Source organism: Actinacidiphila sp. DG2A-62, from assembly GCF_035825295.1.
In the GTDB taxonomy this organism is placed as follows: Bacteria; Actinomycetota; Actinomycetes; order Streptomycetales; family Streptomycetaceae; genus Actinacidiphila.
The window spans coordinates 5995467-6110809 of the sequence record NZ_JAYMGI010000002.1; the positions used below are offsets into that span (position 1 = coordinate 5995467).

Sequence of the window (115343 nt, forward strand, 5' to 3'; positions counted from 1 at the left end):
GGACATCGTCACCGAGGTGCGCGGCGCCCCGGTGCACGGCCTGCCGGTCGCCCCGCGCGCCTGGCGCGACGGCCTCGGCCTGCTCTACGACCTGCGCCGCGGCACCGCCGAGCTGGAGTCGGTGCTGCGCTACGCCGTGCAGGCCGCCACCGCCGCACGCACCGCTCCGGTGGACGAGGTGGTGGAGCGCGAACTCGCCCGCTGGGCCCAGGAGACGGCCGCCGCGGACGACCGGCTGACCCGGTTGTTCCGGGCCACCCTGCTGACCGAGCGCACCGCCCGGCTGCGGGCCCGCGCGCTCGGCGCTCCCGCCGGTCCGGTCGGCGCCGCCGCGCCGCGGATCAGGACCGAGGCGCTGCTGGAGATCATCCCGCGCGGCTGGGAGCCCGGCCGCTACGACTGGCGGGTGTGCGTGGTACCGCCGGGCGGCGAGACGGAGTGCGTGGCCGAGGACTTCCACGGCACCGCCTTCGCCGACCTGCCCGAGCGGCTGGCCGAGCCGCTCGCCGAGGCGTTCCGCCGCTGCGACGAACCCGGCTGGACCGCCACCCTGCAACTGGCCGTCCCCGGCGCCCTGATGGCCTTCGCCGCGGACGCCTGGCGGCTGGCCCCCGGCGGCGGCGCGCTCGGCGCCGCCCGCCCGATCGTGGTGCGCCGCACCGACCCGCCGGCCGACGAGGACCCGGCGGTCGCCGAGGAGCGGCACAGCCGCTGGCGCGCGCTGCACCGCTCGCCGCCGGCCTCGTGGTGCTGGACTGCGAGGACTCCGTGCTCTGCCCGGTCCCGGAGGAGGCCGATCTGCGGCTGCGCCCGCCGGAGACGCTGCCCGTGCTGTGCCGCAGCGGCCTGGACGCCCCCGAGGTGCTGCACACCCTGGTGCGCAGCGGCTACGCGGTCGCGCTGTGGCGGCGCGACCCGGTGGACGCCGAGGCGCTGTGCGCCGACTTCCACCGCGGCGCCGTGCGCACCGTGCGCGCCGCCAGGACCGCCGGCGCGCTGCCCGGCCACCTGGTGACGCTGCGCGCGAAGGTGGCCGCGGGGGTGCCGGAGGCGTACTGGTCGCACGGCCTGACGCTGCTCTACGACGACCCGACGAGGCCGCTGCCCGGAACCGACGAGTTGCTGGAGACGCCATGACAGTCACGACGGCGGCGACCGCGGACCGGCACGGCCGCCGGGGGAGCACGCTCAGCCGGCACGGAACCACGGACCCGGGCCGCCGCCCGGGGACGCAGCAGAGAGGGGCATCGAGGTGAGTGAGATGACCGAGGCCGAGCGGGCCGGCGAATGGCTCATCTATCGCGGCACCGGGGAGCCCCACACGGGGATAGACGTGCTGCCCGAGCCGCCGCCCTGGCGGGACTTCGACGGCGGCCCGCTGGTCGAGCAGGGGCCCGGCCCGGACAGCTCCTCGGCCCGCAGACTCGGCGCGTACCGGCACATGGCCGAGCTGCACCGGCCCAGCCCGGAGGAGCTGGAGATGGTCAACGCGGCGCTGTACCTGCGCCGCCCGCTGCTGGTCACCGGCAGCCCCGGCACCGGCAAGAGCACCCTCGCGCACGCGGTCGCGTACGAACTGGGGCTGGGCCGGGTGCTGCACTGGCCGATCGTCAGCCGCAGCGCGCTCCAGGACGGGCTCTACCGCTACGACGCGATAGCGCGGCTGCAGGACACCCAGATCGCGGCCAACTCCGGGACCGCGCCCCCCGGCGGCATCGGCAGCTACATCCGGCTCGGCCCGCTGGGCACCGCGCTGCTGCCCACCGCCCGGCCGCGGGTGCTGCTCATCGACGAGCTGGACAAGAGCGACATCGACCTGCCCAACGACCTGCTGAACGTGATGGAGGAGGGCGAGTTCGGCATCCCGGAGCTGGAGCGGCTGGCCGAGCGCGAGCCCGAGGTCGACGTGATGACCGACGACGGCACCCGGGTGACGCTGCGCGAGGGCCGCATCCGCTGCCGTGCCTTCCCGTTCGTGGTGCTGACCAGCAACGGCGAGCGCGACTTCCCCGCGCCGCTGCTGCGCCGCTGCATCCACCTGGAGCTGGGCCGCCCCGACCACGAGCGGCTGTCCACGGTGGTGCGCGCCCACCTCGGCGAGGAGGCGGCCGCGCTCGGCGACGACCTGGTGCAGCGCTTCCTGGAGCGCTCGCGCAGCGAACTGCTCGCCACCGACCAGCTGTTGAACGCCATCTACCTCACCCACCACGCCGCGCCGCCCACCCGTTCCCGGCTCGCCGACATGCTCATCCAGCGCCTCGACCGGCCGAGGTGAGGCGGCCATGGCCGACAAGCCCGGCGCCCGCCCGGACCCGCACGAGCCGGTCGGCGACGCCGCGCCGCACCGCCCGCGGTCCGCGGACCCCCCGACCACCTCGGACCCGACTGCCCCGGACCCGACTGCCCCGGACCCGGCCGCCCCGGGCCCGGCGGCCTCCGGCGTACCGGCTCCCGGCGGCGTACCGGAGGGCGGCGACCCGCTCGCCAGCGTCGTCCGGGCGCTGACCCGGGCCGGACTCGACCCGGCCGAGACCGAGTTGGCCGACGCGCTGTGGCTGGCCCGGTGGTCGCGGCCGACCAGGCCCGCGGGCCGAGGCGAGCAGCCGGGAGCCGGCGGCTCGGACACCGGCGCCTCGCCGCCGCGCCCGAGCTACCTGCGGCCGGGGCGCGGCGACACCGACGGCGCCGGCATGCGCCTGGCGCCGCCGGCCGCGGCGCAGCCCGACGAGCGGACGGTCAGCCTCTACCCGGGCGGGCCGGGCAGCGGCGGCGGCCGGCCGCTGACCGGCGCGGTCGCGATGTCCGTCGCCGTGCCGGAGGCCGCCGCGCTGCCCGGCCTGCTCGAACTCCAGTCGGCGCTGCGCCCGTTGCAGCGCTTCCTCACCCCGGCCGGCCGCGCCGCGCGATCCTCGACGAGGCCGCGACGGCCGAACGCACCGCGGGCGCGGGCGGGTTGCTGCTGCCGGTGTTCCGCCCCGACAACCGGGCCGATGCCGCACTGCAGTTGCTGATGGACGCCTCCTCCTCGATGTTCGTGTGGGAGCGGATGCTGCGCGAACTCGCCGACGTCTTCGGTCGGCTGGGCGCGTTCCGCGAGGTGAGCGTGCACTACCTGCACGAGACGCCGTCCGGCGAACCCGCGGTCAGCGGGCGGTTCGACCCCGACCGCTCGGGCCTCGGCTCCGCCCAGCAGCTCAGCGACCCCTCCGGCCGCCGAATGACCGTGATGGTCAGCGACTGCGTGGGACCGCTGTGGCGCAGCGGACGCGCCCACCGGCTGCTGCACCGCCTGGCCGGCCACGGCCCCGTCGCGGTGCTCCAGCCGCTGCCCGCCCGGCTGTGGAACCGCACCCGGCTGCCCGTCTCGTACGGGGTGCTGCGCCGCTCGGAGGGTTTGGTGCACACCGCGCCGCTGCGGTTCTCGGCCGGCGCCGCGGGCTACCCGGCCGACCCCGAGGCGCTGCCGGTGCCGGTGATGCCGCCGACCGCGCAGGCGCTCGGCGCGTGGGCCCGGCTGCTGGCCGGCACCAGCGCGGGCGAGACGCCCGCCGCCGTCGGCTGGGTGCGCGCCGACCAACCGGCCACCCCCACCGCGCCGCGGCACACCACCGTGCCGGTGCCCGCGCTGGTCTCCCGGTTCCGCTCCGCCGCCTCGCCCGCCGCCGCCCAGCTCGCCGTCTACCTCGCCGCCGCGCCGTTGTTCCTGCCGGTGATGCAGCTCGTGCAGCGCACCATGCTGCCCGACTCGGGCCGGCGGAGCTGGCCGAGGTGCTGCTCAGCGGGCTGGTGGTGCGCGCGCAGGGCGGCGCGTACCCCAAGGCCGACGACCACCGCTGGTACCGCTTCGCCGACGGCGTGCGCGACACCCTGCTCGCCTCGCTCGGCCGCGACGAGGCGCTGCTGGTGCTCAAGCACTGCTCGGAGTACGTCGAGCAGCGGTTCGGCAAGGGCGGCCCCAACTTCCCCGCGCTCGCCATCACCCAGCTCACCGAGGGCCCCAGGGACCGGATCGCCGAGGCCGCCGTGCGCAGCGCCGTGCAGGAGGCCGCGCGCGTCTCCGGCTTCCGCGACGGCCGGGACGGCGGTCGCGACAAGAACCGGGACGGCCGCGACGACACCGGCGGCACGCTGGTCACCGAGTCGCCGCAGCCCTTCGCCGAGGTCGCCGCCCGGGTGCTGGAGCGCTTCATGCCGCTGCCGCCGGACGGCGCCCGGCCGGCGGCCTGGGCCGAGGCCGCCGTCGACCGGCCCTCCAGCGTGGTGCGCCAGGCCCGGGTGCTCGCCGCCCGGTTCGCCGACGAGGGCATGGTGCAGAATCTGCTGGACGCCGTGCAGATGCTGCGCCGGGCCGCCGCGCGGGAGCGCGTGCACGGCATGGACGCCGAGCTGTGGACCGAACTCGCCCAGCAGCTCGTCACGTTGTGGCGGCTGCGGGGCAGCCCCGACCTGTTGCGCGAGGCGCTGGAGGCCGCCGAGACCGCCGCCGCGCACCCCGGCTCGGTGCCGGCCCGCGCGGTGCGCGCCCGGGTCTACCAGGCCGCCGCCGAGGACCGCGCCCAGGCCGGCGACACCCGCGGCGCGCTGGACCTGCTGCGCCGCGCCGACCGGGAGTTCACCGCGGTGTGCGCGGCGCCCGGCCTGGAGCGCTCGGCCGTGCTCACCGCCACCCTGGAACGCGTCCAGGTGCTGGAGGACCAGTGGCAGCTGAGCGGCGACGCCGGGCTGCTGCAGGAGACGATGGGCATGATCGAGGCGTTCGCCGACTCCTGGCCGGCCGGCGAACCCCGGCCCAGCGGGCTGCCGTTGGCGCACGGACGGGCGCTGCTGCGGCTGGCCGAGGCGGCCCGCGACCGCGAGCAGGAGCAGGTCTACGCCGCGCAGGCCGCCGCCTCCTTCGAGCAGGGCCGCGACGCGCTGGTGCGCGAGCACGCCTCCCCGGAGGCCAGGACCGCGGCCGTGCTGTCGCTGACCGACGCGCTGCTGCTGGCCAGCGGCTGGCTGGCCGAGGCCCAGCACCTGGTGGACGGCGCCCTCGCCGGCACCCGGGACCGCGTGGCCCGCGCCCAGATACTGCTGCGGGCGGGGCGGATCAGGGTCGCCCGGCACACCGAGGGCGGCCCGCCCGGTGAACTGGAGGCGGCGGCCGGCCGGTTCGCCGAGGCGTGCCGGCTCACCCAGCGCGACCGGCCCGAGTACCGCGACCTGGTCGCCGAGTGGGGCGAGTCCCTGCTGGAGCGCGCCGCGCTGCCCGGCGGCGCGACCTTCGTCAACTCCGCGGTCCGGGTGCTGCGCGAGTGCCGGATGGAGACCCCCGAGGGCGATCCGCGGCTGCCCGAGCGGCTGTTGATGCTCGGGCGCGCGCTGGTGCTGCGTTACAAGGCCGAGCAGGACCTCGTCGACCTGCGCGAGGCCGAGCACGTGCTGGGCCTCGCGGTGCCGCCCACCGAGGACCCGGCGCTGCTGGCCAGGATCTGGTACGAACTGGGCGAGTCGCACCGGCTCGGCCACCCGCACGCGCGCCGCCCGGAGTGGCTGGACCAGGCGGCCGACGCGTACCGCAGGGCGGCCGAGTTCGCCGACGGCGCCGCCCGCGGCCTCGCCGACCCGGCGCCCATGGTGCGGTTGTCCGCGCTGGCGCATCATTGGCGGGGCGTGGTCTACGAGTCGGCCCGCCGCCCGCGGGCCGCCGCGGGCGCGTACCGGGCGGCACTGGCCGAGTGGCACAAGCTGCCGGGCGGCGCGGACTCGGCGGAGGCCGAGGGCTCGGCACGGCGGCTGGCGGAGCTGACGGCGGGCGGCTGAGGCGGCGGGACGGCACGGCGCGGGTGCGCGGCGGCGCACAGCGGCAGGACCCGTACACGGCGGCGGAGGGTACGGAGCGGCGCGGAGAGCACGGAGCGGTACCGGCACGGCGACGGCGGTGGAGATACGGAGGCGCGCGATGGAGCAGCAGCCCTACGGCGGGGCCGAGGAGGCCCGGCCGGACACGAAGGACACACCGGGGCCGCCCGGCACGGACGCGCCGGACCCGCGGGCTCCGGGCGACGAGGCGCGGTCGCGGGTCACGGTCGCGGGCGGGACCGGCGGCGAGGCGCGGGCCGCGGGGGCGGACGCGGGAGCGGAGGCGGACGCGGGGGCACGGGCGCCACGCGCGAACAGGCCCAGCGCAGACGTGCCCGGGACGGACCCCGCGGTGACGGACCCGGCGGCGACCGACCCCGCGGCGAAGGACCCGGCGGCGAAGGACCCGGCGGCGACGGACAGCGCGGCGACGGACCCCGCAGCGACGGACCCGGCGGCGACCGACCCCGCGGCGACGGACAGCGCAGCGACCGACCTCGCGGTGACGGACGTCGCGGCCATCGACCTGGAGACGCTGCGCACCGTCGAACACCCCGTGCTGGCCGCCCTCGTCGACGACCTGCGCCTGCGCGTCGCCGCGCCCGGCAGCGAGGCGCTCTGGGGCTTCGACAACTCCATGTAGCGCCCTGGGCGGGGCCCGGCGGACCGCCGGCCACGATCAAGCCGCCCGCCGCGACGTTACGGCCAATCCCGGCCACCGGCGTTTGCCGGAAGCCGCCCGGCGGGAACAACCGCGGGGCCGGCGGGGCGGCCCGCACGACGGGGAGGCGATACGGTGCGCGCGCAGTCCAGCGGCGGCGACGCCGTGCGATCCCTCCCCCGCCCGCGCCCGTACGGCAGTTCATCCTCAAGACGCACAGCCGCTGCAACCTCGCCTGCGCCTACTGCTATCTGTACGCCGGGCCGGACCACGGCTGGCGGGACCGGCCGCGCGCGGCCGGCGGGGCGGTGCTGCGGCGCACCGCGCGGCGCATCGCCGAGCACGTGCGCGCGCACGACCTGCGCGAGGTGGCCGTCGTGCTGCACGGCGGCGAGCCGCTGCTGTCCGGTGCGGCGCGACTGGCCGCGGACGTCGAGGTGATCCGCGCCGCGCTGCCGCCCGGCCGCACCCTGCACGCGAGCGTGCAGACCAACGCCACGCTGCTGGACGCGCCCGGCGCCCGGCTGCTGCGCGACGCCGGCGTCAGGATCGGCGTCAGCCTGGACGGCGGGCTGGCCGGGCACAACACCGCGCGCGTCGACCACGCCGGCCGCCCCTCCTGGCCGGCCGCCGCCGCCGGGCTCCGGGCGCTCGCCGCGACCGCCCCCGAGGCGTACGCGGGCGTGCTGTGCGTGGTGGACCTGCGGCACGACCCGCTGGAGGTCTACGACTCGCTGCTGGCGCTGCGCCCGCCCGCGATCGACCTGCTGCTGCCGCACGGCAACTGGACCGCGCCGCCGCCCGGCCTGCCCGCCCGGCCCGGGGACCGTCCGCCGTACGGGACGTGGCTCGCCGCCGTCTTCGACCGCTGGTGGGACGCGCCGCGGCGGGAGACCCGGGTGCGGCTGTTCGAGGAGTGCGTCGCGCTGCTGCTCGGTCTGCCCGCCGCCACCGAGCGGCTCGGACTCCAGCCGTTCACCGCCGTCGTGGTGGAGACCGACGGCTCGATCGAGCAGGTCGACTCGCTGAAGTCGGCCTACGAGGGCGCCGCCGCGACCGGCCTCGACGTCTTCCGGCACAGCTTCGACGACGCGCTCGCGCACCCCGGGATCGCCGCCCGGCAGGCGGGCCTGGCGGGGCTCTGCGCGACCTGCCGCGCCTGCCCGCTGGTCGGCGTCTGCGGCGGCGGCCACTACGCCCACCGCTACCGCGCGCCGGCCTGTCGGCCACCCGTCGGTGTACTGCGCCGACCTCGCCCACCTCATCCGCCACATCGGCGGCCGACTCGCCGCGGCGACCGGCGGCACCGGCCCGCCCCACCGAGACGTTCCCCGGGAGACCCACCGGTGAAGCCCACCACCACCCCCACGACGCGGACCGCGGCCCCCACCGCGGACGCGGCCGCCGCCCCCACCGCGGACCCGGCCGGGACCACGCCGGCCGGGTCGGCCGCGCTCGCCGCGCTCACCGCGCGGCCGGCAGGCCTGGACGGCGCGCTGCCCTCGCTCGGCCGCACCGGCGGCAGCCCGGAGGCGCTCGCCCTGCTCGTCGCCCACGAGCACCGCCGCCGGCTGCTCACGCTGCGCGCGCTGCTCGACGCGGTCCGCACCGCGCCCGCCGGCACGCTCCCGCAGGGCGCGCCCGAACGGGTGCTGCGCGACTGGCGGCTGCTGGAGCGCGCCGAGCGCGCCGACCAGGAGGCGGCCCGCCGCCTGGTGCACTACTCCCTGGTGGGCGCCTGGGCCGAGCACTGCCTGCGCGCGCTCGCCCGGCCGGGGCAGGCCGGCCGGGCCGCCGCCGAACTGCCCTACCTGGGCGCCATCTCCGCCGCCGCCGCGCTCCGCGCGGGGCTGCGCTTCGATGCCGAGGTGCCGGTCCGCGACGGCGTCCTGACGCTGCCCACCCTGGGCCGGTACGCCGTCGCGCCCGGCCGGCCCGGGCCCGCCGCCGCCCGGCCCGGCCCGCCCCACCGCGTCCGGGTGACCGGCGACGGCGGCCGGCTGCTGCTCCACCTGGAGGCGTGGGCGCCGGAGTACGCGGCGGCGGCGCACGACGGCACGGCGCCTCCCGGCGACCGCACGCCGCCGAACGCCTCGGCCCCGTCCGCCGCTTCCCCCTCCGCCGCCTCCGCTCCCGGTCCCGCCTCCGCTCCCGGTCCCGCCGCCGCCCCCGCGGTCGGAGCCGCCGTCGGAGCCGCGGCCGCAACCGCCGCCGTGGCCGCCTCCGCCGACCCGGCCGCAGCCGGGCCCGACCCCGCCCCCGCCCGGAGCCGCCCCCCGCGCCGCACCGTCGAGATCCGCCGCGGACCCGACGGCGTATGGCGTTCGGCCGACGAGAACTGGCGGCCGGTGCGCGCCCTGCACGCCCCCGACCGCACACCGGTGCTGATCGACGACGCCGACCCGTACCGCGACGACGACGGGCACAGCGGTCCGTACGCGCTGGCCGCCCTGGACCGGCTGGACGACGCCGGGCACGCGCGGTGGCGCACCGCGTGGCAGGACGCCCAGCCGTGGCTGCGGCTCGGCGACGGCGCCCGGGCCCGCGAGACCGCCGCGCTGCTCGACGCGTTCGTGCCGCTCGGCGGCTCGCCCACCGCGCAGTGCAGCGCCACCAAGCACGACGCGTTCGGCGCGCTGCTGACCACCGTGCCGCGCTCCGGCGTGGAGCTGGCCGCCACGCTGGTGCACGAGCTCCAGCACGCCAAGCTGCTCGCCCTGTCCGGCGTCACCCCGCTGCACACCGCGGGCGACCGGGCCGTCTACTGGGCCCCCTGGCGGCGCGACCCGCGGCCCTTCGACGGCCTCCTCCAGGGCGCCTACGCCCACCTCGCGCTCGCCGACTTCCACCTCGCCGTCGCCACGGCCACCGCGGACCCGGCGGTGCGCGACACCGCGTGGGCCGACCACTGCCGCTGCCGCCAGCAGGTCGGGGCCGCCCTGCCGCAGCTCCAGGGCTCCAGCCGGCTGACCCCGCACGGCCGCGCGCTGATCGGCGCCATGAGCGCCCACCACGCCCGGATGCAGCTGCACCGCCCGCCCGAGGGACACCTGGCCCGCGCCACCGCCTACGTGGAGACCGCCCGGGCCCTGTGGGACAAGCAGCGCGCCCGCGCGACCGGCCCCGCGGCCCCCGGCCGCTGATCCCGCACGACCGGCCCCGCGGCCCCCGGCCGCTGATCCCGCACCCCCCGCCCGCCCCGCACGGCGGTCCCCGCAACCGCCCGCCGCCCTCTGCTCGTCACCCCCCGTGAGCAGGAGGAAACCGCGCCGCGAAACGTGTGACCGTGCGTCAGCGGGGGATCAACCAGTGTAGTTTCGGGCGCAGATCTCTCTGAGGTTTCGTCAGTACGTCACGCGCGCAGCGAGGGAGTCGGTCGTATGGCCGGAGGGCGGAACACCGCGGCAGCGGCATCCGGGCGGGGGCCCGTGACCATAAGCTTCGCCGGCTACAACCGCGCCTGGGCGGCCTGGATCGCGCACCGCCTGGAGCGCCAGGGCCACCAGGTGCGCATGCAGCGCTGGGACCTCAACCCCGGCGACAGCATCGAGCAGGGCTACCGCGACCTGCTGCTCGCCGACGGCCTGGTGCTGGTCGTGCTCAGCGAGTGGTACTTCCGGCTGGGCAACCGCAGCCACGACGAGTGGAACGCGGTGCTGCGTGAGATCGTGCCGCCCAACGCCGACCGGTTCGCCGCCGTCTCGGTCACCCCCGCCGCGCTGCCCAGCGCCGTCGCCTCGATGGGCGCCGCCGACCTGTGGGGCCTGGGCGCCGCCGAGGCCGAGCGCCGGCTGCTGTCCCGGCTCGGCATCGCGTCCCCCCGCTCCGCCACCGCCGCCGGCAACTCCGACACCCTCGGCGGCGGCGGTCCGCGCTTCCCGCTGGAGCAGCCCGCGGTGTGGGGCGGCGTGCCCCGGCGCAACACCCGCTTCACCGGCCGCGAGTCGCTCCTCGGCGACCTCCACCAGCAACTCCTGCAGGCCGAGCCCGGCGCGGGCGTCGCCGCCCTGCACGGCCTGTCCGGCGTCGGCAAGACGCAGATCGCCACCGAGTACGTCTACCGCTTCGGCCCCGAGTACGACGCGGTGTGGTGGGTGCGCGCCAGCGAGCGCGGCACCCTGCGCGAGAAGCTCGCCGGCCTGGCCCCGGCGCTCGGCCTGGTTACCGGCCGCGAGTACGGCGAGCGGCTGCGCGCGGTGCGCGACGCGCTGCGCCGCGGCGACCCGTACTTCCGCTGGCTGGTGGTCCTCGACGGCGCCGACCAGCCCGACGAGATCCACGACCTGGTGCCGTCCGGACCCGGCCATGTGCTGATCACCTCGCAGAACCGCGACTGGGGCGAGCACAACAGCTCGCTGATCGAGGTGCCGGTCTACGACCGCGACGAGTCGGTGGCCTTCATCCGCCGGCGCGCCCCCCGGCTGGACGACCAGGACGCCGACAAGCTCGCCGAGGCCCTCGGCGACCTCGCGCTCGCCCTGGACCAGAACGCCGGCGCGCTCAACGACTCCACCATGCCGGTCGACGACTACATCGCGCTGCTCCAGCGCGGCGCCGTGGAACCCGGCCTGAAGGTCGCCGCCGACTTCCAGATGACCTACTACACGGCCTTCTCGATACTCCTCAACCGCCTGCGCGAGGACAAGCAGGAGGCCGTCGACCTGCTGCGGCTGTGCGTGTTCTTCGCACCCGGCCCGATCCCGGTGCGGCTGCTGCGCGACCTGACCATCCGGGACGTGCCCGAGCAGCTCGCCGCGCTGCTGGACGACCCGCTGCTGTGGAACGCGGCGATCGGCAAGCTCACCCAGTGGTCGGTGATCCAGTCCGACCCGCAGGAGATCATCTCCGACGAGTCGCCGGGCTCCACCGAGGTCGTCCAGATGCACCGGCTGGTCTACCAGGCGGTCCGCGCCGACATGGGCGAGCAGGAGCGGGCGACGTACTCCCGCGTGGTGCGCAAGCTGCTGGCCGCCGCCGACCCCGGCCGCCCCACCGACACCCGGCTGTGGCCCCGCTACGCCGAGATCGTCCCGCACCTGGAGGCGTCCGGCGCGCTGGAGAGCACCAACCCGGAGATCCAGGTGACGGTGCTCAACTGCCTCAACTACCTCTACCTGTCGGGGGAGTACCGCACCGGTCTGCGGATCGCCGCGCTCACCGAGGAGGGCTGGAACCGGGCGCTGGAACCCGGCGACCCGCGCCGCTTCGACCTGGCCCACCACCGGGCCAACCTGATGCGCGCCACCGGCGACTACGTGGCCACCGAGGCCCTGGACCGCTCGGTCTACGAGCGGCTGCGCGCCGAACGCGGCAACGACGACCTGCTGTCCATCCGCGCCGCCGGCAGCCTGTCCGCCGACCTGCGCGCGCTGGGCCGCTACGACGAGGCGCTGGAGCTGGCCGACTTCGCCCGCCGGGCGTACGCCCAGCTGGTCGGCGAGAACGACTTCCGCACCCTCAGCGCCCAGAACAACATCGCGCTCGCGCTGCGCCTGCTCGGCCGCTACCAGGAGGCCCTGGAGCTGGACCAGCAGACCATGGAGACCCGGCGCGAGCTCTTCCGCGACCGCAACAACTGGACGCTCAGCTCGGAGAACAGCTACGCCCAGGACCTGCGCCTGCTCGGCCGCTACGAGCAGGCCATCTCGGTCCAGGAGCGCAACTGCGAGGTGCACCGCACGGTGATGGGCGCGGACAACCCGCAGACGCTGCGCGCCGAGCACAACCTCGCGCTGTGCTACCAGCGCGGCGGCGACCGGCCGCGGGCCGGCCTGCTGATGAGCCGGCTGCTGGAGCGCTGCCAGCGGGTGCTCGGCGACACCGAGCCGCTGACCGTGGGCGTCACGGTGACGCTGTCCACCTACGAGCGCGAGCACGGCGACCTCGACCGGGCCCGGGAGCTGGGCGAGTTCGCGCTGCACCACTATCGGTCCCGGTTCGGGGACGCGCACCCGTACACCGCGGGCACCCTCGCCAACCACGGCCTGGTGCTCCGGGCGGCCGGCGAGCGCCAGCAGTCCCAGATCCAGGTCGAGGCCGCGCTGACCGCGATGACCGCGGCGGTCGGCCCGGACCACCCCTGGACGCTGGGCTGCGCGCTGAACGCCGCGGCGGCCCGCAACTTCGCCGGCGACCCGGAGAGCGCGGTCGAGCTGAGCCGGATCACCGCGGACACCGCGGCGGCCACCCTCGGCAAGGACCACCCGCTGACGCTCTCGGCACGGATCGCGCTGGCCACCGACATGCGGAACCTGCGCAGGCGCCAGGAGGCCGACAAGATCGAGGAGGAGACGCTCGCCGCACTGGCCGACCGGCTCGGCGCCCAGCACCCCCACACCGTCTCCGCCCGCGCCCGCACCCGCCCGTACTGGGACTTCGAGCCCTTCACCACCTGAGCGGACGCCGCTCCGCCCGTCACCACGGCCGCGGACGAAAGAACCGGCCGGGGCCCGTACCGCGAAGGTACGGGCCCCGGCCGGTTCCGCGGCGTCAGGCGGCCGGAACCGCCCCGGGCGGCCGGCTCAGATCTCGAAGACCTCGGTGACCAGCTGCTCCTGCTCGGCCTGGTGGCGCTTGGCGGAGCCCACCGCGGGGGAGGAGGAGGCCGGGCGGGACACCCGGCGCAGCCGGTCGGCGTTGTCGGGCGCCGCGCCGAGCACCAGGTCGAGGTGGTCGATCAGGTTGAGCGCGATGAACGGCCACGCGCCCTGGTTGGCCGGCTCCTCCTGGGCCCAGACGAACTTCTGCGCCTTGGTGTACGGGGCCAGCGCCTCCTGGATCTCCGCGCCGGGCAGCGGGTAGAGCCGCTCGATGCGGATCAGCGCCACATCGTGCGCCCCGCGCCGCTCCCGCTCGGCGACCAGGTCGTAGTAGACCTTGCCAGTGCAGAAGACGACCTTGCGGACCGCCTCCGGCTGCACCGACGTGTCGCCGATGACCGGCTGGAACTGCCCGCTGGTGAAGTCCTCGGCCTTGGAGGCCGCGGCCTTCAGCCGGAGCATCGACTTCGGGGTGAAGACGATCAGCGGCTTGTGGTGCGGGTTGTGCACCTGCCAGCGCAGCAGGTGGAAGTAGTTCGCCGGAGTGGTCGGGAAGGCCACCGTCATGTTGTTCTGCGCGCACAGCTGGAGGTAGCGCTCGATCCGGGCCGAGGAGTGGTCCGGGCCCTGGCCCTCGTAGCCGTGCGGCAGCAGCAGCACCACGCCGGAGGTCTGGCCCCACTTCTGCTCGGCCGCCGAGATGTACTCGTCGATGATCGAGGACGCGCCGTTGGCGAAGTCGCCGAACTGCGCCTCCCACATCACCAGCGCGTCGGGGCGGGCCAGCGAGTAGCCGTACTCGAAGCCCATCGCCGCGTACTCGCTGAGCAGCGAGTCGTAGACGTTGTAGTGGGCCTGGTCCTCCGACAGGTACAGCAGCGGGGTGTAGTCCTCGCCGGTGACCCGGTCGATGAGCACCGCGTGCCGCTGGCCGAAGGTGCCGCGGCGGGAGTCCTGGCCGGCCAGCCGGACCGGGGTGCCCTCCAGCAGCAGCGAGCCGATCGCCAGGGTCTCGCCCATGCCCCAGTCGATGGTGCCGTCCTCGACCATCGCCATCCGCCGCTGCAGCTGCGGCAGCAGCCGGGGGTGCACGGTGAAGGAGTCGGGGAGGTTCACCTGCGAGGCCGCGATCCGCTTGACCACCTCGGTGGAGACCGCGGTCGGCACGGCCACCGGGAACTGCGGCTGGTTGTCCTGCGAGGGCGACTCGGCCGGCGCCGACGCCGCCTCGCGCACCTCGGTGAAGACCTTCTCCAGCTGGCCCTGGTAGTCCTGCAGGGCCTGCTCGGCCTCCTCCAGGGTGATGTCGCCGCGGCCGATCAGCGACTCGGTGTAGAGCTTGCGCACCGAGCGCTTCTTGTCGATCAGGTCGTACATCAGCGGCTGGGTGAACGCCGGGTTGTCCGACTCGTTGTGCCCGCGGCGGCGGTAGCAGATCAGGTCGATCACGACGTCCTTGTTGAACGCCTGCCGGAACTCGAAGGCCAGCCGCGCCACGCGGACCACGGCCTCCGGGTCGTCGCCGTTGACGTGGAAGATCGGCGCCTCGATCATCCGGGCCACGTCGGTGCTGTACATCGAGGACCGCGCGGACTCCGGGGCGGCGGTGAAGCCGACCTGGTTGTTGATCACCACGTGCACGGTGCCGCCGGTGCGGTAGCCGCGCAGCTGCGACATGTTCAGCGTCTCGGCGACCACGCCCTGGCCGGCGAACGCCGCGTCGCCGTGCAGCGCGACCGGCAGCACGGTGAAGTCGGTGCCGCCCTTGTTGATCACGTCCTGCTTGGCCCGCGCGATGCCCTCGATGACCGGGTCGACGGTCTCCAGGTGCGAGGGGTTGGCGGCCAGCGACACCCGGATCTGCTCGCCGTCCAGACCGGTGAAGGTGCCCTCGGCGCCCAGGTGGTACTTCACGTCGCCGGAGCCGTGCATCGACTTCGGGTCGAGGTTGCCCTCGAACTCGCGGAAGATCTGCGCGTACGACTTGCCGACGATGTTCGCCAGCACGTTCAGCCGGCCGCGGTGGGCCATGCCGATGATGACCTCGTCCAGCCGGGACTCGGCCGCCGCGTCCAGCACCGCGTCCAGCAGCGGGATGACGGACTCGCCGCCCTCCAGCGAGAAGCGCTTCTGGCCGACGTACTTGGTCTGCAGGAAGGTCTCGAACGCCTCGGCCGCGTTCAGCCGGCGCAGGATGCGCAGCTGCTCCTCGCGCTCGGGCTTGGCGTGCGGGCGCTCGATCCGGTCCTGGATCCACTTGCGCTGCTTGGGGTCCTGGATGTGCATGAACTCGACGCCCACCGTGCGGCAGTACGAGTCGCGCAGCACACCGAGGATGTCGCGCAGCTTCATCAGGGACTTGCCGGCGAAGCCGCCGACGGCGAACTCCCGCTCCAGGTCCCACAGGGTCAGCCCGTGCTCCAGCACGTCCAGGTCGGGGTGCTTGCGCTGGCGGTACTCCAGCGGGTCGGTGTCGGCCATCACATGGCCGCGCACCCGGTAGGAGTGGATCAGCTCGAAGACCCGCGCGGCCTTGGTGACGTCGTCCTCGTGGCCGGTGTCGATGTCGGTGCGCCAGCGGACCGGCTCGTAGGGGATGCGCAGCGCGGCGAAGATGTCGTCGAAGAAGTCGTTCTCGCCGAGCAGCAGCTGGTTCATGATCCGCAGGAACTCGCCGGAGGCGGCGCCCTGGATCACCCGGTGGTCGTAGGTGCTGGTCAGCGTCATGACCTTGGAGATGCCCAGCTTGTTCAGGGTGTCCTGGGAGGTGCCCTGGAACTCGGCCGGGTAGTCCATCGAGCCGACGCCGAGGATCATCGACTGGCCGGGCATCAGCCGCGGCACCGAGTGCACGGTGCCCAGGCCCCCGGGGTTGGTCAGCGACGCGGTGACGCCGGTGAAGTCGTCCATCGTCAGCTTGCCGCTGCGGGCCCGGCGGACGATGTCCTCGTACGCCTGCCAGAACTCGAAGAAGTTCAGCGTCTCGGCCTGCTTGATGGCGGCGACGACGAGCTGGCGGTCGCCGTTGGGCTTGACCAGGTCGATGGCCAGGCCCAGGTTGACGTGGTCGGGCTTGACCAGCGTCGGCTTGCCGTCCTTCTCGTCGTAGTGCCAGTTCATCGACGGCATGGCCTTCAGCGCCTGGACCATCGCGTAGCCGATGACGTGGGTGAAGGAGACCTTGCCGCCGCGGGCGCGCTTGAGGTGGTTGTTGATGACGATGCGGTTGTCGAACAGCAGCTTCACCGGGATCGCGCGGACCGAGGTGGCGGTCGGCAGCTCCAGCGAGGCGTTCATGTTCTTGGCCACGGCGGCGGCCGGGCCGCGCAGCGGCACGTACTCGGTGGCCGCGGGCTCGGCGGGGCCGGACGCGGCGGGCTTGGCGGCGGCGGGCTTGGCAGCGGGCTTCGCGGGCGCGGCGGCGGGCGCGGGCTGCGCGGCGGCGGGCTTGGCCGGCGCGGGCTGCGCGGGCGCTGCGGGGGCCTGGGCGGCGGGTGCGGCCTGGGCGGCCGCGGCCGGCTGCGCGGGGGCGGCGGCGGGCGCCGGCGTGGCGGCGGCCGGTGCCGCGGGGGCTGCCGGGGCGGTGGCCTGCGGCGCCGGGACGACCGGCGCGGCGGCGGCGGGAGCGGCGGCCTGGGCGGCCGCGGGACCCGCGGCCTGCACGGCGCGCTTCGCGGCGCCCGAGGCGCCGCCCTCACCCGCGGGCGCGGCCGGGGCGGCCGAGCCGTCCGGCTTGTAGTCCGCGAAGAAGTCCCACCAGGCTCGGTCTACCGAGTTCGGGTCCTGGAGGTACTGCTGGTAGATCTCGTCGACGAGCCACTCGTTCGGGCCGAAACCCGCAGCGGGGCCATCGCCCGGCGCGTCCTGTTCGGTCGAGACACTAGAGCTATTGGGGGACTGTGGCGACACGGCGGTAACCGCCCTCTTCCGCTTCACAAGATGGTGGACAGCGGGAATAAAGGCTACGCCTACCGGACCCCTTCCCGCAGGCCCGGGGCCCAGGCGTCGCGTACGTCACACCGAAGATGCGGTTTCAGGGCCGTGTTTGGCGGGAAAGTGGTCCCTCTTATGGGTTGCCCGGCGACGAGGGCCGGGGATCGCCCGCCGGCTCCGCCGGTTCCGTCCGCGGCTGCTTCGGCAGCTGCGGACGCCCCGGCAGCGTGACGTGCATGCGGCAGCCGCGCGGCGACTCGGCGACCTCGATGCGGCCGCCGTGCAGGTCCACCGCCCAGCGCGCGATCGCCAGGCCCAGGCCGGTACCGCCGTCGCGGCCCGGGTGGGAGCCGCGGTGGAAGCGCTCGAAGACCCGGCCGCGGTCGGCCTCGGGGATGCCCGGGCCCTCGTCGCGCACCTCCAGGTCCAGGCTGCCGGGCTCCGGGCCGCCGCGGGCCCGCACCGTGACCCGGCCGCCGGGCGGGCTGTGCTTGACCGCGTTGTCGACCAGGTTGGCGACCACCTGGTGCAGCCGCTCGCCGTCGGCGTACGCGGTCAGCTCCGGCGGCCGGACGTCCAGGTGCAGGTGCACGTCGGCGCGCGGGCGCGAGCGCGACCCGGTGGCCTTGGTGCTCTCCATGCCCAGGCTCGCGGTCTTCAGCACCGCCGACAGGTACGGCCACACCTCGAACCGCTTGGCGTCCAGTCGCACCGCGCCGCTGTCCAGCCGGGACAGGTCGAGCAGCTGGCCGACCAGCTTGCCCAGCCGCTCGGTCTGCCGCAGCGCCAGCCGCATGGTCTCCGGGTCCGCCGCGGACACCCCGTCCACGACGTTCTCCAGCACCGCGCGCAGCGCCGCGATCGGCGTCTTCAGCTCGTGTGAGACATTCGCCACCAGTTCCTTGCGGTGCCGGTCGACGGCGTCCAGGTCGGCCGCCATCCGGTTGAACGTCTCGGCCAGCTCGCCGACCTCGTCGCGGCGCACCCGGGCCACCCGGCGGCTGTAGTCGCCGCCGGCCATCGCCCGCGCCACCGCCGTCATCTCCCGGATCGGCGCGGTCAGCCCGGTCGCCATGATCTGGGTGATCAGCAGGCAGGCGATGATCGAGAAGATGGTGATGACGCGGATCTCGGTCGCCGAGTGGATGGCGACGATCACCAGCAGTGTGGTGATGCCCACCGAGAGCAGCACCAGGCCCTGCATCGCGGCCTTGATCGACCGCAGCGGGTCCCACGGCCGCAGCGCCTCCCACGCCCGGCGCCGCCACCCGGTCACCGCGCGGCCCCCGCTGCTGCGTCCCCTCCGGTCATGCCCGGCATCCTGCCAGCCTCACGGGGCGGGCGTCTCCAGCGCGTAGCCGACGCCGTGCACGGTGCGGATGCGCTCGGCGCCGATCTTCCGCCGCAGGGCCTTGACGTGGCTGTCGACCGTGCGGGTGCCGGACGCGTCGGCCCAGTCCCACACCTCGGCCAGCAGTTGCTCGCGGGAGAGCACCGCGCGCGGCTGCTGCGCCAGGCACACCAGCAATTCGAACTCGGTCGGCGTCAGGTGCACGTCGGAGCCCCTGACCCGGACCCGGCGCTGGGCGTGGTCGATCTCCAGGTCGCCGAGCTGGATGCTGGCGCCGCGCGGGCTGTGCGCGGCCGCCGCGGCCCGCTCCACCCGGCGCAGCAGCACGTGCACCCGGGCGGCCAGCTCGCGCATCGAGAACGGCTTGGTCATGTAGTCGTCGGCGCCGACGCCCAGGCCGACCAGCATGTCCGTCTCGTCGTCACGGGCGGTGAGCATCAGCACCGACACCGGCCGGTCGGCCTGCACCCTGCGGCAGACCTCCAGGCCGTCGTACCCGGGCAGCATCACGTCCAGGACCAGCAGGTCGGGCTGCCAGGCGTGGGCCGCGTCCACCGCGGAGGGGCCGTCGCCCGCCGTCCGCACCTGGAACCCCTCGGCCTGCAGCCGGGCGGCGATCGCCTGCCCTATCGTCTGGTCGTCCTCGACCACCAGCACCCGGCGCTGCGCACCGGCCGTCTGCGTGCTGTCCACGTCCGCCCCACAAGGTCGTCACAATTACCGGCAGCGTACGGGGCGGGCCGCTGCCCTGACTATGACGCCTTCACGCCGTGACGCCATCGTGCATCAGCCCCTGAGGCCGATGTGGACCACGTCGGGCACCCCGCGCGAGACCGGGACGCGCGTGCTGCGCACCCCGGTGAACCCCGCTTCCCGCAGCGCCTTCTCGAACGCGGCCGAGGGCTGCGCGGACCACACGGCGAGCACGCCGCCCGGTTCGAGCCGCTCCCGGCAGGCGTCAAGGCCGCTGGGGCTGTAGAGACTGCCGTTGTTCTCGGTTACTGTCCAGTCAGGTCCGTTGTCGATGTCCAGGCACAGGGCGTGGTAGCGGCGTCCGCCGGCCCGCATCCACTCCACCAGGTCCTCGCGGACCACCCGCACCCGGGGGTCGTCCAGCGCGTGCGCGGAGTACGCCGCCAGCGGCCCCGCGGTGTGCCACCGCACCACCGCGGCCTCCCGCTCGACCACCGCGATCTCGCCCCAGCGCGGCTCGGCCGCCGCCCTGGCCAGCGAGAAGCCCACGCCGAGGCCGCCGATCAGCACGCTCAGTCCGGACCTGCCCGGCTCGCGCGCGTCCAGCGCGGCCAGCGCCTCGTCCACCAGCAGGCGCTCAGAGCGGCCGTCGGAGGTGTCCATCAGGAAGCAGCCGTTGGCGATGATCTCGTAGTGCTCGCCGTTCCTGCGCAGCACCACCTCGCCGTACGGCCCCTCCCGCCGGTCCAGCACGACGGGCGCGGGCGCGGGGCTCGGGACGGGCGGCATGCGCCCATTGTGGCCGAGCCGCCGCGGCGGCCCGTGCCCGCCCCCCGCCTGGGCGCACCGCCCCGCCGCGGAGCCGGACCGGGTGATCGCTGTGGGCGAACACGGGTGCGGGAACACCGTGCCGGGGTGATGAGTTGAGTCAGGCGTACTCAACTTGCTTGCTTAGGGAGCGATCATGGCGTTTGAGCCGCAGAGTTCCAACCTCACCCTCCCCGTTCTCCCCCTGGACGACGAGGTCGTCCTGCCCGGCATGGTCGTGCCCCTCGACCTCACCGACACCGAGGTCCGCGCCGCCGTCGACGCCGCGCGCAGCGCTGCCACCGGCGGCGAGAAGCCGCGGGTGCTGCTGGTGCCGCGGATCGACGGCGAGTACGCCGGCATCGGCACGCTCGGCACCGTCGAGCAGGTCGGCCGCCTCTCCGACGGCGACCCCGGCGCGGTCATCCGCGGGCGTTCCCGGGTGCGCATCGGCGCCGGCACCACCGGCCCCGGCGGCGCGCTGTGGGTCGAGGGCGCCGTCGTCGAGGAGCCCGCGCCCACCGAGGCGCCCGGCACGATCGCCGAGCTGATGAAGGAGTACAAGGCCCTGGCCGCCGGCTGGCTGCGCAAGCGCGGCGCCTGGCAGGTCGTGGACCGGGTGCAGCAGATCGACGACCCGGGCCAGCTGGCCGACAACTCCGGCTACTCGCCGTTCCTCACCACCGAGCAGCGCATCGAGCTGCTGGAGACCGCCGACCCGGTCGCCCGGCTGCGGCTGGCCGTGCAGCGGCTCAAGGACCACCTGGCCGAGCAGGACGTCGCCGAGACGATCCGCAAGGACGTCCAGGAGGGCATGGAGAAGCAGCAGCGCGAGTTCCTGCTGCGCCAGCAGCTCGAAGCCGTCCGCAAGGAGCTGGCCGAGCTGAACGGCGACCCGGAGAACGAGAGCGAGGACTACCGCGCCCGCGTCGAGGCCGCCGACCTGCCGGAGAAGGTCAGGGAGGCCGCCCTGAAGGAGGTCGAGAAGCTGGAGCGCGCCTCCGACGCCTCGCCCGAGGGCTCTTGGATCAGGACCTGGCTGGACACCGTCCTCGAACTGCCGTGGAACACCACCACCGAGGACACCTACGACGTGGCCGGCGCCCGGGCGGTGCTGGACGCCGACCACGCGGGCCTGGACGACGTGAAGGAGCGCATCACCGAGTACCTGGCGGTGCGCAAGCGCCGGGCCGAGCGCGGCCTCGGCGTGGTCGGCGGGCGCCGCGGGGGCGCGGTGCTGGCCCTGGTCGGCCCGCCCGGCGTCGGCAAGACGTCCCTGGGCGAGTCGGTGGCCCGCGCGATGGGCCGCACCTTCGTGCGGGTCGCGCTCGGCGGCGTCCGCGACGAGGCGGAGATCCGCGGCCACCGCAGGACCTACGTGGGCGCGCTGCCCGGCCGGATCGTCCGCGCCATCAAGGAGGCCGGGTCGATGAACCCGGTGGTGCTGCTCGACGAGGTCGACAAGGTCGGCTCGGACTACCGCGGCGACCCCGCCGCCGCGCTGCTCGAAGTCCTCGACCCGGCGCAGAACCACACCTTCCGCGACCACTACCTGGAGGTCGAGCTCGACCTGTCCGACGTGGTGTTCCTGGCCACGGCGAACGTCCTGGAGGCCATCCCCGAGCCGCTGCTCGACCGGATGGAGCTGGTCAGGCTCGACGGCTACACCGAGGACGAGAAGGTCGTCATCGCCCGCGACCACCTGCTGCCCCGGCAACTGGAGCGGGCCGGCCTGGAGCCCGGCGAGGTGACCGTCGAGGAGGGCGCGTTCCGCAAGCTGGCCGGCGAGTACACCCGCGAGGCCGGGGTGCGGAATCTGGAGCGGACCATCGCGCGGATCCTGCGCAAGGTCGCCGCGCGGCACGAACTGGGCGAGCAGGAGCTGCCGTTCACCGTCGGCCCGCAGGAGCTGCGGGCGCTGATCGGCCGGCCGCACCACGTGCCGGAGTCCGCGCAGGACCCGGAGGAGCGGCGCACCGCGGTGCCGGGCGTCGCCACCGGGCTCGCGGTCACCGGCGCGGGCGGCGACGTGCTGTACATCGAGGCGTCGCTGGCCGACCCGGAGACCGGCGGCTCGGGCCTGCAGCTCACCGGCCAGCTGGGCGACGTGATGAAGGAGTCCGCGCAGATCGCGCTGTCCTTCCTGCGCTCGCACGGCGCCGAGCTGGAGCTGCCGGTCGGCGATCTGAAGGACCGCGGCGTGCACCTGCACGTGCCGGCGGGCGCGGTGCCCAAGGACGGGCCGAGCGCGGGCGTCACCATGACCACCGCGCTGGCCTCCCTGCTCTCCGGCCGTCGGGTCCGCACGGATGTGGCGATGACCGGCGAGGTGTCGCTGACCGGGCGGGTGCTGCCGATCGGCGGCGTCAAGCAGAAGCTGCTGGCCGCGCACCGCGCGGGCGTCACCACCGTGGTGATCCCCAAGCGGAACGAGCCCGACCTGGACGACGTCCCCGCCGAGATCCTCGACGCGCTCGACGTCCACGCGGTCGGCGACGTGCGCCAGGTGCTGGCGCTGGCCCTGGAGCCGGCCGCGTCCGGGGCCGAGGTCCCGCTGGCCGCGTAGCGCGCGGCCCGCGCGGGTGCCTCCCGGCCGCACGGCCGGGAGGCACCCGCGGTCCGGGCGGCCGGGGTCACCCCAGAGCGAGCGCCTGGAGCCGGGAGAGGTCGCCGTTGAAGCGGTCCTGGTCGCCGGGGAAGGTGCCGGAGTCCGCGAACTGCCAGAAGGTCTGGTAGCTGTAGCCCGCCGGGAGGGTGCCCGGGCTGGTGCTGTACCTGGCGATCCAGAACGGGCTGGTGGTGGCGAAGCCGGAGTTGTTGCCGGTGCAGGTCGACCACCAGTCGTAGGTCGAGTAGATCACCGGGTACACGCCCTCGCGCGCGTGGTACTCGTTGGCGAACGCGTGGATCCAGCTGACCATGCTCGCCTGGCTCAGGCCGTAGCAGGTCGCGCCGTACGGGTTGTACTCGATGTCCAGCGCGCCCGGCAGCGTCTTGCCGTCCGCCGACCAGCCGCCGCCGTGGGCGATGAAGTAGTCCGCCTGCGTCGCGCCGCCGGAGGTGTCGGGCGTCGCGAAGTGGTACGAGCCGCGGATCATGCCCACGTTGTACGAGCCGTTGTACTGCTGGGCGAAGTACGGGTTGGTGTACGACGTGCTCTCGGTGGCCTTGACGTAGGCGAACTTGGCGCCGTTGGCCCACGCCGTGGACCACGCGACGTTGCCCTGGTAGCCGGAGACGTCCATGCCGGGGGTCTGGGTGGCCAGCGGGGTCACCACCGTCGAGCCGGAGCCGGCGGAGGAGCCCTCGTGGGCGCGTACCGTCGAGCCCATCCAGTCGAGTTCGGGGTGGGTGACGTGGTTCGTGCCCGGGGTGGTCGCGGTGGGGGAGGTGGCCGCGCTCGCAGAACCGGGTGCGGCGACGACGAGGCCGAGCAGGGCGAGGAAGAGACCGGCCAGCAGTGCCAGCCTGGTCCGGGCCGAGCCGGGGGTACCGTGCACGACGGAGTGGCCTCCGTGAGACATGCGTGCCTCCAGGTGGGGGTGGTTCGGCAGATGGCCGGGGGGAGATGAGATGGCCATGACAGGAGCGAAGGTACGGACGCGCCCCACCCGGGGAAAGAGCCCCTGGAAACGCCTTTGGTCTACGCCTGCGAAATACTTGACGTGCTGCGGAAACCACCGTGGGTGAAGAAAACTTTCAGGCGTTGAAAGCAGGGGACACTGTGGCGCATGGCAACACCCCCGCGGCGGAGGCGCGTTCGGACGTGTGCGAGCCGGCGGACGCGGACGCCGGCGCGACCGGCGCGATGGACGCGCTGGAGCGCGAGCTGACCGTGCTGTTCCGCCGGGCCCGCTCGGTCTCCGGCGAACTGGCCCGCCAGGTGCACCCGGAGTTGGAGCCGGCCGCGTACGGCCTGCTGCTGCGGCTGGAGGAGGTCGAGCCGGAGCGGGCCACCGACCTCGCCGCGTACTTCGGCGTCGGCAAGGCCACGATGAGCCGCCAGTTGCGCGCGCTGGAGACGCTCGGGCTCGTCGCCCGCGACCAGGACCCGGCGGACGGGCGCGCGTTCCTCATGCGCCTGACCGACGAGGGCCGCGAGCGCTTCTCCCGGGTGCGCCGGGCCCGCCGCGAGAGCTACCTCGCGCAGCTGCGGGCCTGGGACCGCGCGGAGATCGCGGAGCTGTCCCGGCTGCTGCACAAGCTCAACGAGGTGTAGGCCGGCGGGGCGCGGCGGCGGCCGGGCGCGGCTCACAGCTCCACGAGGACCGCGGTCGCGTCGTCGCGGGGCTTGCCGCGGGGGACCGCGACGCCCTGCGGGTCGGCGTCCTCCAGCGCCCGGACCCGGGCGATCAGCGCGTCCGGGCCGGCCTTGCGGAGCAGCGCGAACGTGTCGGCCCAGTCGTCCGCGCCGAACACCTCGACGGCGCGGGCCGCGCCGTCGGTCAGCGCGGCCAGGGCGCGGACCGACGCGCGCGGGGTGCGGCCGGTGACCGCGCGGGCGGCGACCGCGGGGTCCGCGGCGGCGGTGAAGAAGCCGCCCTCGACGTTGCGCAGCGGCGCGACGCGCACGCCTCGGGCACGCAGCCGGTCGATCCGGTCGTCCAGGACGGCGGTCACGGTGCCGGCCCGGTCGGCGGACTCCAGCAGCAGGACCGAGTCGGAGAGCACGAGGTGCTCGACCCACCGCGCGTCCCAGCGGGCCCCGACCACCGTGGCCTGCGGAGTCAGCCGGTGAGAAAGATCACAGGTGGCGCTGTGGGCGGCGGCGGTCTCGGCGATCGCCCGCGCGAGGCAGTCCGCGAGGGGGAGGTCGCGGCGGAGCCGGCGAGGCCGAGCAGCGTGCTGCCCAGCCGCGCGCTGAACCACGCGACGCCGTGCCGGCACCCGTTCTCCCCGTCCGGCGGCGGCGTCACCCCGTCCAGCACGACGACGGCGCCGCCGGCTCCCGCCGGGCCGACCCCGTGCACCGCCACCCCGGCGAAGTCCTCGTTCGCCACGTCGGCGCGTCCCGCTTGGCTCCCCACGTCGATCCGCATCCCCCCAGTCTCCCCCGTCGCCCCGGCGCCGCCCCGCGGCCCCGCCCGACGTGACGCTCGGCGTCGGGTGGGCGCGTACCTGGGGGGCTCGACGCCCGGCGTCGGGTGGGCGCACCTGCGGGGAGCTGGAGAAAGGGGGGTTTGGGGGGATCAGCGTCAGCGCATATTCACTCGTTCGAGTGTCACCACCCACCACACCTGGCCCGCGCCGGAGGCGCCCTGCCAGGGTCGGAGCGACTCTGCCCGGCAGAAGACCTGAATGCGAGCCGACCTTGCGTGAACGGAACGCACTCCGTCGAGTCCGCCGCGCCCGGCGGCTCCGGCACCGGATGCTCGGCGCGCTGCTGATCTGCACCGCCGCCGTACTCGCCGCCGCGGCCCCCGGCGTCGCGCTCGCCGCGGGCGACCTCTCCGCCGCGCGGGACCGGGCCGGCTCCGCCGCCACCGCCGCGCGCGCGATCGTCCTCGCCCAGACCCTCGCCGACGAGCGCGACACCCTCGCCGCCTACGCCGCCGCCGGCCGCGGCAAGGACGCCGGACCCGGACTCGCCCCCGCCGACCGGGCCCGCGCCGACCGTCAACTCGCCGACGTACGCCCCACCGCACCCGCCGACGTCCGCACCTCGCTCGCCACGCTGGACTCCGTACGCGAGCAGGCCCTCACCGGCGACGGCCCGCCCGCCGCGGTGATCGCCGCGTACCAGCCGCTCGTCGACGCGCTCGGGCGGCTGGCCGGGCCGGCGACCGCGCCGCTCGACCGGGCCGCCGACGCCGCCGCCGCGCAGCGCGGCTACCTGGTCGCCGCGCTCACCGCAGACGGCACCCAGCGCTCCCTGGTCGCCGCCGCGCAGTCCGCCGGGCTCCAGGAGCGGGCCGCCCTCGCGGAGTTCCGCGCCGTCGCGCCGGCCGCGTTGCGCGCCCGCTACGACCAGACCGTCACCGGCGCGGACGTCGCGCGGGCCGACCACGACCTGGACCGGCTGCTCGCCGACGGCGAACTCACCCCCGAGGACCGGGACATGTCCGCCTCCTCGGTCGACACCGCGCTGACCGCCCGGCTCGCGCTGGTGCGCAGCGTCGTGGCCTCCGCGGCCACCGACGAGGCGCAGGCCGCCGCGGCCGACCGCGACCACCGCGTCACCGTGCTCGAACTGCGCGTCGCCCTCGCCGTGTTGTGCGCCGCGCTGCTGGTCGGCGTGCTGGTCGACCTGTTCCGCGGCATCAACCGCCCGCTGGCCGCGCTGCACCGCTGGTCCCGCGCCGACCCCGACAGCGGGCAGGGCGCGCAGGTGATCGGCGCGGACGAGTTCGCCGCGGTGGCCCGGCGGATCAACGCGCTCACCCACGAGGCGCAGGCGCTGCGCGGCCGGGTGCACGAGGTCACCGCCGAGCGCACCGCCGCGGCCGAGGCCGGCACCGCCCTCGCCGCCGAGCGCGAGGGCCTGCTGCGCAGCCGCGAGGACCTCGCGCGCAGCCGCGACGAGATCGCCGCCCGCCTCGCCGCGGCCGCCGCGCGCAACGCCCAGCAGATCACCTACGTCAACCTCTCGCTGCGCACCCTCGGCCTGGTCGAACGCCAACTCGCCCTGATCGAGAGCCTGGAGGGCGACGAGGAGGACCCGGACCGGCTGGCCGTGCTGTTCCGCCTCGACCACCTCGCCACCCGGATGCGGCGCAACAGCGAGAACCTCCTCGTGCTCACCGGCACCGAGCACAGCCACGGCGCCACCGCCACCCCGGTCCCGCTGATCGACGTGGCCCGCGCCGCGGTCTCCGAGATCGAGGCGTACGAGCGGGTGGTGGTCGGCCCGCTTCCCGAGGCGCTGGTGGCCGGCCGCGCCGCCGACGACATCAGCCACCTCGTCGCCGAACTCCTGGACAACGCCGCCGCGTTCTCCGCGCCCGGCGCCGAAGTCCGGGTCGGCGCGACGGTGTCGGCCGACGGCGAGGTGCTGCTGTGCGTCGACGACACCGGGCTCGGCGTGCCGGGCAGCCGCCTCGACGCGCTCAACGCGGTGCTGGCCGACCCCGATCCGACGCCTCCCGGCGCGGTCTCCGGCATGGGGCTCTACGTGGTCGCGCGGCTCGCCCACCGGCACGCCGTCCGCGTCCACCTGGCGCCGCGGGCCGGCGGCGGCACCACCGCGGTGGTCGTCCTGCCGCGCCTGCTCATCCCCTCGACGGGCCCGGACGCCACGACCGCGGGGCCGGTACGGACCGCTGACCCGGTGCCGACCGCCGGTCCCGTACCGACCGCCCATCACGTGGTGGCCACGGGCCCCGTGACGACCCCGGCTTCCGCGACGACTCCGGCTTCCGCGACGACCCCGGCTCGCGGACAGGCCATGGACCCGGCGGCGCCGACCGCCGCCCCCGCGATCTCCACCGGACCCGCGGCTGCCGCGAACCCCCTCGCCGCGCCCGCGCCCCGGCGCGGACCCGTACGACCCGCCGCGCCCGCGCCACGCTCCGTTCCCCCGCCTCCGCTGTTCCGTCCGCCGGTCCCGCTCCCGCCGCCGGGCCGCCGCTGACCGCACTGCCGCGGCGCAGGCCGCTCGGCGGCGGCGCGGTGCCCGGCGGTCCGGGGCAGCAGCGCCGTGCCACGCCCGTCGACCCGGAGGCGCTGCGGCGCACCCTCGGCGGCCTGCAGCGCGGCCTGGCCGCGGGCCGCCGCGACGCGGAACGCGAAACGGCCGGTGGAACCGGCCCCTTCGGCGCCTCCCGGAGCGCCGACTCCCCCAGCACCCCCGGGAAGCCACGAACGCCGAGGAGGCGACCCGCCCGTGAACGCGGTCCACACCCGTACCCCCGCGCCGATTCCGAACCCCAGCCCCAGCGCGGAGCCAGGCCCGGCCCCCGACCCCGCGCCGGCGGCGGGAGGACAGGCGGCCGGAGCCCCCGCCGCAGGAGCCCCCGCCGCGGGAGCCCCCACCGCCCCCGCCGCCGCTCCCGGCGCGCTGAGCCACGAGGCCCGCAACCTCCAGTGGCTGCTGCGCGATTTCATCGACGAGGTCCCCGGCGCCCGCTCCGTCGCGGTGGTCTCCTCCGACGGCCTGCTGCTGCTCGCCGCCGACGCCGGCCGGGCGCCGGGCCCGCAGCCGGGCGCCGCTCCCGCCTCCGGCACTCCCGCCTCCGGCGCCCTCCCCTCCGGCGCCCCCGCCACCCCCGGCGGACCGCCCGCCCAGGTGGGGGAGGCCCGCCTCGACCTCGCCGCCGTCGTCTCCGGCCTCGCCTCCCTCACCGTCGGCGCGGCCAAGCTGATGGACGGCGGCCGGGTGCGGCAGACCACCGTCGCGATGGAGGGCGGCCTGCTCGTCGTGATGTCGATCAGCGACGGCTCGCTGCTCGGCGTGCACGCCGCGGCCGACAGCGACATCACCGTGATCGCGTACCACATGGCCCTGTTCGTCTCCCGGGCCGGCCATGTGCTCACCCCCGCGCTGCGCGGTGAACTACGGCAGGCCATGGAGACGTCCGGCTGATGACCTCGCTGCGCTACGCCCTCGCGCCGGCCGCCGAACCGTTCCAGGGACCCCCGCAGGCCCCGGCGCCGGCCCCCGGCGGCCCCGCCACGCCGCCGCCCGGCCGCAGGCTCCCGCGGCGCCCGCACCGCGCACCGCGCCGTCCGCGCCGCCCGCGCCTCCCGAACCGCTCTCCGGCACGGCCGCGCCCCGCCCCGCGCCGTCCTCCGGGCCGCCGCCCGGCGCGCTCCCCGCGCCCTTCTCCGGACCGGCCCGCACGCCGCTCACCGGGGCCGATGCACGTACCTCCAGGGTCCGGCCGTACTCTCTGACGGGCGGCCGGACCCGTACCGGGCACGAGCTGCCGGTCGAGACGTTCGTGATGACGATCGAGCGTCCGGGCGAGGAGCCCGCCCGCGCCGGAGGTGCGGGCGGCCGGGCCGAGCCGGCTCCGGAGCTGCGCGAGATCGTCGACCTGTGCCGTGGCATGCGGTCGGTGGCCGAGATCTCCGCGCTGCTGCGGATACCGCTCGGCGTCGTCCGGGTGCTGGTCAGCGATCTGGCCGACCAGGGAAGGATTCGCGTGTTCGGGACCGGGCACGGGCCCGGCGGCCCCGACCGCGCGCTGCTGGAAAGGGTGCTCGATGGGCTTCGCAGGCTTTGACCGGCAGGAGGGCCTGCAGGACTGGCAGACCGACCCCGAGCGGGCGCCGGTCTCCACGAAGATCGTCGTGGCCGGCGGCTTCGGTGTGGGCAAGACCACCTTCGTCGGCGCGGTGTCCGAGATCTCCCCGCTGACCACCGAGGCGGTGATGACCAAGGCCAGCGAGGCGCTGGACGACCTGGCCGCCACGCCCGACAAGCAGACCACCACGGTCGCCATGGACTTCGGTCGCATCACCCTCGAACAGGACCTGGTGCTCTACGTGTTCGGCACGCCGGGCCAGCAGCGCTTCTGGTTCATGTGGGACGACCTCGTGCGCGGCGCGATAGGCGCGGTGGTGCTGGCCGACACCCGCAGGCTCGCCGACTGCTTCCCCGCGCTGGACTACTTCGAGGGCACCGGCCTGCCGTACACCGTCGCGGTCAACCAGTTCGAGGGCACACCGGAGTACACCGCGCAGGACGTGCGGGACGCCCTCGCCGTCCCCGAGCACATCCCGGTGCTGATCATCGACGCGCGCAAGCGCTACTCGGTGATCGAGGCGCTGCTGGCGCTGGTCGCCCACGCGATGGACGAGCAGCCGATCTGAGCCGCCCGGCCCCTTGGCCGCCGCCCGGCCGCCGGGCGCGCCCGCACTCCCCGGCCGCCGGGCGCGCGCGGGCCTCAGAGCTTCGTCGTCCCGATCGGCGTCGGCAGCCGCGCCGACTTCGGCACGGAGTGCGGCTGGTAGTGCGTCAGCGACGCCGCGCCCATGTCGGGGCGGACCGCGCCGAGCACCGGGTTCGCGGCGATCGGTGAGACCTTGACCACCGAGCCGGGCCGCGGCGCCTGGATGACCAGCCCGTCGCCGATGTAGAGGGCCACGTGGGTGGCCTTGGCGAAGTAGACCACCAGGTCGCCCGGGCGCAACAGCACCAGCGGCACGTGCGGCAGCCGCGCCCACTGCTCCTGGCTGGTGCGCGGCACCACCGTCCCGGCGTGCGCCCACGCCTGCGAGGTCAGGCCCGAGCAGTCGAACGCGTTCGGACCGGCCGCGCCCCACACGTACGGCTTGCCGAGCTGCTCGAAGGCGAAGTCCAGCGCCCGCGCGCCGACCGCGGAGGGGGAGCGCAGCGCCGGGTCGTCGCCGAGCGGCTTGGCGTCCATGAAGTCGCGCTGGGCCTGGTCCTCGCCCCGCTGCTCCAGTGTCTGCAGCTCCTGGACCTGCACGCCGGTCAGCCCGGACAGCGCCGCCTCGACCTGCCGCAGGCTGCTCTCGACCTGGTTCTTGCGCGCCGACTGCACCGCCTGGGCGTGCTGCGCCTTGTCCAGCGCCTGCTGCGCCTGGGTGTTGAGGGTGCTCAGCCGCCGCTCGCCGGCGCTCAGCTCGGCCAGCACGTCCTTCTGGTGCTGCGCGGACCGTTCGAGCACGTGCTGCCGGCCGAAGAAGTCCTGCGGGCTGCCGCCGTCGAGCAGCGCCAGATACGGCGACAGGCCGCCCTGCTGGTACATCCGGTTGGCCAGCAGCGCCACTTCGTCGCGGCTCGCGGCCACCTTCACCCGCTGCTGGGCGAGCTGCCGGTCCACCGTCCTGGCCTTGGCCCGCTGCTCGTCGGCCACCTGCTTCGCCTGGTCGTACGCCTCGGTGGCCGACTCCGTCTGCAGATACAGGCTCTGCAGCCGGGACAGCAGCGTGGTCAGCGGGACGGCGGGCTGCGGCGGCGGGTCGTAGGGCGCCGCCCCGGCCGCCGGCGCCAGCGCGCCCACGGCCAGCAGCACCCCCGCGCACAGCGCGCCCGTGCACGCCCACTGCCGCCTGCGTCGTACGTCCGCCATCCCTCGCCCACCTCCGTACTCGGGGGTAACGCCCCGGCGGGCTCGATGATGTCACGCTTCGTCATATTGTCGACACCCCCACTGGGGTGAATTGCGGGCGTACGACCCGGCCACCGCCCTCGGGGACCGGGCCGTACGCGTACCGGTGTCCTACCGGCTCGGCCGCGCGGGTTCGGCGCGCGGGCTCAGCCGAAGTAGGAGTGGAAGGTGGTGGAGAACTCCCAGTTGGAGAACCGGTCCCAGTTGATCGACCACGTCATCAGGCCGCGCAGTCCTGGCCAGGTGCCGTGGGTGGCGTAGCCGCCGCAGTCGGTCTTCTTGGTCAGGCAGTTCAGCGCCTGGTCGACCTGGGCGGGGGCGGTGTAGCCGTTGCCGGCGTTGACCGAGGCGGGCAGGCCGATGCCGACCTGGGAGGGGGCCAGCGCCGGGAACATGTTCGCGGTGTTGCCGGCCACCGGGAAGCCGGTGAGCAGCATGTCCGTCATCGCGATGTGGAAGTCCGCGCCGCCCATGGTGTGGTACTGGTTGTCCAGGCCCATGATCGGCCCGGAGTTGTAGTCCTGGACGTGCAGCAGCGTCAGGTCGTTGCGCAGCGCGTAGATCACCGGGAGGTACGCGCCGCACCGCGGGTCCTGGCCGCCCCACGGGCCCGAGCCGTAGTACTGGTAACCCATCTGCACGAAGAAGGTCTCCGGGGCCATCGTCAGCACGAAGCCGCTGCCGTACTTCGCCTTGAGCGACTTCAGCGCCGAGATCAGGTTGACGATCACCGGGGTGGTCGGGTTCTTGAAGTCGGTGTCTCCGGTGTTCAGCGAGAGCGAGTGGCCCTCGAAGTCGATGTCGACGCCGTCCAGGCCCCACTGGTCGATGATCGAGCCGACCGAGGAGACGAAGGCGTCGCGGGCCGCGGTGGTGGTCAGCTGGACCTCGCCGTTGGCGCCGCCGATCGACAGCAGCACCTTCTTGCCGGCCGCCTGCTTGGCCTTGATCGCGGCCTTGAAGTCCGCGTCGGACTCCACCGACGGGCACTCGCTCACCGAGCAGCGGTTGAAGTGGATCTGCCCGGAGGTGGGCGAGCTGGTCTCGCCGAAGGCCAGGTCGATGACGTCCCAGCTCGCCGGCACGTCGGCGAGCCTGGTGTAGCCCGAGCCGTTGGCGAAGGTCTCGTGCAGGTAGCCGACCAGCGCGTGGGCCGGCAGGCCGCCCCGGAGGGCGGGGAGGTCGGCGGCGAGGTGGGGGGCGAGGTCGGCGGGGAAGTGGGGGGTGAGGTCGGCGGGGTGGTGGTGCCGCCGCCCGGCCCCTGGAGCGAGATGTCGTCGGCGAGGTACGCCGGCTGGCCGTACCAGCCGTGCACGTACACCGACGCGGTGGTCTGGCCGGCGCCGGTGGTGAAGGAGACGCTGAGCGGGGCGTACCCGCCGCCGGTGCCGGGCGTCCAGGTGCTGGCGCCGCCGTCCACGCCGAGGTAGACGTAGCTGCCCTTGACCTGCGCGGTGAGGGTGTAGGCGGTGTTGGGCGCGACCGTGACGGTCTCCTTGCACTGGCCGGTGGCGCCGGCCGAAGGGGTGGCCTGGAGCGCGTAGGTGCCGCTGTGCGCCTGGCCGCTGACGACCGAGCTGCCGGCGTCGCAGGTCCAGCCGGCCAGCGTGCCGGTCTCGAAGCCGCCGTTGCTCAGGAGTTCGCCGGCGCTCGCGGCCGGCGCGAGCGCCACCAGGCCGCCGACGGCGACGGCGCCGGCGAGCGCGGCGGATGCGGCGACCAGGGATCTGCGGCGGACGGAGGATCTGGCGGGTCCGGGTGCGGTGAGCATGGGGGGATGCTCCTTCTGTCCAGAGGGCGCATGGGCATGCCAGAAGGACATGTCACCGCGCAGCAAACAGGTCCAGACCAATCGTGTCAACGGTCCGGACCAAGTCCGCGCGGGGCGGGGCGCGTCGAGGAGGTGCCGGGGCGCGCCGCGGCGTCGGACCGCGGGTCAGCGGGAAGGCCGGCGCGCGGCGGTCGGCCGGCGTGCGGCTGCCGGCCGGAGTGCGGCTGCCGGGCGGCGTGCGGCGGTCGGGCGGGTCAGGAGCGCTTGCTCCACGGCCAGCGGGGGCCGGGCGGGCGCTTGCCCTCGGGGTCGTAGACGAACACCCAGCGGGTGCGCCGGGACGGGCTCGGCTGCCGGTGGTAGACGTACGTCACGTCCGGCCGCCCGTCGTCGCCGGGGACGGGCACGGTGTACGAGCGCGGCGGCTGCCCGGTCATCCCCACGATGACCTCCAGCACCCGGCCGTCCAGCGGGCCCCCGACGAACTCCGTCTCCTCGTGTCGCACGCCCCCCACCCTGTCACGGCCCCCGCCGCCGCGCGCGGCCGGGCAACGGCGGCCGGGACCGTCTGCCCGGCCCGCCCGCCCGGCCGGGCTGGGCACGACGGAAGAGATCGGCCGCCCGGCGACCGGCTACCCTGCGGACATGAGCAGCGAGGCCCCCGCCTACCGGCGGATGAGCGTCGAGGCGCGCCGTGCGCAGCTCCTCACGGCCGCCGTCGACCTCTTCGGGCACCACAGGCCCGAGGACGTCTCGGTGGACGACGTGGCCGCCGCCGCGGGCGTCTCCCGGCCGCTGGTCTACCGCTACTTCCCCGGCGGCAAGCAGCAGTTGTACGAGGCCGCGGTCCAGGGCGCGGCACAGGAGCTGATCGGCCGGTTCGCGGTGCCGCCGGCCGGCGCGCCCACCGGGCGGCTGGCCGACGCACTGGGCCGCTACCTCGCCTACGTGGACGAGCACGCGCCCGCCTACGCCGCCCTGATGCGCGGCGCGAGCGCCGGCGGCCCGGACCGCACCGGGGCGATCGTCGACGACGTGCGCCGCAGGGCCGCCAAGGAGGTGCTGCGCCACCTGGGCGTGGCGCACCCGGGCCCGCGGCTGGCCACGATGGTCCGGTCCTGGATCGCCTCGGTCGAGGCGCACTCGCTGATGTGGCTGGACGACGGCAGGCAGCCGCCGCTGGCCGAGCTGCGGGACTGGCTGGTCGACCAGTTCACCGCGCTGCTGGTGGTCACCGCGACGCGCGACGAGGAGGCCGCCGCGGCGGCCGGGCGCGCGCTGGCGCAGGAGACCGGGGACAGCCCGGCCGGCGCGCTGGCCCGCCGCCTCGCACCGTTCCTGGCCGCCCAGGGCGCCCACCTGCTGGCCGCCCCGGCAGTCCCGGCGGTCCCGGATGCCTGAGCCCCGAGCTCCGGGGCCCTCAGCCCCGGGCTCCGGGCCCTGAGCCCCGGGCCCTGACCCCCGGAACCGTGGGCCGGGGGGGCTACGCCAGCAGCCCGGACGCCTTCCACAGCCGCCTGCTGGGCCCCTCGAACATCCCGATCTCCTCGAAGAAGTCCATCAGCCGCTTGGCCGACCGCAGCATCACGTCGCGCCGGTGCTCGCTGGCGCGGGCCGCCCGCACCGCCTCGTCCGGGTCCAGGCCCACCTCGGCGTAGACCCGCGGGCTGATCAGCGCGCGGGAGATGACCCGCGCCGCCTGGCCGCCCGAGGTGCGGGTCAGTGCGATCTCCCAGCGCGGCGCCGACCTCATCTGGCGGCGCAGCTCCTCGCGGGCGTACCGGATGTGCCGGGACTCCTCCACGACGTGGATGCGCGCGACGTTGGCGATCAGCGGCTGGACGCGCTCGTCCGGGAAGGTCAGCCGCTGCATCCAGTCGAGGATCTCCTCGGCCAGCAGGGTGCCGGTGAAGGAACCGGGCGTGGTGGACACGGTCTTCATCGCCCGGCCCAGCAGGTGGTCCAGGCGCGAGGGCCGGTAGGTGGGCGTGCCCATCTTCGTCACCGCGCGGGCGAACATCTTGGAGTGCCGGCACTCGTCGGCGATCTCGGTCAGCGCGTAGCGCACGTGCGCCGACGTCGGCTCCTGGTCGTAGGTGTGGCGCAGCAGCAGCTGCATCAGGATCGTCTCGAACCACACGCCGATCGAGCAGAGCGAGGCCACCTCGTGCCGGCTCAGCTCGATCCGCTGCTCCGGCGACATCCGCCGCCACAGCGGGGTGTCGTAGAGCGAGACGAGTTCCGGCGGCCAGAACCACTTGCCCTCCTCGAAGGGGGCGTCCCAGTCCAGCTCGGCGTCGGGGTCGAAGGAGTGCTTCGCGGACGCGGCGAGCAGCCGTTCCGCGGTCTTTTCGCGGTCGATCAGTACGGCGTCCATGCGGAAGATGCCTCCGGCGCAAGGGGGTTACCACGGGTACCCCCCTTATGAGACTCTGTGTCAACAAGCTCGTCAAGACCCCGGGAGCCGACCGATGTCCTCGCAAGGTCTGTACACGCAAGCACCGGACGAGTGGAGCTGGCAGGTGCCCGCGCACGGCGCCGCACGCTTCTCGTGGGAGTACGACGACGGCCGCGACCGGCTGCTGGCCCTGTACCAGAAGGGCAAGGACAAGCAGTGGGACGCCGTCCGCCGGATCGACTGGGACCTGGAGGTGGACCCGTACCAGCCCCTCGGCACCCCGGACGAGGCGATGGCGATCCACGGCACCCGCTACTGGGCCGCGATGAGCGAGGCCGAACGCGGCGTGCTGCGGCAGCACTACACCTCCTGGCAGTTCAGCCAGTTCCTGCACGGCGAGCAGGGCGCGATGGTGTGCGCGGCGCGGATCGTGGAGTCCGCGCCCGACCTGGACGCGAAGTTCTACTCCGCGACGCAGACCATGGACGAGGCCCGGCACGCCGAGATCTACGGCCGCTTCCTGCACGAGAAGATCGGGATGATCTACCCGGTCAACGACAACCTCCAGGCGCTGCTCGCCGACACCCTGCGCGACGCCCGCTGGGACATGCCCTACCTGGGCATGCAGGTGCTCATCGAGGGCCTGGCGCTGGCCGCCTTCGGGCTGATCCGGGACACCACCACCAAGCCGCTGCCCAAGCAGATCCTCGCCTACGTGATGCAGGACGAGGCCCGGCACGTCGCCTTCGGGCGGATGGCCCTGCGCGACTACTACAAGCAGCTCACCGACGCCGAACTGCGCGAGCGCGAGGAGTTCGTGATCGAGGGCTGCTACCTGATGCGCGACCGGCTGCGCGGCGCCGAGGTGCTGGAGAACTTCGGCGTGCCCGCGGCGGAGGCGGCCGAGCTGAGCGAGCGCTCGCCGTTCCTGCACATGTTCAGGAAGCTGCTGTTCAGCCGGATCGTGCCGTGCGTGAAGGACATCGGGCTGTGGGGCCCGCGGCTGCAGCAGGCGTACGTGGACATGGGCGTCCTCGACCTCGGCGACTCGAACCTGGACCTGCTGATGACCCAGGACGAGGAGGTCGCCGAGCGGCTGGACGCCGAGCGCTTCGCCGCCGAGGAGCAGGCCCGCGTGGCGGAGGTCGCCGACGCCGTCGCCGCGGGGGCAGGCGCGGAGGGGGCCTGAGCGTCCCCGCCCCGCTTCCTTCGCAGGTCCGCCGTGTCCTGATTCTGCAACAGCCGTCCGGCGCACGGGCCCGGACGGAACCGTAGTCTGGGCCGCCGCATCTATTCGTGCGCAGATCCGGTGAGCCGACCATCTCACCGGGTCCGCGCCAACGAGCGACGCGACGGACCGACACGGGCAGGCGGGGACACACATGGCGGGGCGGGGAACTCTCATCCGGATGAAGGCGGCACCCCAGTGGCTGGCGGTGAGCGCGGCGGTGGTCGTCGTGGTGCTGGCGGCGGTCGCCTCGGCGCTCTTCGCGTCGGGCTCCGGCGGCGCCGCCGCGGACGCCGGCGGCCCGGGCGGGCACGGCGCCGGCGTGGTCGGCGGGGCGGCCGGCGCCGGGGGTTCCGGCGGCTCCGACGGCAAGGGCGACTCCGGCGGCGGCACCCCGCCCACCCCCACACACCCCGCCGTCGACCCGGTGCCCGACTCGATCGTGCACGCCAGCGACAAGCCCGGCCAGGCCGTCAACATCACCATCGACGACGGCCCCGACCCGCAGTGGACGCCCCGGGTGCTCCAGGTGCTCAAGCAGCACCACGTGCACGCGACCTTCTGCATGATCGGCCCGCAGGCCGCGGCCCACCCGGAGCTGGTCAAGCGGGTCGTCGCCGAGGGCCACCGGCTGTGCGACCACACCGTGCACCACGACACGACGATGGACCACAAGCCGTTCGCGTACCAGCAGTCGGAGATCATGGACGCGCTGGCCATGATCGAGAAGGCGTCCGGCGGCGCCCGCGTCTACTACTACCGCGCGCCCGGCGGCGCCTTCACCCCGCCCAGCCGCGCGCTGGCCGCCCAGCACGGGATGCGCCCGCTGGGCTGGAACGTCGACACCAAGGACTTCGACCGCCCGGGCGTCCCGGCCATCATGGACACCCTCAAGGACGAGATCCACAACGGCCCGACGATCCTCTTCCACGACGGCGGCGGCGACCGCGCCCAGACCGTCCAGGCCCTCGACCAGTCGCTGACCTGGCTCAAGGGCCAGGGCTACGCCTTCGGCTTTCCCCGGGTCCGCTGACCGCCGGCTCCGGCGGGCTGAAGGCGCCAGAGGCCCCCGAGGCGCCGGGCGCGCCGGCCGCGTCCGGTGGGGCCGGCGCGGCCGGCGCCGCCGGGGAGTCCAGCACCGCCCGCATCACCTCCCGCGCGATCGGCGCCGCGTTGCCGCCGCCGGAGATGTCGGCCCGCACCGCCCCGGCGTCCTCGACCACCACGGCCACCGCGACCGCCGCCCGCGCCGCGCCCGGCGGCCTGGCGTAGCTGATGAACCACGCGTACGGCGTCCCCTCGTTGGCCTCGCCGTGCTGCGCGGTGCCGGTCTTGCCGCCCACCGCCGCGCCGGGGATCGCCGCGTTGCCGCCGGTCCCGTCGGCGACCGCGGCCTCCATCAGCTCCTGGAGCGCCCCCGCAGTCCGCGCGCTCACCGCCTGCCGCAGCACCTTCGGCCGGGTCGTCGCCACCGTCAGCCCGCTGTGGTCGGTGACCCGGTCCACCAGGTAGGGCGTCATCAGCCGGCCGCCGTCGCCGACCGCCGCGGCCACCATCGCCATCTGCAACGGGGTGGCCCGGGTGTCGAACTGGCCGATCGACGACAGCGCGGTCCGGTCCGCGGACATCGCGGTGTCCACCGTGCTGGCCGCCACCCGCGTCGGGATGCGCAGCCCCGCGTCGTTGAAGCCGAAGCGCTCGGCCTGCGCGGCCACCGCGCCGGGGCCGAGGTCGGCGCCGAGCTTGGCGAAGACCGTGTTGCACGAGATGCGGAACGCGTCGTAGACGCTCGCGTCCGCGCAGCCGCCCGACTCGTTGCCCAGCCGCACCGAGGTCCCCGGCAGCGGATACGGGTCGGGGGAGTCGGTCGGCGCGCGCAGGTCGGTGATCCGGCCGCGCTCCAGCCCCGCCGCCGCGGTCACCACCTTGAAGGTCGAACCCGGCGGGTACGTCTGCCGGATCGCCCGGTCCAGCATCGGCTGGTCCGGGTCCGAGGTCAGCCGCTGCCACGCCTCGGCGGCCTGCGGCCCGGCCCCGGCCAGCGCCGCCGGGTCGTACGACGGCGAGCTGACCAGCGCCAGGATCCGCCCGGTGGCCGGGTCGAGGGCGGCCACCGCGCCGCGCCGCCCGGCCAGCCCCGCGTACGCCGCGCGCTGCGCGTCCGGGTCGATCGTGGTGTGCACGTCGCCGCCGCGCTGCCGGGCCCGGGTCAGCTCGTGCCACAGCGGCTGCGAGGCGAGCCGGCCGTCCGTGCCGGACAGCACGCCGTCCTCGGTGCCCTCCAGCAGCGAGGCGCCGTAGACCTGCGAGGAGAAGCCGGTCACCGGCGCGTACAGCGGGCCGTCGGTGTACGTGCGGGCGTAGCGCAACTGGCCGCCGGTGGGCCGCGATCCGGTGATCCGCCGCCCGGCCGCGAAGATGTCGCCGCGCGGGTCGGCGAAACGGGCCACCGCGATCCGCCGGTTGGCCGGGTTGGCGTCGAACTCCCCGGCGCGCAGCACCTGGACGCGCACCGCGTTGGCCAGCAGCGCGAGCAGCAGGAGCAGGCAGAAGGCGGCGGCGTGCCGGATGCAGCGGTTCATCCCGCCCCGCCCTCCGGGCGGCGGGCCCGGTCGCTGGCGCGGATCAGCACCGCCACGATCAGCCAGTTGGTCACCACCGAGGAGCCGCCCTGGGCCAGGAACGGCATCGCCATGCCGGTCAGCGGGATCAGGTCCATCACGCCGCCGGTGATCACGAACACCTGGAGCGCCAGGATCGACGCGAGACCGGTCGCCAGCAGCCGGCCGAACGGGTCGCGCAGGGACAGCCCGGCCCGGAACCCGCGCTCCACCAGCAGCGCGTAGAGCAGCAGCAGCGCGCACAGCCCGGCCAGCCCCACCTCCTCGCCCGCCGTGGCCAGCACGAAGTCCGACTTGGCGGCGAAGCCGATGGTGTACGAGTAGCCCTGGCCGAGCCCGGCGCCGAGCACCCCGCCGCCGGCGAAGGAGAACAGCGACTGGGCCAGCTGGTTGGGACCGAGCCCGGCGTCCACGGTGGCGAACGGGTGCAGCCAGTCCTCCACCCGGGAGTGCACGTGCGGCTCCGCCGCGCCCACCGCCACCGCGCCGGCCGCCGCCAGCAGCAGCCCGACCGCGATCCACCCGGTGCGGCCGGTCGCCACGTAGAGCATCACCACGAACAGACAGAAGAACAGCAGCGAGGTGCCGAGGTCGCGCTCCAGCACCAGCACGCCGACGCTGAGCAGCCAGACCGCGAGCACCGGGCCCAGCACCCGCCCGGTGGGCAGTTGCAGCCGGCCCAGCCACGGGACCGCGCGCAGCCGGGCGATCCGCCGGCCCGCGTACGCCAGCGCCGCGCGGTTCGCCGACAAATGGCCGGCGAAGAACACCGCCAGCAGCACCTTCGCGAACTCGCCCGGCTGCAGCGAGAACCCCGCGATGCGCACCCAGATGCGGGCGCCGTTGACCGCCGGGAAGAGGATCGGGACCACCAGCAGGGCCAGCGCCAGCGTCCCGCACACGTAGGCGTACCGCGCCAGCACCCGGTGGTCGCGCAGCGCCAGGACGGCCAGCGCGAACAGCGCCACGCCCGTGGCCGACCAGACCAGCTGAGACGGCTCCGCGCGCGGGCCCAGCGACGGCTCCAGGTCCAGCCGGTAGATCAGCACCAGGCCGATCCCGTTGAGCAGCACCGCGATCGGCAGCAGCAGCGGGTCGGCGTAGCCCGCCCGGGCCCGCACCGCCAGATGCGCCACCAGCGCGAGGGCGGCGAGCCCGGCGCCGTAGCCGAGCGTGCCGGGCGGCACCGAACCGCTCCTGGCCAGCCCCACCTCGGCGTAGCCGTACACGCAGACCAGCACCGCGGCGGCGAGCAGCGACAGCTCGACGCCCCGGCGCCGGCCGGGCCGGGGCGCGGCCGCGGTCGGCGGGGAGGAGCGGGCGGCGCGGTCGCTGGCGTTGCGCTCATGGGCCGTCACGCTAGCAACCTGTGGGCGATATGTCCGTGAGGCCACCCCCGGCCGCGAGCGTCGGCCCCCGCCCGGCCCCCACCCGGCCCCGACCCGGCCCCCGCCTGGGCCCCGCCTTGGCCCCGCCCCGGCCGCACCTGGCCCACCGCCCGCCGCCCGTCGGCCGCGCGACGTAGGCTGGCGGCCGTGACCGTCGCGGAGGAACTCGCCGACCTGCCGTACGCCGACCTGCTGCGCCCGCACACCGGCCCGCTGGCCGTCGACGGCGACTACGACACCGTCCACTTCGACCGGCTGTCCTTCGAGGACGGCGAAGCGGCCGGCGGCTCGCGCTTCCTGGAGTCCGCCGTCACCGACTGCGTCTTCTCCGGCGTCAGCCTGCGCCGCTCGCGGTTCAACGACCTGTGGGCGTACGGCACCCGGCTGACCGGCGTCTCGCTCGCCGAGACCAACTGGGTGGACTCCGCGCTGGTCGGCTGCTCGCTGGCCGGCGTGGAGGCGTTCGGCGCGGTGCTGCGCCGGGTGGTGCTGCGCCGCTGCAAGCTCGACTCGGTCAACCTGCGCGGCGCCCAGCTGCACGACGTCGCCTTCGAGGACTGCGTGCTGCGCGACGTCGACCTCGGCGAGGCCGCGCTGAACGGCGTGACCTTCCCCGGCAGCCGGCTGGAGCGGGTCAAACTCGGCCGCGCCACGCTGAAGAAGGCCGACCTGCGCGGCGCGGTCGCGGTCGACCTGGCCGACGGCTACGACAGCCTGCGCGGCGCGCTGATCAGCTCCACCCAGCTCCTCGACCTCGCGCCCGCGCTCGCCGCGACCCTCGGCATCGTCGTCGAGGACGGCTGACCCTCCGCCCTCCGCGTCGTCGCGCGGCAGGCCCGCCCCGACCGACTTTCCGCCCCGACCGACCCTCGGCCCCGACCGACCCTCCGCGCCGGCCCGATCCGCGCGGAGCCTTTCACCCCTTTGGAGACTTCCCGTGAGCACCCTCTACGACATCCCGCTGCGCTCCCTCGACGGCAGCGCCACCTCGCTGGCCGACCACCGCGGCAAGGCCGTGCTGGTGGTCAACGTCGCCTCCCGCTGCGGCCTGACCCCGCAGTACGAGGGCCTGGAGCGGCTGCAGAAGCGCTACGGCGACCGCGGCTTCACCGTCGTCGGCGTCCCGTGCAACCAGTTCGGCGGCCAGGAGCCCGGCACCGCGGAGGAGATCGAGACCTTCTGCTCGACCACCTACGGCGTCACCTTCCCGATGCTGGAGAAGATCGAGGTGAACGGGCCCGGCCGGCACCCGCTCTACGCCGAGCTGACCGCGGTCGCCGACGCCGCCGGCGAGGCGGGCGACATCACCTGGAACTTCGAGAAGTTCCTGGTCTCGGCGGACGGCGCCGTGGTGGGCCGGTTCCGGCCGCGCACCGAGCCGGAGTCGGACGAGGTGACCGCCGCCATCGAGGCGCAGCTGCCGGCCTGATCCGAACCCCCGTCCGGCGCCCGCCGCCGCCCGGTCCTGCCCGGTGTGCCGCCGGCCGCCGGGACCGGGCGGCCGGCGGTGCGCATGTGACCCGCGTGACCCCGCGTGACCTGCGGTTCGTCCGGCGGAGCCGGGCCCGCTCTACGCCGTAGATGCGCGAACGCGCCATGGCAGAGACCGGCCGGTCGGTGGACATTGTCGCGGTCACCCGCCGCTGCGAAGCTCTGATTACCGCACCGAGCGAGGAAGGGACAGCGGCAGTGCAGGAGATCGAGTTCCGTAGCGGACACCTCTGTGTCGACACGGACCCTGCCCTGTGCGTTCCTTGCCAGGAGCGGTTGGATCGGCAACTCGCCTTGCTTCCCCGGGTATACGGCGAGTTGGAGGTTGCGCTCGTAACGGCGCCGGACTCCGGCGACCGAGTGACCGGCAGTGACCGGCCCGGCATCCCCCTGAACGGGCCGGCTGTCGAGGCGCGCGCCGCGATTCGAGGCACTCTCGCCTCCTGGGCCGATCTGATAGTCGAGGGCCGCACCGTCCGTCTCCCCCTGCGGACGGTGCCGGCCCTCGCAGCCTTCCTCCGCCGTCACCTCGGCTGGCTGGCCGTGCACCCGGCCGCCGACGACGCGGCGACGGAGATCGACGCACTGCTCCGGCGGGCCCTCGCAGTCAGCCGGGGCGGCCACGGACGACAGTTCGCGCTGGACCACTGCGGCGCCGCCTGACCGGCGCGCCGGGCCCGGGCGGACTGCCGCGCCGACCCCCGGACGCATCCACCCCGCCCCGAGCCCTCCGCCCCCGTCCTCGCGTCCTGGACGCCGCCGTCACAACCGCCCGCACCGCCGAAGGCAACGCACGGTCCGTAGAACGCCGTACGGCCCGCGAACCATCACGGGCCGTACGGAGGAGATCGAAGGAACAAGGGACAACAGCCGACCGGCCGGCCTGTCAGGCGGACACGGAACCGCCACCGGGGAACCACACCGACGGGTCGTCGGCCGCGACGGCCCCGGGGAACCACACGCTCGCCTGCGCGGGAGCGGCGCTCTGGGGGAACCACACATCGGCCTGCTGGGCGGTGGTGGAATCGCCGCCGGGGAACCACACGCCGGGCTGGTCGGCAGCGACGTTCCCAGGGAACCACACGGCGGGCGCGGCCGACTCGGCCGCGGCGGACGTGGTGGCGGAGGCCGGCGCCGACGCGTGACCGTCGGCGGCGACCGCTGCGGTGGTTCCGGCTGCCGATGACAGGATCAGAACCAGCGCGGCGACTGCGGACATGTGAGTCGTGTGCCGGATACGCGACATCGAAATCCTTAGTGGGACTGAGAAGGGGTAGTGCGCTCGCGAGGGCATGCAGCCACACTTAACTCCGCCAATGGTGGCAAAATCAGACAGTAGAAGACCAGGCTCCGCTTGTGCGCATCCACGCCATGGCGTGTATGCGAACGTCAAATCAAGCCATGGGCCGAAGCCAGTACGCCTGCCTGGAAGCGGCTTTCCGCCTGGAGATACCTCATGATCTCCGACACCAACCGACTCACAGTGCGCAGTGATACCCCTAGTTTGCGCGCGATCCGCTCGTCTGTCAGCCCGTTCGCGAGAAGTCGCATCGTCGTGCGGTGCTGCTCGGTCAGTTCGCCGTCGAGGTCGAAGCTCCCCGCCGACTTGGCCGAGTAGGGCACCGAGCGCAGCCAGCAGTCCTCGTACAGGGCGACGTAGGAGCGGACCAGGGCCGGTCCGCGGACCACCACGGCGGCGCCCGCCGGGTCCTCCGGATTGGCCAGCACCAGGGCGCTGTGCGAGTCGGCGATCAGCAGATCGAAAGGCACGTGGGACGCCAGTCTGACTTCCACGCCCGTGGTCGCCAGGTCGGAGAGATATTTACGCTGCCGTGGTGCGGAATTAATGCTCTGGCTGTAAATGGACCGTACCCGGATTCCGCGGTCGATGAGCCTTTTGTCTTCTTCCAGGGCGCCCGAGAGAATTTCGCTGGGCGGCAGCGGACCGGGATGCATCGAACCGATCGACTCGGTCACGGTGGCGTCGAAATCCTGCACGAACTGCCGCCGCCGGTCGTCCTGCGTGATGAGTTCCACCTCGATCTCGGCGGTCTCGCGCAGCACGGCGGGGCGGTAGCGGTCCATCAGCGACTCGGCCGCCTCCACGATCGCGGCCAGCTCGTCGCGCTGGGCCCGCAGCGCCTCGCGCTGCCGGGCGAGCAGCCCGATCAGCGCGGTGTCCGGCTCCACCGGGGTGACTTCCTCGGGCAGCCGGCCCGAGCGTATCAGTCCCAGCTCCTCCAGCTCGGCCCAGCCCGCCGCGGCCTCGGCCTCGGTCAGGCCCAGTCCGGCGACCGCCTTGTCCGGCGCCGTGGAGCCGCTGGCACGCAGCGCCTGGTAGAGCGCGAGCCCGGCATCCGCCGCGTCCGCCCCACCACTTCGCACAACACTGGCCACGGCTTCCCCCTTTCGTCACCGCTCGCGGACCCCGATCCGTGGTGCGGTTCCGCGACCGCCCCGAAACGACTTTAGCAACGGTTCTGGCGGCTGCCAGCAGTCGAGTCGGCGCCTGTCCCCAATAGGAGGGCGCGTTCAGGACACCGGGTGTCCGAAGACACCAAAGTGCCGATACGGTCATTGCGGTTTCCAGGCCCAGGACGCCGCATTCCCTCGCTCCCAGGACCATAATCGATCATCGGCGCCGGAGAAGCCAGCGTCAGGACCTACGGGGAGCGGACCACGGACGAGAAGGAGCGACCGGTGGCGCGGCGCCAAACCGCGCACGCGCCCGCGCGGGCGCCGCTGCCGGTGGTGCTGGTGGGAGCGGGCAAGGTCGCGCACGCCGCCCACCTGCGGGAGATCCGCGACCTGCCGGACGCGCTGCGACTGGCCGCGGTGGTGGAACACGACCCCGACCGCCTCGCCGCCGTGCGGGCCGGCTTCCCCGCGGCCGCGGTCTGCGCGGACCTGGCCGAGGCGGTGCGCGCCGGCGCGCGCGCCGCCCTGGTGTGCACGCCGTGGTGGACGCACGCTTCGGTGCTGGCCGCGTGCCTGGACCTCGGGCTGCCGGTGCTGTGCGAGAAGCCGGTCTCCCTCGACCTGGCCGAGATCGACGCGCTGATCGCCGCGGAGCGCGCGGCGGGCGTCCCGGTCGCGGCCGGCGACATGAAGCGGCACGACCCGGTCGTCGCCCTCTTCGTCGCGCACTGCCGGGAGCACCTGGACCGGGCCCGCCGGCTCGCCGTCGACATCCACGACCCGAACGCGCCGCACCAGGTGGCGCACCTGCTGCCGTACCAGCCGCCGCCGTTCGGCCCGCAGCCGCCGGCCGCGCGGCGGGCGCTGGCCGCGGCGCTGGGCCCGCAGGTCGGTCCCGGACAGCGCGAGGCGTACGCGCGCGGGCTCGGCGGCTCGCTGATCCACCAGGTCAACATCGTGCACGCGGCGCTGGCCGGCAGCGGCCTGGCGCTGGCCTGGCCTGCTGCACGCCGACAGGTGGGCCGGCGGCGACTCGGTCAGCTGCCGCTGGCGGCCCGACGACGCCTTCGTGGTGGACCTCGGCCACGCCCGGCTGCCGGCCCACCGGCGCTACCGCGAGGTGCTGGAGCTGACCGCGGCCGACTCGGTGGCCACCCTGACGCTGCCCTCGCCGTACGCCAGGGACGAGGCGGCGACGCTGACGGTGGAGACGTGGGACGCGGGCAGCGGCCTGGGCGCCCGCACGGTCCGCACCGCCGAGCCGGGGCACACCGGCTTCCGCCGCCAACTGCTGGCGTGGTCGCGCGCGCTGACCGGCGGCGGGCCGCCGCTGCCGGGCCTTGACGAGGTGCGCGCCGACGCGGCGGCCGTGCGCGAGGCGGCGCTGGCACTGGTCTGAGGCGGGGCGCGCGGACACGGCGGCAGCGGTGTGCGTGCCCGCGCGTACCCGGGGTAGCCGACCAGGCAGCAGAGCAGCGACTGCGGAGGTGAACGCCATGCTGATACTGGGACTGCTGCTCCTGGCCTGCACGGCCGCGTTCGTGGGGCTCGCCATCGCCGACAACCTCGGGGGCGGCGCCGACCACAACGTGACCGTGCTCGGACACCACATCGCCACCATGAACGGACTGGCGATCTTCTGCGCGGGCCTCGCCCTCGCGCTGATCTTCGGTCTGGGGCTGATGATGGCCCTGGGCGGCGCGGCGATGCGCCGCCGCAGGGGACGCCGTCTGCGCAGGGCGCGCAAGGACGTGGACGCCGTGGCCAGGGAGCGCGACGAACTGGCCGCCCGGCTCGACGCCATCCACGCCGAGCACGTGCGGGGCGGCGAGGGCGCGCAGGGCGCCGCGGTCGACGACCGGACGCTGGCCGCCGACCGGGAGGGCGCGTTCCGCGCCAACCAGGAGGCGGACCTGGCCGACGAGCGCCACATGGCCACGGCGGGCGGCGGCTCGACCGTCGACGGCCGGCCGGCCGACACCGCGGCGGACGCGGGGGAGGCCCCGAAACACCGCCACACCCGGCACCTGTTCGGGCACTGACGCCGGCACGGCGGCGCGTCCGCCCGCCGGCACACCGTGAACGCCCCGGCTCGGGGACCCCGCACGGGTCCCCGAGCCGGGGCGTGCGTGCGCCCGCCGCCCCCCGGGTCAGCCCTCGATGCGGTGCTGGGCCCAGAAGGACGTCAGGTCGATGCCGGGCGTCGCCCAGCGCTCGGGCGGCCCGCGGGGCGCGGGAGCGGGGCCCGGAGTGTGGCGGCGGCGTAAACTTCTCCCCATGGAGGAGGTGCCCGCCGTCGATCCGCACGCGCACCGGTCGGGTGCGCTCCTCGACCATCTCTCGCGCCGGATGCGGCTGCGCGCCGAGACCGTGCTCGCGCCGTTCGGGCTGCGCCCGCGCCACCTGGTCGCGCTGACCGTGCTGCGCGCCACGCCCGGCACCACCCAGCAGGCGCTGGCCGGCACCCTGATGATGGACGGCACGAACGTCGTCGGCCTGCTCAACGAGCTGGAGGCCGACCGGCTGATCGAGCGCCGGCGCTCCCCGGAGGACCGCCGGCGGCACATCGTGGAGCTGACCGCCCGCGGCGCGGCGACCCTCGCGGAGGCCGAGTCGGCGCTGGCCGGCGCCGAGGACGACGTGCTGGCCGCGCTCGGCCCCGAGCAGCGCGAGACGCTCTTCCAGCTGCTGCAGCTCGCCGTCGGCGGCCCGGAGTGCGCGGAAGTGGTGGCGGGGAACGCGTGCGCGGGCGATGCGTGCGCGGGCGACGAGCCGGAGGCCGCCGCGGCCCCCGGTCGCGTGGCCGCGGAGCCCTGCGTCGAGGCGCTCGTCGACGCGCACCTGCGTCAGGACGCCTGACCGCCCGGTCGTCCCCGTCCCGCCTTCCGGCGCCCGCCTCTCATCCTTCCGGCTTCGTTTCCGTGTTTTCGCAGGTCAGAGCACCCTCGCTCGGGGGTGCTCCGTGGTGTGCCCCGCAGTTGGCTGCCGTGCTATAAATGATTGACGGAGCACAAGCTATCTGTGAAGGGTTCGCCATGCCGCACCTGCTGCACATCGACTCGAGCATCAACGGTGAGGACTCGGTGAGCCGCAAGCTCACCGCGCGGGCCGCCGACGTGTGGCGCGCCGCCCACCCCGGCGGCACGGTCACCTACCGCGACCTGGGCGCGGAGCCGGTGCCGCACTTCGACACCGAGACGTGGAAGGCCCGCAACACCCCGGCGGAGCAGCACACCGCCGCGCAGGCGGAGTCGCTGGCGCTCAGCGAGCGGCTGATCGCCGAGGTCAAGGACGCGGACGCGGTGCTGCTCGGGCTGCCGCTCTACAACTTCGGGGCGCCCAGTTCGGTCAAGGCGTGGGTGGACCACCTGATCCTGCCCGGGCTCTCGCACGACCCGGCGAGCGGGAAGGGGCTGCTCGGCGAGCGCGAGTTCGTGGTCGTGGCCACGCGCGGCGGCGGGTACGGCGAGGGGACGCCGCGGGAGGGGTGGGAGCACGCGCAGGACTGGCTGCCGCACGGCATCTCGCTGACCGGACTGGAGCCGCGCTTCGTCACCGCCGAGCTGACGCTCGCGCGAGTCGTTCCCGCCATGGCGGAGCTGGTTCCGCTCGCGGAGAAGAGCCTGGCCGCCGCGGAGGCGGACATCGACGCGCTCTGGCCTCCGGCCCGGACCGCCTGACCTCCCCTCGACGCCGACCGCCGCGCCGGGCGCCGCGCTCCGGGGCGCGGGTGGTCGCCGACGTGGTGGGGTTGCTCGTGCCGTCCCCGGACCGCCGGCGGTGGGCGGCTGAGCGCGCAGTCGCCCGCGCCCCTGGGGCGGCCCGACGCCCGGCGTCACGGGGGACGCCCCCGGCGTTCAGCTCCGCGCCGGGCGCCGCGTCCAGGGCTACAGCGCGGCGAAGCGGTGGGCGACCTCGCGCCAGACGGGGGCGGACGCAGGCTCCGCGGCGAGTGCCGCGGCGTGGAGGGCGGCGCGGTCCACGCCGTGCCGGGCGAGCCGCGCGGCGTCCCAGCGGGGGATGCGCGCGGCCTCGGCCTCCGGGTGGAACTGGACCCCCCACGCCGGCGCGTCGCCGACGCGGAAGGCCTGGTACGGGCACGCCTCCGACTCCGCGAGCCACCGCGCCCCCGGCGGCAGCCCGACGATCGCGTCCACGTGGTTCTCCAGCGCCGTCGGCTCCGCGGGAAGCCCGTGGAAGAGCGGGTCGTCCGCCGCCTCCGCGCGCAGCCGCAGCCGTGTGCTGCCGAACTCCGGCGTGCCGTGCTCGCCGCGCACCTCGCCGCCCGCGACCCGCGCCAGCATCTGCCCGCCGAGGCAGATCCCGAACACCGGCGTCCCCTCCTCCAGCGCCTGCCCCATCAGCGCCCGGGTCCGCGCCAGCCACGGCGCCCGCGCGTCGTCGTCCGGGAGGTAGCCGCCGCCGAGCACCACCAGCGCCCGGTCGGCCAGCCGTTCCGGCAGCGGCTGTCCGTCGTACGCCGCGACGACCCGCGGTTCCAGGCCGCCCTCGCGCAACCAGCCCGCCCAGCGCCCGAGCCCGCCGCCCGCCGTGTTCTGCACCACCAGTGCCGTGGCCACCGCTCCCGCCCTCCCGCGTCCGTACCGCCTACCGCCGTACCGCGCGCCCGCGCGTCTCGACCGTACGGACGACCGTACGGTCCGCGCCCCTCCGCCCCGGAACCGGGTCCGACGTGCGGGTTTCGGCCCTGCCCGAAATGTATCGATCCGCCGCGGTACGACCGGCAGCATCGTGTTCCGGGCGGGACGAACCGGGCCCGCCGACCACGGGAGGACACCATGCGCAAGCTCATCAAGGCCATGACCGCCGTCGCCTTCGCGGCGGGCGTCGCCGTCACCGCCGGCGCGACCGACGCGCAGGCCGCGGGCGGCACGTACGAGGGGTGCCCGTACACCGCCGTGTGCGTGTACCCGCAGGACGCCGGCTGGAACGGCGGCAACCCGTCGCTGATCTTCTACAGCTACGGCGCGCACAACCTGAGCGGCCAGTACGGCAACCACATCCTCTTCAACAACCAGTCCGGCGGCGCCACCGCGCAGACCTGCACCGGCTACGACGGCGTCGGCTGCCAGGGCTACCTGAAGGCCAACACCTACATGACCAAGGACCTGACCCCGATCAACTCCATCAAGCTCAACCCCTGATCCGCGCCCCGCGACCGACGCGACCGGCGGCCGGCCGGACCCGGGGGCCCGGCCGGCCGCCGGCGGAAGGAGAAGCCATGCGCAGGAGCGCCTCGACCGCCGCAGCCACCGCGGCGGCCACGCTCGCCCCGACCGCCCGGATCGCCGCCGCGGTCACGCTCACCGCGGGCGCGGTGCTCGCCCTGGGCGCGGTGCTCGCCCTGGGCGCGGGCGCCGCACACGCCGCCGACCCGGCGACCGCGCCCGGCGCCCGTCCGGCCGCCGTACAGGCCGCCCGTCCGGCCGCCGCGTCTCAGGGCTGCGGCACCGGACTGGTGTGCCTGTACCCGCGGGCGGACTGGAACGACGGGCACCGTCGCAGCAGTTCTACGGGACCGGCGTCTTCCACGTCGCCGGCCTGTCCGGCGTCCACCGCGTCCTGGACAACCGCCCGACCGGAACGGTCCGCCTGTGCTCCACGCCGGACCTGTCCGACTGCACCACGCTCACGCCCGGCGGCTACGCCGACTACCCCTTCACCTCCTCGACCACCCTCCTCGTCCAGCCCTGACCCGCGTGCCGCGGGCGCAGGGGCGTGAACGCCCGCCGGACCGGCGGGCGTTCACACGTGTCCGCGCAGCAGCGCGGCGCCCAGCGGCGTCAGAGTGTGCAGCACACGGCCGTCGGTGCGGTGGCTGAGGACCAGGCCGGCGTCGCGCAGCGCGGTGACGTGCGCGCTGGCGGTGGGCGCGGAGACGTCGAGGCGGACCGCGAGTTCCCCGGTGGTGCCGCAGTTGCCGAGCGCGACGAGCACCCGGGCGCGGGTCCGGCCGAGGAGCGCGGTGAGCCGCCGGTCGCAGCCCGGCGCATCGGCCGCGCCCGCGCGTCCCGCCGTACCCCGTCCCGCCGCACCGGACCACGCCGTCCCGGCCGGCCCGGAGCCGTCCGCCGCGCCCCCCGGGCCGGCCGCTCCCACGGCCCCGCCCGGCCGCGCCCCGCCGGAGACGCCCGCGCCGCCCGTGCCGCCTGCTCCGCCCGTACGGCCCAGGCCGCCCATGCCGCCCATGCCGCCCGCACCGCCCGCGGTGCCCGCCAGCGCCGGATACACCAGCACCTGCGGCAGCCCCGGATCGCCCAGCGCCACCGGCATCCGCCAGCAGAACCGCGACGGCACCAGCCGCAGCCCCCGCCCGCCGAGCGACAGTTCCCGGCTCTCGCAGTACGGGACCAGGAGCGTCGGCGGCTGCCAGCGCATCGTCGGCGCGAAGGACGCGAGCAGGCCGTGCACGCCGCCGTCGCGCAGCGCCCGGGCGCGTACCGCCCGGTCCGCCTCCACCAGGGACTCCGTCGCGCTCCAGCCGGGGGCGACCACCGCGTGGTAGAGCCGGCCCACGCCCTCGGCCAGGTCGGCGAGCCGGTCCCGGTCGCCGCGGGCCAGGTCGCGGCACCAGGGCGCGACGACCGGGCGGCCGGCGAACGTGCGGGTCATCTCGGCGGCCAGCCGGTCGCGCGGTGTACCGCACAGCGCGTCGAGGCCCGCGGCCAGCCCGCCCGCCGACCCCTCGGGGGTCAGGAAGTCGGGGAAGTAGTCGGCCCGGGGCGGCGCCAGCGTGTGCAGCGCCCGCAGCGTGCCGCGCAGCCGCTGGTCGGCGAGCTCGGCCCGGGCTTGGCGCCGCCAGGTGCCGTACGCGCGCTCGCCGCCGCGCGCGGCCGACGACAACTGGTGTGTCGCCAGGACGGTCTCCCACAGCGGATCGACCCCGTCGGCGACCCGCACGCGGGCCAGATCGCGGTCGGTGAAGCGGATACGCAGCACGACGGCATCCCCCAGCGTCCCCGTGGCACGCCGCGACCCCGCCGGGCCGCCGCGGCTCACTGCCCCCCGGCCGGTTGCCTCCGGCCGCCCCACCCGGCGCGCGGACCGGCCGTGCGTCCCCCGGTCACAGGAGTCGCGCCGAACCCGCGCGTCACTGGGTGATCGGCCTCACCATGGCCGCGCCCGGCCGTACGGCGGAAGGGCCTATCGCGCCGAACTCGGCGGCACGCGGCCCGTGTCGTATCTGTCGAATGCCGGAAATGACAGGGAACGTCTCGTGCCGCCGGTGCGCGGTCCGTGTGGAGGAACCGTGCAGGCGCACCCGGCGCGCGCCGGGGCGGAGCCCGCTGCCTGCGGATTTCGGCCATGGCTGAAACGCCGGGGCGACGGGAGCTGATATGTCGCATTGTCGACTCGGCGGCCACACGATTGCGGTTGTGTGAAGACGCCGGTCGGGCCGTCGCACAGCCGGGAACGCCGTGGTGGCAGGGGGATAGGCTCTCCCCACGACTTGCTAGGACTCGCTAGGACTCGCGCCACGACGTCGCCCCACCCCGAAGGGGACCAGATCTTGATACGGATAGAGTCAGTCACCAAGCGGTACCCCGACGGCACCACGGCGGTCGACCAGCTGTCGCTGGACATCCCGGACGGATCGATCACCGTGCTGGTGGGACCGTCCGGCTGCGGCAAGACCACCACCCTGCGGATGATCAACCGGATGGTGGACCCCAGCGAGGGCCGCATCCTGCTGGACGGCGAGGACATCTCCGCGCGGCCGGTGAACACCCTGCGCCGCTCGATGGGGTACGTGATCCAGAACGCCGGCCTCTTCCAGCACCGCACCATCGTGGACAACGTCGCGACCGTGCCGCGCATGCTCGGCTGGGACAAGGCCAAGGCCCGGGCGCGGGCGATGGAGCTGATGGAGCGCGTCGGCCTGGACGCGGGGCTGGCCAAGCGCTACCCCTACCAGCTGTCCGGCGGCCAGCAGCAGCGCGTGGGCGTGGCCAGGGCGCTGGCCGCCGACCCGCCGGTGCTGCTGATGGACGAGCCGTTCTCCGCCGTCGACCCGATCGTCCGCAAGGGCCTGCAAGCCGAACTCCTGCGTATCCAGGAGGAATTGGGCAAGACCATCGTCTTCGTCACGCATGACATCGACGAGGCGATCCGGATCGGCGACACCATCGCGGTGATGCGCACCGGCGGCCGGCTCGCCCAGTTCGCGCCGCCGGACGAGCTGCTCTCCCGCCCCGCCGACGCCTTCGTCGAGGACTTCCTCGGCACCGACCGCGGCATCCGCCGGCTGTCCTTCTTCACCTCCGCAGGACTCGAACTGACCACCGCGCCGGTCGTCGCGGTCGACGCCACCGCCGAGCAGGTCGCCGAGAGCGTCAAGGCCGCGGCGGGCGTGCCGTACCTGCTGGTCGCCGACACCGACGGCAAGCCGCTCGGCTGGGCCGAGCCGGCCGCGCTGAGCGCCGGCGCCGGCTCCGTCGACCGGGCCGGCCTGCTGTCCTTCGGGCGGCCCTTCGAGTTCGGCCGCGAGTCGCTGCGCGACGCGCTGGACTGCGCCGTCCTGTCGCCCACCGGCTGGGCGGTCGCCGTGGACGGCGCCGGCCGCGTGGTCGGCGTCACCTCGCAGGAGACCATCGGCGCCGCCATCCGCACCGCCCACGCCGAGCGCGAGCGGCGCGAGGCCGCGGGCGGCGGCGGGACCGACGGCGGCGAGGGCGACACCGGCAGCGGCAAGGGCCTGGCGAAGGCGGCCCGGTGAGCGCCTACTTCGACATCCCCAGCGACCTCCAGCACTCGTATCTCGGCCTGATCGGCGTGCACCTGAAGGAGGCGCTGCTGCCGGTGCTGATCGGCCTGGGCATCGCGCTGCCGCTCGGCCAGCTGTGCGCCCGCTTCAAGTGGCTCTACCCGCCGGTGCTCTGGGTCACCACGATCCTCTACGCCATACCGTCGCTGGCCTTCTTCGTGATCCTCATCGACTACACCGGCGCCACCGAGACCACCGTGATGATCCCGCTGACCGTCTACAGCCTGGTGCTGCTCGTCCCGGCCATCGTCGACGGCACCCGCGCGGTGCCGCAGGAGACCATCGCCGCCGCCACCGCGATGGGCTTCGGCCCGATCCGCAGATACCTCCAGGTCGAACTGCCCATCGCCGTCCCGGCGATCATCGCGGGGCTGCGGCTCGCCGTGGTCTCCAGCATCAGCCTGGTCAGCGTCGGCACCCTGATCGGCAACCAGGGCGCGCTGGGCAACCTGCTCGCCGACGGGCAGTACTACCACCGCGACCCGCTCATCGTGACCTCCGTCGTCACCACCGCGCTGCTGGCCATCGCCATGGACGGCCTGCTGGTGCTGGTGCAGGTGCTGCTCACCCCCTGGGCGCCGCGCGGCCGGCGCGGGGCCCGCAGGACCCGGGCCGCGCAGAGCGAACCGGCCGTCGCGGCCGCCGCCGCGGGCAGCCCCGAAGCCGTCAAGGACCTGGAGGGCGCGGCCCGATGAGCGTGCTGAACTTCATCAGCGACTTCTTCTCCACCGGCGCCAACTGGCACGGCAGCGGCGGCATCCCGCACCGCCTGCTGGAGCACGTCGAGTACAGCGGGATGGCGCTCGGCATCTCCGCGGCCATCGGGCTGCCGATCGGCCTGGCCACCGGCCACACCGGGCGCGGCGGCTACGTGCTGGCGGTGTTCTCCACCGCGGCCCGCGCGCTGCCCAGCTTCGGCCTGCTGGTGCTGATGACCGTGTGGCTGCACCAGATCGGCACCACACCGGCGATGATCCCGCTGGTGGCGCTGGCCGTCGCGCCGATCCTGGTGACCACCCACGAGGCGGTCAAGAACGTCGACCCGGCGCCGGTCGACGCGGCCCGCGGCATGGGCATGGGCCCGCTCGCGGTGCTCTTCCAGGTGGAACTTCCGGTCGCGCTGCCGCTGATCCTCAGCGGACTGCGCTCGGCGGCGATCCAGGTGGTCTCCACGGCCACCATCGCCGCGTACATCAGCCTCGGCGGGCTGGGCCGCTACATCATCGACGGACTGGCCCAGCGCGTGTACACCAAGGTGGTGGGCGGCGCGACGCTCGTCGCGGCCCTCGCGCTGGTCACCATCGGGCTGTTCTGGCTGGTCGAGCGGTTCGTGGTGTCACCGGGCGTGCGCCGCAGCCGCTGAGGCCGGTACGGCCGGCCCGGGTTCCGCGCGACGGGCCCGGGCCCCGGGGTCGGCGTCCCGGAGGCCGTGCGCCGCGCGGCAGGACCGCGCGCGGTGCCGGATGTCAGCGCTCCGCGCGGGCCAGCGCCAGCTCCAGCACCACCAGCAGCGCGTCGCGGACCGAGCCGCGTTCGCGCGCGTCGAAGGCGATCACCGGCACGCCGTCGGTGACGTCCAGCGCCCAGCGGATCTCCTCCAGGTCGTGCTCGATCCGCCCGTCGAAGGCGTTCACCGCCACCGCGAACGGGATCTGCCGGTGCTCGAAGTAGTCCACCGCGGCGTAGCAGTCGTCCAGCCGCCGGGTGTCCACGATCACCAGGCCGCCGAGCGCGCCCTGCACCAGGTCGTCCCACATGAAGCCGAACCGCTCCTGGCCGGGGGTGCCGAACAGGTAGAGCTTCAGCGTCGGGTCGATGGTGATGCAGCCGAAGTCCATCGCAACCGTGGTGGTCGTCTTGCGCGGCGTGTGCGACAGGTCGTCCACGCCCGCCGCGACCGTGGTGATCGCGGCCTCGGTGGTCAGCGGCTCGATCTCCGAGATCGAGCCGACGGTCGTGGTCTTGCCCACGCCGAAGCCGCCCGCGATCACCATCTTGACCGGCAGCGGGGGAGCGACACGCTCGGGCGTGCGGTCAGTTGTCGTCACGGTGTGTTCCCCCGGGAATCGGGGATGGTGCGCAGACCATCGATAACCCTTCGCAGTACGGAGACGTCCTGGGCGGTGTCGGCACTGGGCACGTACACCGAGAGGTGACCGCCGGCCCGCAGGTCCTCGGCGAGCACCCGGACCACGTTCAGATGCAGCCGCAGCCGCGCGGCGATCTCGGCGAGCGACTGCGGTCTGCGGGCGGCGGCCACGATGTCGTGCCGCTCGAAGACCAGCCCGGCCGGACCGGGCGGGCCGTCGAGCGCGGCGAGCCCCGTGGCGGTCGCGACCACCTGGGTCTCGACCGGCATCGGCGGGCCGGAGCCCGGCACGGTGTCGCCGGCGCCCGCGACCCGGCCGGCGGTGACCAGGAACGGCCGGACGGCGGAGGCCCGGCCGATCTGGTCTGCCCCCTCGCTCACCAGGTCGGCGAGGGGGCGCCGACGCTGTTCTTCAGCTCCAGCACCAACTGCGGGCTCAGGGCCGCGCCCGCGCGGTTGGCGAACAGCGTCATCTCGTACGCGATGTTGCCCAGCTTGGCCTCCTTGGAGGCGACCACGCCGAGCACCGCGCCCGCGCCGATCGCGGAGACCAGCACGTGGCCCTCCTCCAGATCGATGATCACCTTGTTCAGGCCGCCCAGCCGGTAGTTGCCCGCCACACCGGCGGCCAGGCTGGTGATGCCCGAGACGATGGCCGCCAGCCGCTCGGAGTCGGCCGCGTCGCGCAGCTCCGACACGGCGATCAGCAGACCGTCGGAGGAGACCGCGATGGCGTCCACGACCCCCGCGGTCTCGGTGGCGAAGCGGTTCAGCAGCCAGGTGAAGTCCGCTGCGGCGGCCCGCAGGTCCTCGCTCCCGGCCACCGCGTCGGCCGGCCCGGCCGGAGAACCACCTGTCGGCGTCGTCACTGTTCCGCTCCTTCCTGAAGCGCGTTGTCGTGGTCGTGGTGCCGGGACCCGCCGGGGGCGGGCTCGCGGTAGGGGGGCGCGGCGGCCGCGTCAGCCGCGGCGTCGCGGTTGGCGCGGGCGATCGCCGCCTCGAACTCGTCCAGCTCAGACCGTACTTCGTCGGCGTCGACGATCCGCGGGGTGGTCGGCGCGGCGGAGGCGCTGGTGCCGAACGTCGTCCGCAGCGTCGCCCCGCGCACCCGCCGCCGCAGCGGCCGCGGCCCCTCGCCGGCGCCCGCCGGCCGCGGCTCGGGGGACGCGGCCTGGGTCTGCTGGGTCTGCTGCTGGGCCTGCTGGTGGGTCTGCTGGTGGGGGTGCGCGTACGGCGTGGGCCGGGGCTGGGTCTGCGGTTGGGGCTGCGGTTGGGGCTGCGGCTGCGCGTACGGCGCGGGCGCGGCCTGGTCGTACGCGGTCCGCCGGTCGTACGACGCGGGCTGGTCGTACCGCGTGCCGCCGCCGTAGGGCGTGCTCCCGCCGGCGTCGTACGGCGCGGAGGAGTCGTACCGCGTGTCCCGGCCGTCGTCGTACCCGGCGCCCTGGTCGTACGGCGCGCCCTGGTCGTACGGCGCGCCTTGGTCGTACGACGGCGCGGACCAGCCGGTTTGCGCGGGCGGCGGGTACTGGCCGTGGGGGTCGGGCCGGTCGTACGCGTCCTGCTCGGCGGACCGGGCGGACCCGTACGACCACGAGGGCTGCGGCGCGGGGGCGGTCGGCGTGTCGGTCGCCGGTTGCTGCCGCGGGTACGCCGAGTGCCGCGGGTACGTCGCCTGGTCCGAGTACGCGGCCTGGTCCGTATACGGCGCGTACTCGGCGGCATGCGCGGGCTGGGACGGCGCCGCGTACGGCGTCTGCTGCGTCTGCTGCGGGTGGTGCTGCGGCTCGTCCGCGGACCGCGCGGCCCAGGACGGCTCGGGCCGGTTCGGGCGCACCGGCTCCGGGGGCGGCACGGGCCGCTGCTGCCGCACGGGCTGCGGGGGCTGCGCGGGCCGGGACGGCGGTGCGGGCTGCCGGACCGGTTGCTCGACGGGTGGGGCCGGCTGCTCGGAGGGCTGCGGCGCGGTGCGGGTGCGGCGGGGGAGCGGGGCGGGCGCGCCGGCCGCCGGGGGCAGCGCGCGGCGCTCCGGCCTGCTGGGCGCGGGGCCCGACGGCTCGCTCGGGAAGGTCGGCGGCGTGACCGGCGCGGAGGCGTCGGCGAACGGGCTCATGAGCAGCAGCAGCGTCGGCGGGATCACCACGCGGCTGGTCACGCCGCCGCCCGGGGTGCGCAGCAGCGTCACCTGGATGCCCCAGCGCCGGGCCAGGCTGCCCACCACGAACAGGCCGAGCACCTTCGTCGGCACCAGGTCGAGCCGCTCGCGCCGCACCAGCCGCGCGTTCTCCTCGGCCAGCCGGTCGGCGCTCATGCCCAGGCCGTGGTCGGCGATCGAGATCAGCGCGCCGTCCGCGCCCTCGCGCACCGACACCTCGACGGCGCTGTGCGCGGGTGAGAACGCCACAGCGTTCTCCAGCAGTTCGGCGAGCATCAGGGTCAGGTCGGCGACGATGTCGGGGGCGAGCGTCACGTCCGCCTCGGCGCTCAGCGTGACCCGCTGGTAGCCCTCGATCTGGCCGAGCGCGGCGCGCACCACGTTGGTCAGCGCGGTCGGCTCGGCGTCCAGGCCCGCCTCGCGGATGCCGGCCAGCAGCATCAGGCTGTCGGCGTTGCGCTGCAGCCGGACCGCGAGGTGGTCGATCCGGTACAGCCGGTCCAGCAGCTCCGGGTCGGTCTCGCTGCGCTCCACCGCGTCGATCAGGGCGAGCTGGCGGGCGGTGAGGTTGCTGACCCGGCGTCCCACGTTGCCGAACATCTCGGCCACGTTGCGCCGGCTGAGCACCTGCCGCTCCAGCAGCGCCGCGGCGCTGCCCTGCACCCGGTTGAACGCGTCGGCCAGGTCGCCGATCTCGTCGCGCGCGGTCACCGGCACCTCGCGCAGCCGCGGCGGGCCGTTGTCCGGCGCGTCGTCGTCGGCGACCCGCGCCAGTTCCCGGCCCGCGACCTCGGCCACCTCGGTCGCCGCCCCGGTCAGCGCCTGCACCGGGCGGATCACCGAGCGGCGCACCGCCACCGAGAAGCCCAGCCACAGCGCGAACGCCAGCACGGTGCCGCCCAGCAGCCAGGCCGCCCGCCACCACGCGGCGTCCGAGGCGCGCTGCGCGCGGGAGGCGATCTGGCCGATCAGGTCGCCGGTGATGGCCAGCCGGTTCTGCGCCTGCCGCTGGTAGCCGGGGTAGGCGTCCAGCGCCCTCACCAGCGCGGACCTGACCTTGGCCGGGTCGCTGGTCTCCAGCGAACTGGGGTCGATCTGCAGGCCGGCGTACTGCATGTTGATCGCGTTCCAGGCCGCGCCGCGCTCGACGCCGTTGAGCTGGGTGCGCTGCGCGTCGGAGGCGACCCGGCCGAACCGGCCGGCCTGGGCGGTGTAGAGCTGCTGGTAGCCGACCGCGTTGTTGAACTCGATCAGCGCGTTGGCGTCGGCGGTCTGCGCGGAGAACACGCTGGTCTCGAAGGCGCTGTGGGCCGCGTCCGCGCGCAGCAGCGAGTCCAGCAGGGCGCCGGTCCTGGTCGAGGAGAGCGAGTCGCCGTTGTCCAGTCCGAGCCCGTCGATCAACCCGTCGACCAGCCCGATGTAGGTGGGGTCGATGTTGTCGGCCGGCAGGTAGCTCTGCTCGATGGTGTCGCGCAGGCTGGTCAGGCCGTTGATCTCGCGCAGGATCTGCGCCTCGGCGGCCGGCAGCCGTGAGCCGAACGTCCTGCGCACCTGCGTCACCTGGGCGTCCACCGCGGACTGCGCCGCGCGGAAGTCGGCCAGTGACGGCCGCTTGGCGGCCGATCCCGCGGTGGTCGACTCGTAGCGCACCGACACCAGCAGGGCCTGCTGGTGCTCGGTCTCGACCCGGTCCACCAGCTGGGCGACCTCGCGGCTGTCGCGGACCAGGGAGGCCGCGTCCGCCGCGTCCCGGGCCTGGTCGACCAGCCCCGAGATCACATAGGCGAGCAGCAGGCCCACCACCACGAGGGGCACCCCGACCAGGATGTTGAGCTTGCGGCGGAAGGGCCAGCGGTCGGCGAAGGCACCCCGCGGCCCCTCGTCGGGAGCGCTCTGCGTGGGCTCCCGGTCACCGTCCGCTGTGGGTGACACGCGTTCGGGGCGTGCGGGCGCGTCCACCTCGTGCACGGACACCAGGACTCCTCGTGATCTCGTCACACACAAGCCGTGACCGGACACCCCCCGTTGTCGACCGATCCCGTCATCGACCGATTAGGTCGGCAACTGCCCGGAGAGTACCGCCTTTTGTGCTCTACGAGCTGATCACATCATCAAGAAACTGTTACGGCAATGCGGCTTGTGACCGACCGCACTTGACTGATCCCAAACCTGGTGGATTGGATCGACGCCGAAGAACACATCTTCGACACAGTCACGAGAGCCCCCACCCCCGCACGCGTTCTTCCGGGGCGCCCTCGGGGGCCTTCGAGCAGCGTCGCTCGTCGCCAGATCACTGTCCGGCCCCATCCGACCCCTCAGCCCGGAAGCGGAAATCGTGAGATCACGACAGAAGAGCACCTGGTCACAGCCGCGGAACCGCCGATTCGCCGTGGTGGCGGTCGTCGCCGCCACCGCCGCTCCGCTGCTCGCCGGCTGCGGCGGCTCCGACAAGAAGGACCCGCTGTCCGACAGCGGGTCCGGCAGCAAGCCGAGCGGCGACACGGTCGTGGTCGGCTCGAACAACTTCGCCGAGAGCACGCTGATCGCCGACATCTACGGCGAGGCGCTCAAGGCCAAGGGCATCAAGGTCAGCTACAAGCCGAACATCGGCACCCGCGAGACCTCGTACGGCCTGCTCAAGAACGGTTCGATCACGGTGCTGCCGGAGTACAACGGCGCGCTGCTGGCCTACCTGGACCCCAAGGCCGTGCCCAACTCGGCCGCCGCCACCGACGCGGCGGTCACCGCGAAGCTCGACCCGAAGCTGACGCTGCTCAAGGACGCCCCGGCGGAGGACAAGGACTCCCTGACGGTCAACGCGGCGACCGCCGCGAAGTACCACCTGACCGCGGACTCCACCATCGCCGACCTGGCCAAGCACGGCTCCGAGATCGCCATCGGCGGCTCGCCGGAGTTCCAGACCCGGCAGCAGGGCCTGGTCGGCCTGAAGTCCGAGTACGGCCTGACGCCCAAGTCCTTCAAGGCGCTCGACGCCGGCGGCACCCTCACCGAGGCCGCGCTGAAGAACAACAACGTGCAGGCCGCGGACATCTTCACCACCGACGTGACCATCGCGCAGGAGAAGTTCGTGGTCCTGAAGGACCCGAAGAACCTCTTCGGCTTCGAGAACGTCGTGCCGCTGGTCTACAAGTCCGGCCTGTCGCAGCCCGGCGTCGACGCCCTCAACGCGGTGTCCGCCAAGCTCACCACCGAGGCGCTGCTCGACCTCGACGCCGAGGTGCAGAGCGACAAGAAGGACCCGCTGGACGTCGCCACCACCTGGCTGAAGTCCGTCGGCCTGGTCTGAGCCGCGCAGCGCGGGCCCGGGGAGCACAGGTGGGGTCGTACGTCGTCCTCGACGGGACCGGACTCGACGCCGAGTCCGTCGCCGCGATCGCCGATCGCGAGGCCGAACCCACCGTGCTCCCCGAGGCGTTCGCGCGGGCCGAGCGCTCCTGGCACACCGCCCGCAGGGTCGCCGAGGCCGGCCGCCTCTACGGCCGGCACACCGGCGTCGGCGCCAACCGCGGGGTGCCGGTCGACCCCGCCGACCAGGCCGGGCAGGACCTGCGGCTGCTGCGCAGCCACGCCGGCGGCATCGGCGCGCCGTTGCCGGCCCGGCAGATCCGGGCGATGCTCGCGGTGCGCGCCAACCAGGTGCTGGCCGGCGGCTCCGGCATCCAGCCGGCCGTGGTCACCGCGCTGGTCGAGGCGCTGCGCCTCGGCGTCCACCCCGCGGTGCGCGAGTACGGCGCGGTGGGCACCGGCGATCTGACCGCGCTGGCGTGCACGGGGCTGGCGCTGATCGGCGAGGAGCCGTGGGTGCGCGGCGAGGGGGCGGGGCCGGTCGCGGGAGAGGAGCCGCACGCGGGGGCGGCTTCCGCGGCGGGGGCTTCCGCGGCCGGGGCGGCTTCGGCGCCGGAAGCGGCTTCGGCGGCCGGGGCGGCGGCTTCCGTGCCGGGGGCGTCCTTCGCGGGGGCGGCCTCGGCGCAGGGGGAGGCGGAGCCGGCGCGGATCGTGCTCGGGCAGGGCGACGCGCTGTCCCTGATGAGCAGCAACGCCCTCACCCTCGGCCAGGCCGCGCTGGCCTGCCACGACCTCGGCGTGCTGCTCCAGGCCACGCACGCCGTCGCCGCGCTGTCGCTGGCCGCGGTGGGCGGGTCGCCCGAGGCGTACGCCGCGCCCGTGCACGAACTGCGTCCGTATCCCGGCGCGCGGCGGGCCGCCGCCGAGGTGCGCCGGCTGCTCGCCCTGCCGGACATCCCCACCACCACCGGGCGCCGCATCCAGGACCCGTACGGCTTCCGCGCCTTCCCCCAGGTGCACGGGCAGGCCACCGAGGCCGCCGCGGCGCTCGCCCGCATCCTGGCCGTGGAGGTCAACTGCGCCTCGGAGAACCCGCTGATCAGCGAGGACGGCGGCGCGGACGGCGGCCCGGCCGCCTACCACCACGGCGGCTTCTTCGCCGCGCCGCTGGGCCTCGCCCTCGACCAGCTCTCGCTGACCGTGCTGCAGACCGCGCAGCTGTCGGTGGCCCGGCTGACCCACCTGAGCGAGCCGGAGATGACCGGCCTGCGCGCCTTCCTCGCCACCGGTCCCGCGACCAGCTCCGGGATCATGGTGCTGGAGTACAGCGCGAGTTCGGCGCTCGCCGAGATCCGCGCGTCGGCCGCGGCCCCCGCGTCCGCCGGCCACGCGGTGCTCTCCCGCGGCACCGAGGAGGCCGCGAGCTTCGCCTCCCAGGCGGCCCGTCAGGCGCTGCGCACCGTCGACGCCTACCGGCAACTGCTCGCCTGCGAACTCGTCGCGGCCGTACGGGCGTTGCGGATGCGCACCGAACCGCTGCCGGAGGCCCCGGTGTTCGCGGTGCTGGGCGCCGGGATGAGCGCGGCGCTGCCGCTGTCCACCGAGGACCGCTCGCTCAGCGGCGACGTGCACGCGGCGGCCGGACTGCTGCGGACGCTCGCGGAGTTGTGAGGCTCGGCGCGGCTCCCGCTCGTCGGCGGGGGCGGGCGGCGGGCGCGCCCCGGCGCCGAACCGCGTCACCCGCCCCCGACCACCCGCCGTGGCCTGCGGTCATACCGTCCCGCAACCGCATGTCAGCCGCCGTGCCGAGACTTGAGGTGTCGGTGCCGGTCAGGACCGGCGGCCACGGCGCGAGGAGCGGCGGGCCGCTGCCGTCCCACCCGGCCGCCGCGAGGGGTTCCGGCCGCCGTGCGCGGAGCCCGTGCGCCGCCAGGTCCGGTTCCGCGACCGTGTCCCGGCCCCGCGAACGCCCGGCGCGGGCGGACCCCTGGATCCGCGCCGGGCTCGCGCGCATCCGCCCGCGGCCCGCCGGCGGGGCGGCAGGACGGTCCCGGCTCCTCGTCACGCCGAAGCCGTCACGCCGAAGCCGTCACGCCGGCGTCGTATCACCGACCCCGTATCACCGACCCCGTCACGCCGATCCCGCCCCGTCCTCCCCGAGCAGTCCGCGGCCGAACGCGTGCGCGAAGCCGGACATGCCGTACACCACGACGTGCGCGCTGACCTCGCCGTCGGGCGGCGTCAGCAGGCAGCACTCCAGCAACTCCTCGGCCTGGTCGGCGACCTGTTCGTGCCGGTACGGCGGCGGGAGCGCGACGACCGCGCGGTAGGCGCTGCGCTGGGCATCGGTCAGATCGCGCCAGAACGCCTCGTAGCGGTCGCGCAGCACCAGCTCCCCGGCCGTCATCTCGTTGAGCAGCGAGGGCGCCGCGCACAGCCGCGCGGCGAAGTCGGCGAGCCGCACGTGCCGCAGCGCGTCGAGCTTGGCGCCCGCGATGCGTACCGCGATCGGCAGCCCCTCGCAGCAGCCGACGATCGCGCGGGCCGCCGCGGGGTCGGTCATCACGCGGCCGAACCCGACGATGCCGCCGAACAGTTCGACGCCCTCGGCCTCGGTGAGCGGCGGCAGCCCGACGCGTGCCACCGCCTCCAGGCCGCTGAGCCGGTAGCGGCTGGTCACGATGGTGCCGCTGCCGCCGCAGCCGGGCAGCAGCTCCCGCACCACCTGGCCGGACACCGCGTCGTCCAGGACCAGCAGCAGCCGCCGCCCCGACACCCACGACCGCCAGCGGGCCAGCGCCTGCGCGACGCTGCGCTCGCCGGGCAGGCCCACGGTGTCCAGCAGGCGACGCAGCACCACGCCCAGCGGACGGCCGCCCAGCTCCACCATGACCTGCCCGTCCGGGTACGCGGAGGACAGCAGGTGGGCGACGTGCACGGCGAAGGCGGACTTGCCGACGCCGACCGGGCCGGAGACGACCAGCACCCGGCCCTCGGCGTCACCGCGGGAGCCCGGCCGCGCGTCGCCGATCCGCAGGTCCTCCGCGCGCCCCGCACCCGTCGCCGGGGACGGCCCGCCCCCGCCCGGTGAGCCCGGCGCCGCCCCGAAATGCGCCAGCACCCGGTGGACTTCGGCGGCCCGGCCCACGAAGTCCGGCAGGTCGCGGGGGAGTTGGTTGCCGGGTCCCGGTCGGCGCGGGTCCGCGGTGTCCCGGGCGAGCAGCCGGCGGTGAACGGCCGTCAGCGCAGGACCCGGCGTGACGCCCAACTCCCGCGACAGAGCCCGGCGCACGGTCTCGAAGTGGGTCAGCGCCTCGCCCTCCCGGCCGACCCCGGCGAGCGACCGCATCCACGCCGCGGCCAGCCGCTCCCGCAACGGATGCGCCAGTACGTGGTCCTGCAGCCGGTCCAGCACCCGGTGGTGGCCGCCGCGCGCGGCCTCCAGATCGGCCCACTCCTCCAGCGCGGCCAGGAACAGCTCCTGCAGCCGGTCCACGGCGGGCGTCAGCACCGGCACGTCGCCGAACTCGCCGAGCGGCCGGCCGGTCCACAACTCCACTGCCGCGTCCAGGAGTTCCATCGCCGCCTGGGGGTCGCCCTCGCGCGAGCGGCGGCGCCCCTCGCGGACCATCTGCTCGAACCGCACCAGATCGCAGTCCTGCGCGCCCAGGCGCAGCAGATAGCCGCCGTGGGCGTGCACCAACCGGTCCCCGAGCAGCCGGCGCAGCCGCGACACGTACACCTGGAGGTTCTTGCGCGCGGTGCGCGGCGGCCGGCCCTCCCACAGCGCGTCGATCAACTCCTCCGCGCGCAACGCCGAGTTGGCACGGCTCACCTGCAGCGCCAGCAGCAGCCGCGGTTTGGGGCCGCCGAGGTCCAGCGGTTCCGCGCCCCCCTCGGCCCGCACCGACAACTCCCCGAACGTCGTGATCGAGCAGCTCATGACCCGAAGTTGCCACTCACCGACGCTCCGCGCATGGGTGACCGTCCCCCACATTCCTTTTGTGCCGCGAGGTGACCGGCGCAACGCGCGTCACTCTCGTCACATCGAGAAATCTGGGGGACTTCTACCCATGTGTTTCCGGCCACGGCGTGCGAGGGTCGCGACATGTCTTCGGTGCCGACCTCCCCGCCGACACCACCGCACTCGTCCCCCGCCGAGCCGTCGGGACCCGGCCGCGGCCCCGGAACCGCTCCCGGAACCGCCCCCCGGGGGTCCGGCGCCCGCGGGTGGGCGGGCGTCCGGCTGCCCGCGCCCGCGCAGTGGTGGCGCTCCGCGCTCTACGAGGAGGAGCACGGCGCCGGCTGGGAGGAACCGGAGTGGGCGCGGTTCACCGCGCAGGCGCTCGACCACGCCACCGTCGCCCCGCACGGGCCCGGCGAACAGGTGCGCTCGGTCCCCGGCGCGGGGCCGGAGGGCCGGCTCGTCCACCCGCTGTGGCCGTTCCTGACCGCCGCGGGCATCCGCTTCCACGCCGGCCGCCCGGCCGCCGCCGACGCCGCGGAGGCGGCCGACCGCCGCGCCGTCTGGGAGGGCGCGCGCCGCCATCTCGCGGCCGGGCTGGTCGCGCTGGCCGGCCGCACCCTCGCCGCCGAGCTGCGCGCCGTCCGGCTCGCCGGAGGCCTGCGCGGCGACGACCCGGCGGCGCGCTTCGACCACTTCGTCCGCGCCCAGGCCGCCCGCGGCGCCCTCGCCGACCTGCTCTGCCGCCGCCACCCAGTGCTGGCCCGGCTGCTGGCCGAGCGCTGCCTCAACGCGGTCGCGGCGGCCGGCGAACTCCTCGACCGCTACCGCGCGGACCGCGCCGCCCTCGCGGCGCTCCTCGAACCGGAAGGGTGGGACGGCCCCGGCGCCCGGGCCGTCCGCACCGGCGGCGCGGACGATCCGGGGGGCCTGGCAGCCGCCGGTCCGGAGCCCGAAAACGGTTTCGGGACGCGGCGGTTGACGGCCGTGCGGTTCGGGCTCGGCGACCCGCACGCCGGCGGACGGACCGTGGCGCTGCTGGAGTTCGGACCGCGGCTCCCGGCGGTGGTGTACAAGCCGCGGCCGCTGGGAGTGCACGCACGCTGGAACGAGGCGCTCGGCCTGCTCGGGGAGCTGCTGCCCGAGTCGGCCGCCCGGCCGGTGCGGCTGCTGGAGCGCGACGGCTACGGATGGACCGGCTTCGTACCGGCGCGGCCGTGTGCGGACGCGGCCGGACTCGACGCCTTCTACGCCCGTCTCGGCGCCCAACTCGCCCTGCTGCACGCCCTGGACGCCACCGACATCCACGCGGAGAACCTCGTCGCGGCCGGCGACCAGCCGGTCGTCGTCGACGTCGAGACGCTGTTCCACCCGTTGTGGACGCCGCGCGCCGACGGCGGCGCCGACCCGGCGGCCCGCGCGCTCGCCGTGTCCGTCCTGCGCACCGCCGTGCTGCCCAATCCGCACGCCGCGCCGCACGCCCCGCTGGACACCTCCGCGCTGGCCGGCGGTCCCGCCGCGGACTGCCCCACGCCGCGCCCGACGTGGGCCGACGCGGGCCTGGAGACCATGCACCTGGTGTACGCGCCCACGCCGTGGCCGGGCGCGGCCAATCTCCCCACGCTCGCCGAGGCGCGCCCCGCGGCGGCGAACCGCGCGTCCGCCGGCGCCGCGTCGTCCGGCCGCGCCGGCCCGGTGGCCGGCGTTCCCGCCGAGCCGGGCGACCACGTCGAGAGCCTGCTGCGGGGCTTCCGCGCCGCGTACCGGACGATCGCCGCGCACGCCGAGGAACTGTGCGCGCCCGGCGGCCTGTTGAGCCGGTTCGCGGACGAGACCGTACGGGTCGTGGTGCGGTCCAGCCAGACCTACGCGGAGCTGCTCGCGGACGCGACCGATCCCGAGTCGATGCGTGAACCGGCCGCGCGCCAGGCGGCGTTCGATGCGCTGTGGGACGAGACCGGTCACGACCACCTCCGGGCCCTCGCGCCCCACGAGGCGGCCGAACTCGCCGCCGGCGACATCCCCGTGCTCACCACGACCCCCGGCTCCCGCATCCTGCGCACCTCGCGGGGCCGCGAACTCCCCGCGCTGCTCACCGAACCGCCCCTCGCGGCGGCCCGCGCCAAGATCCGCGCGATGGGCCCCGCGGACCTGGCCCGCCAGGAATGGCTCATCCGAGCCGCCCTGGCCACCAAGGCACACCCCCCGCGGCACCTTGCCCCTGCCCCTGCCCCTGCCCCCGTCTCCGCCGCGGCGGTGCCGGACCGGGAACCCGAACCGCGCGGTGCCGCGGGCGGTGGCGCGCAGGCCCTGCCAGAGGCCGCGCCGGTCCAGGAGTCCGAACTGCCCGGCACCGGCCGGCGATCCGCCGAGCTGAGCGATCCCGCGCCGGGGTACGCCGTGCCGGGGTACGCCGTGCCGGCGGACGCGGAGTCGATCGGCGGTGGGCCCGGGCCGGCCGGTCGGGTCCGGCGCGGTCTGCTGCCGCTGCCGGCGTTGCCGGCGTTGCCGGATCGTTCTCCGCCGGATCGCTCTCTGCCGGCGCACCGTCCGCGGACGCGCCGGGCGCCGCGCCGCCGCCCACCGAGCCGCCCTCCGCGCCGCCGCCCACCGGGGCCCTGCCCACCGTGCCGGGGACGGTCGCCGAAGCGGCCGGCGCGGAGCCGGTCTCCGTTGCCGTGCGGGTGGGGGATCTGCTGCTCGACACGGCGTGGCGGGGCGACGGGCGGGCGAACTGGGCCGGGGTGCAGGACCTCGGTGCGGGGGAGTGGGCGGTCCTCGCGATGGGGATGGGGCTGGGCGACGGCTACTGCGGCCCCGCGCTGTTCCTCGCCGAACTCGGCCGGGCCACCGGCGAGTCGCGGTTCACGCGGGCCGCGGCCGAGGCCGTACGCCCGCTGCCGCGGATGCTGCGGCTGCTGGCCGCGCACCCCGAACTCGCCGCCGCGGTCGGCCCCGGCGGCTTCTCCGGGCTCGGCGGCGTCGCCTACGCCACCGCGCGGCTCGCCCGACTCCTCGACACCGACGCCGGGTCGCAGGCGGGGGACGGGCTCGCCGCCGCGCTGCCGGACGCGCTGACCGCGCTCGCCGCCGCGGCCGCGGCGCCGGACGCCGCGCCGGATGTCGCGGACGGGCTCGCCGGAGCGCTCCTGGCCGCCCGCGCCGTGCACGCGACGGCCCCGCACCCGCTGACCGCGGCGCTGCTGCGCGACCTGCCGCGGCGTATCGCCGCCGCCCCCGCGCCGAGCGCCCCCGGCTTCCTCCACGGCCGGACCGGCCTCGCGTACGCCCTCGCCGCGGCGGCTCACGCCGCCGCGGCGTCCGGAGCGCGCGCCGCCGATCCGGGCCGGGGCGCGGACCCCGGCGGCGAGGCCCGCGCCGACGCGGCTGCCGCCGAGCACGCGCGCGCCGACGGCCCCGCCGACGCACCCGCCGCAGCCGGGGACCTGAGCTGGTGCTCGGGTCTCGCCGGCGCGGCCGCGGCGTTCGGCGGCGCGGCGTCGGAGCGTCATCTCGCGGCGGTCGGCGCCGCCGGCGGCGCGTCGGCGCACGACCTCTGGCTCCGCGACCTCTCGCTGTGCCACGGCGAGTCCGGCGTGCTCGAACCGCTGGCCGCGCTGCCCGGCCCGGCGGGCGCCGAAGCGCGCCGCCGGGCCGGCGAGCGGCTCGCCGCGGCCGTCGCGCGGGCCGCCGCGCACGGCGGCATCCGCTGCGGCACGCCGCTCGGCGTCCCCATCCCCGGTCTGCTGACCGGACTCGCAGGCATCGGGTACGGCCTGCTGCGCCTCGCACCGGGCGCCACGATCCCCTCGGTCCTGCTGCTGGAGCCCAGCGCAGGCCGAGGCACGTCGAACGACAGAAAGGGCACGAACTCCATGGACAACGACCTGACCACCATCGAACCCCCCGCGGCGGAGGAAGCGGCAGGGGTCGACCCGGCGAGGGACGCCGCGGCGGACCGGGCCGCGGCCTCGCGGGCGGCGCGGCGCAGGGCCGCGATCCTCGCCGGGATGACGGTCGGGGCCGTCGCCGTCGTCGCCCTGGGCGACGGGGCGACCACGGTCTCCAGCATCATCCTCTGACCCCCACCCGCCGGGCCGGCGCACCCACCACCGCGCGCCGGCCCTCCGGGCCGCCCCCGCCGTGTGCGACCCGATGCCGCACCGCAGCCCCGCACCCGCCGGCGGCCCCGCACCCGCCGGCGGCCCCCGCACCGGCGCGGCGGTGCTCAGCGTTCCGGGGCCTCGCCCGGCGTCTCGCGCAGGACGTCCTCGGCGGCGTGGCGGCGGGCGGAGAGGAAGTCGACGGTGTAGTCGCACAGCCGGGCGCGGTCGGCGACGCCGGTCTTGGCGACCAGGCTGGCGACGTGCTTCTCGACCGTCCGCGTCGACAGGTGCAGGCGCGCGGCCAGCGCCTTGTTGCCGGGCCGGTCGACCAGCAGGCGGAAGACGTCGTACTCGCGGGACGTGATGCCGAGCGCCCGCAGCTCCTCGGGGATGCGGTCGGTGCCGGCCCGCCGCTGGCGGACGCTGACGCCGAGGGTGCGCAGCCGCGACCGGCACGCGCCCGCGACGGCGACCACCCCGCCGCGGTGGAAGAACTCCTCCGCCTCGGTCAGCCAGCGCCGCGGCTCGCCCCAGCCGTCGGCCATCGCCGCGTCCGCCGCCAGCCGCAGGCCCAGGTGGCGGGCGGTGGGGAAGACCGCCGCGCTGGACATCGCCGCCCGCACCGCGCGCTGCGCGTCCGCCGCGCGGCCCTCGCGGCCCAGCAGCACCGCGTCGGCGAGGTGCACGAACTGCCGGTTCCAGCGCATCCGCGCCGGCTGGCCGCCGGCCACCCGCTCGAACTGCTCGCGCCCGCCGCCGTCGAGGACCGACAGCAGCACCGACAGACCGTGCGGGCCGGCGAAGTGGAAGAAGCTCTCGCTGCCCGGCGCGCCCGCGTCGATCCGCGCGGCGAGCGCCGCGGCCTGCTCGCGGTCCTCCTCCAGCAGCGCGCAGAACAGCTCGCCGAGCCCCAGCGCCAGCGGCGCCTCGCGCGACTGGTCGCCGCCGCCCGCCCGGAACTCCGCGAGCGCGTCGCGCATGTCGCTCCGCCGGCCCTGGTGCGCGGCCACGACCGCGCGCAGCATCAGCGCGTAACGGGTCACCGAGTGCAGCTGCAGCCGCCGGGTCTCGTCCAGCGAGCCGTCCAGCAGTGCGGTGGCCCGCGCGAAGTCGGACTTCAAGGCCGCGTCCAGGGCCAGCATCACGCCCGCGTTGTGCGCGAGGCTGACGCAGCCGGTGCGCAGCGCCTCGCGGTGCGCGAAGGCGAGCGAGTCGGTGACGGCCTCCGCGAGCCAGGCGTTGCTGCCCAGGCCGATCAAACCGTGGTTGCGCCAGATCATCAGGTCGCCCTCGGTGGCGATCCGCAGGGTGCGGCGGAAACAGCGGTCGGACTCGGTGAGCGAACGGCCGCGGGTGGCGAACCCGACCGCGTACCACGCCTGGCAGGCCAGCGCCGGGTCGACCCGCTGCTCGGCGCCCTCGATCGCCCGGCGCGCCAGCCGCTCGCTCTCCTCGATCCGGCCCTGCTCGGCGCCGGACACCGTCAGGTACGCCTCGACCGCGTCGATGCCCGCGGTGTCGCGCTCGGGCGCGTCGGCCGGCAGCAGCGCGCGGGCCGCGGCCACCTGGTCCATGCCCTCGACCCAGCGGCCGGCGACCTCCGCGGCCCACGCGAGCCGTACGTGCAACTCGACCCGGCGGGCCGGGTCCGCGCCGGTGTCGGCCCGCCGCAGCCGGTCCACGACCTGTGCGGCCCGGTCGAACTGCCCGTCGTCGGCGAGCGCGAACAGCAGCGTCTCCAGCAACTCCTGGTGCACGCCGCTCTGCACCGGGCGGTCCGGCGCGTCGCCGAGCATCCGGTGCGCCTCGTCGAGCACGGCGATCGCGGTGCCGGGGCCGCTGTCGGCCAGGGCGCGGCGGGCCACTTCGAGGTAGAGCGCCGCCGCCGCGCCCAACTCCCCCGCGTGCCGCCGCAGTCGGGCGGCCAGATGGCACCAGGTCCCGGGCAGGCCCGGGTAGAGCACGTCCACCGCGTCGGCGGCCCGCACGGACAGCTCCGCGCGCTCCACCGGGGTCAGCAGCGAGAGCAACGCCTCCTCGGTGAGCGGGTGTTCGAAGGCGTACCAGTCCGGGCCGCGGTCGTCGTCGTGGACCAGCAGGCCTTCCGCGACGGCCGCGCGCAGACACGCCCGCAGCGCCGGCTCGTCGGGACCGGCGCAGCGGCGCAGCACCGTCAGCGGGAACGACCGGCCCAGCACCGCGGCGGCCGACAGCACGCGCACGCCCTCCGGGCCGAGCCGGGCCGCCCGCTGCTCGACGGCTCGCGCGAGTGTGAACGGGACCCGCCCCCGGCCGCGCGGGCCGGCCGCCCGCGGCCCCACGGCCTCGGCCCGTCCCCGCGCCCCGGGCCGCTGCCCGCGCCCGCCCACCGCGACGACGGCGTCCCCGCCTCCCGCGTGCGCCCGCCCGGCGCCCGGCCCGCCGCCCCGGACGCCCCTGCCGACCCCCGCTCCGCCGTGCCCGTGCCCGCGCCCCCGACCGCCGGCGATGTCGCCCCCGACCCCGAGGCCCGTCCCGGCGGCGTGCGTCGCGCCCGGTCCGTCCGTGCCGCCGGGCCCGCCGGGACGCGGAACTGCGCCTGGGCTGCCGCCGTTTGCGTCGTCACCATGCCCGACACCCGTACCGGGGGAGTGCGTCGCGCCCGGTCCGTCCGTGCCCGCCGCCTCGCCGGAGCGCGCAACCGGGCCCGGACTGCTGCCCGTTGTGTCGCCGCCGCCGAAGACGCCGCCGCCCACGCCGACGCTGCCGCCGACGCCCGTGCCGGGGCCGTACGCCGAGGCGGGTGTGCGGGTGTGCCGGTCGCCGGGGCGGGTGTGGTCGGGGTGGGCCGTGACAAAGGGCGTGACGTCCGGGGCGGCGCCGTTCGTCGTGCCGGCGCCGGGCGCGGGCGTGCGCTGCTCGCCGGGACGCGCGGGGCCGGTGGCCGCGCCGCTCGCCGTGCGGGCTGCGCCGGGGCCGGCGCGCCCGGCGTGCCCGCTCGGCTCCCGGACGTGTCGTGGCCGTTCGCGGCGTACGGCGCCGCGTCGCCGCCGAGCGGGAGCGCGGCGCGGCCGTTCGGCGGGTCCTGCGCGAGGCCGCTCGCCGGGGCGTCCGCCGCGCCGGGCGGGAAGCCGTCCGAGGCGAACCAGTCGGCCGTGCCCCAGGTCGTGGGGGCGACCGGCCCGCCCGGGCCGAGGCCGGCGGCGTACGGGTCGGCGGCGCTCGCGGCGCCCGTGCCGCCCGGCGCGATCACGCCGTTCGCCTCCTCGGCGTCGTCCACGTCGCGCCAGCGGCCGCGGTCGAAGCGCAGCCGCTCCTCCGCGAGCATGCCGCGGATCAACTCCTCGGCCACGAAGGGGATTCCGTCGCTGTCGGCGTAGACGTGCGCGGAGACCGCCGGCGCGAGGTCGTCCCGCGCGCAGCCGAGGCAGGACGCGGCGAAGGCGTGGATGTGCGCGGCGTCCAGGCGGCCCAGGGTCAGCATCAGGGCCTCGCGGCGCTGCGTCACCGCGCCCGCCAGCTCGTACGCCGTCGAGGGGGCGCTGCGGACGGTCGCGACCACGGCCACCGGCTGCCCGGCGACGTTGGCCGCGATGTACTCCAGGACCGCGAGCGTCTCGGGGTCCGCGTCGTGCAGGTCGTCGATCAGCAGCAGGCAGCCGCGGTCCCGGCCGCGCGCCGCCGCCAGCCGCAGCACGGCCTCGGCGAGCACGATCGGCGACTGGTCGCAGTCCCCGCCGGTCGACCACTCCGGCACCAGGCGGCCCAACACCGGCAAGTACGGGCCGAGTTCAGCGGCGGGCGGCGCCTCGCCTGCCCGGGTCAGCGAGAGCAGCGCCTCGGTCAGCGGCCGGAACGGCACCGCGGGGCCCGTCGTGGTGCAGCGGCCCTTGAGCACCGCCATCCCCGCCCGGGTGGCCATGGCGACCGCCTCCGCGGTCAGCCGGGTCTTGCCGATGCCCGGTTCGCCGGCGACGAAGAGGGTGCCGCCGCGGCCGGCCGTCGCGTCTTGGAGGACCGACGCGAGCACCTCGATCTCGTCGTCGCGGCCGACGAGCGCGGCGGCACGGCCCCTGAACGGGTTCGTCATCCTGATTGCGACTCCGGTCTTCCAGCGTGCGTCACGACACCGAACCCCGAACACGTGGGCTGATCACCGGAACAAATGCTACCGGCACCGCGCAAGAGGGACTCGGTCGGCGTTACGCGCCGGCGCTGTAGCGGAACCAGTCGAAGTCCGCGTGGCGGTGCGGTCGCCGCAGGCCCGTGCGGTGCGGTCCGGCGGTACCGGAATCCGCGCCGGCGTGCAGGGTCGCGTACGGGCCGAGGAAGACGCCGGTGAAGCCGCCCGCCGCCTGGCTGCTGAGGAAACGGCCGTCCACGGCGCCCAACTCCCGCTCCGCGTCGGTCCCCTGGGCGCACCAGAAGGCGTACTCCTGGCCGCGGGCGCGGACCGTGAGCCGCACCGGCCCGTCCCGCAGCGGGAGTTCGGCGACCACGCGGGTCCGGCCCGCGCGCCGTTCGGTCAGCCGGGCGGACGGGTGGCCGGCCGCGTCCCGGGTGATGAGCGCGGTGAGGTGGTTGTCGGGGTTCTGCAGCACCGCGAGGCCGGCCGCCTCGCCCGCCGTCATCGGCGCGAAGTCGAGCGACGTGCTCGCCGTGAAGTGGTGGTGCTGCTGTCTGCGGCCGACGAACGCGGGGGTGGCCGGCTCCGCGAGGGTGCTCGGCAGCAGCCGCAGCCGCAGGTGGCCGGGGCGCGCGGACAGGCTCGCCGCCTCGCCGAGCGGCCCGCGCAGCGTGCACCACTGCGGGCCGAGCACCGGACCGTCGAAGTGGTCCACCGGATCGGCCGACGGCCACGGGCAGGGCGCGAGGCCGATCAGCGTGCGCTCCTCCAGGCGTCCCACGCCCGGGTTGACGACCGGCCAGCCGTCCTCCCAGGCCACCCGCGCCACGAACGTCTCCCGGCCCAGGTTGGCGTACCGCCCGCCGTGCATCCGCGAGGCGAGCAGCAGCGCGTACCAGTCGCCGCCGGGGGTGTCGACGAGGTCCGCGTGGCCGGCGCCGGAGACCGGGTGGCCCAGGCCCAGGTGCCGGTGGGTGAGCACCGGGTTGCCCGGGTGGTTCTCGTACGGCCCGGCGACGTGCCGGCTGCGGGCCACGGTCACCGCGTGGCCGTGGTCGGTGCCGCCCTCGGCCAGCACCAGGTAGTACGTGTCGGCGCGGCGGTACAGGTGCGGGCCCTCGGCCCAGACCGCGCCGACCAGCGCGCCGCGGAACAGGACGTGGTCGGGCCCGGTCAGCCGGCCGGTCGCCGGGTCGAGGGCGCGCAGCCAGATCTCGCAGTGGCCGGCGGCGTCGGTCTGCCGGGTGCCGAGCAGGTACACCGAACCGTCGTCGTCGAAGAAGAGCGAGGGGTCGAAGCCCGGGGCCTGCGGCAGCCACACCGGGTCCGACCAGTCGCCGGCCGGATCGTCGGCGGTGAGCAGGAAGTTCCCCGACGTGCCGAGCCCGTCGACCAGCGTGCACACCAGGTGGAAGCGGCCGGCGGCGAACCGCAGCGTCGGCGCGTACAGCCCGCCGGAGGGGCGCACGCCGGTCAGCGAGAGCTGTTCCGCGCGGTCCACCGCGTGCCCGATCGGCCGCCAGTGCGCCAGGTCCCTGCTGTGGTGCAGCGGGATGCCGGGGAAGAACTCGAAGGAGGAGTTGGCCAGGTAGTAGTCCTCGCCGACCCGGCAGACCGAGGGGTCCGGGTGGAAACCGGGGAGCACGGGATTGGCGGCGAAGAAGGTCACGGGCGGCGGCGAAACTTTCGTTGATCTTCCGAAACTTGCTGGACGACCGTAGAATCGGCGGCGCGCCGGCGTCAAGAGCCGCGCGGCGGCGAGGAGGCACGGTGACGACGGACGGTTCCGGGGAGCGGGCCGGGAACGCCCGTTCCGGCGAAGGGGCCGGCGACGCCCGTTCCGGCGAGCGGGCGAGCGAGGCCGCCGGCGGGCCCGGCGGCCGGGTGACGATCGCGGACATCGCCCGCGAGGCCGGCGTCTCGCTGCCGACCGTCTCACGGGTCCTCAACGGCCGCACCGACGTGGCGGCGTCCACCCGGCGCCGGGTCGAGGACCTGCTCGCCCGGCACGGCTACCGGCGCCGCGCCTCGCGCACCGCCTCCCGCGCGCACCTGATCGACCTGGTCTTCAACGACCTGGACAGCCTGTGGGCGGTGGAGATCCTGCGCGGCGTGGAGAAGGTCGCGCACGACGCGGGCGTCGGCGCCGTGGTCTCGGCGGTGCACCACCAGCAGTGGTCGGCGCAGCAGTGGCTGGCCGGCATCCGCTCCCGCAACTCCGACGGCGCGATCCTGGTGACCTCGGAGTTCGCACCCCAACTCCACGCGGAGCTGCGGCGGTTGGGGATGCCCGCGGTGGTCATCGACCCGGCCGGGGTGCCGACCTTCGACATCCCGACCATCGGCGCGACCAACTGGGCGGGCGGGCGCAGCGCGGTGGAGCACCTGCTGGCGCTCGGACACCGCAGGATCGGCGTCATCACCGGCCCGTCGGCCGTGCTGTGCAGCCGCGCCCGGCTCGACGGCTACCGCACCGCGCTGGACTCGGCCGGCGCCGAGACCGACGAACTCCTGGTCCGCGAGGGCGACTTCTCGCACGAGTCGGGCTTCGTGCACGGCACCGCGCTGCTCGGTCTGGAACGCCCGCCGACCGCGGTCTTCGCCTCCAGCGACCAGATGGCGCTCGGTGTGTACGAGGCGGCGCGGCGGCACGGGCTGCGCATCCCGGACGACCTCAGCGTGGTCGGCTTCGACGACCTGCCGCAGGCACGCTGGTCGCCGCCGCCGCTGACCACGGTCCGCCAGCCGCTGGCCGAGATGGGCGCGACCGCGGCCCGCGCGCTGCTCGACCTCGCCGACGGACAGACCCCCGACAGCCTGCGGATGGAGCTGGCCACCCACATCGTCGTCCGCCACAGCACGGCCGCGCCCCGCGCCTGAGCGCGGCGGCGCCGCGCTGCTCCGGCGCGCCGACCGCTGCTCCCGCGCCCTCCGCGGGTCCTGCGCCGACCCCTGCTCCCGCGCCCGCCGCGGGCCCGGCCGGCGTCCGCTACTCCCGCGCCGGCGCGGGGAACGCCACGCTCCGGCCCGGCAGGATCTCCTCGACGTAGGAGCGCACCGTCGCGTCCAGGCCGACGTCGTGCTGGGCCCGCTCCAAGAGGTACCAGCGGTGCTCCAGCAACTCGTGGTAGATCTGCGCCGGTTCCATGCCGGCGCGCAGCTCCTGCGGCACCGCGCGCACCGCGGGCCGGAAGACGTCGCGGACCCAGCGGTGCGCCAGCACCTCGGGCCGCGCGCCGAGCCCGCCGCCGGCCCCTCCCGCGGGCCCGCCCGCCGCTCCCGCGGGCCCGCCCGCCTCGTAGTCCTCCTGCGTGGCCATCCACTGCTCCAGGTCGTTGAGCAGGCTGCGGGCCTGGTTCTCCTCGGTGTCCAGGCCGGTCAGCCGCAGCAGCTGGCGCTGGTGGTGGCCGGCGTCCACCACCTTGGGCAGGAAGGTCACGGTGTCGCCGGCCGGCGAGCGCTGGATCTGCATCTCGGCGACGTCGAAGCCGAGGTCGTTCAGCCGCCGGATCCGCCGGTCGATGTAGTGCCGCTTGCTCGCCGGGTACACCGACTCACGGGTCAGCTCCCGCCACAGGTCGGCGTACCGGGTGGCGATGGCCTCGCCGAAGGTGACCGGGTCCACCGAGGGGTGCAGCGAGCCGCCGGCCTCCAGGTCCATCAGCTCGCCGGCGATGTTCACCCGGGCCAGCTCGATGTCGTACTCGCGCTGCCCGGTGGACAGCGTCGGGTGCAGCTGACCGGTCTCGGCGTCCACCAGGTACGCGGCGAACGCCCCCGCGTCGCGCCGGAAGAGGGTGTTGGACAGCGAGCAGTCGCCCCACGCGAAGCCCACCAGGTGCAGCCGCACCAGCAGCACGGCCAGCGCGTCCAGCAGCCGGTTGACGGTGCCGGGCCGCATCGTCGTCTCGAACATCGAGCGGTACGGCAGCGAGCCGTGCAGGTGCCGGGTCACCAGCACCGGCTCCAGCGGCTCGCCGGCCGCGTCGGTGCGGCCGGTGACCACCGCGATCGGGTCCACCGCCGGGATGCCGAGCCGGTCCAGGTCACGCAGCAGCCCGTACTCGCGGACCGCCGCCCACTCGCTGACCTCCTTGACCGCCACCACCTCCGCGCCGGCCCTGGCGAACCGCACCACGTGCCGGGAGATGCCGCGGGGCAGCGCGACCAGCGCCTCGTCCGGCCACTCCTCCAGCGGCACCGACCAGTCCAGGTCCAGCAGCGCCGAGGGGTGCTCGGCGTCGAACGCGCGTATCTGCAGGGGCATGGCCACAGCCTAGGCGGCCCGCCCGGACGGGCCCCCGCGCGGCCGGAGCACGGCCACCGTCCGTGACCGGCGCCGCGGCCCGGGGACGCCGCCCGGCCGGCCCGGCGCCGCATCCGATCCCCGTTCCGGGAATAATTTCGGGCGCGTCCCGCGTAAACCGTGCGACCACTACCGGAATTGTGCGCCGGGGCGTTTTTCCGCCGTTCAGGCCGGTGGCCGGCCCCCGCCCAGAGGGCATTCTGGAAGAGGTACGCATCGTTCCCGTACAGCCATTCTCTGACTCAGGTCTCATAGAGGAGGAATGGATGTACGACTACGTCATCGTGGGCGCCGGTTCCGCAGGCAGTGTGCTGGCCGCCCGGCTCAGTGAGGACCCCAACGTCAGCGTCTGCGTGATCGAGGCCGGTGGGGCCGACACCTCGCCCAACATCCACACCCCGGCGGGGCCGGCAAGCTCTTCAGGACCGAGGTCGACTGGGACTACGACACCCACGACGAGCCCTTCGTCAACGGCCGCCGCATCTTCCTGCCGCGCGGACGCGTCCTGGGCGGCACCAGCGCGCTCAACGGCATGCTCTACATCCGCGGCGCCAAGAAGGGCTACGACGCCTGGAACCAGCCGGGTTGGAGCTACGCCGAGCTGCTGCCCTACTTCAAGCGCGCCGAGGACAACGAGCGCGGCGAGTCCAAGTACCACGGCGCGGGCGGCCCGCTGGCGGTCTCCGAGAGCCGGTCGAAGAACCCGATGACGGCCGCCTTCGTCGAGGCGGCCATCGAGGCGGGCTACGCCGCCAATGACGACTTCAACGGCGAGGAGCAGGACGGCTTCGGCTACTACCAACTTACTCAGCGCAACGGCCGACGCTGGAGCACCGCGGTGGCGTATCTGCACCCGGCGGAGCCCCGGCCCAACCTGAAGGTCGAGACCAACCTGCAGGTCCACCGCGTGCTGGTGGAGAACGGCCGCGCCGTCGGCGTGGTCGGCCGCAAGTTCGGCGAGGAGGTGGAGATCCGCGCCGAGCGCGAGGTGATCCTCTCCGCGGGCGCGTACAACACCCCGCAGCTGCTGCAGCTGTCCGGCATCGGCCCGGGCTGGCTGCTGAACGCGCTGAACATCCCGGTGGTGCTGGACCAGCCGCAGGTCGGCCAGAACCTCCAGGACCACACCCATGTCTTCCTCGTGTTCGCCCACGACGAGCCGATCAGCCTGCTGTCGGCCGGCAGCCCGGAGAACGTCCGGCTGTTCATGGAGGAGGGCCGCGGCCCGCTGACCTCCAACATCCCCGAGTCCGGCGGCTACGTCAGGACCCGCGAGGACACCTACGGCCCCGACACCCAGTTCCACTGCGCCCCGGTGATGTTCAAGGACGGCGGCCTCGGCATCCCCGACGCGCACGCCATCTCCTTCTCCTCCGGCTACCTCTTCCCGGAGAGCCGCGGCATGGTCACCCTGGGCTCCGAGGACCCGACCGCCAAGCCGCGCATCCAGCACAACTACTTCGCGGAGCCCGGCGACCTGGACGCGGCCGTCGAGAGCTTCAAGGTCAACCTGGAGATCAGCCGCCAGAAGGCGCTGAGCCAGTTCACCACCACCGCGGTCGGCGGGCCCGAGGGCGAGTCGGACGCCGAGCTGCGCGAGCACATCCGCCGCAACACCCAGACGCTGTACCACGCGGCCGGAACCGCCGCCATCGGCAGCGTCGTGGACACCGACCTCAAGGTCATCGGCGTGGACGGGCTGCGCGTCGTGGACGCGTCGGTCATCCCGACCGTCTTCTGCAACCCCAACGCCCCCATCATCGCCATCGCCGAGAAGGCCGCCGACCTCATCAAGGGCGTCACGCCGCTGCCCGCCGCCGAACTCTGAGGTCGCGCCCCGTCACGCATCCGCCTCCCCGGACCTGGCTCCGCCGAACCAGCAACGCTGAAGGGAAAACCCGTATGTCCAGCACCGTTTCCGTCGCCGCGGAAGACGTGGCGGCGGTCCAGGCCGTCCCCGCCCGCATGATCGCGGCATGGTCGAAGAACGACGCCGACGCCTTCGCCGACCTGTTCACCGAGGACGGGTCGATGGTCCTGCCCGGTGACGTGTACCTCAACACCCGCGAGGAGATCCGCGCCTTCATGTCGAAGGCCTACGCGGGCCCGTACCAGGGCACCCGCGTGACCGGCTCCCCGCTCTCCGCGAAGTTCATCAACCAGGACTCCGGCGTGCTGGTCACCCAGGGCGGCGTCCTCTACGGCGACGAGACCGACGTCACCGAGGCCAACAAGATCCGGGCCACCTGGGTGCTCGCCAAGAAGGACGGCGCCTGGTTCATCACCGCCTACCACAACAGCCCCGTCCAGACGGGCTGACCCCCAACAAGCGATCTAGGAGGTGGCCGCGCATGGGCGGCTATATCGGTGACCGCGCAATCGTTCTCGGTGGCAGCATCGGCGGACTCCTGGCGGCGAGGGCGCTCAAGGACTCGTACCGCGAGGTGCTGATCATCGACCGCGACGAGATGGTCGGTGTGACCGGCGCGCGCCGCAGCACCCCGCACTCGTTCCACGCGCAGGCGCTGCTGGCCCGCGGCCAGCAGGCGCTGGAGGAGCTGTTCCCGGGCATCACCGCCGAGCTGAGCGCGGCCGGCGTGCCCACCGGGGACATCGGCGCCGACCTGCGCTGGCTGGTCAACGGACGGCAGATGAAGCAGACCTACACCGGTCTGGTCTGCCTGGCCGCCCCGCGGACCATCATGGAGAGCCACCTGCGGGCCCGGGTCGAGGCCTGGCCCAACGTCCGCTTCCAGGAGTGGACCGACATCCTCGGCCTGGAGGCCAACGCGGACCGCAGCCGGGTGATCGGCGTGCGCGTGCTGCGCCAGGCCGCAGGCAGCAACGAGGAGATCATCAAGGGCGACCTGATCCTGGACTCCACCGGCCGCGGCTCCCGCAGCCCCATATGGCTGAAGGAGCTGGGCTACCCCGAGGTGCCCGAGGACAAGGTCAAGATCGGTCTGGGCTACGCGACCCGGCACTACCGCCTGCCCACCGACTACCTCGGCCACAACCTGGCGATCGTCCTCGCGCCCACCCCGGCGCACCCCCGCGGCGCCATCTTCGCACGGGAGACCCCGCTGTCCGACACGGACTCCCGCTACCTGCTCACCCTCAACGGCGTGATGGGCGACCACCCGCCGACCGACCCGGAGGGCTTCCTGGAGTTCGCCAGGTCGCTGCCCAACCCGGACATCTACAACGCCATCAAGGACGCCGAGCCGCTCGACGACCCGGTGCACTTCCGCTTCCCGGCCAGCCGGTGGCGGCGGTACGAGAAGATGTCCAGGTTCCCCGCCGGCTACCTGGTGATGGGCGACGCCGTGCACAGCCCCAACCCGGTGTACGCCCAGCCGATCACCATCACCGCGGTGACCACGCTGCGGCTGCTGAAGTACCTGGAGCGGGGCGTCGAGCCCAACCCGCTGGAGTTCTTCAAGCACCTGGGCCAGTACATCGACATCGCCTGGGACATCACCACCGCCTCCGACCTGGCCCACCCGGGCATCGAGGGCACCCGCAGCCTGAAGTACCGGTTCATGACCGGGTACATCGGCCGGCTGCGGGCGGCGGCGGTCAACGACGGTTCGCTCACCGGCGACTTCCTGCGGGTGGCCGGCCTGGTGGACCGTCCGGAGAAGCTGATGAAGCCCTCCACGGTGTTGAAGGTGCTGCTCAACTCCTCGCGGAAGCCCGACTTCAAGGGCCTTCCCGGACAGGCGCGAATTCCCGGCGCGCTGGAGCCCTCCGTGCGACAATAACGCGGGACCGTGAAATACCCACGTAGCCTGTCCGGTTGAGGACAGGCTACGTGTTCGAAATGCCAACGGTCCGGCGTATCGTCCGTCATTGGAGGAAATTCATGGGCAAGACCGCGGTCATTCGTTACGAAACCAAGCCCGAGGCCGCCGACGAGAACCAGCGTGTCGTCGAGCAGGTTTTCGCCGAACTGGCCGAAACGCAGCCGGAAGGCCTGCGCTACGCCACTTTCCGGCTGGACGACGGCGTGACCTTCGTGCACATCGTGTCCACGGAGGGCGACGCCGACCCGCTGCCGCAGCTGGCCGCGTTCCAGGCGTTCCAGAAGGGTCTGGGCGAGCGGCTGGCCGGCAAGCCGAGCCGCGGCGCGGCCCACGTGGTGGGCTCCTACAAGTTCCTGAGCGAGTGACGATCCGGCCGCCGTGGCGGCCGGGGAACTGACACCGGTGGTGCAGACGGATGCGGAGACGGCCGCATCCGCCGGCACCACCGGAGCTTTTCTCGGGGCCGCGAGCCCCGGAAGCGGAAGTCCCGGGGCCGGGGCCCCGGGACCGGTGCCGGAGGGTCAGAGCTTGAGCGACCGGCCGAAGGTCCGGACGTCGCCGACGAACTGCGCGGGCCGCTCCAGCGAGGCGAAGTGCCCGCCGGACTCGAACTCGGTCCAGTGCGTGATGGTGGCGTTGTCCCGCTCGGCGAACTTCCTGATGCCCACGAAGATGTCGTGCGGGAAGATCGCGACGCCCAGCGGCACGGTCAGCGCCGGCGGGTTCCCGGACCGGGTGAAGATCATCTTGATCAGCTCGGCGCCCTCGAAGTAAAGGTTCGCGGAGGAGCCCGCGGTCCCGGTCAGCCAGTAGAGCATCACATTGGTGAGCAGCAGGTCGCGGTCGACCGCGTCCTCGGGCAGCGGCGTCGACGGGTCGGTCCAGTCCTTGAACTTCTCGATGATCCAGGCGAGCTGGCCCACCGGCGAGTCGGTCAGACCGTAGGCGAGGGTCTGCGGCCGGGTGGTCTGGATCTTCATGTAGCCGGAGAACTCCGCGTCGTACTGGGCCAGTCGGGCCAGCCGCGCGCCGTCCTGCTCGGTCAGCGAGGCCATCTCGGCCGGGTCGCCGGACGGGACCGTGATCATCATGTTGACGTGCACGCCCGCCACGTGGTCCGGGTGGGTCCTGGCCAGCTCGACGGCGATCACCGCGCCGACGTCGCCGCCCTGCGCGACGTAGCGCTCGTAGCCCAGCTCGGTCATCAGGGTGTCCCACGCGTCGGCGATGCGGTGCACGCCCCAGCCGGCCTCGGGGACCGGACCGGAGAAGCCGAAGCCGGGGATCGAGGGGATCACCACGTGGAAGGCGTCGGCCGGGTCGCCGCCGTGCGCCCGCGGGTCGGTCAGCGGGCCGATGACGTCCAGGAACTCGACGAAGGAGCCGGGCCAGCCGTGGGTGATGATCAACGGCTTGGCGTCCGGCTCCGGCGAGCGCACATGCAGGAAGTGCACGCGCGTGCCGTCGATCTCGGTGGTGAACTGCGGGAAGGTGTTCAGCCGCGCCTCGGCGGCCCGCCAGTCGTAGCCGTCCTTCCAGTAGGCGGCCAGGTCCTTCAGATAGTCCAGGGGGACGCCGCGGCTCCAGCCCGAACCGGGGATCTCCGCGGGCCAGCGCGTTCCCGCCAGCCGTTCGCGCAGGTCGTCGAGGGCGGACTCGGGAATGTCGATGCGGAAGGGGATCACGTGCGGCACCTTTCGGGTGTTCGCGGATGGTCTTACGATTTCCGCCTCTCGGGGTCCCCTGCCGCTACTCGGTGCTTGCGGAGATCGTCACCGCGGCTCAGGCGACGGCCACCGGCCGCTGCGGCTTCAGCGCGCGGATCAGCCGGTCCACCACGCCGGTGTCGCCGGTCAGCCGCAGATCGCCGCTGGCGGTCGCCTCGGCCACCGGCCGCCGGCCCTTGAGCACCGCGGTCAGCGTCTCCAGGTCGCTCTCCATCGACGCGTCCGGGCGCGCGGCCGTGCCGCGCTCCACCTCCAGCTCGCCGTCGGCCACCCGCACGGTGAAGGCGTCGTCGCCGACGGTGAACTCGTAGGTCGCCCGCAGGTCGCCGCCGACCTCGGCGTCGAACAGCGAGCGCTGCCAGAGCATCAGCGAGTCCACGCTGCGGTAGGGCTCGCTGGCGATCGGCGACCTGGCGCCCCAGCGGCCGAGGTCCAGCAGCACCTGCTCCAGCTCCTGGCCCCACTCGGTCAGCTCGTACACCCGGGAACCGGCCGGCGGACCCAGCTTGCGGCGGCGCACCAGGCCGGAGTCCTCCAGCTCGCGCAGGCGCAGCGCCAGCACGTTGGGGCTGACTCCCGGCATGCCGCTGTGCAGGTCGGTGAAGCGCTTCGGGCCGAGGAGCAGCTCCCGCACCACGATCAGAGCCCAGCGCTCCCCGATCAGATCGAGCGCCCGCGCGATGCCGCATCCGTCGGAGTACGTGCGCTTCGTCGCCATGTCGATCAACTCCCGGCCGAGAGGTGGAGCCCCTGCTGAGGGGCTGGACCGCGTGGTCCATCGGCAACAGGTTACACCTCAAGAGCAGCTAGTTGTACTTTAGGAGTAAGACCGACTAGAGTGCAAGGAACTGCTAGTAAGTCACTACAGCTCCTGGAGGAGCCATGGCCGCAGGTGCGCCGACGGCAGCCCCGGCATCGGGGATGACCACAACACAGAAATGGGTACTTGGCCTGGCCTCGCTGGGCTCGTTCATGGTGGCGCTGGACTCGCTGGTGGTGACCACAGCGCTCAGCACGATCCACAAGGACCTGCACGCGTCCCTCGCCTCGCTCGAGTGGACGGTGAACGCGTACAGCCTCACCTTCGCGGTGCTGCTGCTCAGCGGCGCGGCGCTCGGCGACAAGTTCGGCCGGCGGCGGATGTTCGTCGGCGGCCTGGCGCTGTTCACCCTGGCCTCCGCGGCCTGCGCGCTGTCCACCAGCATCGGCCCCCTGATCGCCTTCCGCGCGGTGCAGGGCGCCGGAGCCGCGATCGTGCTGCCGCTGGCCCTCACCCAGGTGAGCGTGGCGTTCCCGCCCCAGGTGCGCGGCAAGGCGCTGGGTCTGTTCAGTGGTCTGACCGGCCTCGCGGTCTTCTCCGGCCCGTTCATCGGCGGCGCCGTCTCGCAGGGCCTGGACTGGCAGTGGATCTTCTGGGTCAACGTCCCGATCGGCGCCGTCGCGATCGCCCTGGTGCTGGCCAAGCTCGGTGAGAGCACCGGCCCCAACATCCGCTTCGACCTGCCCGGCGTCTTCCTCGTCACCATCGGCGCGCTCGGCATCGTCTGGGCGCTGGTCCGCGGCAACGACGCGGGCTGGGGCAGCGGCGAGGTGATCGGCACGCTGATCGCCGGCGTCGTGGTCAGCGCGGTGTTCGTGGTCTACAGCTCGCGCGCCAAGACCGCGATGCTCCCGATGCGCTTCTTCAAGATCCGCACCTTCACCACCGCGAACTTCTCCAACTTCGCGCTGTACGCCTCGATGTACGGCACGCTCTTCCTGATCACCCAGTACCTGCAGAACGCCCTGGGCTACGGCCCGCTGGCGGCCGGCCTGCGGGTGATGCCCTGGACCGCGACGCTGATGGTCTGCGGCCCGATCGCGGGCAACCTGGTCGACAAGCTCGGCGAGCGGCGCTTCATGGTCACCGGCCTGACGCTCAACACCATCGGGCTCGGCTGGCTCGCCGCGATCGTCTCGCCCGACCTGAACTACGCCGAGATGGTCCTGCCGCTCATCATCAGCGGCTGCGGCCTGTCGATGGCGATGCCCGCCGCGCAGAAGTCCGTGATCGGCGCGGTCAAGCCGCAGGAGATCGGCCAGGCGTCCGGCGCCATCACCATGCTGCGCATCCTGGGCGGTGTGTTCGGCATCGCGATCATCACCGCGGTCTTCGCCGGCCACGGCAGCTTCGCGTCGCCGAAGGCGTTCACCGACGGCTTCACCGCGGCCATGGTCGGCGCGACCATCGTCTCCGGCGCCGGCGCGATCGTCGGCCTCGGCATGGCCGGCCGCAAGCCCGCCCCGCCCGCCGCCCCGCAGCAGCCGGCCCCGCCGGTCTCCACCACGACCGGCGCGGGCGCCGGCAACTGACCCACCCCTCCCGTGGGAGCCCGTCCTTCCCCGGCTGACGGGCTCCCACCCTCCCCGCGGCCTCCCGGTCCCGTGCCCCCCACACGGCGACCGGGGGGCCGCGACTTCTGTTTCTGTCGTCCGGGGGCGCGTCGGGCCGGGCGCGTCAGGCCGAGTGCGTCAGCGCGGGTGCGTCGGACCGGGTGCGTCCGGACGGGTGCGTCAGGTCGGACGCGTCAGGCCCGCGCGTCCCGCGGGTCCTCCCGCGCGTCCCGCGGGCCGTCCCCGGCCGGGGCGGCGGTGACGCCGAGGCGCGCGGCGACGCGGCGGGCGGTGAGCTCGCGCTGGACGGTGCGGGCGGCGACCACGGCCCGTACCTCCGCGAGGACGTCGGCCGGCGCGGTCCGCGGGGTGCCGGCGTCGAACGGCGGCTCGGGCGCGTACTCGACGGCGAGCTGGATCCGCTGCGCGGCCTTCGCCCCGCGCAGCTCCGCCGCCAGCAGCAGGGCGCCGTCGATCCCGGCGGTCACACCGCTGGAGGAGTACAGCGTGCCGTCGACCACGACCCGCTCGTCCACCGGCGTCGCGCCGAAGAACGGCAGCAGGTGGTGGGCCGCCCAGTGGGTGGTCGCGCGGCGGCCCCGGAGCAGGCCGGCCGCCCCGCACAGCAGCGCGCCGGTGCACACCGACAGCACCGCCGTGGCGCCGGCCGCCTGCGAGCGCAGCCAGGACAGCACCCGCTCGTCCTCCATCAGCGCCTCCTGCCCGAACCCGCCGGGCACCTGCAGCACGTCGAGCTGCGGCGCGTCCTCGATCAGCTCGTCCGCGGCCAGCCGCAGCCCGTTCACGTCGCGGACCGGTTCGAGCGTGGTCCCGTAGGTGCGGCAGGTGGTGTTCGGCAGGCGCGACAGGATCTCGTACGGCCCGGTGAGGTCGATCTGGTCGAGCCCTTCATAGAGCAGCGAACCGATCCGCAGACGGGTGTCGGGGGCGGCCAGGGGCATGGGTTCGGTCTCCACTTCGCTCCGGGGAGGTGCCCGTCCATCGTGCGGGCCCGCCGGCCCCGGCACGAGCGCCCCTGCCGACCCGTTCCGCAACTTTCCCGCCACGCGGCGCCCGGAGCGGCGGTGCGCGGCCGACTCGGACATTCCGAAGCAGAGCGGAAGCCGGCGCCACGCAGCCACCTCCACCCACCCGTGCGGCAGCCTCACGCCGTACGAGAACTGATGAAACCAAGGCCGGCCAGCCCCTCGCTCCGGCAGATCCGGTCCGACGCGCCGCCGATCTCGGTCTGGAGCAACTGGTAGGCCGCGCTGTGCGTCTGGCCCCAGTGCATGGCGGCGCGCCACAGCAGGCGGCCCAGCCTGCGGCCCCGCGCGTCGGGGAGAACGGCGAAGTACTGCGGCATCAGTTGGGCTGCCCCTGTGGGGTCGGGGCGGATCTCCATGGGCCCGATGGCACCGACCACGCGGTTGCCCAGGACGGTGGTGAGGACTGGTCCGCAACGTCCGGCATGCATCTGCCGGTCGAGGAAGGCGAATCCGTCTGCTGCCATGGCGTGGGCGAAGGTGCCGAAGGTTCGGCGTACGGGGGCGGGCCAGTCGTCGAGTGGGCGCACGGGACCGTCTGGTGCCGGGCAGCGCCGCACTGTGAAGTCCTGGAGCTGGATGCGGACGCCGCGTGGGCGCGGTGTCTCCGGGCCCAGTGGCCTGACGACGCGGGCCGTGGCAGCTCCGTGGCCGACGGCGATTTTCGCGGCGAGTTCGGCGGCCTGGTCGAGGACGTCTCCACGGTGGCCGTAGGCGAAGACCTTCACCACCCCCCGGCCACGTGTCGACAGGGTGGGAATGAGCGTCTGATCGCGCTGGTGCACCACGTCCCCGGCAAGGACGGCCTCCTGCTTCTCCGGACCCCAGCGGCGGTCCTTGTCGTACGGCAGAAAGTGCCGGTCTGCGGCTGCCGCGACGAGGGTGGCCTCGAAGAGGTCGACGGTCGCGGCGTGCGGGTGGACGGGGCCGAGGGTGGGGACGACCGGTGCGGTGAGCACGGGGCGCAGCCATTCCCAGCGGAAGAACATGCGGGCACCTTCGCGCAGTACGTGAAGGCGCTCCGGCCCGTCGACAGGACGGGCCGGAGCGCGGCCTCGTGCGGGTTGTCGTCACCGGCGTCGCAGGAACATTCCGCGCTCTCGACGACGTCGTCCAGGTCCGCGACGAGCGTCACGGCGGCCGAGGCCACCGGGGGCGCGACGCGGCGGGCACTGCTGGGCGGCCCGGACAGGGCGCAGCCCTCGCACCCTCCGGTGCGAAGCATGAGTCGGTCTGCGATCGTGCCGAGCCGTCGTAGTCCTTCGACGCCTTCGGCCATGAGGTCGATCTGGTCCTCGCGGCCGACCTTGCAGATCGAGACCTTGGCGTGAGGGTCGGCGTGGAAGAAGGTGTGGCCGGCGTTGCACCCGGCGAACGGCTTGCGCTGCCGCAGGTGCTCGGACGACTGGGCGAGGAGCGGTTCCCCGCCACCGTGGATGGTGGGCGTCATGTTCGTGTACGCGTGGTTCTCGACGTCCCACTCATTGGCGAGCGCAGCCATCGCGTCGGCCTCGTCCGCGTTGTCTTCGGTCACCACGACGTTGATGCGCAAGGGCAGGCCGGCCTCCCGTGCAGCAGCGAGCCGTTGGTCGAGATGGTGAGCATCATCCCGCAGAGCCAGGTACTTGTAGGCGTCCTGGAAATGCGGGTCCATGGTCGGTTCGCCGCCGGTGATCTGGAGCCAGAGGACACCGGCCTCGCGCATGATGTTCAGCAGCCGCACCTTGCCCTCCCGCGGGAGGCCGGAGAAGGGGCGTTCGCCGAGGTAGCAGTGCTTGCAGCCGAAGTTGCAGCCGAAATTGATCTCCCAGGATGCCCGGCAGTAGCCGTACGGAGACGGATCACGGACCAAGATGGTGCCTTGTGTGGGCAGCCCGGCCACGTTCACGCCCCAGCTCGTCCATGCGGTGTCGGACACCCAGCCCGGCACGACCTGGTCAGCCGCAGCAGCGTGCCGGAGCTGTTGGTAGTGGTCGGCAGGGATGCAAGCCCCTGCCCTGGCGCCGGGCTTGAGGAGCAGGTGCCCGTCAAGGAATGGGGAAGCGATCAGAGCGTGGGCCATCAGTGGCCCTCCTTCCGGACCGAGAAGCGTGCCGGGACGCGTACCGCCTGATGGGAGCTGGCGCGGCAGTAGATCTCACCGACCGCGTCGCAGGCGCCGCAGCCCTTGCCGGGCGAGTCGGCATACTGCGTGTCCCATGTGGCCATGGCCGGGACCGTAGGGACTCCGACTGACCGCCCGCGCGCCGATTGCGCCGGATTGTGCGAGCCCGTCTCAGTGTTGGGGCGGATTGCTCACGCGAGGTCGAGCGACGCCCGCGCGCGAGCGATGAGCCGATGCGCCGGCGCCCCGTACACCGCGCCCTCGTCGAGCCCGTCCCACGCCCGCGCGTACAGGGCGATGTCCTCGGCCGACTCCAACGTGTACTCCGTGTTGATCGTCTCGACGACGACGCGCTTCTCGTCGAACACCCAGAACCCGTGTTTCGGGCTGAGCTTGAGCTGCACCCCGAACGGCACGATGCCGAGCGCGACCGTGCTCATGCCGATCAGCCCGACGAGCCGGTCGAGCTGCCCGGCCATCACGTCACGCGGACACACCATGGCGTGAAGCACGCCTTCCCAGATCAGGACCCGGAACGTCTTCCCCCGCTCGTACAACACCTCTTGCCGCTTCATACGCGACCGAACAGCCTCGTCCGTGTCCCGCGGCGACTGCATCAACTCGGCATTCCCCACGAGCAGATGCCGGGCGTACTCCGGCGTCTGGAACAACCTCGGTACGACAGTCGCCTCGTAGCCGCGCACCGTGGACGTACGCCGGTACTCGGCAACGTACCGATCCTGCACACTCCGGTGCCCGGACGAGAGCTGCCGCCGCCACGAACGATGCTGCGACTCCAACCCTCGAAGCCGACTCTTCAAGTCGGCGGCCGCGGCCGGCGCCCCCACGGCCGCGGCCCACGCGTCGAGATCCGCAGGCGTCGCCGTCTGCTTCCCGTTCTCCAGCCGCGACACCTTCGACCGCTGCCATCCGAGCACCTCGGCAACGCCCTTCCCGTCGAACCCGGCCTCGGCGCGCAGCTCACGCAGCCGCGCTCCGAGCGCCTCACGGGCCGTCTGAAAGTCGGTGCTCACGCAGACGAACGTACCTGCGCCCACGCCTGCGCAGTAGGCGCCGCGAAATGCCAGGCGGCATCCCGGGCCTGACACGCCGCAAGTACCTCGGCGGGGTCCTCGGTCACCTCGACGCCGACCGTCGTGTCGGTGTCGTCGATGTGGAAGCGGACCAACACCCGGGAGTCGAACAACCACAGGTCGAAGTCCGGCAGTTCCAGCCGCTTCGCCTCGGACCGAGGCAACACGCAAATGTCCTCCCCGGCCTCGACGTTGCCGAGCGCGGTCGCCATGAGGAACCGCTGCCCGTCCGTCGGCGGTTCGTCGATGACCCGTACCCGTGAGAACCGCTTGCCCGCCGCCGTCTGCACCCTCACGTTGGCGTTCCAGGGGTGCCGCGGCTCCACCTCCGGGAGCACCCCCCTCATGAACGCCTTGAACCGCTGCCCCTCCCGGTCCGACGCATAGCCGCGACGCGTCTCCAACCGCCACGCCGTGTGCTCGAACTCTGTGAACAGATGGGCGATCTCGTTGAATGAGACCAGATCAGGCACCCGCGCTACTCCTTCGCCTGCTGCCCGGCATCCGGTGCGACATCCCGCAGCGCGAACCGCGCGAGCATCTCCCGCGGCACGCGCACGAACGTCTCGCCCGGCTTCACGTCCCGGAGTTGAGCGAGATGCTCGGGGTCCGTCTCTCTCTCTCGCCCTGCACGAGGATCTCGCCCGTCTCGACCACCTCGTACAACGTGGGGCAGTTGCCGTGCTCCGACGTCGTACCGATGAACCTGAGCGTCATCCGTTCGCCTCCCGTTCCGGCGGATGAGAGACCCAGGATGCTTCGGATCGCGCACGCCCGCACAGCGATTGCGACGGATTGCGCGAGTCGACCCGCCGCGAACGCGTTGCGCGCAACCAGCCCCCGGGAGTGACTCCCCTCTCCGCCCCGTCTCGGGCGAGCGGCTCGGTCACGGAGAGAGGTTAGGCCACGACGCCAGGCGCGTGCTCTACACGCCGTCCAGGGCGCGCAGCTCGTCCGCGTAGGAGACCGAGGTGCGGCGCAGGATGCCGGTGCGGCTGACCGTGTACTGGCCCATCCGGCCCAGCGGCGGCGAGTACGCGTGCACCGAGACGCTCGCGGCGGCGCGGCCGGTGATCCGGTGGATGTGGTCGGGGCCGAAGCAGTACACCTGCCCGGCGTGGACCTCGGTGGCCAGGCTCGGCCGGCCGACGGCGAGGTTGTGCTCCACCAGCGTGCCGTCGGCGACCGCCACCGCGCCGCAGGAGATGTCGTGGTCGTGCCAGCCGGTGTCGTTGCGCGGGGTCCAGCACAGCAGCCACACGTCCACGTGGGCGTCGCGGTGCAGGCAGACGTAGTGGCGGTTGTCGTCGTCGAAGGCGACGTGCCGCTGCCACAGCTCCCGGTCGGCGGCCACCGCGCGGGCCAGCCCGCGCAGCTCCCGCCGGTCCAGGACGCGCCCCGGCAGCGAGTCCAGCGTCACCGACGCGGCCACCCGCTCGAACGGCCGCGCCCCCAGCACCGGAGCGGCCTCCCGGTCCTCGGCCGAGGCCGTCGGCGCCGCCGGCGCGGACGGCGCGGAAGGCGCCGCCGGCGCGGACGACAGCGGCGACGGGGTCTGCGGAGACAACGGAGCGATCATGCGGAACCTCCTACTGAAGCGCCTCACTGATGCGCTTCAGTGAAGCGCTTCACCCGGCCGCCGGTCAAGAGCCGGCCGCGCCCGCCCAAGGTGCCGCCCAGAGCTCCGTTCAGGGTCGCCCTCGGGTCCCGCCCGGGTCGCTCTCGGGTTCCCCCCGGGTCCCCCGGCCGGTCCCGGGCCGCTCCCGGGTCCCTCCCCGGCGGGTCCCGGGCCCTTCCCCGGCCGGTCCCCGGCGGGTCCAGGGCCGGTCCCCGGCGGGTCTCCGGCCGACCCCGGCGGGTTCCCGGCCGACCCCCGGCCGGTCCCGCGCGCGGCCCCGCCCGCTGTCCGCGCCGCCCACTACAGTGGTCGGGTGCCCAATCGTCCCCAGCGGGTCACCCAGCGCGATGTCGCGGAGGAGACCGGGCTGTCCATGGCCACGGTGTCCTACGCGCTGCGCGGCATCCAGGTGCCGCCCGAGACGCAGGCGCGGGTCCGCGAGGCCGCCGAACGCCTCGGCTACCAAGCCGATCCCATCGCCCGCGCGCTCGCCTCGGGCCGCACCGACTACATCGGCGTGCTCTGCCGCTCCCTCACCGACGTATGGCAGCAGGGCACCGCCGCCGCGCTGGGCCGCCGCCTGCTCGGCGCCGGCCGGCACGCGCTGATCGTCGACGCCTCCAACGACCCGGTGCTGGAGGCCGAGTTGGCCTGGCAGCTGGCCGACCAGCGGGTGGACGCCCTGATCGTGCTGCCCGTCGACCCGGCCGCCGCGCACTGGGTGGAGGTGGCCCGGCGGACCGTCCTGGTGTCCATCGGCGACGGCCTGCCCGGCGCCTCCGCGCACGCCGAGGTCGTCTTCGACAACGACGCCGGGATCACCGACGCGCTGCACCGGCTCGCCGACTTCGGCCACCGCCGCATCGCCGTCATGACGCCGGGGGGCCTGACCACCCCCGACCGGCCCGCCGAGGTGGTGGCCGGCCGGGTGGCCCGCCGGCTGGGCCTGCGGGTCACGCTGCACCGCTCCCCGCACGACCTGGACGGCGCCGCGGCCGTCGCCCGCTCGGTGCTGACCGGCGCCGACCCGCCGACCGCCTTCCTGTGCATGGCCGACTCGATGGCCTACGGCGTCTACGCGGGCGCCCGCGCGCTGGACCTCGTGGTGCCGGACGACGTCTCGGTGGTCGGCTACGACGACCACCCGCTGTCCCGGCTGCTGACCCCGCCGCTGTCCACCTACCGCTGGCCGGTGGACCTGCTGGTCGACCTCGTGGTCGAACGCACCGTCAAGGCCATCTCCTCGGGCCGCCGCAGCCGCCGCAAGGTGCTGCCGCCGCAGGCGCAGCCGCGCGGCTCGGTCAGCCGGCCGCGCCCCGCCGGGCCGTGAGGTCTCCGCCCCGCGTTTATAACGATGAAAACGCTCTCGGCCGCCGCGTCCGGGCGAGGTGGCACCGCCTGACGGGCCGTCGGCGGCGAGCGGTCCCGTGCCGCCGCGCCCAGGTGATCGCCCCGCTCGTATGAGCAACCACCCGTGAGGCGACGCGATTTTCCACAATCTTTGCGCGAAGGGTGGACGCCGCCGGAGGCTCCTGGTTTCATGCTCCCCGGTCCAGGGTTTTCTAACGTTGCAAACAACGATGTCATGCCATCGCCCCTTCCTGGACGCCGAGTTCTCCCCACGGAGAGGTGTATCCGCAGTGAGACCAGGCAGATTCCGCACCACGAACCGACGCCGACTGACCGCCCTCGTGCCGCTGCTGATGGGCGCGGCGCTGCTGAGCCCGGCCGCGGTGGGAGCCGCCTCCGCGGCGGCGGGCGGCTCCGCGGCGCCGACTGCCGCAGGCGCCTTTGACCAGGGCCTGCGAGGGGACTACTACCTCAGCACGAACGACACGTCGCTGGACTTCGCCCAGTACAGCAGCACCGGCATCGAGCCGTCGCTGAACGTCCCGGACCTGCTGCCGACCCTGCGTACGTACGCGGGCTCCACGCTGAACGTCGCCGCCCACTGGACGGGCCGGCTCGACGTGCCGACCGGGGGCACCTACACGTTCTACATCAAGGGCGACAACGGCTTCCGGATGTCGCTCGACGGGTCCAGCGTGATCGACCACTGGACCACCGACTGGGACGTGCAGACCACCTCCGCGCCGATCACGCTCACCGCGGGCCTGCACGACCTGTCCTTCGACTACAACCAGGGCAACGGCGGCGCCTACATCACCACCGAGTGGTCGGGCCCCGGCATCAGCCGCGAGAAGATCCCCGACTCCGCGCTGCACCTGCCTGCCGGCTTCACCGAGCCGAGCGTGGACGCCGTGGTGGACACGACCGGCAGGACCGCCACCGTGCAACTGCCCGGCACGGTCGCGTCGCTGCCGGCGGACCTGACCAAGCACCTCGCGGTCATCGCCGGCACCAGCCGGTGGACGCCCGCCGTCGCGCTGAACCCCAAGGACTCCTCGCAGCTGGTGCTGACCGCGGGCGCCGACGACATCGCGGCCTCGCGCGGCTCCGACGTGCGGGTCAGCTACGACGGCGCCGGCGGTCTCGCCACCTCCGCCGGGACCGTCCCGCTGCTGTCCGGCCTGGCGAAGAACGACTCCACCTGGTACTTCGCCAGCAAGTACGCCAAGGACGTCGACACCAGCCACCCGCTGCCCGACTACCCGCGCCCGCAGCTGACCCGGTCCGACTGGAGCAACCTCAACGGGACCTGGCAGTTCCAGGCCACCGACGAGAACGCCCCGCTGCCCACCGGCAAGCTGACCGGCAAAATCCTGGTGCCGTACCCGATGGAGTCCCAGCTGTCCGGCGTGGCCGAGCACCACGACTGGTCGCTGTTCCAGCGGACCTTCACCGTCCCCGCGAACTGGCGGGTCGGCAACGGCGACCGGCTGCGGCTGAACTTCGGCGCGGTGGACTACGAGACCTGGGTCTACGTCAACGGCCAGCAGGTCGCCCACCACGTCGGCGGCTACGAGGCGTTCAGCGCCGACGTCACCGACGCCCTCACCCGGCGCGGCCCGCAGACGCTGCTGCTGAAGGTGAAGGACACCACCGACGACCAGACGCCCACCGGCAAGCAGTCCCGCAGCCCCAGCGGCATCTGGTACACGCCGACCTCCGGCATCTGGCAGACCGTGTGGCTGGAGCCGGTGCCCGAGGCCAGCATCGACTCCCTGGTGCTGACGCCGAACCTGGCCGACGACACGCTGTCGGTCACCGCGCGCCCGGCCGCCGGCACGCCCGCCTGGTCCAAGGTCACCGCGACCGCCTACGACGGCCACAAGCCGGTCGGCACGGTCACCGGCACCGCAGGCGCCGCGCTGAAGCTGAAGCTGAGGAACCCCAAGCTGTGGAGCCCGGACAGCCCGTTCCTCTACAACCTCAAGGTGACGCTGTCCAACGGCCGTTCGCACGACACGGTCGGCTCGTACTTCGGCATGCGGTCGATCTCCGTCGGCAAGGTCGGCGGGGTCAACAAGATCGAGCTGAACGGCAAGCCCACCTATGTGCTGGCCACCCTCGACCAGGGCTTCTGGCCCGACGGCATCTACACCGCGCCGACCGACCAGGCGCTGAAGTCCGACCTGGAGCTGCACAAGCAGCTCGGCTTCAACGCGGTGCGCAAGCACATCAAGGTGGAGCCGGCCCGCTGGTACTACTGGGCGGACAAGCTCGGCCTGATGGTCTGGCAGGACATGCCGAGCCGCAACGCCGGCCCGGACGCGACCGCCGCGAGCGACAAGGCGTTCACCGACCAGGTGCACGAGATCGTCGACCAGCACATCAGCACCCCGTCGATCGTCATCTGGACGATGACCAACGAGGGCTGGGGCGAGAAGACCAAGGAGGCCACGGGCGCACTGGCCGACGCGGTCAAGCAGCAGGACCCCAGCCGTCTGGTCGACCCGGCTTCCGGCGTCAACTGCTGCGCGTCCAAGGGCGATTCGGGTCGCGGTGACCTGATCGACTACCACGTCTACCACGGTCCCGCGTTCCCGTCCCCGGACGCGACCCGGGCCGCGGTGGACGGTGAGCACGGCGGGTACTCGCTGTACGTCCCCGGCCACATCCTGGGCGTCTCCGGCGGCCAGAACTACGGCGGCGACGCCTCGACCATCGCGGAGCTGACCCAGGACTACGTCGACAACACCAGCCAGCTGCTGTCCGCGGCGGCCGGCAACCTGTCCGGCTCGGTCTTCACGCAGCTCAGCGACGTCGAGGGCGAGTTGAACGGCCTGATCACCTACGACCGCGAGGTGCTCAAGGTCGAGCCCGGCCCGGTCCGCGACATCAACCGCCGCCTCATCGCGGCGGGCGCGTCCGCGGGGCAGTGAGCCGCTGACCGGTGAAGGAGCCGGTGGGCCGGAGCGACCGCTCCGGCCCACCGGCTCTCCGCATCCGCGCCCCGCCCCGTCCGCGTGCGGAGCCGGCCGCGGCGTCCGACCATGGGGGCATGGCCGGTCACCGGGACGGCGCCGACGGCGTGGACGACGTGGACGGCGCGGACGGCGCGGACACGCCCGCGCCCCCGCTGCTCACCGTCGGGCACGGCACCGCCGACCGCGAGCGGCTCGCCGGGCTGCTGCTCGGCGCGGGGGTCGCCGCCGTCGTGGACGTCCGCACCGCGCCCGGCAGCCGGCGCAACCCCGACGTGGGCCGGGAGCGGCTGGGGGAGTGGCTGCCGGAGCACGGCATCGGCTACCGCTGGGAGAAGGACCTCGGCGGATTCCGCCGCGCCGAGCCCGACGCGCCGGACGTCGTGTGGCGCAACGAGTCCTTCCGGGGCTACGCCGGCTACACCCGCGACCCACGCTTCGCCGCCGCGGTGGACCGCCTGCTGCCGGAGGCCGCGGCCCGCCGGACGGCGGTGATGTGCAGCGAGTCGGTGTGGTGGCGCTGCCACCGCAGGATCATCGCCGACTTCGTGCTGCTGGCCCGCGGGACGCCGGTCCTGCACCTGATGCCGGACGGCCGGCTCGCCGGCCACCGCCCCACCGCGGGCGTACGCCTGCGCGAGGACGGCCTGCTGGTCTACGACGACACCGCCGCGGCCGCCGCGCGGTGACCCGCGGCGGCGGCAGCGGGCGGGCGTCACCTCACCGGCCGCCCGCCACCGGACCGGTCAGCCGCGGCAGGGCCGGTCGCCTCACCGGCCGGCGATCCCGTCCGATGCCGGAGCCGGGCAGGCGCCCGAGGTCGGCCGGGGCGTGGTGGCAGGGCAGGCGCCCAAGGTCGGCCGGCGCGTGGTGGCAGGGCAGGCGCCCGGGGTCAGGCCGGCGCGTCGTTGCGGGGCCGTCGCCCGAGGTCAGGCCGGCACGGACCCCTCGTCGGCGGGCGGGCCGGCCGGGGGCCGCGCCGCGAGGCCGGCGAGGTAGCCGTCGAGCAGCTCGACCTGGCGGCGCGGCGGGAAGGCGGCCGGGTCCAACAGCGCCTGGACCACCAGGCCGAGGACGAACGCCTGCGCGCCCGCCGCCAGGTCGGCCGGGCTGCCGGGCGGGAGGTCGCCCCGCTCCTGCGCCGCCGCCGCGTGGGCGCTCAGCCGGTCGCGGCTGCGGGCGTACTTGTCCGCGTAGTCCTCGCGCATCGCCTCGTCGGACAGCGCCGCGTCCCAGGACGACACCCAGATCCGGTTGCTGACCACGGCCTGCGCGGCCAGCGGCAGCACATCGAGCAGGGCGGCGCGGAACGCGGCGAGGCCGGGGGCCGCCGCCCGGCGCGGGCGGCCGAGGGTGCGCTCCTCCAGCAGCCCGAGCGCGTACTCCACCAGGGACCGCTTGCTGGGGAAATAGTGCGTCAACAGGCCGGTGCTCGCGCCCATCTCGGCGGCCACGGCGCGCAGCGTCAGGCCGGTGAAGCCGCGCGTGGCCATCACCTGCCAGACGGCCTCGGAGACCTCGCGCCTGCGCGCTTCGTGATCCCCCTTGGTGCGTGGCATACTCCCACCCTACATTCACACAACATTTGTTACGTATATCGGAGGTCATGATGTTCTCGCTGCCGCTGGGCGACGGCGCGGTCCTCGTGCCGCTGGAGATCTCGCACGCCGAGGAGTTCGCCGGCCACATGGACCGGGCCCGCGAGCACATCCGTCCCTGGGTCGGGCCGGCCTTCGTCACCGCCGACGTGGAGGGCGCCCGGGCCACGCTGGCGCGGTACGCCGAGCGGCAGGCCCGCGACGGCGCCCGCATCTACGGCGTCCGACAGGACGGCGCGCTGGTCGGCGGGGTGATGTTCACCGAGTTCTCGACCGCGCTGGGCGCCTGCGAGCTGGGCTGCTGGCTGGAGCCCGCCGCCGAGGGGCGCGGCCTGATCACGCGGGCCTGCGCCGCGCTGCTGGACTGGGCGCTCACCGAGCGCGGCCTGGCCCGCGCCGAGTGGCGCTGCCGCGCCGACAACCCGCGCAGCTCGGCCGTCTCCGAGCGGCTCGGCATGACGCTCGAGGGCGTGCTGCGCGAGGCGTGGCCGTACCAGGGGGCCCGCTACGACAAGCAGCTGTGGGCGGTGCTCGCGCGCGACTGGCGGGCGCGCGAGCACTGAGCCGCGGCGCGGCGGGCGGCGGCGTACCGGGACGGCGGCGAGCCGCCGGCCAGAGCCGCGGCGCCCTTGCTCAGGCGACGGGGCCGGCGTCGGGCGCGGGGACCGGGCGCAGGCGGGACGGCGCGGCGCCGGCGTCGGCGTCCGGGCGCCGTACGCCGAACCACTGCTCGGCGTCGTACTCCTCGAAGCGTTCCACCTCGGTGAAGCCGAGCCGCGCGGCCAGGCGCATCGAGCGGGCGTTGGCGGTCTGGGTGCACAGCACCACCGGCTCGCCCGGGTGCGCCGCGGCGAACCAGTCGAGCGCCGCCGCGCACGCCTCGGCCGCGTAGCCGTGCCCCCACGCGTGCGGCAGGAACATGTAGCCCAGCTCGGCCTCGCCGCCGTCGGGGCGGAGGTGCCCGGGACGCGCGGCGTCGCGCCGGTCGAGGGTGACCATGCCGATCATCGCGCCGTCCAGGGCGACCACGAAGAACCCGGAGCGCCGCCGCGGCGCCGCGGGCATCGTGCGCTCCAGCTCCGCCCGGTCGCGGGCCCCGCCGACGTACGTCCCCACCTCGGGCGACGCGAACAGCTCGACGAACCCCGCGCGGTCGCGGGCCTCGGCGGGCCGCAGCACCAGCCGTTCCGTCGCGATGGTCTCCGGCGCCTGTTGCGCGTCCCCGCCCGCATCATCCATGGCGGCACCCTACGCGTCCGCGGCCCACGACCGCGCCCCGCGGCCTTCGACGATCATCCCCGCTCGCGTCGCCGGCATCGACCGCGTGACGCTACCCGGGAGTCGCTCGTCATCGCCCGGCGCGTCCGTGCCCTCCGGCGTGGACCTCGCGCATGAACGCCTCGGCGTGCTCGCGCGGCGCGAACCGCTCGGGGTCGCGTCCGCTGAGGATCCAGAAGAAGACGGGTCCGACCAGCAGGGCGGTGGCCTGGTCGACGGGGACCGCGGGGCCGGGCCCGAGCGCGCGCTCCACCACGGCCCGGGCGCTGTTCCCGAGGACGTCCTCGGCCGCCAGGAGAGCGGCGACGCCCGAGTCGTGCTGGGCTTCGCCCACGAGCGCCCGGTAGGCGATCCCGGCCGGCGAGTGGGCCAGGAAACGGGCGAGTGCCTCCAGGAACGCCGTCAGGTCCTGGACGGGGTCGTCGGAGGGCTCGACCGCGAGCTCCTCGGCGGCGTCCCCCGCGCTGGCCTCCAGGAGGATCTCGGCGGTGGTGGACCACCAGCGGTAGACGGTCTGACGGGACACCTGCGCGCGCTCGGCGATGCCCTTCATGGTCATGCCCGCGTAGCCCACCTCGACCAGCAGGTCGTCGACGGCGTGCAGGACCGCCACGCGCGCCCGCTCGCTGCGCGGACGACCGCTTCTGCCCTGCTCCTTCTCCATGCCGGAATCATACATGGACACCGTGTCTCGTATCTGTTAGGTTTGTGGACACGGTGACTCGAAACCCGGGTCCGGCCCCTCGCGCCGGGCGGGTCGAGGCGCCTGTCGTCCGTGCCGACCGTCCGTCGGCAGCCCTAGAACAGATCAGGAGGCACGCGGATGCGCGTGTTCGTCACCGGAGCAACCGGCTGGATCGGGTCCGCCCTCGTCGATGAGCTGATGACGTCAGGCCACCAGGTGGTGGGCCTCGCCCGGTCCGAGAAGTCCGCCCGGGCACTGGCCTCGAAGGGGCCGGCGTCCTGCGCGGGGATCTGGACGATCCGGGGTCCCTGCGCCGGGGCGCGGCGGACGCCGACGCGGTCGTACACCTGGCCAATAAGCACGACTGGGGTGACCCGGCGGAGTCGGACCGGGTCGAGCGCCGGTCGGTGCACACCCTCGCCGAGGCGCTGGCCGGCACCGACCGGCCGCTGCTGGTCGCGGCCAGCCTCGTCAAGGGGCGCACGGCGCTGGAGACCGACGCCTCGCCCGCCGTAGGACCGGACTCGGACCGGGGCGGCAGCGAGAACCTGGCGCTGGAGTACGCCGACCGGGGCGTGCGGACGGTCATCGGCCGCTTCGCGCCGAGCGTCCACGGCCCGGGCGACTGGGGGTTCGTGAACTTCCTGGTCGCGGCCGCCCGCAAGCAGGGCGTCTCCGGCTACGTCGGCGACGGCTCCACGGCCTGGTCGGCGGTGCACCGCACGGACGCGGCCCGGCTCCTGCGGCTCGGCCTGGAGTCCGCGCCCGCCGGCACACGCCTGCACGCGGTCGCCGAGGAGGCCGTCCCCACCCGGGTGATCGCGGAGGCCGTGGGGCGGTACCTGCGCGTCCCGACCGTCTCGGTCGACCCCGAGGACGCGGGCGCGCATTTCGGGTTCGTCGGCGGCTTCTTCGCCATGACCATGACCGCCCCCAGCGCCCTCACCCGCGCGGCGCTGTCCTGGACGCCCGTCGGGCCGACCCTGGTCGAGGACATCGAGAACGGCGCCTACGCCGGCGCCTGAGCCGGCGACGCGTCCGCCCGGGCGGGCCGGTTCCCCTGGCCCGCCGTCCCGCCCGGGCCGCCCGGGCCGCCCGTCCCGCCCGGGCTGCTCGTCTCGTCCGGGCCGCTCGTCCCGCCCGGGCTGCTCGTCCGGCCCGGGCCGCCCGTTCCGCCCGGGCCGCTCCAGCTCGGCGCACCCACCCCTCCCGTCGATCCAGACCCCGCCCGGAGACCCCATGTCCTCCCTGTCCACGCCCGCCGCGCCCACCTCGACCGGCGGGACCCGGCTCCGAGGGGGAACGGTGCAGGCATGCGTGTGCCTGTGCACCCTCCTCGTCGTCGGATTCGTCGCCTCGATCAATCTGGCGGTGCCCGAACTCGCCGCGAGCGCCCTGCGTCCCTCGTCCGCACAGCTGCTGTGGATCGTGGACGCCTACGTGGTCCTCTTCGGGTGCCTCGTGGTCCCGGCCGGCGCGCTCGGCGACCGGCTCGGTCGCAAGGGGGTGCTGCTCGGCGGCCTGCTGCTCTTCGCCCTGGGCGCGGCCGTCTCCGCGGCGGCCCCGGACGTCGCGGTGATGCTGGCCGGCCGGGCGGTCACCGGCGTGGGCGCCGCGTGCGTCCTGCCGAACGCGCTGGCCGTGCTGATCCACGCGACCGAGCCGGCCCGGCGTCCGCGTGCGATCGCCGTCTGGGCCTCGATGTCGGGCGTGGGGGGCGCGGTCGGCAATCTGGGCGGGGGCGCGGTGCTCTCCGCCGGATCATGGCGGCTGCTCTTCGCGGTCGCCGCGGCGGCGGCGGTCGGGTGCGCGGGCTGGGCGGCGGTGGCGGCGCCGCGCAGCCCCCGGCACGACCGGGGCCTCGACCTGCCCGCGGCGGGGGCCCTGACGCTCGCCACCCTGGCGCTGCTGCTCGGCATCATCCAGGGGCCCGAGCAGGGCTGGGGGAGCGCGTTCGTGATCGGCGCGTTCGCCGTCTCCTGCCTGCTGTACGGCCTGTGGGTCCTCGGCGGGCTGCGCGCGCGGCGCCCCCTGCTGGACCCGCGGCTGTTCGCGGTGCCCGCGCTGCGCGCCGCGTGCCTGGGCATGCTCGTGGTCTTCTTCGGGATGTTCGGCTTCTTCTTCCTCAACGCCTCGCTCATGCAGTACAGCCGTGGGTTCTCCGTCCTGCAGACCGGCCTCGGCGTCGTCCCGCTGACCATCCCCCTGCTGGCAGGCTCCCGGTACGTGCCCGGCCTGGTCGCGCGCTTCGGCGACCGCCGGGTGCTGGCGGTCGCGTTCCTCCTGGTCGGCGCCGGGATCGCCGGCTCGGCGACGGCCCTCGACGAGAGCTATCCCGTCTACGCCGTCTGGCTCGTCGTCCTCGGGTCCGGCGCGGCCCTGGCCCTGCCGGCGCTGACCGCGGTGATCGCCGTCGCGCTGCCCCGGGAGCAGGCCGGCGTCGCGGGAGGACTCCAGGCCACGACACGGGAGTTGGGGAGCGCACTGGGAGTCGCTCTCGTCGGCACGCTGCTCACCTCGCGGTTCGTGCACGCGCTGCCGGGCAGGGCCCCGGACGCCGTCGTGGACGGGCACGTCCCGCACACGGTCGCCGAGGCTCTGGCCACCGCGGCCCCGACTCATCGCGGCGGTGTCGTCAGCGCCTACACCGCGGGCGCCGACGGCGCGTTGAAGACCGTCGCGCTGATCGTCCTCGCCGCGGGCGCGCTGGTCGTGGCGGAGATGAGCTGGGCCGCCCGGCGGGCGGGGTCCGGCCGCGAGTAGCCGACGGCTGCCTCGGCGCGGGGCCGGCGCGGGGTCGAGGTGGGCTCGACGCGGGGTCGGCGCGGCGTCGGCGCGGGTGTGGTCAGGATGCCGGCGCGGCCGGGTCGGTGCGGGTGAGGCCGGCGAGCAGCAGGTCGATCATCTGGCGGGCGTGGTAGTCGGGGAAGGTCTCGACTCCGATGCACAGGTTGCCGATGGCGAGCATGAGGTCGTACGCGCGGACGTCGGGCCGTGTGGCGCCGGTGGCGGCGGACGCCGTCAGCAGCCGGTCGAGGACGGGCAGGAGGCGTTCGACGAACTCGTTGTGCAGGGTCTCGAAGCCGGCCTGGTCGGAGTGCATGGCTTCGGCGAGGCCGTGTTTGGTGACCAGGAAGTCGGCGAAGCGGTGCACCCACTGCCGCAGCGCCTGGAACGGCGGGTCGGCGGCGGGGTCCGCGGGGTCCGTGGACGCGGCGGCAAGGGCGTCGACCTGGTGTTTGAAGACGGCGACCACCAGGTCCGCCCGGGTGGGGAAGTGACGGTAGATGGTGCCCATGCCGAGTCCTGACTCGGCGGCGATCTCCCGTACGGGGGCGTGGACGCCGGCGCGTACGAACACGGCCGCCGCGGCGTCCAGCAGGGCCTGTTCGTTGCGGCGGACATCGGCTCGTCTGCGGCCGGCGGGGCCGGCGCGGTCGGGGGTGTGGGCATCGGGGAGGGCCTTCGCTGGTGGACTGGAGCAATGCTCCGTACGCTGTGAATCGGAGCATTGCTCCCTCTTCACCATCCTGGCAGACGCCGCGCGGTCGCAGCCACCCGACGCCGCCCGAAGGACACCCCCCCCGTGACCGGCGCCACACCCGGGCCGGCACCGGACCTGGGCCAGGTGGGCCTGGGCCGGCACCGGACCTGGGCCAGCGCCACACCTGCCGGCGTCGCTGCCGCCGGCAGGTGTGGCGCGCTGTCAGGGCAGGTTCCAGACCTGGTCGCCGGCGGCGGCGCAGGACTCGATGTCCAGCCGGGTGCCGGAGGCGCCGAATCCGGGATCGGTCAGGCACAGCCCGGAGTTCGGGTTGACCAGCTCGCCGTCGGCCCGCGGCTGCCACTGCTGTGCGGGCGTGCCGTTGCACCAGTAGAGGTCCACGGTCGTGCCCGCGGCGGTGCCCGCGTTGTTCACGTCCAGGCACTTGCCGTACGCCCGCAGCGTGTAGTCCGACGCCAGGGTCCACTGCTGGGCGAAGGTGCCGTTGCAGGTGTAGACCTGGACCGGGTCGAAGTCGGTCGGGTCGGCGTCCCGGACGTCCAGGCACAGGCCCTGATAGCCGGTCGTCGGGCCCACCGGCGCCCGCTGGACCCAGGTCTGGCCGGCGGCGTGCCCGCAGTCCTCGATGTCCAGTCCGGTGCCGGACGGGCCGGAGCCGGGATCGGTCAGGCACCGGCCGGACTGCGGATTGACGATCTCCCCGTCGGACTGCGCCTGCCAGCGCTGCGCGCCGGTGCCGTTGCAGGTGTAGAGCTGGACCGGCGTGCCGCTGCCGGTGCCGCTGTTGCGCACGTCCAGGCACAGCCCCTGCGCCCGGACGGTCCCGTCGGACGGTGCGGTCCACCCCTGCGCCGACGTGCCGTTGCAGAAGTAGGCCTGGACCGCGTCGCCCGACTGCCCGCCGCCTCCGCGGTCGTCGGCGCACAGGCCCTGGGCGCCCAGGCGGATCTGCTGGACCGCCGGGGGAACGCTGATCTCGCGGACCTGCGCGGTGGCCGAGGGGTCGGCCTGGTAGCGGATGTAGCGGTGGACCGCGGTGGGGAACGCGGCCGTGCTGCTCGCACTCGCGATCGCCGCCTGGCGCGCGAGCGCCGTCCAGGTGCTGCCGTCGTCGGAGCCCTCGACCGTGTACGCCGTCGTCGGGCCGTCCGACTCGACCCGGACCGCGTCGAGCCGGGTCGGCGCGCCCAGGTCGATCGTCAGGCTCGCGCCGGCGGCCGCGGCGTGCCAGGCCGTGCCGGGCCCGCCGTCGACCGCGCCCTGCGCCGGATAGCTGGGGTCGGCGTGGGAGGCCGTCACGGGCTTGCACGCGGCGGCGTCCGACGAGCCGGCGAAGGTCCGCGTCGCCACGGTCAGCGGGGTTCCCGGGCTCACCGTCCGGGTCGCGCCGCCCGCGACGGCCACCGGCAGGGCCGGGCCGCCGGTGACGGTGATCGTGGTGCCCGCCGGGGTGATCGCCAGCGCGTAGGTGCTGTCGTGCCACCGCAGGCCGGTCAGGTCCAGTTCGGGGATCTGCGGCGGCAGCGAGGGATCGAGCAGGACCGCGTTCTGGTCCCAGCGCAGCCCGGTGAACCCGTACTCCAGCTCCTGGAGGAACCCGCCGGCGCCGGTCGTGAAGGTGAACGCCCCGCCGGTGCGCGTCTCGTGGAACTGGTCGAACGGCGCCCCCACGAACGGGTCCACGCTGCGCTTCAGATACGTGTACGCGTCGCACCGGTCGGCGGGCAGGGCGGCCGCGTCGATCGACGCGATCGAGTCGGTCATCGACGGCCCGTCGGGATCGGTGACGGAGCTGTAGTAGTCGAGGTCGTCGCGCGCCACCGTCCCCGGCATCGCCACGCTCCACGGGTACTGCAGCATGGTGACGTCGGCCTGCTTGACGGTCTGGCCGGCCGGATACCCGGCGTACTCGGGGTGGCGCTGGGCGGCGGAGTCGAAGGGGATCTCCAGGCCGTCGGCCACGGCGGTCCACGCCGGGGCCGCGGCGTTGCCGGTGATCTGCGCCGCGCGGGCGGCGATGGTCAGCACCGACCGCGCCGCGGCGTTGGTGTAGGCGCTGTCGTCGACGTGGTCGTGGTACTCGTCGGGGCCCATGACGTCCAGGATCCGGTAGCCGCCGGACACGTTCGGGTCCCGCACGGCGCGCGACGCCCAGAAGTCCGCGATCCCGCTGAGCACCGGCCACGCCTTGCCGGCCAGCCAGGACGAGTCACCGGTGGCCAGGTAGTACTGCCACTGCGCGAGCGCGATGTCGGCCGACACGTGCAGCTCGTCGCAGTACGCGCCGGGCCCGTGGTAGGCGTCCCGGCCGGTGATGCCGCTCTCCCACGGATACCGGGCGCCGGTGGTCGTCCGGCCCGCGGGGGCGCAGGTCGACGCGTTGGCCCTGGCCTGCCCGAGCAGGGCCTGCCGGTAGGTGTCGGTGGCCTTGGCGACGTCCGGGTGCTGGGCCAGCAGCGCCGGGTACATCCAGGTCTCCATGTCCCAGAACACATGGCCGTTGTAACTGTCCGAGGACAGCCCGCCGGGCGGGCTCGGCCACGGCACGTCGGCCCGGTTGCTCTCCAGCAGGTAGAACAGGGAGGCGCGGATCTCCCCGGTGAGCGCGTCGTCGCCGGGAACGGATATGTCGGCGCTCCACAGCCCGGACCAGGACTGGTCGTTGCGGGCGGCGACCCCGGCGGCGCCGAGGTTCGCGGCCGCGGTCGCCTGGTTCAGCGCGGTGCCCTGCGGGGCGGTGCTCGCCGCTGCGGGCCCGCCGTCGTCGCTCGCGGCCACGCCGACGAACTTCGTCGCCGTGTAGGTCGTGCCGGCGACCACGTTCAGCTGCGCGCTCTGCCCGGACGCGGCGCCGTCCGCCGCGGTGGTGGCCGTCGGCGACGTCGAGCCGCCGAGCCTGAGCACCGACGCGATCGCGGCGGTGACGCCGGTGCCGTCGGCGGTGACGGTCTCGGTGAGGACGCCGTTCCGGGTGTCGACGGAGGGGGCGGCGGCCGAGGAGCCGTTCAGCCCGCGTTCGTCGAGCGCGTCGACGACGGTCGCCTGCCCGCTCCAGTGCGGGGTGAAGGACATGCCGACCATGCCGACGTGGGCGTTGCTCCGGTCGGCGTGCACGGTGTACGTGAAGTCGGTCGCGCGGCCCGACGGCGCGGTCCAGGTGAAGGACGTCGTGAGCGTCCCCGTGCGCAGGTCCAGCGTCTGCCGGTAGCCGGACCGGGTGCCGGCCTGGAGCGTGGAGACGGTGGTGGGCGCCGCGGCCCCGGCCGGGTACGCGGCCACCGTGTCGACGTTCACCTGGCCGGTGTCGCCGGAGCCGACGGTCAGGGCGACGCTGTTGTTCCCCGCGTTCAGCGTGGCCGGAACCGTCACGGTGCCCCAGGTGTTCCAGTCGGCCGTCGCCGGGAGCGTCACCTGCCGCCGCGCGCCGCCGTCGACGCTCACCGACACCGTCTCGGCGGCGCCGTTGCCGTTGGCGTACCTGATGGCGATCGTCGCGGCGCCGGCGACGCTCTGGGCGATCGGCACGGTGACGGTGGCGCCCACGTTCGGCGACCCGTAGCCGAACCCCGCGGCGAACAGCCGGCCCACCGCGCCGCCGTGGTCGCTCGCGGGAGTGGCGCCGCCGGACAACTCGCCGGCGGCGGCCTGGCAGAGCGTGCCGTACCGGCAGACCGGCAGGTTGCCGTACGCGTCGGCGCCGGCGGTCAGCCCGAGCGTGGTCCAGGTGGGGAGGTCGGCCCTGATCTCGGACCAGTCGGTCTCTGCGGGCGGATCGGCGTAGAACCCGGCGAGTTCGCTCTCGGAGGTGATCGGGTTCGCGGAGAAGCCGGCGCCCTCGGCCGGCACCCGGGCCGCGAGGTAGCCGTTGCCGATGAACGTCGGGGTGTAGCCGCTGCCGGTGTCCGTGGTCGACAGCGTCCACGGACCCGCCGCGGCGCTGCCGGCCGCTGCCGGCCGGGCCGTGCCGCCGGCGGAGGCGGTCGCCGTCGTCGTGGGTATCGCCGTCGCGGACAACGCCATCGCGACGACGAGTCCCGACAGGGCCGCCGCGGCCCTGGCCGGCCCGGCCTGAACCGGAGCCGTCTGCGCACATGCCGGAGTTCCATGGTGTCCGTCCTTCGTCGGGAGAGTCGACAGTGGGGGGAGACCGACGCTTTTCCGGTGGAACCGCGGACGGAGTGGGCGACGCGCGTGGTCCGTACCATCTCTGCCCACGGCGCGGCCGTTCGACTCCCCCTCGACTCCCCCCGCGGGGCGAAGGGGCGGTGTCCCGGCCAGATGCGCTCCGGACGCCGCGAGCCCGCGCGGGGTACGGCGCGCGGATGACGTACGGTGGTGGCCGACGAACAGTGTTCGTCGGCCAGCAGGCGCCGAGGGCCGGGAGCGCGCGGGGACACTCGGGGCGCCCGGCGTGACGCCTCGGGCGTGGCGGGCGTGGGGCGCCGGGCGTGGCGCCTCGGACAGAACGGAGCACGTGATGAAGGCAGCCCGCTTCCGCCGGTTCGGCGGCCCGGAGGTCCTGGAGATCGTGGACCTTCCCGATCCGCGCCCGGGGCCCGGGCAGGTGCGGATCGCGGTGCGCGCGGCGGGGATCAACGCCAGCGACTGGAAGAAGCGCCAGGGCCTGATGGACCCGGAGCTGCCGCAGACGCTCGGCTACGAGGCCGCGGGCGTCGTCGACCTGCTGGGCGAGGGCGTCGTCGACGTGGCCGTCGGTGAGCGGGTGTTCGGCTTCTGCGACGACGGGACCGCCCAGGCCGAGTCGGCGGTGCTGGCGCACTACGCGCCCGTCCCGCCGTCGCTCGACTTCGCCGGCGCCGCAGCGCTGCCGGCCGCCGTCGAGACCGCCACCCGCGCGCTCGACCAGCTCGGCGTCCGGGGCGGCACGCTCCTGGTCAACGGCGCCTCGGGAAACGTGGGCAGCGCGGCGGTCCAGCTCGCCGTGGCACGCGGCGCCCGCGTGATCGGCACCGCGAGCCCCGCCAACCACGAGTACCTGCGCTCGCTGGGCGCCGAGCCGGTGGCCTACGGGGAGGGACTCGCCGAGCGGGTCCGCGCGCTCGCGCCGGGCGGCGTCGACCTGGCGCTCGACGTCGCCGGGAGCGGCGTGCTGGCCGAGCTGATCGGGCTGGCGGGCGGCCCGGAACACGTCGTCACGGTCGCCGACTTCGCGGGTGCGCGCGAGCACGGAGTGAGGTTCAGCCGCGGGGACACGGGCCGCGCGGTCCACGCGCTGGCCGGAATCGGCGCACTGGTCGAGTCCGGGCGCTTCTCGCTCCCGGTCGCGCGGACCTTCCCGCTCGCCGACATCGCGCAGGCGCACCGCGTCGGCGAGGCGGGCGGGGTGCGCGGGAAGCTGGTGCTGCTGGTCGGCTGAACAGCCGGCGCCGGCAGGCCCGGCCCGAACGCTCATGTGTTGGACGGGCCAACGTTTATAGTGGGGGCCATGAGCGACGCCGACGACGACCTGCGGCCCCCGGCGCGACTGCAGGCGCTCACCAGCTGGCAGGCGAACAAGGTCTCCACGATCGGGGCCAGGACGACCGCCCGGCACATGCCGTTGACGGCGCGCTCCGACTTCGCCGTGCTCGCCGCGCTGGAGGAGTACGGCGCACTGAGCCAGGCCGACCTCGGCAGGCGGCTGGGCCTGGACCGCAACGACGTCAGCGGCATCGTCGGCCGGCTCCAGGCCGGCGGCCACGTGGACCGCCGGGTCGACCCCGCCAACCGCCGCAGGAACCTCGTCACCATCCAGGCCGGCCTGCGCTACCTGGAGCAGATCCAGCTCAACGCGGACAGGGCCCAGGACGAACTGCTGTCGGCCCTGGACGCGGACGAGCGCACCCGCCTGCACGCGCTCCTGGCGAAGGTCCTCACGGCGCACACGCCGCAGTCCGCATAGCGCCCCGGCGCCCCGAGAGCCCCGCGGCGATCCGCGGCGATCCGCGGCACTGCGGCCTTACAGGGGCTGGCGCAATGAGATGGATCGGTCGTGGTGGCCGTGCCCGGCGGACGAGTCGGTCGTTGGGCGGTTGTGGGAACCTCGCCATGGTTGGTGTCGGATGAGCTGCGGGAACGGATCGAACCGCTGCTACCGAAAAGGGACCGGCGGTCCGCTGTCCGGGCGGCAGACCGGTTCCGGACCGTGAGGTGCTGTGCGGGCTCTCGTTCGTGCTGCACACCGGTTTCCAGTGGGAGCACCTGCCGCGGGAACTGGGGTCCGGGCCGGGGATGACGTGCTGGCGGCGGCTGCGGGACTGGAACGAGGCCGGGGTGTGGCAGGGTCTCCACGGAGTCCTGCTGGCTGAGCTGAACCTGGCCGCCCGGCTGGACCGGTCGAGAGCTGTGGTCGCCTCCTCGCACGTCAGGGCGCTAGAAGGGGGGCGCCACACTGGCCCCTCGCCAGTCGACCGGGGCCGACCGGGCTACGAAACACCACCTGATCACCGACGGGACGGCACACCGCTGGCCGTCATCCTCACCGGCCGAAACCGTAACGACGTCACCCGGCTCCTGCCGCTGATCGATGCCATCCCTGCGATCAGAGGTCGGCGCGGGCGCCCCGCCGCAAGCCCGACTCGCTGTTCGCCGACCGCGGCTACGACCACGACACCTACCGCTACCAGGTCCGCGCCCGCCGCATCGTGCCGGCCACCGCCCGCCGCGGCACCCGGTATGGAACGGGCCTGGGCACCTACCGCTGGGTTGTCGAGCGCACCTCCGGCGAGTTCGTAAAAGAATCCTTCGATGGCATGGATTGAAAGAGGGAATGCAAGGGCCCACCGAGTGCTACTGCTGCGGCATCCCGTTTCACGATGTCTTCGCGGATGCAAGCTTTTGATAGACGTCAGACATCTGGATCAACAGCCCGAGGGCCTCGCTCGACCGGTGGCCACCTCGAAGAAGCTCAGTGAGCCTCTTGCATCCTGAACGGTCGCAGGCCAGGAGTACGTGTACGGCTTGGACGACGCGGCTGATGTGGCGGGTGGAGCAGCGTGCTCGGCGCAGGATGCGCCAGGACTTCAGCCGGGCGAAGGCCCACTCACCGGGGCCCGTAGGCGGGCTTGGTCCCGGTTGAACTGCTGGTAGTGCTCAGGTTGTTCGTGGTGCTGGTAGGAGGGGGTGCGAAAGGTGGCGCAGGCGCCTTGGTAGGCGCAATCCGCGAGCACGAAAATTCTGCCGGGTCAGGCAGGCTTGGACGATGCCGTGGGCCCGTGCGGAGGTCAGGTCGTGCATGCGGCCCGGCGACGCGCGTGAGAACCACAGGGGCGTGCCGTCCGGGGTGGCGATGACCTGGAGGTTCATGCCGTGCTTCTTGTGTTTTTGTGATAGCACGGCTCGTCCGCGGTGATGCGGTCGATAAAGATCAGGGTGCCGTCAACGATGACGTGGTCGCCTCACCGAGACCAGTGAGGGCTTCGTGCAGGCCGGGCGCCCAGAAAACCAGTCCGTCCGCCGCCTGGTCGACGTAGCGCCGGGCGGGGGCCTGGAATCGCGAAGCCCGCTTCGAGCTGGGAGAATGTCTCGTTCTTGCGCAGGTGGACCAGTGTGAGGAGCGCCCGTTTGAAGCAGCCGAGCTTGCGCCAGCGGGTGTTGGAGGCCCGGCGGTGCTCGTACAGCAGCCAGGAAACATACTCGACGAGCTCGTACGGGGCGTCCAGGGTGGCACGACAAGGCAGGGCCCCTCGTCGTTGGCGTGGTGATTCCACTCATCACGAACGTGGATCACTTCGCCACAGCTGCCGAACCGCAGCTTGGGGATCGAGTCCCAAACTGCTGCGCGCGATGGTCAAGACGTTCACCGATCAGCCGGTGGTCGTCCTTCTATGCGGGCACCAAACCCGAACGCCGGGACTAACCCCCGGCTCAGCTCCAACCCGTCTCACCATTTCCGAAGAAGCAACCGCGCAAGCAGGTGGCCGCGGAACTGGGCGGTGCCGGCCGGGCTGAGTGTCCGGAGTGCGGGGCTACGTGGGTCGCGGGGGGCGTCGTTCGACGAGGTTCCCTTCCGCAGCCGCGGAAGGGAACCTTTCATCGCTTGCAGGCTGACCGAGTCGATTGCGGAGCCGTCAGGGACGTCGCACTCGGTTTTGGCCGGTGACGACAGGCGGGCACCATCGCGGACTACCCCAGATGCAGCTCCAGCGTGTCCTTTGAGGCGCCGCCACCGCAGGTGGGGGAGCCTGCGGCGAAATAGGCGCGGCCGCGCAGCGCGCCGGCGCCGAATCCGTGTCGGCTCTGGGGCAGGGGGCTCCCGGCGGACCAGATGTCGGACTCTGGGTCGTAGACGGCCACGTCGCCGAAGGTGGCTCCAGCGGAGCTGCATTCGCCTCCGGCGTAGACAATGCGACCGTTGAGGACGACCGCGGCCCCGGCCGACCGGGGTGCCGGAAGCGGTGCCGCCGTGGTCCAGCGGCCCGTGCCGGTGTGGTAGACGTCGTGGCGGGTCAAATTGTCGGTCACGTCGGCCACCCTGCCGCCGAACACGTGGATGTCGCAGCCGAGGACCGCGATGCCTGCGTGATCGCGAGGTTCGCCGGGCAGCGGCTGTGCGGTGGACCATTGACGCCGTCGTGGGTCGTACACGAAATGGCTGTTCACCGTGCCGAATCCCATTGAGACCGGGGGGTCCGGAGTCGTGACGACCGACGTGGATTCACGCCCGCCGATGAGGTGGAGCTTGCCGTCCACGGCGGCGACAGCGACCGATCCGAGCTTCTGGGGCATGTCGGGCAGCCGGCTCCACCGGTCCCTGGCCGGGTGGTAGACATAGGCCACCGGTTGCGGGTTCAGGTGCACCGCGTCGGTGAACCCGCCGAAGGCGTACAGTCTTCCGTCGAGGGCGGCCACCCCGACGTGGGTGAGCGGGCGTGGCAGCGGTGCGTGTGACGACCACCGGTCAGTGCGCGGATCGTAGCTGGTGACCACATCCGATTTCCACACCGGTGCCGCGTTGTCACGCTGGAGGGTGCCGCCGACGACATACAGGCGGCCGTCGAGCGCGGCGGCCCCGACCTCGGCACGGGCCAGCGGCATTGGTGTCCTGGCCCGCCACTGGCCGCGGTCGTCGGCAGCGGGCCCCACAGCCTGGGCGCTGTTGCGGGACGTAGCCAGACCGACGGCGGTCATCGACAGTCCCGCCAGTGCGCTCAGGGCGCTTCGTCGCGAAAGAGGCATGGCCCGACTGTGGGGGTGACTCATGGTCAGCGTCCAATACCGAACCAGGAGATCCGATACCAGATGGGTATCGTGGCTGGCCGGTTCTGGCCAGCCTCCCTCGCCCCCTGCGGGCGAAGCCTGTTTTTGGCGGCAGCAACAGCTGGCACCGCTTGGGGATCGTCGAGTCCCTCGCCGCGCTGCGGGTTCCTGGGCTGCAGCGGCACCGCCACGATCAGCACGCGGCACGGCCCAGCGGCGCGGGTAGATTGCCGGCACCTCGCCGCCGGGTGGCAACCGTAAACGCAACTGTCGCGCGGCGGACGACAGTTCGTGCTCGTCCCGGCCGACGAGGCGGCGAGCGACGCGCGGTGCGCGCGTCCGGACTACTGCCCGCGTTTCAACGGGGCGGGGTCGGTCGGCGGCCGGACCACGGGAGGCAAGGCGTCGGCGAAGACGGGCCTGCGCGAGCGCGGGCTGGCCGTGGTCGACACCGTCCTCGCCTTCCACTCCGCGGACGCGGCCGACGCGGGGGACTGGCAGCGGGAGGCGGCGCATCCGACACCGGCCGGGCCGCTGATCCCCGGCGCCGTGGTGCTGCTCGCCACGGGGCGGTGCGCGTTCGTGGAACTGGACCGCGGCACGATGTCTAACGCCCACCTGTCGGCGAAGGTCGACCGCTACGCCGCCTACCGCACTGCGCCGCCGTCGGGGCGTGGCAACGCCGCCCCCGCGCCGAGCAACCACTGGCAAGAGCACTACGCCGGCCACGACCTGGAGCGGGCGTTCCCGCAGCTGCTGGTGGTGTTCGCCCGCGCCGCGCCACGCCGCAGACCCGGGAGGCGGAGTTCCTGGCCCAGGCCGCCGGTCCGCAACCGGTCCGGCGCCTTCTCCCCGCACGCACTCCTGGCCCGGGTGGTTCTGCTGTTCCAGCGGCTGCTCGGCGTCTGGCCCGGCCTGCCCGGGCGGCCGGACGTCGTCCACTGCGCGCGCGACCGGCCGACGAAGCTTCAGCCGGTCGCCGGGGGCTTCGGGGTGACAACGGCGCCCTGGCGGCTGCCGCCGGTGCTGCCCCTGGGATGAGCCTGCTGCACGTCGAAGGCGGGCCCCGAGATCCGCCGGGTCCTCGTGGCGCGGCTCCCCGGTCACCCCGCCCCGGCAATCACAGCCCCCACCCGGGCAATTGCAGCGGGCATCTGAGAAGGGTTGTGCGTGCGTAGGTGTCGTCACCTGAACGTGTGGCAGCTCGGCATCCAAAGCTGACGGGGCCGTAGGCGTGTCGGGCTGGTCGCCGTGAACTGCGCAAACCCCATACCGCCGACCTGTTTGACGAGCATCGGGCGCTGGCGAGCCGGTGATCACCGCGCGGAAGGCCGCGCATCCCTCGGTCAGCGACCAACACGGTTGGTACACGACGCGGGAGATGGTCAACGCGCTGCTCTACCAGGGCCGCGCCGGCTGCCGGATCTGCTCCGCACAGCTTCCCGATTCCCGGCGCGGTGAAGTACTACTTGGCCTGCGCCTGGTCATGAAGGACCGAAGGCCGGGGTGGCCGCGGAGGCGCTCATCCTGGAGATCACCCTGTCGAACTGGCACGGCGGACCGCGCCGGAGGTGAATCCGCTCTTGGCGTGGGGCGACCGCCGGTCTTCGCGGCGGCGTGCGGCGGGTTTCGGGACCGGCGCGGCCCTTCACCAGGGGGACGGTGTGGTCCTCGGGCGGCGAGTCCGCCCGTTCGGCCCCCATCCGGGCTTGGCAGACGCCGGCACGGCCTTGTCGCCGAGCATGATCAAGGTGCGCCCAGTGCGCCGCGCCGGCGCGAAATCGGCCACGGTCACCGCGGCGTCGACGCGATCGAGCTACCTTCCGTTGGCCGATGCCGTGCACGATGCCCGCGGGGGTGCGCGGATCGTCTTCGCGAGAATGTGCGCGCGCTGCTGTCTGCGGCCCGGATCACCGTCCCCGGGCGGGGCCTGGTGCGGGGTGTCACGCCTTCATGGTGCCGATGAGCATGCCGTGAGCCAGGACGTGTCCTGTGGGGTGCTGGAGGACGTCGGCGAATTCAGTGAACTTCGCGGTTTGGGGAACGGCGTGGTCGAGTGCGAACAGGTGGAACCGTACTGGTGGGTGCCGTGGCCCGGGACCGGCCCCGGGCCGTGGCAGCCGGTGCGCTGCCGGTAGGCGGGGATGTGGCGCAGGTGGGGGTGCCCGGGCACGAGTTCGCCTTCCCGCAGCTGGCTGATCATCCCCGGAATGAGCGCGGCGGTGTGGATGACGGGGCGGCTGGTCGAGGCGTCGGGGGCCTTCATGACCAGCAGGAGTTCGCGGGTCGCCTCCGGGGCGTGCCAGGTGAGGGCGGGTGAGGTGTTCGAGCCGCCGATGCGGCGTCCGCCGTGGCGGCGGGGTAAGGGCGAACGAGGCGGAGGTCAGGGGCATGGTGTTCGCCGTGGCGAGTTCGAGTGCGCGCTGGACGCTGTGTTCCAGGCCTGCGCGCTTGCCTCACAAGATCATCCCGAGCAGGGCGAGCGGTGTGGCGGAAGCCATGAGATGGGGTCTTTCGGTGCGGCGGTCAGTCCAGGCGGGGCATGTCGAGCACGAGGATTTCCACGCCGTCGACGCCGGTGACGTCGTCGCGCTGCCCGCGGGGACTGTAGAGGCAGGTGAGCTTGGGGTGGGCCGTGCCGTCGACGCGCAGGCCGTCGTTGGTGGTCCAGGCGATCTGGGTGCGTTCGGGGGTGAAGGTGTAGGCCGCGTTGTCGGTCAGGCGCACGATGGAGATGTGCAGGTCGGCGTTGGGGCCGGCGTGGTCGTAGAAGCTTCCGAGGTGCTTGATTTCGATGCCGTGCGCGGCCTGGTAGTAGGCGAAGGCGGCTGGGTGCATGGGGATGGGGGTGGGGTATCCCGCTGCCGGCACGGTGTGGCGGCCGTTGGTGCGCGCGTCGTAAATGGCCTCGACGGAATCGCGGGTGCGCGGTCGTCCGGTTTCCGGGTCGGTGTCGGTGTACCGGCCGCCTTCGAAGGTGCCGGTCTCGCGCAGGCGCTCAAGGACTGCTTCGGTCTCGGCGTTGTTGTCGCGGTTCCGGGCCCTGGCGTGGAGGAATTCTTCGCCGAAGCCGTACTGAAGCAGGAACGCGGCTCCGTGGTCCTTGCGCTGCGGGCCGTAGTAGGCGCCGCGGGGGAAGTAGGCGAGGTCGCCCTCGTCGATGTTCTGGTCGGGGGCGTAGTTGACGGAACCGGTCTCGGTCCAGCGCAGCTGCTGGAAGGTGTGGTGGTGGCGGGGGGACTCGAAGGCGAGGTCTCCGCCTTGGTATTGGCTGCGGATCAGGCGGAAGCTGAGGGAGTCCTCGGCGGTCTCCGCGAACAGGGTCTGGCGCAGGATGGAGCCGGGTCGTGCGGCCCTGGCCGGGTCCTGGGCGCGGACGGGGACGTCGGAGGTGATGACGGTCTTCATGGGGGCGGTGCCTTTCGCGACGCGGTCAGTGCAGGGCGGTGAGGATTTCGGCGGTGGCGGCGGTCTCGCCCATGCGGGGGAAGATCCGCGAGATGCTGTTGGCGTGGGCGTCGGGGTTCGCGTCGGTCATGGCATCGGTGGCGAGCACGACGTGGTAGCCGAGTTCGTGCGCTGAGCGCGCGGTGGATTCGACGCCGATGCTGGTAGCCACCCCGGTGACGACGACCTGGGTGACATCGTGCTCACGCAGGTACCGGTCAAGATCGGTGCCGGTGAACGCGCCCCAGCGCTGCTTGGTGATGCGCAGATCCCCGGGCTGGGGGCCCAGCTCGGGGGCGAGTTCGGCATAGTCGGCCGGGCGCTGCCGCGAGCCCCGGCCGTCGGCGGCCTGGTGCGCGTCGGTTCGTCCTGGCGCGCCGCCGTCGACGGTGACCAGCACGACAGGGAAGCCGCGTTCGCGGAAGGCTGAGGCCAGGGAGACCGAGTTGTCCAGAACCGGCTTCATCTCTGGCCGCGCGGTCACACCCTTTTGCAGGTCGACGACGATCAGGGCCGGGGTGGGGTCGATGGTGGAGAGGGGCACGGGGTCGGTTCCTTTGCG

84 protein-coding genes and 12 pseudogenes (1 of these 96 only partly in view) are annotated in these 115343 nt (G+C 74.4%); 51 read left to right on the top strand and 45 right to left on the bottom strand.

Annotation, left to right across the window (positions count from 1 at the left end; all coding sequences use genetic code 11):
* From VSR01_RS26960 to fxsT, 9 genes and pseudogenes are all read left to right on the top strand, one after another.
* Nucleotides 1–1015 carry the 3' end of a VMAP-C domain-containing protein gene (locus tag VSR01_RS26960; protein ID WP_326451691.1) on the top strand. The gene continues 1307 nt to the left of window position 1, outside the view, so only the last 1015 of its 2322 coding nucleotides appear in the window; its start codon lies off the left edge, out of view; its stop codon occupies nucleotides 1013–1015.
* On the top strand, nucleotides 961–1137 hold the full coding sequence (locus VSR01_RS26965) for a VMAP-C domain-containing protein (RefSeq protein WP_326451692.1): 177 nt from the start codon (nucleotides 961–963) through the stop codon (nucleotides 1135–1137). The genes VSR01_RS26960 and VSR01_RS26965 overlap by 55 nt, the downstream gene beginning before the upstream one ends.
* A 124-nt stretch (nucleotides 1138–1261) precedes the next feature.
* The gene (locus tag VSR01_RS26970) at nucleotides 1262–2275 is read left to right on the top strand and encodes a MoxR family ATPase (protein WP_326453841.1); all 1014 of its coding nucleotides are present in this window, start codon (nucleotides 1262–1264) and stop codon (nucleotides 2273–2275) included.
* Between the two features lie 288 nt (nucleotides 2276–2563).
* Nucleotides 2564–3694: pseudogene (locus VSR01_RS37960) on the top strand (SAV_2336 N-terminal domain-related protein); the annotation flags it as partial.
* Nucleotides 3695–3768: 74 nt separating this feature from the next.
* Nucleotides 3769–5802, top strand: coding sequence for a hypothetical protein (locus tag VSR01_RS26985; protein WP_326451695.1), 2034 nt, complete (start codon nucleotides 3769–3771; stop codon nucleotides 5800–5802).
* A 139-nt stretch (nucleotides 5803–5941) separates the two neighbouring features.
* Entirely contained in the window at nucleotides 5942–6484 is a 543-nt protein-coding gene (gene fxsA, locus VSR01_RS26990) for an FxSxx-COOH cyclophane-containing RiPP peptide (protein WP_326451696.1), read from the top strand.
* A gap of 188 nt (nucleotides 6485–6672) precedes the next feature.
* A pseudogene (locus VSR01_RS26995) lies at nucleotides 6673–7852 on the top strand (FxsB family cyclophane-forming radical SAM/SPASM peptide maturase).
* 1031 nt (nucleotides 7853–8883) lie between these two features.
* Entirely contained in the window at nucleotides 8884–9645 is a 762-nt protein-coding gene (locus tag VSR01_RS27000; protein ID WP_326453842.1) for an aKG-HExxH-type peptide beta-hydroxylase, read from the top strand.
* A gap of 237 nt (nucleotides 9646–9882) precedes the next feature.
* Complete coding sequence (gene fxsT / locus VSR01_RS27005; RefSeq protein ID WP_326451697.1) at nucleotides 9883–12897, top strand: FxSxx-COOH system tetratricopeptide repeat protein; 3015 nt, start codon at nucleotides 9883–9885, stop codon at nucleotides 12895–12897.
* A 126-nt stretch (nucleotides 12898–13023) separates the two neighbouring features.
* Here the strand turns inward: fxsT and VSR01_RS27010 are convergent, their stop codons facing one another.
* The 4 genes from VSR01_RS27010 to VSR01_RS27025 all read right to left on the bottom strand — a co-directional run bounded on the left by VSR01_RS27010 (nucleotide 13024) and on the right by VSR01_RS27025 (nucleotide 19807).
* A complete protein-coding gene (locus VSR01_RS27010) occupies nucleotides 13024–16950 on the bottom strand; it encodes a multifunctional oxoglutarate decarboxylase/oxoglutarate dehydrogenase thiamine pyrophosphate-binding subunit/dihydrolipoyllysine-residue succinyltransferase subunit (protein ID WP_442785554.1) in 3927 nt (1308 codons plus the stop codon).
* 157 nt (nucleotides 16951–17107) lie between these two features.
* The gene (locus VSR01_RS27015; protein ID WP_326451698.1) at nucleotides 17108–18250 is read right to left on the bottom strand and encodes a sensor histidine kinase; all 1143 of its coding nucleotides are present in this window, start codon (nucleotides 18248–18250) and stop codon (nucleotides 17108–17110) included.
* Nucleotides 18251–18304: 54 nt separating this feature from the next.
* Nucleotides 18305–19018, bottom strand: coding sequence for a response regulator transcription factor (locus VSR01_RS27020; RefSeq protein ID WP_326451699.1), 714 nt, complete (start codon nucleotides 19016–19018; stop codon nucleotides 18305–18307).
* A 93-nt stretch (nucleotides 19019–19111) separates the two neighbouring features.
* The gene (locus VSR01_RS27025) at nucleotides 19112–19807 is read right to left on the bottom strand and encodes a spermidine synthase (protein WP_326451700.1); all 696 of its coding nucleotides are present in this window, start codon (nucleotides 19805–19807) and stop codon (nucleotides 19112–19114) included.
* A gap of 175 nt (nucleotides 19808–19982) precedes the next feature.
* Here VSR01_RS27025 and lon point away from each other — a divergent pair, with 175 nt between their 5' ends.
* Nucleotides 19983–22391, top strand: coding sequence for an endopeptidase La (lon, locus tag VSR01_RS27030; protein ID WP_326451701.1), 2409 nt, complete (start codon nucleotides 19983–19985; stop codon nucleotides 22389–22391).
* Between the two features lie 67 nt (nucleotides 22392–22458).
* Here lon and VSR01_RS27035 read toward each other — a convergent pair whose 3' ends face one another.
* Nucleotides 22459–23349, bottom strand: coding sequence for a lysozyme (locus VSR01_RS27035; RefSeq protein WP_326451702.1), 891 nt, complete (start codon nucleotides 23347–23349; stop codon nucleotides 22459–22461).
* A 284-nt stretch (nucleotides 23350–23633) separates the two neighbouring features.
* Between VSR01_RS27035 and VSR01_RS27040 the strand changes: the two genes are divergently transcribed.
* Nucleotides 23634–24044: a MarR family winged helix-turn-helix transcriptional regulator gene (locus tag VSR01_RS27040; protein WP_326453843.1), complete on the top strand. Its 411-nt coding sequence runs from the start codon at nucleotides 23634–23636 to the stop codon at nucleotides 24042–24044.
* Between the two features lie 32 nt (nucleotides 24045–24076).
* Here the strand turns inward: VSR01_RS27040 and VSR01_RS27045 are convergent.
* Nucleotides 24077–24864: pseudogene (locus VSR01_RS27045) on the bottom strand (hypothetical protein).
* Between the two features lie 329 nt (nucleotides 24865–25193).
* On the opposite strand from VSR01_RS27045, the gene VSR01_RS27050 reads away from it, so the two are divergent.
* The 4 genes and pseudogenes from VSR01_RS27050 (at nucleotide 25194) to VSR01_RS27065 (ending at nucleotide 29578) form a co-directional block, all read left to right on the top strand.
* Nucleotides 25194–27395: a sensor histidine kinase gene (locus tag VSR01_RS27050; protein WP_326451703.1), complete on the top strand. Its 2202-nt coding sequence runs from the start codon at nucleotides 25194–25196 to the stop codon at nucleotides 27393–27395.
* A gap of 426 nt (nucleotides 27396–27821) precedes the next feature.
* Nucleotides 27822–28346, top strand: a complete 525-nt coding sequence (locus VSR01_RS27055; protein ID WP_326453844.1) for a roadblock/LC7 domain-containing protein — start codon at nucleotides 27822–27824, stop codon at nucleotides 28344–28346.
* 241 nt (nucleotides 28347–28587) lie between these two features.
* Nucleotides 28588–28989: pseudogene (locus VSR01_RS27060) on the top strand (DUF742 domain-containing protein); the annotation flags it as partial.
* Nucleotides 28970–29578 (top strand): GTP-binding protein, encoded by a 609-nt coding sequence (locus VSR01_RS27065; protein WP_326451704.1) that lies wholly within the window; start codon nucleotides 28970–28972, stop codon nucleotides 29576–29578. The pseudogene VSR01_RS27060 and the gene VSR01_RS27065, both read left to right, overlap by 20 nt.
* Nucleotides 29579–29652: 74 nt before the next feature.
* Here the strand turns inward: VSR01_RS27065 and VSR01_RS27070 are convergent, their stop codons facing one another.
* The 3 genes and pseudogenes from VSR01_RS27070 to VSR01_RS27080 all read right to left on the bottom strand — a co-directional run bounded on the left by VSR01_RS27070 (nucleotide 29653) and on the right by VSR01_RS27080 (nucleotide 33120).
* The gene (locus tag VSR01_RS27070) at nucleotides 29653–30804 is read right to left on the bottom strand and encodes a C40 family peptidase (protein ID WP_326451705.1); all 1152 of its coding nucleotides are present in this window, start codon (nucleotides 30802–30804) and stop codon (nucleotides 29653–29655) included.
* Nucleotides 30805–30989: 185 nt separating this feature from the next.
* Nucleotides 30990–32614: pseudogene (locus VSR01_RS27075) on the bottom strand (chitinase).
* A 254-nt stretch (nucleotides 32615–32868) separates the two neighbouring features.
* The gene (locus VSR01_RS27080; protein ID WP_326451706.1) at nucleotides 32869–33120 is read right to left on the bottom strand and encodes a hypothetical protein; all 252 of its coding nucleotides are present in this window, start codon (nucleotides 33118–33120) and stop codon (nucleotides 32869–32871) included.
* Between the two features lie 139 nt (nucleotides 33121–33259).
* Here VSR01_RS27080 and VSR01_RS27085 point away from each other — a divergent pair, with 139 nt between their 5' ends.
* Entirely contained in the window at nucleotides 33260–34015 is a 756-nt protein-coding gene (locus VSR01_RS27085) for a TetR/AcrR family transcriptional regulator (RefSeq protein ID WP_326451707.1), read from the top strand.
* Nucleotides 34016–34097: 82 nt separating this feature from the next.
* Here the strand turns inward: VSR01_RS27085 and VSR01_RS27090 are convergent, their stop codons facing one another.
* Nucleotides 34098–34991, bottom strand: coding sequence for an AurF N-oxygenase family protein (locus tag VSR01_RS27090; RefSeq protein WP_326451708.1), 894 nt, complete (start codon nucleotides 34989–34991; stop codon nucleotides 34098–34100).
* Nucleotides 34992–35085: 94 nt separating this feature from the next.
* Between VSR01_RS27090 and VSR01_RS27095 the strand changes: the two genes are divergently transcribed.
* Together VSR01_RS27095 and VSR01_RS27100 are read left to right on the top strand one after the other, a co-directional pair.
* A complete protein-coding gene (locus tag VSR01_RS27095) occupies nucleotides 35086–36201 on the top strand; it encodes a ferritin-like domain-containing protein (protein ID WP_326451709.1) in 1116 nt (371 codons plus the stop codon).
* 220 nt (nucleotides 36202–36421) lie between these two features.
* Nucleotides 36422–37273, top strand: coding sequence for a polysaccharide deacetylase family protein (locus VSR01_RS27100; RefSeq protein WP_326451710.1), 852 nt, complete (start codon nucleotides 36422–36424; stop codon nucleotides 37271–37273).
* Here VSR01_RS27100 and VSR01_RS27105 read toward each other — a convergent pair.
* Entirely contained in the window at nucleotides 37230–38822 is a 1593-nt protein-coding gene (locus VSR01_RS27105) for a penicillin-binding transpeptidase domain-containing protein (protein ID WP_326451711.1), read from the bottom strand. The genes VSR01_RS27100 and VSR01_RS27105 overlap by 44 nt on opposite strands.
* The gene (locus VSR01_RS27110) at nucleotides 38819–40219 is read right to left on the bottom strand and encodes an FtsW/RodA/SpoVE family cell cycle protein (protein WP_326451712.1); all 1401 of its coding nucleotides are present in this window, start codon (nucleotides 40217–40219) and stop codon (nucleotides 38819–38821) included. Before VSR01_RS27110 ends, VSR01_RS27105 begins: the two co-directional genes overlap by 4 nt.
* 177 nt (nucleotides 40220–40396) lie before the next feature.
* Between VSR01_RS27110 and VSR01_RS27115 the strand changes: the two genes are divergently transcribed.
* From VSR01_RS27115 to VSR01_RS27125, 3 genes are all read left to right on the top strand, one after another.
* Nucleotides 40397–41053, top strand: coding sequence for a pentapeptide repeat-containing protein (locus VSR01_RS27115; RefSeq protein ID WP_326451713.1), 657 nt, complete (start codon nucleotides 40397–40399; stop codon nucleotides 41051–41053).
* A gap of 133 nt (nucleotides 41054–41186) precedes the next feature.
* Nucleotides 41187–41678 (top strand): glutathione peroxidase, encoded by a 492-nt coding sequence (locus VSR01_RS27120; RefSeq protein WP_326451714.1) that lies wholly within the window; start codon nucleotides 41187–41189, stop codon nucleotides 41676–41678.
* 152 nt (nucleotides 41679–41830) lie between these two features.
* Entirely contained in the window at nucleotides 41831–42403 is a 573-nt protein-coding gene (locus tag VSR01_RS27125; protein WP_326451715.1) for a hypothetical protein, read from the top strand.
* A 223-nt stretch (nucleotides 42404–42626) separates the two neighbouring features.
* Here VSR01_RS27125 and VSR01_RS27130 read toward each other — a convergent pair whose 3' ends face one another.
* A complete protein-coding gene (locus VSR01_RS27130; protein WP_326451716.1) occupies nucleotides 42627–42959 on the bottom strand; it encodes a hypothetical protein in 333 nt (110 codons plus the stop codon).
* 170 nt (nucleotides 42960–43129) lie between these two features.
* Nucleotides 43130–44137, bottom strand: a complete 1008-nt coding sequence (locus tag VSR01_RS27135; RefSeq protein WP_326451717.1) for a helix-turn-helix transcriptional regulator — start codon at nucleotides 44135–44137, stop codon at nucleotides 43130–43132.
* Between the two features lie 303 nt (nucleotides 44138–44440).
* Here VSR01_RS27135 and VSR01_RS27140 point away from each other — a divergent pair, with 303 nt between their 5' ends.
* Nucleotides 44441–45502, top strand: coding sequence for a Gfo/Idh/MocA family protein (locus VSR01_RS27140; protein ID WP_326451718.1), 1062 nt, complete (start codon nucleotides 44441–44443; stop codon nucleotides 45500–45502).
* 152 nt (nucleotides 45503–45654) lie between these two features.
* The gene (locus VSR01_RS27145) at nucleotides 45655–46200 is read left to right on the top strand and encodes a hypothetical protein (protein WP_326451719.1); all 546 of its coding nucleotides are present in this window, start codon (nucleotides 45655–45657) and stop codon (nucleotides 46198–46200) included.
* A gap of 108 nt (nucleotides 46201–46308) precedes the next feature.
* On the opposite strand, the gene VSR01_RS27150 is transcribed toward VSR01_RS27145, so the two are convergent.
* Nucleotides 46309–46437 (bottom strand): hypothetical protein, encoded by a 129-nt coding sequence (locus VSR01_RS27150; protein ID WP_326451720.1) that lies wholly within the window; start codon nucleotides 46435–46437, stop codon nucleotides 46309–46311.
* On the opposite strand from VSR01_RS27150, the gene VSR01_RS27155 reads away from it, so the two are divergent.
* Together VSR01_RS27155 and VSR01_RS27160 are read left to right on the top strand one after the other, a co-directional pair.
* A complete protein-coding gene (locus tag VSR01_RS27155) occupies nucleotides 46436–47017 on the top strand; it encodes a MarR family winged helix-turn-helix transcriptional regulator (protein ID WP_326451721.1) in 582 nt (193 codons plus the stop codon). The genes VSR01_RS27150 and VSR01_RS27155 overlap by 2 nt on opposite strands.
* Before the next feature lie 176 nt (nucleotides 47018–47193).
* Nucleotides 47194–47838 (top strand): FMN-dependent NADH-azoreductase, encoded by a 645-nt coding sequence (locus tag VSR01_RS27160; protein ID WP_326451722.1) that lies wholly within the window; start codon nucleotides 47194–47196, stop codon nucleotides 47836–47838.
* Nucleotides 47839–48045: 207 nt separating this feature from the next.
* On the opposite strand, the gene VSR01_RS27165 is transcribed toward VSR01_RS27160, so the two are convergent.
* Nucleotides 48046–48738 carry a type 1 glutamine amidotransferase gene (locus VSR01_RS27165; RefSeq protein WP_326451723.1) on the bottom strand — a complete coding sequence of 231 codons (693 nt, stop codon included), beginning with the start codon at nucleotides 48736–48738 and terminating at the stop codon, nucleotides 48046–48048.
* Nucleotides 48739–48957: 219 nt separating this feature from the next.
* Here VSR01_RS27165 and VSR01_RS27170 point away from each other — a divergent pair, with 219 nt between their 5' ends.
* Nucleotides 48958–49323 (top strand): hypothetical protein, encoded by a 366-nt coding sequence (locus VSR01_RS27170; protein WP_326451724.1) that lies wholly within the window; start codon nucleotides 48958–48960, stop codon nucleotides 49321–49323.
* A gap of 316 nt (nucleotides 49324–49639) precedes the next feature.
* Nucleotides 49640–49873 (top strand): hypothetical protein, encoded by a 234-nt coding sequence (locus VSR01_RS27175; protein WP_326451725.1) that lies wholly within the window; start codon nucleotides 49640–49642, stop codon nucleotides 49871–49873.
* Between the two features lie 51 nt (nucleotides 49874–49924).
* On the opposite strand, the gene VSR01_RS27180 is transcribed toward VSR01_RS27175, so the two are convergent.
* Complete coding sequence (locus VSR01_RS27180; RefSeq protein WP_326451726.1) at nucleotides 49925–51118, bottom strand: helix-turn-helix domain-containing protein; 1194 nt, start codon at nucleotides 51116–51118, stop codon at nucleotides 49925–49927.
* 571 nt (nucleotides 51119–51689) lie between these two features.
* Here VSR01_RS27180 and VSR01_RS27185 point away from each other — a divergent pair.
* Genes VSR01_RS27185 through VSR01_RS27195 form a run of 3 tightly spaced genes read left to right on the top strand, consistent with a single transcriptional unit; the run spans nucleotide 51690 to nucleotide 54306 of the window.
* Nucleotides 51690–52895, top strand: a complete 1206-nt coding sequence (locus VSR01_RS27185) for an ABC transporter ATP-binding protein (protein WP_326451727.1) — start codon at nucleotides 51690–51692, stop codon at nucleotides 52893–52895.
* Complete coding sequence (locus VSR01_RS27190; RefSeq protein ID WP_326451728.1) at nucleotides 52892–53638, top strand: ABC transporter permease; 747 nt, start codon at nucleotides 52892–52894, stop codon at nucleotides 53636–53638. Before VSR01_RS27185 ends, VSR01_RS27190 begins: the two co-directional genes overlap by 4 nt.
* Nucleotides 53635–54306: an ABC transporter permease gene (locus VSR01_RS27195; RefSeq protein ID WP_326451729.1), complete on the top strand. Its 672-nt coding sequence runs from the start codon at nucleotides 53635–53637 to the stop codon at nucleotides 54304–54306. The genes VSR01_RS27190 and VSR01_RS27195 overlap by 4 nt, the downstream gene beginning before the upstream one ends.
* Nucleotides 54307–54409: 103 nt before the next feature.
* Here VSR01_RS27195 and VSR01_RS27200 read toward each other — a convergent pair whose 3' ends face one another.
* The 4 genes from VSR01_RS27200 to VSR01_RS27215 are packed head-to-tail and all read right to left on the bottom strand — an operon-like array spanning nucleotide 54410 to nucleotide 59161.
* Nucleotides 54410–54937, bottom strand: a complete 528-nt coding sequence (locus VSR01_RS27200) for a GTP-binding protein (protein WP_326453845.1) — start codon at nucleotides 54935–54937, stop codon at nucleotides 54410–54412.
* 50 nt (nucleotides 54938–54987) lie between these two features.
* Nucleotides 54988–55413 (bottom strand): DUF742 domain-containing protein, encoded by a 426-nt coding sequence (locus tag VSR01_RS27205; RefSeq protein ID WP_326451730.1) that lies wholly within the window; start codon nucleotides 55411–55413, stop codon nucleotides 54988–54990.
* Nucleotides 55410–55901, bottom strand: coding sequence for a roadblock/LC7 domain-containing protein (locus VSR01_RS27210; RefSeq protein WP_326451731.1), 492 nt, complete (start codon nucleotides 55899–55901; stop codon nucleotides 55410–55412). The genes VSR01_RS27205 and VSR01_RS27210 overlap by 4 nt, the downstream gene beginning before the upstream one ends.
* Nucleotides 55898–59161 (bottom strand): ATP-binding protein, encoded by a 3264-nt coding sequence (locus VSR01_RS27215; protein ID WP_442785555.1) that lies wholly within the window; start codon nucleotides 59159–59161, stop codon nucleotides 55898–55900. The genes VSR01_RS27210 and VSR01_RS27215 overlap by 4 nt, the downstream gene beginning before the upstream one ends.
* Before the next feature lie 361 nt (nucleotides 59162–59522).
* Between VSR01_RS27215 and VSR01_RS27220 the strand changes: the two genes are divergently transcribed.
* Together VSR01_RS27220 and VSR01_RS27225 are read left to right on the top strand one after the other, a co-directional pair.
* Nucleotides 59523–60494 (top strand): ABC transporter substrate-binding protein, encoded by a 972-nt coding sequence (locus VSR01_RS27220; RefSeq protein ID WP_326451732.1) that lies wholly within the window; start codon nucleotides 59523–59525, stop codon nucleotides 60492–60494.
* Between the two features lie 29 nt (nucleotides 60495–60523).
* Nucleotides 60524–62164, top strand: a complete 1641-nt coding sequence (locus VSR01_RS27225; RefSeq protein WP_326451733.1) for an aromatic amino acid ammonia-lyase — start codon at nucleotides 60524–60526, stop codon at nucleotides 62162–62164.
* A gap of 460 nt (nucleotides 62165–62624) precedes the next feature.
* On the opposite strand, the gene VSR01_RS27230 is transcribed toward VSR01_RS27225, so the two are convergent.
* Entirely contained in the window at nucleotides 62625–64436 is a 1812-nt protein-coding gene (locus VSR01_RS27230) for an AfsR/SARP family transcriptional regulator (protein ID WP_326451734.1), read from the bottom strand.
* Between the two features lie 165 nt (nucleotides 64437–64601).
* Here VSR01_RS27230 and VSR01_RS27235 point away from each other — a divergent pair.
* Nucleotides 64602–66482: pseudogene (locus VSR01_RS27235) on the top strand (DUF4135 domain-containing protein); the annotation flags it as partial.
* Nucleotides 66483–67246: 764 nt separating this feature from the next.
* Nucleotides 67247–68539, top strand: a complete 1293-nt coding sequence (locus VSR01_RS27240; RefSeq protein WP_326453846.1) for a lanthionine synthetase LanC family protein — start codon at nucleotides 67247–67249, stop codon at nucleotides 68537–68539.
* A gap of 146 nt (nucleotides 68540–68685) precedes the next feature.
* Here VSR01_RS27240 and VSR01_RS27245 read toward each other — a convergent pair whose 3' ends face one another.
* The 3 genes from VSR01_RS27245 to VSR01_RS27255 all read right to left on the bottom strand — a co-directional run bounded on the left by VSR01_RS27245 (nucleotide 68686) and on the right by VSR01_RS27255 (nucleotide 74337).
* The gene (locus VSR01_RS27245; RefSeq protein ID WP_326451735.1) at nucleotides 68686–70785 is read right to left on the bottom strand and encodes a helix-turn-helix transcriptional regulator; all 2100 of its coding nucleotides are present in this window, start codon (nucleotides 70783–70785) and stop codon (nucleotides 68686–68688) included.
* Nucleotides 70737–72632 (bottom strand): ATP-binding protein, encoded by a 1896-nt coding sequence (locus VSR01_RS27250; protein ID WP_326451736.1) that lies wholly within the window; start codon nucleotides 72630–72632, stop codon nucleotides 70737–70739. Before VSR01_RS27250 ends, VSR01_RS27245 begins: the two co-directional genes overlap by 49 nt.
* 112 nt (nucleotides 72633–72744) lie before the next feature.
* Complete coding sequence (locus tag VSR01_RS27255; protein ID WP_326451737.1) at nucleotides 72745–74337, bottom strand: glycoside hydrolase family 43 protein; 1593 nt, start codon at nucleotides 74335–74337, stop codon at nucleotides 72745–72747.
* Nucleotides 74338–74552: 215 nt separating this feature from the next.
* Between VSR01_RS27255 and VSR01_RS27260 the strand changes: the two genes are divergently transcribed.
* On the top strand, nucleotides 74553–75548 hold the full coding sequence (locus VSR01_RS27260; protein WP_326453847.1) for a LacI family DNA-binding transcriptional regulator: 996 nt from the start codon (nucleotides 74553–74555) through the stop codon (nucleotides 75546–75548).
* A gap of 109 nt (nucleotides 75549–75657) precedes the next feature.
* On the opposite strand, the gene VSR01_RS27265 is transcribed toward VSR01_RS27260, so the two are convergent.
* Complete coding sequence (locus VSR01_RS27265) at nucleotides 75658–76935, bottom strand: DUF4032 domain-containing protein (RefSeq protein ID WP_326451738.1); 1278 nt, start codon at nucleotides 76933–76935, stop codon at nucleotides 75658–75660.
* Nucleotides 76936–77240: 305 nt separating this feature from the next.
* Here VSR01_RS27265 and VSR01_RS27270 point away from each other — a divergent pair.
* From VSR01_RS27270 to VSR01_RS27290, 5 genes and pseudogenes are all read left to right on the top strand, one after another.
* Nucleotides 77241–77303 (top strand): annotated as a pseudogene (locus VSR01_RS27270) (hypothetical protein); the annotation flags it as partial.
* 176 nt (nucleotides 77304–77479) lie between these two features.
* A complete protein-coding gene (locus VSR01_RS27275; protein ID WP_326453848.1) occupies nucleotides 77480–78802 on the top strand; it encodes a GMC family oxidoreductase in 1323 nt (440 codons plus the stop codon).
* Between the two features lie 74 nt (nucleotides 78803–78876).
* A complete protein-coding gene (locus VSR01_RS27280) occupies nucleotides 78877–79293 on the top strand; it encodes an SgcJ/EcaC family oxidoreductase (protein ID WP_326451739.1) in 417 nt (138 codons plus the stop codon).
* Nucleotides 79294–79325: 32 nt separating this feature from the next.
* Nucleotides 79326–80738 (top strand): FAD-dependent oxidoreductase, encoded by a 1413-nt coding sequence (locus VSR01_RS27285; protein WP_326451740.1) that lies wholly within the window; start codon nucleotides 79326–79328, stop codon nucleotides 80736–80738.
* 101 nt (nucleotides 80739–80839) lie between these two features.
* Nucleotides 80840–81145, top strand: coding sequence for a hypothetical protein (locus VSR01_RS27290; RefSeq protein ID WP_326451741.1), 306 nt, complete (start codon nucleotides 80840–80842; stop codon nucleotides 81143–81145).
* Between the two features lie 156 nt (nucleotides 81146–81301).
* Here VSR01_RS27290 and VSR01_RS27295 read toward each other — a convergent pair whose 3' ends face one another.
* A complete protein-coding gene (locus tag VSR01_RS27295; RefSeq protein ID WP_326451742.1) occupies nucleotides 81302–82465 on the bottom strand; it encodes an epoxide hydrolase family protein in 1164 nt (387 codons plus the stop codon).
* 97 nt (nucleotides 82466–82562) lie between these two features.
* Complete coding sequence (locus VSR01_RS27300) at nucleotides 82563–83225, bottom strand: winged helix-turn-helix transcriptional regulator (protein WP_326451743.1); 663 nt, start codon at nucleotides 83223–83225, stop codon at nucleotides 82563–82565.
* A 203-nt stretch (nucleotides 83226–83428) separates the two neighbouring features.
* Between VSR01_RS27300 and VSR01_RS27305 the strand changes: the two genes are divergently transcribed.
* Nucleotides 83429–84859: an MFS transporter gene (locus tag VSR01_RS27305; RefSeq protein WP_326451744.1), complete on the top strand. Its 1431-nt coding sequence runs from the start codon at nucleotides 83429–83431 to the stop codon at nucleotides 84857–84859.
* A 215-nt stretch (nucleotides 84860–85074) separates the two neighbouring features.
* Here VSR01_RS27305 and VSR01_RS27310 read toward each other — a convergent pair whose 3' ends face one another.
* From VSR01_RS27310 to VSR01_RS27340, 7 genes and pseudogenes are all read right to left on the bottom strand, one after another.
* Nucleotides 85075–85842 carry a DJ-1/PfpI family protein gene (locus VSR01_RS27310; protein WP_326451745.1) on the bottom strand — a complete coding sequence of 256 codons (768 nt, stop codon included), beginning with the start codon at nucleotides 85840–85842 and terminating at the stop codon, nucleotides 85075–85077.
* 203 nt (nucleotides 85843–86045) lie between these two features.
* Nucleotides 86046–86915, bottom strand: a complete 870-nt coding sequence (locus VSR01_RS27315; RefSeq protein WP_326451746.1) for a GNAT family N-acetyltransferase — start codon at nucleotides 86913–86915, stop codon at nucleotides 86046–86048.
* A gap of 1072 nt (nucleotides 86916–87987) precedes the next feature.
* A complete protein-coding gene (locus VSR01_RS27320) occupies nucleotides 87988–88134 on the bottom strand; it encodes a hypothetical protein (protein ID WP_326451747.1) in 147 nt (48 codons plus the stop codon).
* A gap of 87 nt (nucleotides 88135–88221) precedes the next feature.
* Complete coding sequence (locus VSR01_RS27325) at nucleotides 88222–89064, bottom strand: helix-turn-helix domain-containing protein (RefSeq protein WP_326451748.1); 843 nt, start codon at nucleotides 89062–89064, stop codon at nucleotides 88222–88224.
* Nucleotides 89061–89597: a DUF6879 family protein gene (locus VSR01_RS27330; protein ID WP_326451749.1), complete on the bottom strand. Its 537-nt coding sequence runs from the start codon at nucleotides 89595–89597 to the stop codon at nucleotides 89061–89063. Before VSR01_RS27330 ends, VSR01_RS27325 begins: the two co-directional genes overlap by 4 nt.
* Nucleotides 89598–89602: 5 nt before the next feature.
* Nucleotides 89603–89841: pseudogene (locus VSR01_RS37965) on the bottom strand (hypothetical protein).
* A gap of 208 nt (nucleotides 89842–90049) precedes the next feature.
* Entirely contained in the window at nucleotides 90050–90703 is a 654-nt protein-coding gene (locus VSR01_RS27340; RefSeq protein WP_326451751.1) for a cysteine dioxygenase, read from the bottom strand.
* Between the two features lie 352 nt (nucleotides 90704–91055).
* Between VSR01_RS27340 and VSR01_RS27345 the strand changes: the two genes are divergently transcribed.
* From VSR01_RS27345 to VSR01_RS27355, 3 genes are all read left to right on the top strand, one after another.
* Nucleotides 91056–92072 carry a LacI family DNA-binding transcriptional regulator gene (locus VSR01_RS27345; protein ID WP_326451752.1) on the top strand — a complete coding sequence of 339 codons (1017 nt, stop codon included), beginning with the start codon at nucleotides 91056–91058 and terminating at the stop codon, nucleotides 92070–92072.
* Nucleotides 92073–92382: 310 nt separating this feature from the next.
* Nucleotides 92383–95028 carry a PA14 domain-containing protein gene (locus VSR01_RS27350; RefSeq protein WP_326451753.1) on the top strand — a complete coding sequence of 882 codons (2646 nt, stop codon included), beginning with the start codon at nucleotides 92383–92385 and terminating at the stop codon, nucleotides 95026–95028.
* A 119-nt stretch (nucleotides 95029–95147) separates the two neighbouring features.
* A complete protein-coding gene (locus tag VSR01_RS27355; RefSeq protein WP_326451754.1) occupies nucleotides 95148–95759 on the top strand; it encodes a DUF488 domain-containing protein in 612 nt (203 codons plus the stop codon).
* A gap of 240 nt (nucleotides 95760–95999) precedes the next feature.
* On the opposite strand, the gene VSR01_RS27360 is transcribed toward VSR01_RS27355, so the two are convergent.
* Complete coding sequence (locus VSR01_RS27360; RefSeq protein WP_326451755.1) at nucleotides 96000–96629, bottom strand: TetR/AcrR family transcriptional regulator; 630 nt, start codon at nucleotides 96627–96629, stop codon at nucleotides 96000–96002.
* 50 nt (nucleotides 96630–96679) lie between these two features.
* Here VSR01_RS27360 and VSR01_RS27365 point away from each other — a divergent pair, with 50 nt between their 5' ends.
* The gene (locus tag VSR01_RS27365; RefSeq protein WP_326453849.1) at nucleotides 96680–97231 is read left to right on the top strand and encodes a GNAT family N-acetyltransferase; all 552 of its coding nucleotides are present in this window, start codon (nucleotides 96680–96682) and stop codon (nucleotides 97229–97231) included.
* 70 nt (nucleotides 97232–97301) lie between these two features.
* Here VSR01_RS27365 and VSR01_RS27370 read toward each other — a convergent pair whose 3' ends face one another.
* Nucleotides 97302–97907 carry a GNAT family N-acetyltransferase gene (locus VSR01_RS27370; protein WP_326451756.1) on the bottom strand — a complete coding sequence of 202 codons (606 nt, stop codon included), beginning with the start codon at nucleotides 97905–97907 and terminating at the stop codon, nucleotides 97302–97304.
* A gap of 109 nt (nucleotides 97908–98016) precedes the next feature.
* A complete protein-coding gene (locus VSR01_RS27375; protein ID WP_326451757.1) occupies nucleotides 98017–98610 on the bottom strand; it encodes a TetR/AcrR family transcriptional regulator in 594 nt (197 codons plus the stop codon).
* Between the two features lie 159 nt (nucleotides 98611–98769).
* Here VSR01_RS27375 and VSR01_RS27380 point away from each other — a divergent pair.
* Together VSR01_RS27380 and VSR01_RS27385 are read left to right on the top strand one after the other, a co-directional pair.
* Nucleotides 98770–99656 (top strand): annotated as a pseudogene (locus VSR01_RS27380) (SDR family oxidoreductase).
* 214 nt (nucleotides 99657–99870) lie between these two features.
* Entirely contained in the window at nucleotides 99871–101394 is a 1524-nt protein-coding gene (locus tag VSR01_RS27385) for an MFS transporter (RefSeq protein WP_326451758.1), read from the top strand.
* 82 nt (nucleotides 101395–101476) lie between these two features.
* Here the strand turns inward: VSR01_RS27385 and VSR01_RS27390 are convergent, their stop codons facing one another.
* Together VSR01_RS27390 and VSR01_RS27395 are read right to left on the bottom strand one after the other, a co-directional pair.
* Nucleotides 101477–101992 carry a TetR/AcrR family transcriptional regulator gene (locus VSR01_RS27390; protein ID WP_442785556.1) on the bottom strand — a complete coding sequence of 172 codons (516 nt, stop codon included), beginning with the start codon at nucleotides 101990–101992 and terminating at the stop codon, nucleotides 101477–101479.
* 345 nt (nucleotides 101993–102337) lie between these two features.
* The gene (locus VSR01_RS27395; RefSeq protein WP_326451759.1) at nucleotides 102338–106156 is read right to left on the bottom strand and encodes a ricin-type beta-trefoil lectin domain protein; all 3819 of its coding nucleotides are present in this window, start codon (nucleotides 106154–106156) and stop codon (nucleotides 102338–102340) included.
* Nucleotides 106157–106613: 457 nt separating this feature from the next.
* On the opposite strand from VSR01_RS27395, the gene VSR01_RS27400 reads away from it, so the two are divergent.
* The 3 genes and pseudogenes from VSR01_RS27400 to VSR01_RS27410 form a co-directional block, all read left to right on the top strand.
* A complete protein-coding gene (locus VSR01_RS27400) occupies nucleotides 106614–107513 on the top strand; it encodes an NADP-dependent oxidoreductase (protein WP_326451760.1) in 900 nt (299 codons plus the stop codon).
* A gap of 69 nt (nucleotides 107514–107582) precedes the next feature.
* Nucleotides 107583–108038 carry a MarR family winged helix-turn-helix transcriptional regulator gene (locus tag VSR01_RS27405; protein WP_326451761.1) on the top strand — a complete coding sequence of 152 codons (456 nt, stop codon included), beginning with the start codon at nucleotides 107583–107585 and terminating at the stop codon, nucleotides 108036–108038.
* Nucleotides 108039–108117: 79 nt separating this feature from the next.
* A pseudogene (locus VSR01_RS27410) lies at nucleotides 108118–108855 on the top strand (IS5 family transposase); the annotation flags it as partial.
* 205 nt (nucleotides 108856–109060) lie between these two features.
* Here the strand turns inward: VSR01_RS27410 and VSR01_RS27415 are convergent.
* Nucleotides 109061–109849: pseudogene (locus tag VSR01_RS27415) on the bottom strand (transposase family protein); the annotation flags it as partial.
* 411 nt (nucleotides 109850–110260) lie between these two features.
* A complete protein-coding gene (locus VSR01_RS27420) occupies nucleotides 110261–111172 on the bottom strand; it encodes a Kelch repeat-containing protein (RefSeq protein WP_326451762.1) in 912 nt (303 codons plus the stop codon).
* Between the two features lie 453 nt (nucleotides 111173–111625).
* Here VSR01_RS27420 and VSR01_RS27425 point away from each other — a divergent pair, with 453 nt between their 5' ends.
* A complete protein-coding gene (locus VSR01_RS27425; RefSeq protein WP_326451763.1) occupies nucleotides 111626–112375 on the top strand; it encodes a replication-relaxation family protein in 750 nt (249 codons plus the stop codon).
* Nucleotides 112376–113285: 910 nt separating this feature from the next.
* Here the strand turns inward: VSR01_RS27425 and VSR01_RS27430 are convergent.
* From VSR01_RS27430 to VSR01_RS27440, 3 genes and pseudogenes are all read right to left on the bottom strand, one after another.
* Nucleotides 113286–113687: pseudogene (locus tag VSR01_RS27430) on the bottom strand (hypothetical protein); the annotation flags it as partial.
* Nucleotides 113688–113860: 173 nt separating this feature from the next.
* A complete protein-coding gene (locus tag VSR01_RS27435; protein ID WP_326451764.1) occupies nucleotides 113861–114742 on the bottom strand; it encodes a hypothetical protein in 882 nt (293 codons plus the stop codon).
* 25 nt (nucleotides 114743–114767) lie between these two features.
* Entirely contained in the window at nucleotides 114768–115325 is a 558-nt protein-coding gene (locus tag VSR01_RS27440) for a cysteine hydrolase family protein (protein WP_326451765.1), read from the bottom strand.
* Between the last annotated feature and the right edge of the window lie 18 nt (nucleotides 115326–115343).

Coding starts and splice junctions, on each gene's coding strand:
- VSR01_RS26970 (WP_326453841.1), top strand. CDS start 1,262: ATGACCGAGGCCGAGCGGGCCGGCGAATGGCTCATCTATCGCGGCACC.
- fxsA (WP_326451696.1), top strand. CDS start 5,942: ATGGAGCAGCAGCCCTACGGCGGGGCCGAGGAGGCCCGGCCGGACACG.
- fxsT (WP_326451697.1), top strand. CDS start 9,883: ATGGCCGGAGGGCGGAACACCGCGGCAGCGGCATCCGGGCGGGGGCCC.
- VSR01_RS27025 (WP_326451700.1), bottom strand. CDS start 19,807: ATGCCGCCCGTCCCGAGCCCCGCGCCCGCGCCCGTCGTGCTGGACCGG.
- lon (WP_326451701.1), top strand. CDS start 19,983: ATGGCGTTTGAGCCGCAGAGTTCCAACCTCACCCTCCCCGTTCTCCCC.
- VSR01_RS27035 (WP_326451702.1), bottom strand. CDS start 23,349: ATGTCTCACGGAGGCCACTCCGTCGTGCACGGTACCCCCGGCTCGGCC.
- VSR01_RS27040 (WP_326453843.1), top strand. CDS start 23,634: ATGGACGCGCTGGAGCGCGAGCTGACCGTGCTGTTCCGCCGGGCCCGC.
- VSR01_RS27050 (WP_326451703.1), top strand. CDS start 25,194: ATGCTCGGCGCGCTGCTGATCTGCACCGCCGCCGTACTCGCCGCCGCG.
- VSR01_RS27065 (WP_326451704.1), top strand. CDS start 28,970: ATGGGCTTCGCAGGCTTTGACCGGCAGGAGGGCCTGCAGGACTGGCAG.
- VSR01_RS27070 (WP_326451705.1), bottom strand. CDS start 30,804: ATGGCGGACGTACGACGCAGGCGGCAGTGGGCGTGCACGGGCGCGCTG.
- VSR01_RS27085 (WP_326451707.1), top strand. CDS start 33,260: ATGAGCAGCGAGGCCCCCGCCTACCGGCGGATGAGCGTCGAGGCGCGC.
- VSR01_RS27090 (WP_326451708.1), bottom strand. CDS start 34,991: ATGGACGCCGTACTGATCGACCGCGAAAAGACCGCGGAACGGCTGCTC.
- VSR01_RS27095 (WP_326451709.1), top strand. CDS start 35,086: ATGTCCTCGCAAGGTCTGTACACGCAAGCACCGGACGAGTGGAGCTGG.
- VSR01_RS27100 (WP_326451710.1), top strand. CDS start 36,422: ATGAAGGCGGCACCCCAGTGGCTGGCGGTGAGCGCGGCGGTGGTCGTC.
- VSR01_RS27105 (WP_326451711.1), bottom strand. CDS start 38,822: ATGAACCGCTGCATCCGGCACGCCGCCGCCTTCTGCCTGCTCCTGCTG.
- VSR01_RS27125 (WP_326451715.1), top strand. CDS start 41,831: ATGCGCGAACGCGCCATGGCAGAGACCGGCCGGTCGGTGGACATTGTC.
- VSR01_RS27130 (WP_326451716.1), bottom strand. CDS start 42,959: ATGTCCGCAGTCGCCGCGCTGGTTCTGATCCTGTCATCGGCAGCCGGA.
- VSR01_RS27145 (WP_326451719.1), top strand. CDS start 45,655: ATGCTGATACTGGGACTGCTGCTCCTGGCCTGCACGGCCGCGTTCGTG.
- VSR01_RS27155 (WP_326451721.1), top strand. CDS start 46,436: ATGGAGGAGGTGCCCGCCGTCGATCCGCACGCGCACCGGTCGGGTGCG.
- VSR01_RS27150 (WP_326451720.1), bottom strand. CDS start 46,437: ATGGGGAGAAGTTTACGCCGCCGCCACACTCCGGGCCCCGCTCCCGCG.
- VSR01_RS27160 (WP_326451722.1), top strand. CDS start 47,194: ATGCCGCACCTGCTGCACATCGACTCGAGCATCAACGGTGAGGACTCG.
- VSR01_RS27170 (WP_326451724.1), top strand. CDS start 48,958: ATGCGCAAGCTCATCAAGGCCATGACCGCCGTCGCCTTCGCGGCGGGC.
- VSR01_RS27195 (WP_326451729.1), top strand. CDS start 53,635: ATGAGCGTGCTGAACTTCATCAGCGACTTCTTCTCCACCGGCGCCAAC.
- VSR01_RS27200 (WP_326453845.1), bottom strand. CDS start 54,937: ATGGTGATCGCGGGCGGCTTCGGCGTGGGCAAGACCACGACCGTCGGC.
- VSR01_RS27230 (WP_326451734.1), bottom strand. CDS start 64,436: ATGAGCTGCTCGATCACGACGTTCGGGGAGTTGTCGGTGCGGGCCGAG.
- VSR01_RS27240 (WP_326453846.1), top strand. CDS start 67,247: ATGGGGCTGGGCGACGGCTACTGCGGCCCCGCGCTGTTCCTCGCCGAA.
- VSR01_RS27250 (WP_326451736.1), bottom strand. CDS start 72,632: ATGACGAACCCGTTCAGGGGCCGTGCCGCCGCGCTCGTCGGCCGCGAC.
- VSR01_RS27265 (WP_326451738.1), bottom strand. CDS start 76,935: ATGCCCCTGCAGATACGCGCGTTCGACGCCGAGCACCCCTCGGCGCTG.
- VSR01_RS27280 (WP_326451739.1), top strand. CDS start 78,877: ATGTCCAGCACCGTTTCCGTCGCCGCGGAAGACGTGGCGGCGGTCCAG.
- VSR01_RS27285 (WP_326451740.1), top strand. CDS start 79,326: ATGGGCGGCTATATCGGTGACCGCGCAATCGTTCTCGGTGGCAGCATC.
- VSR01_RS27290 (WP_326451741.1), top strand. CDS start 80,840: ATGGGCAAGACCGCGGTCATTCGTTACGAAACCAAGCCCGAGGCCGCC.
- VSR01_RS27300 (WP_326451743.1), bottom strand. CDS start 83,225: ATGGCGACGAAGCGCACGTACTCCGACGGATGCGGCATCGCGCGGGCG.
- VSR01_RS27305 (WP_326451744.1), top strand. CDS start 83,429: ATGACCACAACACAGAAATGGGTACTTGGCCTGGCCTCGCTGGGCTCG.
- VSR01_RS27310 (WP_326451745.1), bottom strand. CDS start 85,842: ATGCCCCTGGCCGCCCCCGACACCCGTCTGCGGATCGGTTCGCTGCTC.
- VSR01_RS27315 (WP_326451746.1), bottom strand. CDS start 86,915: ATGTTCTTCCGCTGGGAATGGCTGCGCCCCGTGCTCACCGCACCGGTC.
- VSR01_RS27320 (WP_326451747.1), bottom strand. CDS start 88,134: ATGGCCACATGGGACACGCAGTATGCCGACTCGCCCGGCAAGGGCTGC.
- VSR01_RS27340 (WP_326451751.1), bottom strand. CDS start 90,703: ATGATCGCTCCGTTGTCTCCGCAGACCCCGTCGCCGCTGTCGTCCGCG.
- VSR01_RS27355 (WP_326451754.1), top strand. CDS start 95,148: ATGGCCGGTCACCGGGACGGCGCCGACGGCGTGGACGACGTGGACGGC.
- VSR01_RS27360 (WP_326451755.1), bottom strand. CDS start 96,629: ATGCCACGCACCAAGGGGGATCACGAAGCGCGCAGGCGCGAGGTCTCC.
- VSR01_RS27365 (WP_326453849.1), top strand. CDS start 96,680: ATGTTCTCGCTGCCGCTGGGCGACGGCGCGGTCCTCGTGCCGCTGGAG.
- VSR01_RS27370 (WP_326451756.1), bottom strand. CDS start 97,907: ATGGATGATGCGGGCGGGGACGCGCAACAGGCGCCGGAGACCATCGCG.
- VSR01_RS27375 (WP_326451757.1), bottom strand. CDS start 98,610: ATGGAGAAGGAGCAGGGCAGAAGCGGTCGTCCGCGCAGCGAGCGGGCG.
- VSR01_RS27385 (WP_326451758.1), top strand. CDS start 99,871: ATGTCCTCCCTGTCCACGCCCGCCGCGCCCACCTCGACCGGCGGGACC.
- VSR01_RS27395 (WP_326451759.1), bottom strand. CDS start 106,156: ATGGCGTTGTCCGCGACGGCGATACCCACGACGACGGCGACCGCCTCC.
- VSR01_RS27400 (WP_326451760.1), top strand. CDS start 106,614: ATGAAGGCAGCCCGCTTCCGCCGGTTCGGCGGCCCGGAGGTCCTGGAG.
- VSR01_RS27405 (WP_326451761.1), top strand. CDS start 107,583: ATGAGCGACGCCGACGACGACCTGCGGCCCCCGGCGCGACTGCAGGCG.
- VSR01_RS27420 (WP_326451762.1), bottom strand. CDS start 111,172: ATGCCGCTGGCCCGTGCCGAGGTCGGGGCCGCCGCGCTCGACGGCCGC.
- VSR01_RS27435 (WP_326451764.1), bottom strand. CDS start 114,742: ATGAAGACCGTCATCACCTCCGACGTCCCCGTCCGCGCCCAGGACCCG.